Raw genomic sequence first — 115,343 nt, forward strand, 5'->3', positions numbered from 1 at the left:
TGTTATCAGCCCTGGTTGTTTCATCGTTGTTACCTCTGGCTAACACGGCATTTGCCGCGTCAAACTCACATGAAATCAAATCGTTCTACGATGATTCCAAATTGTATTCCATCGGCGATCAGGTGCCTGCGCTGTACCGCACCAAACCCTATGAAATCGTCGGCTGGCAGGAACGTCACCTGCCTGCACCCGATGCGGGCAGCCACTGGACTTACATCGGCGGCAGCTACGCGCTGATCACCGACACCGACGGGAAGATCCTCAAAGCCGAAAACGGCGATATTTACTTCCAGTAATCTGTCATCAGGATTGCAAAGATAAGGCCTGAAGAGATTCGGGCCTTTTTTATTGAGGTTCCCGCACCGTAAATCGCACTTTCGAAAGTAATAAATAGCGGAAGTATCAAGCAAATAAACATATCATTATGCGTGAACAGGGATGGTTCACGCAGAGTTCTACGCCATACCACCGGATGAACAACGCGAACCATCAAAATTATCAATGAGCATTTGGCTCTATTCTCTCCGGGGCTCCCATGAGCGACTCGCAGCAACGCCATTCCGTGCGCAAGCACCCCATGAAACTCAGCACGTCAGTCAGCCTGATGATAAGCGCCGTGATTGCGTCTGTTTTGCTGGTTGTCCATATGCTCTATTTTGTTCAGGTAAGCGACACCACCCGCGATGGTGTGAAAGAAAAGGCCCTGGCCGTCGCCAGAACCATGGCAGATTTGCCCGAAACAAAACGCGCTCTGCTGCTGCCCCCTGACAGTAATATTATTCAGCCCATCGCCAGCGCAGTGCAAAAACGTAATGACCTGCTCTTTATTGTGGTCACCAATATGGATGGCATCCGTTATTCGCATCCGAATGCGGATGTGATCAGTCATCATTTTATCGGCGATGACATTAATCCGGCGCTGCTCGGCAACGAAAATGTCTCCATCAACAAAGGTACGCTCGACAAAGCGCTGCGCGTATTCACGCCGGTCTATGATGATCACCATAAGCAAATCGGTGTGGTTGCCATCGGGATTTCGCTGGTCAAAGTCACGGAGCAAATCAATAAAAGTCGCTGGAGTATTCTGTGGACGGTGCTTTTCGGCCTGATGGTCGGCGCGCTGGGCACTTACTGTCTGGTGAAATTGCTCAAACGTATTTTGTTCGGGCTGGAACCTTATGAAATTTCGACGCTGTTTGAACAACGCCAGGCGATGTTGCAGTCGATCAAAGAAGGGGTGATAGCCGTCGACGATCAGGCGCATGTCACGCTGATCAACCAGACGGCGCGGCAGACTTTCCGTGAAACCGCCATCGACGTAACGCCGGACGCCGATTCCCTGCCACTTATCGCCAACCTTCGCGATGTGCTCAATACCGGCGTGTCGCGCCGTGACGAAGAAATCAACTTCAAGGGGCGTTTGCTGCTGAGCAACACCGTACCGGTACGCAACAACGGCGTCATCATTGGCGCGATATGTACATTCAGGGATAAAACCGAAGTCAGCCAGTTAATGCAGCGCCTGAGCGGCATGGTAAACTATGCAGATTCGTTGCGTGAACGTTCGCATGAATTCATGAACAAACTGCATGTGATCCTCGGATTACTGCACATGAAAAGTTATGCTCAGCTTGAGGATTACATTCTCAAAACGGCCAATAACTATCAGGCGGAAATCGGTTCACTGTTGCTGAAAATAAAGTCTCCGGTGATTGCCGGTTTCCTGCTCAGCAAGATGAACCGCGCATCGGACACCCGGCATCTGTTAACGCTCAGCGATGACAGTCTGCTGCCGGATAATAATAATGAAGATCAGGTGGCAGCACTGATTACCGTGCTGGGCAATCTGATTGAAAATGCGCTGGATGCGCTTGGCGATCAGCCTGATGGTGAAGTCAGCGTCTTGCTGCACTATCAGAATGGTTCGCTGGCCTGCATCGTCAGTGATGACGGGCCGGGCATTCAGCCGGAAAATATTGACGCAATATTCGAAAAGGGTGTGTCGTCGAAAGGCGATCAGCGGGGCATGGGACTTTTTCTTGCTAAACAGCAAGTGGAAAGCCTCGGCGGAACGATTACTGTAGAATCGGAACCTGATGTTTACACTCAATTTTTTGTACAACTTCCCTGGGATGCCGAGAGGACAAATTCTTGATCAATGTACTGATAGTTGATGATGATGCCATGGTGGCAGAGCTGAACCGATGTTATGTCGGCCAGATTGACGGCTTCGCGTGCTGCGGCACCGCGTCGACGCTGCAACAGGCGAAAGATCTGGTACTGAATTCAGAACTGTCTATCGATCTGATATTGCTCGACGTCTATATGCAGCAGGATAACGGGCTGGATTTGCTGCCTGAACTGCGTAACGCCCGACGGCCTGTCGACGTCATTGTCATTTCTTCGGCTGCAGATGCAGAAACCATCAAAAAATCGCTTAATTATGGCGTGGTGGATTATCTGATCAAACCGTTCCAGTTTTCCCGTTTTGAGGAAGCACTGACCGGCTGGCAGCAGAAGAAAACACTGATGGATAATCAGCAGTATTACGAACAGTCAGACGTTGACCGGCTGATCCACGGCAACAATACTGCGGCGGCGGACACCAAAAAGTTACCGAAAGGCTTAACGCTGCAGACATTACGCACCTTGTGTCAGTGGATTGATGCCCATCCGACAATGGAATTTTCCACGGATGAACTGGCAACGTCCGTGAATATTTCGCGGGTGTCTTGTCGTAAATACCTGATCTGGCTGGCACAGATGAACATTTTGTTCACCAGCATTCATTACGGCGTCACGGGCCGGCCGGTATATCGTTACCGTCTGCAGGCCGATCACTACTCGTTGCTGAAGCAGTACTGTCAGTAAGTCACCAGACGATAACGGTCATCCAGTGGCATGAAGGTAAACTGCCGCTGAGATGACAAGATAATCCGCCCGTCGCGGGTGACGAAAATCGCCTCGATGTGCGGAATCTGCGACATATATGCCAGACTCTTCTCCACGCCCATCCCGTACAGCAACGTTGTCCAGATATCCCCGTCTATTGAATCCTCAGAAATAATGGTCACGCTGAGCAGTTCGTTATCCAGCGGATAACCGGTTTTCGGGTCAAGGATATGATGATAACAGTGCCCGTCCAGTTCGAAATAACGCTCGTAAATACCGGACGTCACCACCGATTTGCCGATGACGTTGATCACACCGATCAGCGCGTCCGGGTCCGAAAACGGTTTTTTCAGCCCAATCGCCCATGCCCCTTCCGCACCGGAACCCAGCGTTTGTACGTTACCGCCCAGATTGATTAATGCGTTCTCAACCTGTTGTTCCCGCAGGTAATCCCGCACAACATCGGCGATATAACCTTTGGCAATCGCCCCGAGGTCGATTTCCATGCCGGCTTTTTGCAGAAACACCGAACGGGTTTGTTCATCAAGGATCACGTCTTCAGGATCGGTCAGCGCCAGCAATGTCTTGATATCCTGTGCAGCCGGGATGGTGTGACCGTTGAAGCCGATTTTCCAGCGCTTGACCAGCGGGCCGATGGTGAAATTAAAATGGCTGTCCGGCAGGCAACTGATGGCTTTCGCACGGCGGATTAATGCATAGACCGGTTCGCTGACGGTGACAGGGTCACGTCCTGCGGCATGGTTAATCGCCATAATATCGGAGTGCGCGCGGTTCACCGTGAAGGTGTTTTCCTGCAATTTGATCAGCCTGAAAACGCCAGACGCCAGACTTTCGTTATGTTCAAACAGCTTGAGAAGAATGGGCGAACCCATCAAAACAGCGGAATAAGCATAAACACGATCGTCTGGCGTCATTGTAATACCCTGCGTGATAAACGGTTACCGCATCGCGAATTTCGCGGCGTTTTGCCCTGCAAGGATACCGAAGATAATGATATCTGCAACGGCATTACCGCCGATACGGTTGCCGCCGTGGATACCGCCAACCACTTCACCCGCCGCAAATGCGCCGCCGAGCACCTGTTGCTGCGCGTCCAGCACGCAGGTTTCGGTGTTGATGGTTACGCCACCCATGGTGTGATGCACGCCGGGTGCGATACGGATAGCATAGAACGGCCCCTGATTGATCGGGTGGCGCAGCGCAGTTTTACGGCCAAACTCCGTGTCGTGCTGTTTATCCACGGCGACGTTGTAACTTTCCAGCGTTGCCAGGAAGGCATCGGAGTTCATTTCCAGTTTCGCCGCCAGATCACGTGGTGAACTGCCGCTGATAACAAACCCTTTCGCAATGTATTCATCAGCCGCTTTATTGTTCAGGCGCACCTGCTCGTCAAACACCACGTAAGCAAATTTCTCCGGCAACGCGATGATGTTCGCCGATACTTTGTCGCGGGTTTCCATTTCGTTGAAGAAGCGTTTTCCCGCCTGACTGACCAGAATCGCCCCACCGCCACGAATGGCCTCCGAAATCAGATAAGACGTGGTTTGTTCAACCGTAGGGTGGATCTGAATTTCGCCCATATCCACCGTGCCTGCGCCAATATTCTGCAGAATGGCGATGCCGCTACCGGTGGCGCCTTTGTGGTTGGTGGTCACGAAACCGTCCAGTTCAGGGCGATATTTCACCACCATTTCGCGGTTGGCGCTGAAACCACCGGTGGCGACGATCACGCTTTTGGCATTAATCATCAGCACTTCATTGTCGTCATTGAGCAACTGCACGCCCTGTACCGCACCATCGGCATAACGGATTTCAGTGACCGACGTATCGAGCATCACGTCGATATTACGTTTGTTAAGATTCTTCACCAGACCGCTGATCAGGAAGCCGCCCACTGCACTGCGGTCCGCCGGACGGTGTGTGCGGTCGATGCTCATCCCGCCGGTAATGGTGATATCGCTCAGTTCAATATGGTGATCGGCCAGCCATTCCACCGCCTGCGGCGCACGTTCGATGAACTCTTTCAGCAGCACAGTATTGTTTTTGAACTGACCGCCTTTCAGGGTTTCCTGATAGAACAGCTCTTTGCTGTCTTCGATACCTTTCAGGCGCTGATAACGGGTTTCCGCGGCGTTCATACCGACCGACGCTTTAATGGTGTTACCGCCGATGGTCGACATTTTCTCGACGATCAGGACTTTCGCCCCTTCGTCACAGGCCTGAATCGCTGCCGCCAGACCGGCACCGCCGCTGCCGACGACCACAACGTCGTAGTTTTGTGGTTCATTCAGGCTGCCGCCCTCTTCCAGCAACTGCGCTTTGCAGGATTTGGCGATGGCTTTGGAGACGGCTTTTTTCACCGCTTCACTTTGCTCGGTTGCGCCGGTCACCGCATCGACGTGCGGGCTGTTAGCGTCGAGAATACGGCTGCGGATAATTTCAAAGCTGGTGGTGAATTCCACATCCGTGTCCGCGCCCGCTTCCAGCGCGATATCCGTAATGCGGTCGGTTTCCAGACTGACGTTAACGGCCAGTTCATGCGCAGGATCCTGCACTTTTTCCCGGAACACACCGGCTTTGAATTTCTTCGAGGTCATGCTCATGTCGCGGATCATCGCGTCCACCAGCGAGAAACGCCACAGCGGTTCAGGAATGGTCAGGGCTTCGCGTTGTGTGCTGTCAATAAACAGGTCGAGTTTCTGATCGGCTGCGATACGGTCAGTCCAGTCCGGATAAGCGATGCAGGCTTTACCGATGGCGATCATGTCATAGCCGTGTTCAAGCGCCATTTCCGCATCGGATTTATTCACGATACCGCCCACGCCCATCACCGGAATTTTGGCCAGTGTGTCGGAACGCATCGCGACATATTTGTCGATCAGTGGCGTCGGATCAGTGGTATCAACAATGGAAGGACGCAGCGAGTAACCGAGGGAGAAATGCAGGTAATCCAGCCCGCGGGCAGCAAGCTGTTCCAGCAGATACATTGTGTCGGCAAAACGGATCCCCGGTTCTTCCAGCTCTTCTGGTGAGAAACGATAACCGATGATGAAAGAAGAATCGGCGTATTTCTTCGCCATCTCATGGGTGATATCGAGAACAGCCAGCGGGAAGCGGGCGCGGTTTTCGCGGCTGCCGCCCCATTTGTCGTCACGCTGGTTGGAATTCGGCGAGAAGAATTGCTGGATCAGATAGGTGTTCGCGCCGTGGATTTCCACGCCGTCAAAACCGGCTTCAATCGCACGACGCACGCCTTCACCGAATTTGGTGATCATGCCGTCAACTTCATCTGCCGTCAGTGCCACCGGTGTGGCCGCACCGTCACGTGGTGCCGCCAGTGCGCTTGGCGCGACCGGCTGCTGGCCACCAATCAGTTTTGGCTCGCTCATGCGGCCACCGTGATAAATCTGCAAAAGGGCTTTTGAGCCCTGAGATTTCACGGCTGCGGCGATTTTTGCCAGACCGTCGATTTTGCTGTCGTTATCGATACCGATAGCGCCGGGGAATGCCAGACCTTTATCATCGACAAAACAGCATTCAACAATCACGGTGCCGATGCTGCCGGCACGGGCGCGGTAATATTCAACCAGCTCGCTGGTGACGGTGCCGTCGTAAAAGCCGGTGCAGGTGGTCATTGGCGCCATCAGAATGCGGTTTTTCAACTCAGTACCATTGGGCAGAGTGAACGGACTTAATAACAGGTGGTTGGTGCTCATAATAATTACTCCAAACTTTAAGGTTTTAAATTCTGAATTCGTTATCGGCGCGCTATTTGAGCTATTTGAGATAAGCGCAGTGGAGTATTGATTTATTATTCGTTGTTTTTATTTCAATGCCGATGTCATGCTATTAATATAAGTTTATTTTTACTTCCAAAACTTATTACATTAGTTAATTAACTATTTATCTATTAACTTAACACCTGTTATATTAAAATTATGTTAACTATTAAATTAAATAATCACATTAATGCAAACTACAATCTTATTTGTATTTAACTGATGAGATGATTATTACATCCTCCGGGCTTTTCCCTTCGGCAGATCACGGAACCCGCCCGCTGGCAAGAGGTGGCAGATCGCCTGATGAGGGAGTGTGGCTGTGAATGACTCTCATTTTGCCCTACTCCATTTTTTGCTTTCCGTTACCCCGAAAGATACCCCCGTCACAAATTGCCCTTTAATTAATCAGGCAGGCTCTGCATAACGGTTTCATACGATTTAAAAAAGAATTCAGCACCGTATTTTGTTGATCAAGATCAACAGTTAAAAATAGGGAAAACGCATTATATAAACATTTCCTCCCTCTTACGGGGAATAGTAAGCACTTAACAAAAATAACAATAACGAGGCAATTAACATGCCACTATTGAATAATTAAAAAAAAGATTAAGTAACTAAAAAAAACCAAACGACATCTTACCTATGCATCATCACAATATTCCTAACTACCTAAGATAAATATTATGAGCGAAATATCAAAAACTGCGGTGAAAGAACCAGCGAAAAAAGCCGAATCCGGCAAAAAAAATCGCTGGATCTTTATGGTACTTCCCGTGCTGGTGTCCGTGCTGTTGCTGCTCGTTCCTGTACCTGCCGGTCTGGAACCTCATGCCTGGCACTTCTTCGCCATCTTTGTGGGCGTCATTATCGGTCTGATCTTCGAGCCATTGCCGGGGGCCGTTATCGGCTTAACCGGTGTGGTGGTCATCGCCCTTTTCAGCCAGTGGTTGCTTTTCAGCCCGGCTGAACTGGCGGATCCTAAATTCAAAACCGCAGCACAGTCCTTCAAATGGGCGGTCAGTGGTTTTGGCAACTCCACGGTATGGTTAATCTTCGGCGCGTTCATGTTTGCCGCCGGCTACGATAAAACCCAGTTCGGCCGCCGTCTGGCGCTGATTCTGGTGAAATATCTTGGCCGCCGCAGCCTGACGCTCGGTTATGCCATCACCTTTGCTGATCTGTTACTGGCACCCTTCACACCGTCCAACACCGCGCGCAGCGGCGGCACGATCTACCCGATCATTGCTAACCTGCCGCCGTTGTATGGCTCAAAACCGAACGACCCGAGCGCACGTAAAATCGGTTCTTACCTGATGTGGGTGGCGATCACCGCAGCCTGTATCACCAGTTCGATGTTTCTCTCTGCACTGGCGCCTAACCTGCTGGCGCTGGGTATCGTGAACAGCGTAACCGGTATCAACATTTCGTGGGGCACCTGGTTCATCGCCTTCCTGCCTGTCGGTCTGCTGCTTCTGTTGACTATGCCGCTGCTGGCGTACTGGTTCTACCCGCCGGAAGTGAAAATCAATGACGAAGTGCCGCGCTGGGCAACCGCTGAGCTGGCAAAACTGGGCAGAATGTCCCGTCACGAAATCCTGCTGCTGGTGTTCGTCTGCTGCGCGCTGGCGATGTGGATTTTCGCTGCGAGCTTTATCGAACCGGCCATGGCTGCTTTGCTGGTCGTGGTACTGATGCTGTGGACCGGCGTTCTGAACTGGAACGACATCACCAGCAACAAACCGGCCTGGAATACCTTCGCCTGGTTCGCCACGCTGGTAGCACTGGCTGACGGCTTATCCCGCACCGGTTTCATCGCCTGGCTGGGTAAAGAAGGCGCAGCACTGATGGGCGGTATCTCCCCGGGCGCGGCGACAATTGCCCTGCTGCTGGCGTTCTACCTGCTGCATTACCTTTTCGCCAGCACCACGGCGCACACCACCGCCCTGTTACCGGCTATGCTGACCATCGGCGCGGCAATCCCTGGCATTAACATGCAGGTATTCTGTTTGCTGATGGTGACGTCTCTGGGTGTTATGGGGATCATCACACCTTACGGTACCGGCCCAAGCCCGATTTATTACGGCAGCGGTTATCTGCCAACCAAAGATTACTGGCGTCTCGGCACTATCTTCGGAGCCATCTTCCTGATTGCCTTACTGGTCATCGGTTATCCGTGGATGATGATGATGTTCTGATTGTGGCGATAAAATCACCCACAAAGCATTAACAGAGCATTTACTGAAAGAAAACATATAAACCCCGTTGCCAGCCTGTGTATTTGGCTGGCAACATACAGAACGAATATAAACGTCGCCCCGAACACCCCTGCTATACCGCGTCAACAGTCCCACCCGTGGCGGCAAAAACGGAAAAAGTGAGAAAACAATGTCGAACAAACCGTTCTATTATCAAAATCCCTTCCCCGTTTCCAAAGATGACACCGAATATTATCTGCTGACCAAAGAACATGTCTCCGTCAGCACCTTCGACGGCGAAGAAGTGTTAAAAGTGGAACCGCAGGCGTTAACGCTTCTCGCGCAACAGGCGTTCCACGATGCCTCTTTCATGCTGCGCCCGGCGCATCAGCAACAAGTGGCTTCCATTCTTCATGACCCGGAATCCAGCGAAAACGACAAATACGTTGCGCTGCAATTCCTGCGTAATTCTGAAATTGCGGCCAAAGGCATTCTGCCGACCTGTCAGGACACCGGCACCGCAATCATCATGGGTAAAAAAGGGCAGCGAGTCTGGACCGGCGGCGGCGACGAAGCCAGCCTGTCTCAGGGTGTGTATAACACCTTCATCGAGGATAACCTGCGCTATTCCCAGAATGCCGCACTGGATATGTACAAAGAGGTAAACACCGGCACCAATCTGCCTGCACAAATCGACCTCTACAGTGTCGATGGTGACGAGTACAAATTCCTGTGCATCGCCAAAGGCGGCGGTTCGGCCAACAAAACCTACCTGTATCAGGAAACCAAAGCGCTGATTACCCCGGCGAAGCTGAAAGATTACCTGGTTGAGAAAATGCGCACGCTGGGCACGGCAGCCTGTCCGCCGTACCATATCGCGTTCGTGATTGGCGGTACGTCTGCTGAAGCAACGCTGAAAACCGTAAAACTGGCGTCCACCCATTACTATGACGGTCTGCCAACGGAAGGTAACGAACACGGTCAGGCATTCCGCGACGTCAATCTGGAACAGGAACTGCTGGTGGAAGCCAACAATCTTGGTCTCGGCGCGCAGTTCGGCGGCAAATACTTCGCCCACGATATCCGCGTAGTACGTCTGCCGCGTCACGGTGCATCCTGTCCGGTCGGGATGGGCGTTTCCTGCTCCGCAGACCGTAATATCAAAGCCAAAATCAATCGTGACGGTATCTGGATCGAAAAACTGGAAGACAATCCGGGCCAGTACATCCCTGAGGCCCTGCGTGAGCAAGGCGAAGCGGGGGTGGTGAAAGTTGACCTGAATCGTCCGATGCCTGAAATCCTGGCGCAACTTTCTGAATATCCGGTATCTACCCGTCTTTCCCTGAGCGGTACGATTATCGTTGGCCGTGACATCGCACACGCCAAACTGAAAGAGCGTCTGGATAACGGCGAAGGCTTGCCGCAATACATCAAAGATCACCCGATTTACTACGCAGGCCCGGCGAAAACCCCTGAAGGTTACGCATCCGGTTCCCTCGGCCCGACCACCGCTGGCCGCATGGATTCTTACGTGGATCTTCTGCAATCCAACGGCGGCAGCATGATCATGCTGGCCAAAGGTAACCGCAGCCAGCAGGTGACCGACGCCTGCCATAAACACGGCGGTTTCTATCTCGGCAGCATCGGTGGCCCGGCAGCGGTGCTGGCGCAGCAAAGCATCAAGAGCCTGGAATGCGTGGAATATCCTGAATTAGGAATGGAAGCCATCTGGAAAATCGAAGTCGAAAACTTCCCGGCATTCATTCTGGTGGATGACAAAGGCAACGATTTCTTCCAGCAAATTCATGCAAATACCTGCGCGAAGTGTGTGAAATAAACGCCTGCTGAAAGACAAAAGGCCTGCCAGAAATGGCGGGCCTTTTTTATGGGTAACATGTCGCAAATCAGCGCATTTACGACATCATGTAAATCACGAGACCTTCTGTCACTATGCCCAGTGCAGTGCCGATGAGTATTGAGGAAGACGCAGATTCCACATAGGTGTCGCTGCGCACGGCGAACATACCTGCAGCAATGGCGGAAGGCGTTGCGCCGATGATCACCACCTGCTGCATCAGCGTATGGCTCAGCCCAAATGCCAGACCGGCAGCGGCCATAATCGCGGGCTGGATCAGGTTTTTCATGCCGATGTTAGTGACCGTATGAATATTCAGCGTCGGGCGCTCGCCGAAGAACAACAGACCCAGCGCGAACAGAGAAATCCCGCCTGCGGTTTTACCCATCATTTCCACCGACGAGGACAACAGTTCCGGAATTTTAATGCCAGCCAGACTCATCGCCACACCCAGCACCGGGATCCAGACAATCGGATTGCGTACCGCTTTGAACAGATTATTCAGGATCATCTTGCCGAGGCTGCCCTGTTGAGCCAAATCGCTGTTTTTGTCACCCATGCGGATCAACACAATCGTCAGCGGGATCATCAGCACGCTGGTGATAAGATTACCGACCAGCACCCCCAGAAAACCTTCCGGCCCGATAAGCACCGCCAGTACAGGCGCGCCAAAGTAAGCCATATCCGGGAACGCGCAAACCAGCGACTGAATGGCGCTGGTTTTGATGTCATGGCGGAAAAACCAGCGCGAGATGCACAACGTCAACAAATAAGAGCCCATCAGGCCAATCACCAACACTGCCATAAACGATAAATTCTGAATCTTGGCCGGATCAGTATGTAATGCACCGATAAAAAGATGTAATGGCAGCGCGAAACGGATCACTACCGTGGCTAATACCGTAGCATCGTCACGTTTCATATAACCCAGTTTTCCGCTCAGCCAGCCTAATACCATAATAAACACTAAAGGAAATAATGAGGATAAGAGTAATGTCGGCATAATATGACCTTTCTTTATTATTGTTGATGAGATAATTGAAGGAACAAAATGGCGGTTAGTTATATTATTTAAAAACCCACATCATTGTGACCCGCGTCACATCTGCCTTTATGGCAATAATAACAATAATTACTTAATAACAAATTACAGCAAATACAATGAGTTAAAATCAATACATTAATTTCACTTAAATATCAGATAATATATTTACTCAACTTGAACCATCCGGAAACATTCAAAAACATTATGCAGAATTCATCACTAAAAAAGTATTAAAACGCTTTTGTAATTTAAGTAACCGGAATCAGTGCCTGTGTCGTGTTATAAAAAACAAATAATAAACAATCATCTTATTCAGGCTGCTATGGCCATTGGTTTTATTTTGGTAGTTCATGCACTAATTCGACCGGTTATAGGATTTTACTGTGAGGGATCCGGCAACGGGAAATAACGTACCGGAAATTAACTGAGTTCAAATGTTCTAAGGCTTAATGATGTTAAAAAAACGCCCGCTCTACACCCACTACACAGGTTCATTATTACTCGAAAACCCGCTGCTCAATAAAGGCTCGGCCTTCAGCCGCGATGAACGTCTGGCGCTCAATCTTAACGGACTGCTGCCCAATCAGGTTGAAACTATCAACGAACAGACTGACCGCGCTTATTCTCAATTCTCTGATTTCAAACGTGATATCTCCAAGCATGTCTACCTGCGCAATATTCAGGACACCAACGAAACCCTTTTCTACAACCTGGTGAATTCACATCTGGAAGAAATGCTGCCGATTATCTACACCCCGACGGTCGGCGAGGCCTGTGAACACTTCTCCGATATATACCGCCGTGCCCGTGGCCTGTTCATCTCTTATCCTGATCGCGAGCATATCGATGAAATGCTGCAAAACTTCTCCAAAAATGACATCCGGGTGATCGTTGTCACCGACGGCGAGCGCATTCTGGGACTCGGTGATCAGGGGATTGGCGGCATGGGCATTCCTATCGGCAAGCTTTCGCTTTATACCTCCTGCGGTGGGATCAACCCGGCCAACACGCTGCCGATCATGCTTGATGTCGGAACGAATAACGCCCAGCGCCTCGACGATCCGCTGTACATGGGCTGGCGCCACCCGCGCATTACCGACGGCGAATACAATGAATTCATGGATATGTTCATTCAGGCGGTAAAAACCCGCTGGCCGGATGTCCTGCTTCAGTTCGAAGACTTCGCGCAAACTAATGCTATGCCACTTCTGGAGCGCTACCGCGAGGAGTTGTGCTGTTTCAATGATGATATTCAGGGCACCGCGGCGGTCACGCTGGGCTGTCTGATTGCCGCCAGTCATGCCGCAGGCACCCGGCTACGCGACCAGCGGGTCACCTTCCTCGGCGCAGGTTCTGCCGGTTGCGGTATCGCGGAGAAAATCATCGCGCAAATGGTGGCAGAAGGTGCTTCCGAAGACGAAGCGCGCAGTCAGGTCTTTATGGTGGATCGGTTTGGCCTGCTGACAGATGACATGCCGAATTTGCTCGATTTCCAGCGTAAACTGGTGACAAGTAAAAACAAAATCAGCCACTGGAATGTGGACAGCCAGAATATCTCGTTGCAGGACGTGGTGCATCATTCCAAACCAACCATTCTGATTGGCGTTTCCGGGCAACCGGGGCTGTTTACCGAAGAGATCATCCGTGAGATGCATCACAACTGCCATCATCCGATCATCATGCCACTCTCGAACCCGACTTCCCGTGCAGAAGCCCGTCCTCAGGACGTGATCGCCTGGACCGAAGGTGCCGCGCTGATGGCGACAGGCAGCCCGTTCGCACCGGTACATTATCAGGATCACACGTACCCGATCCCGCAATGTAACAACGCGTATATTTTCCCCGGGCTGGGGTTAGGCATTCTGGCGTCGGGAGCGCGCCGCGTGACCGATAGCATGTTGCTGGCTGCCAGTCAGGCGCTGGCCAGCCTTTCTCCGCTGGCGACCACCGGAAAAGGGTCATTATTACCGGCTATTGCCGATATTCAGCATGTGTCTAAAATCATTGCCGCCGAAGTGGCGCGCGTCGCGCAACGGGAAGGCGTGGCACCGGAAGTTTCAGAAGATGAGTTACAGAGTCGTCTCACCAGCGAATTCTGGAAACCGGAATACCGGTCTTATAAACATTCGTCGTTCTGATGTGTATGGCCGGTACCTCGTACCGGCCTGTTGCGCACTGACATCGTTAAAGCTCCGCTTTCCCCGGATTATCAAAGCCTACCCGCCCGACAAACGGCAAACGCAACGCCGGATTCTTCACATCAATGCCCAGGTTCAGCCCCAGCACATTGACTTCAATGCCCTCTTCCACGCCCAGCGTCACACCCAGCAGTCCCAGCAAAGAAACCTGCACGCCGCGCCCGGATGGCGGTAAACCGATCGGATTGGTAATGCCGCGGTAATCTTTGCCGATCGCATTGGAAGGAAGATCAAGCTGCAGATCCGGCACTTCACGGCCGATGTGGGCGATAAACGTATTGCTGTTTGGCCCCGGCCACGCGTGATAGGTATGCGGATACGGGTAACTTTTGATCGCTGCTTCTATTTTGGGGATCATAATCTGCGCCTGCGCGCCGCGGTGATCAACCAGTATACGGGGCTGCGAGCCAAACCAATACCCATCTGGAATAGCATAATCGCGGCGTACCACGTTGGTGCTGCCCCAGCTGATCACGTCATAACGGGTGAACTCTGTTTCCCCTTCACGTTTGTAAATTATCCACGGATGCACCGCCACCAGCCCGCGCCAGCCATAAGTCGGTGCAGCATAAATCTGGATAATAGCGATACTTTTCAGTCTGGCAGGATCCGGCGCAATACCGGCTGAAGTCCGTCGTGCCGTTGACCAGCTCTGGCCTGCAGGTTCTGTCCGTGTTTGTGTCGCTTTCGCGTAGCTGTATCCGAAAGACAGCAGTAAAACCAGAACAAACCCGAGACTTACCCATTTTATGGCGATCATGCTTTATTCACCTTTGCCGGTCCGTTCAAAAGAACAACGGTACTCATTCACCGAGAGGCTGGCAACGTGAAAGTCTGTTGTAAATCACAAAATTTGCTGCAAATAGCCGATTGGGATTGGGGGAATGCCAGGGGATAGAAACGTGAATCATGCGATGTTGCAAAATATATGGAAAAATGCGGATGACTGATGTCAGCCTGATCTGTAAAGTGCAATGCCACTCCTGGCACCCAAACTATCATTATCTTTTTTCCCGGGTACAGGATGGTACGGCACTCTTCCTTATGGGCGATTTCAATCAGCCTCGAGGTTGAGTTTATTAAGGTATGAAGCGCGCCCATGTCGGGAAATTTGACTAATTAGAGTAACGATAAGATGAAAATGAAATTCATACCGCCAATCATTGTACTGGCAGGTGCTGTTGGTTTTATGGTGTGGTTCTTTGTTAGCGGAGCTGCAATGCCTGGCGGCTGAAAGAACATCAATAAATGTGAGGCGTTTTTTACAGACAGGTCTCTATTACTTCAGATGCACCTGCAATTCAGTTAAGAAGGGCTGTATCTCGTTTGAGAATTTGAAAAAGCACCGTCACCAGGCGGTTATTTTATGTTTAACGTTACCAGCCCTGAAGCCGTCGTATCGCGAGCTGTAAAGCAATGTTGGGTCTGCCATTTGTGTCTATAGCCTCGTCCTGCGCGCGCTTAAGGCATAAGACTATGCGTCCCGCGCTAAAGTCTTCACCCGCCTGAGCAAACATTAAGCAGCATTCGCCTACCATCCTGCACCCTTCTCCAAAAGCCGAATTTTTACCTTGCATAGTTACTCCAGTAAACAGTAAACCTGAACATCAGATTTAACATAATAACTGAAATAATTGGATAAAGTTTGCGCAGGACATGAATTTCATCCCATTCTCATCTGAATTGCTCAAAACGGCAGTGAATTTTCTTTAATTACTAAACCCATTTCATTAAGCCAAATTCCCGGAAGAGACTAGTATGTTTTCGGGAGCATCGCTCTCGTTCCAAAACTAAATATTTAGTGATGATTCACTGGCCTTCGTTCGCGAGGGCTTTTTTGCGTCCCAATACTGACCTCATGCAGCGAACACAGCTATTTATGGGCTGTTATCCTTTTGATTGGATAATTATTACTCCGCTATGCTTATTTGGTTCTACCCGATCAAATTTCAAAACTGATGTTTATTGCCCGCCTGTCGCGGGCATCTTTTTATGATGCACAGTGTGTCATCAAACACCTGGTTGCCAGCATCGTTAACAATGAACGTTACCACGCCTTCAACCACAATCGCGCCATAGTCACTGGGCTCACAGGTGATTGAAGCCGCCTTTCAGCAGTCCATAAAGTCCCCGTCCATCATCAGGCGCTCCGACGGCGCGTCCCGGTTATCTATCAGTCCGGCGGCCAAAATCAGACTCCAGCCCATTGTTGCAGCCGCCTTGCTGACTCATACTGCCCGTAACACTGAAGAGATTTCGCGCATTAAATGAAAACAACAAATTGACGTTAACGCTTTGATTATAAAAGGATGAATATGACTGACTCTAAGAAAGCATTGATCATCGGCGCATCACGCGGTATCGGTTTGGGTGTGGTGGATGTACTCGCAAAACGCGGCTGGCAGGTCACCGCCACAACACGTGATGCCGTTCCGGCCAAAACACCGGCGGCTGTTGAATGGGTAAAACTGGACATCAATAAATCCGAAGCGCGGGAAGCGGTGAAAGACGCGCTGTCCGAAAGCCATTTTGATCTGATTTTTGTGAATGCAGGCGTATTTGGTCCGGATCATCAGGATATTGATCAGGCCAGCGACGAAGAAATTATTCAGCTATTTTTGACTAACGCCATTTCCCCTGTGCGTTGCGCCAGTGAATTACTGCCTTTCCTGAACCACCGTACCGGTGTGCTGGCGCTGATGACCTCTGAGCTGTCGAGTCTCAATGAGAATGACGTGGCAACTTATCCGCTTTATTCCGCCAGTAAAGCTGCGCTGAATATGCTGACCCGCGGGTTGCAGGCACAGATTGAAAAACAAGAACTGACGCTGCTTTCCGTGCATCCGGGCTGGGTACAGACCGATATGGGCGGTGAAAATGCCACGCTGACCGTGGCCGAAAGCGCCACCGGCATTGTTGATCAGTTCGAAGCCTGGCGCGGCAAAGGTGGCCATCACTTTGTTGAATATTCAGGCCGTGAACTGCGCTGGTAAATATGAAGTGAGCTGACAAAGGGCTTGATCAGTTTTTGTGTTAATGCCACCATTAGGAAATAAACGTTTCCTAATGGTGGCATTTTTTATGGCATTCCCTTCACCGAAGGATCGCGGTCGTCCGCGTGAATTCGATACTGAACTTGCACTGGATAACGCCATGACGGTATTTCGCGAAAAAGGCTTTCATGCGGCGTCCATCAGCGATCTGAGTCAGGCCATGAACCTTACTGCAGGCAGTATTTACAAAGCCTTCAGCGATAAAAGGACCCTGTTTCTCAACGTATTTGAACGTTACACCTCACGGCGAAATACCCAGTTACGCCAGCAAATTGAACGCATCTCCACCGGCCGCGAACGCATTGCCGAAGTGCTGCGCTTTTATCTGCGTTCTTCTCATGAAATTGAAGGCCGCCGCGGGTGTCTGGTCGTCGGCAGCACCGTCGAATTACTCACGCTGGATGAGGAACTCGCCGCACTGGTGCGTCAGGCTATTATGCGCAATAAATTGTTCCTGACCTCCCTCATTGAACAGGGCCAGCAAGACGGTTCTGTCACCCCGGATATCGATGCGCAGGCCGCGTCATCCCTGATGTTATGGATTGTTTTGGGCATGCGTGTCGCCGGTAAAGTCGAAAACAATCACGCCAGCGAAACCACGCTGGAACTGGCGCTTAAAATTCTCGATTAAAAATTTTTTCTCATTTAGGAAATGATTATTTCCTAAATATGACTATAACGGAGATTGGCTATGAACGAGATGACCCCTTCTGTTGTTGTTACTGCCGAACCCTTTGCAGTGGCTGACCCCACCCTTTGCGGTTTTACCCATCGCTACGCCACGGTCGAAGGCGTGAGGATGCATTACGTCAGCGGCGGTAATCCGCAAGGCAAAGTCTTGCTGTTGCTGGCGGGTTTTCCGCAAACCTGGTACGCATGGCGTAATGTGATGAACGCGCTGGCACAGGATTTCTGGCTGGTGGCACCAGACCTGCCCGGTCAGGGTGATTCGGACCGCCCGCAGACCGGTTACGACACACAAAGTCTGGCGCAGAAAATCCACGGGTTAATGCAGCTTCTCGGGCATAAGCGTTACTCGCTGGCAGCGCATGACGTCGGCGCGTGGGTCGCTTATCCCTGCGCGGCGATGTATGGCGAGGAAGTACAACACCTGGCGCTGCTGGATGCGGGGATCCCCGGAATCACCTTGCCGGACGTGCTGCCGGTCACACCGGACAAATCGTGGAAAACCTGGCATTTTGCCTTCCACACATTGCCTGATTTGCCTGAAGCGCTGATCGCCGGTAACGAACGTGTCTATCTCGACTGGTTTTTGCGCCGGAAAACCGCTGCGCCGGATGCCTTCACAGATGACGATATCAGCGAGTATCTGCGGGTGTTCCTCAAAAGCGGCGGCCTGCGCGCCGGGCTGGCGTATTATCGTTCGGTTACTGAATCTGCGGAACAGAACCGCACACTTAATCGTGCCGGAAAATTAAAAATGCCGGTACTGGCGGTCAGCGCCGATCAGGGTTCGATCCCGGACATGGCCGTTCCCCTGCGCGCTTTCGCTGAAAATGTCACCGGCATCATCATCCCTCACAGCGGCCATTTCATTCCGGAGGAACAACCGGAAGTCTTAGCCCGTCACCTGCATAGTTTCTTCACAATGTGAGATGAAGATTTGCTGAACTTTTTATGATAAACATAGAACTCGGATTGTTTGTTAATAATTTGTATTCACAATAATTGCCGGGCTAACGAGTTTTCAAAAACCACAGACACGGCATCTTTCATTTTTCAGGGATTTGTCATGTCTGCTGCTTCCGGTAATTCAGACTCACTGTTACGGCACCGCTCGTTTGTCGCTTTCTGGATCGCCCGTGCAGCGTCCAGCTTTGGTTTCCAGATGCTTTCCATCGTGGTGAGCTGGCAGATTTATTCGATCACCGGCCGGGCGTTTGATCTCGGGCTGATCGGGTTGGTGCAGTTTTTACCTTCCGTCGCGCTTGCGCTGGTGGCAGGCCACGTTGCCGATCAGTTTGACCGCCGCCGCGTGGTGCTGCTCGGGCAAATCGCCGAATGGGTGGCGATTGGCTCGCTGGCTTATCTGACGCTGACACATCACGTCAATGAAGTGGTCGTGCTCGGACTGATTTTCGTGATTTCGACTGCCAAAGCGATGGAAGCCCCTTCATTACAGTCGATGTTGCCCGCGCTGGTGCCACCGAATTTGCTGGCCCGCGCAATGGCCGCCACCAGCGTTTCCGGACAGGCCGCGTCGATGGTTGGCCCGGCGCTGGGTGGCTTTCTGTATGTCGCGGGCGCGGGTGTGGCATACGCCGTGTGCGCCTGTCTGTATCTGTTATCTATCGTAATGGTCAGCCGTTTACGCTATGAACAGGCACAGCCGCATCGTGTACCGGCAACCTTCAAAACGCTGTTCGCAGGCATTGGTTTTATCCGCGCCCGCCCGGACGTGCTGGGCGTGATTTCGCTCGACTTGTTCGCGGTTTTACTCGGTGGCGCAACCGCCCTGTTACCCATTTTCGCTCACGACATTCTGCATACCGGTCCGTGGGGATTAGGCTTGCTACGTGGCGCACCGGCGGTCGGCGGTCTGATCGTCGGATTCTGGCTGAGCCACCGCGCACTCAACCGTAATGTCGGAAAAATCATGTTCGCCGCCGTCGCCGGTTTCGGTGCCGCCACACTGGTTTTCGCGTTTTCCACTTCGCTCTGGTTATCGATGCTGGCGCTGTTTGCTCTCGGCGGTTTCGATATGATCAGCATGGTGATCCGCGGTGCGCTGGTACAGCTTGATACACCGGATGACATGCGCGGTCGTGTCAGCGCCGTGAACTCCATCTTCATCAACACCTCGAATCAGCTCGGTGAATTTGAATCCGGTCTGCTGGCCGCCTGGGTTGGCGCAGTTCCCGCCGCAGCCATCGGCGGTGTCGGCACGCTGATCGTGGTCGGATTGTGGATGACCTGGTTCCCCGGCCTGCGAAAAAGGCAGAAGCTGGAAAATGAAGTCGTTGAAGCTTAATCGCATCACGACACGCAAATCAGCGCCGTCCCTCTCATGAGTGGACGGCTGGGATGGCGTTATGCGTTTTAACGAGTTGCTCTGACTGGAATAATTCAATAATCCCCAATATAATCAGCTCATTCATTCACCAACGTTATATAAGGAGGATTGCCATGCTGACCCGTGAAGTTTTTTTAATTTCACTCGTCCTTAGCGATCGTCACTGCTCAGGCATTTCCGGCACCGTGCCGCGATAACCTGCTTGAGCGAAGCTAACTGACAACCTGAGAACTTCCCTCCGGCTTACCGGTTATCGTCGGCTTTTCTGACGACAGGCATCTTTGTGCCTGAAAACCTGAGTAAGCATTCATGACGACTTTATTATCCGCACAATCTTTATCTTTCGATAACGCCTTCGGCCCGTTGTTGGCTGAGATTTCCTTCGGCCTGAAAAAAGGCGACCGCATTGGTCTCATCGGCCATAACGGCTGCGGCAAAAGCACCTTGCTGAAAATCCTCAGCGGTGAACTGGCGGCCTCCTCCGGCACCGTGACACTGGCGAATCAATGCCTGATGGCGCGCGTCGAACAGCATCTTCCCGCAGAACTCAATGATTGTACCCTGCTGGAATCGGTGCTCGGTCATCTGCCCGGCAGCCTTCATCAGCCCGAACCCTGGCAGGCGCAGGTGCTGCTTTCGGACCTGGGTTTTGATGAAAATGCCTGGGAACTGACGGCGGGTACGCTCAGTGGCGGCCAGCATACCCGTCTGCTGCTGGCGCGGGCGCTGATCCACCAGCCGGATTTACTGCTGCTCGATGAGCCAAGCAATCATCTGGATCTGCCGACATTACTGTGGCTGGAGCAGTTTCTGAAAAACTGGGCGGGCAGCTTTGTACTGGTTTCCCATGACCGCAGTCTGCTGGACAGCGTAACCAACTCAACCTGGATCCTGCGCGATAAAACGCTGCAATTTATCCGCCTGCCTTGTACCCAGGCACGTCAGGCGCTGGAAGAAAAAGACATTGCCGACGCACTGCGTCGTAAAGCGGAGCAAAAGGAAATTGACCGCGTGACACTGAGCGCCAAACGGCTGGCCGTCTGGGGCAGCGTTTACGACAATGAGGGACTGGCGCGCAAGGCCAAGCAAATGGAAAAACACGTGGTGCGCATGAAGGAAGATCAAACTGACGTCACCGCAGGCAATCAGTGGAAACTTCGCCTGAACGGCGAAGCGCTGGCGGCGGATCGCGTGCTGGCGCTGGCTGATTTACAGGTGCGACCGGCGCCTGATGCCCCGGTGCTGTTCACCCTTGATGAAATGCGGGTGAAGAGCGGCGATCGTATCGCGCTGGTCGGGCGTAACGGTTGCGGTAAATCATCCCTTCTGCACAGTTTGTGGCAGGCGTTTATCTGCCCGGAAACGACGGTCAAAGGCGTGATTTTCCACCCGCGCGTGCGAATGGGTTATTACGATCAGAACCAACATCAATTGCAGGATAACGATTCGCTTTCTGATGCCCTGGCGCATTTCGCGCCGCTGACCGAAGAACAGCGAAAAATGGCGCTGATTGGCGCGGGATTTCCGTATATCCGTCATCAGCAAAAAGTGAGCACGCTCAGCGGTGGCGAACGTTCACGGCTGCTGTTTATCGGCCTGACGCTGGCGAACTATTCCCTTTTGTTACTTGATGAGCCGACCAACCATCTGGATCTGGAAGGTAAAGAGGAGCTGGCGGAAACGCTGAAAACCTTCAGCGGCGCAGTGCTGATGGTTTCCCATGACAGGACGCTGATCGAGCAAAGCTGCAACCGTTTCTGGCTGATAGACCAGCAGCGTCTGGAAGAATGGCATTCCCCCGCGCCGGTGTATGCGATTCTGGCAGGCGCGGTTCCTCCTGCCGACGCGCCGGTGTCGGACGTGAGGCTGGAAAGCGTGGTGATTCAGGAAACTGAAGAGGAACGCTTGCTGGCGACACTGATGGCGCTGGAAAACAAGCTGGAAGACGACCTGGCGCGCAAACCAAAGCATCAGAAACCGGAACTGCAACGCCAGTGGCAACAAAAGATTGATGAACTGAATGCGTTGCTGGATCTGCTTTAAAGACATATGTTAAGAAACTGTATATTGATTTTTACTTACACAACGCATTGCTGTTCCTGCCGGAGAAATTATGTTTAACGTTTTACGTGCTGAGCCTAAAACCACCTTCGAATACGGCCCGTTCCGTATCCGCCGCATGCGCCCCGGGAAAATTCTGCCCGAAAATAGCGATGATGCATTCGGACCGCTCAGTGTTATCGATCATGCCAACCTGGAACTGGGTACGCTGGTGAAAATGCATGAGCATAACAACGATGAAATCTTCAGCTATATGTGGCGCGGTTCGATGGTGCACGCAGATTCTGCCGGTCATCGGATATCGCTCTCACCGAAAAAGCTGATGATGATGAATGCCGGAGAAAGCTTCTGGCATGAAGAATCCACGCCGCTGGTGCCCGCCGAAATGTTGCAGATTTTCATTCGTCCGCGCAAAGCAAACCTCGAGAGTCGTGTGCAGTTCATGGAACGTCCGGACGGCGTAAAGCAAAACGAATGGACGCTGCTGGCCGCGCCGGAAGGGATTGAATCTCCATTGGAAATTCGTCAGGCAGTATATGTTTATGACATTCGCATGGATGAAAATACCACCACGGAAATTCCGGCACATCCGGGATTTGCACAGTGGTTGTATGTCATGGATGGCGAAATCAGCATTGCGGACGTCAGCCTGTCAAAAGGTGATGCGATCAGTGATGAGGAAAGTGCATTGCCTGCCGCCTCGGCAAAAAAAGAAACCACCCTGGTGTGTTTCCTCGTTTGTCTGGGTGCGGAAGCCATTCTGGAAGGGGCGATTAGCGGAAAGTAATTAAAATCTGGCAGTTAAAATATAAAAGCCCCAGTTGTTAAACCGGGGCTTTTAAGGTACTACCAAATTAATATTTAACATTCATCAACTTAATTACATATTACAACTTCTAAAGATGCACATATTTTCACAGGATATATTTTGAAGCCAGGTAACGCTATCCTCCTATAATTTTGTGGAATAACATCGGTATCCTGTTAATTTCACTTATACCGGTTTTCAGTCGGGATAAATGAGTACATCACCCTCGCGATATATACTCTTTGATGCGTGACCTTACTCTCGTCGCGATATTCTCGATTTCAGACTTAACGTACCCAAATCGCGAACATTACTCTGACTAACAAGGCGTTACATCATCGCGTTTTCTTCCACATCATGCGATTTTACAGCTTTACTGCATGGCCTTAAAGCATCATCTCACGGATTTTAAATGAAAATCCGGTGTTGAATCACCCAAACTAAAATACTTCGTGGCCTTTATCGCATCTCATTACTTGCAAGTTTATCAACCTGCTAAATGCACCGCGAAATAAAATTTTCATCCCATTTCTCTCTGGTGCTGAGTTCTAATCTACTCGTTATAAATCGTGTGTCAACCCTGTATTTACGAACAGGTTTTTTAATCTATGCCATATTAGAAAACATAATGAAATCTGTGACCTATACCAAAGATATTGATAAGGCAAGTAACCAAAAAGTCGAATAAAAATAATCCTGCGTGCACATCTCCTGCCTCCCCGCCCCGCTGAACGTGATAACAACTACTTTTGTACCAGCAAGCTAGTTCAACAGTGTACATCAGTGCTTAAATCCACTATATTGCTGCGCTCATGGCCCTGACCGCAGCATAAACGCGCGATTTCCGGACAATTTTCATATCAAATCTTTTACAGCAATTCACTTAACGAATCGTGATAAAAGCCACGCGAGGATCCGCACTATGGCGACGCTTTCCGTGACCGCTCCGCAGCATTCTGTATTGGGTGGCGCAATGATTATCGGTGGAACTATCATCGGTGCAGGGATGTTTTCTTTGCCGGTGGTGATGTCCGGAGCCTGGTTTTTCTGGTCAGTTGCCGCATTGATTTTTACCTGGTTCTGTATGCTGCACTCAGGCCTGATGATCCTCGAAGCGAATCTTAACTATCCTGTAGGGTCGAGTTTTAATACCGTCACCGGCGATTTGCTGGGGAAAAACTGGAACCGGCTGAATGGCATGACCATCGCGTTCGTGCTGTATATCCTGACTTACGCTTATATTTCTGCCAGCGGTTCGGTTATTCAACATACGCTGCGCGAAATGGCAGTGAGCTTTTCTCCCCGCCTCGGCGGCCTGCTGACCGCACTGGCAGTTGCGTTTATTGTCTGGCTCAGCACCCGCGCCGTGAGTCGCATGACCGCAATTGTGCTGGGTGCCAAAATCATCGCCTTCTTCCTGACATTTGGCAGCTTACTGTGGCACATCAAACCGGTAAACTTGCTTAACAGCGTGGAGTTGAACCCGAGTTACACACCGTATGTGCTGGCGACGCTGCCGTTTTGTCTCGCCTCGTTTGGCTATCACGGTAACGTACCGAGCCTGATGAAATATTACGGCAAGAACCCGCAGATCATCAAAAGATGCCTGTTGCTGGGTACCCTTATGGCGCTCGGGCTGTATGTCATCTGGATGCTGGGCACGATGGGTAACATTCCACGCACGGCGTTTATTGGCATCGCCGAACGTGGTGGCAATATTGATGTGCTGGTGCAATCGCTGAGTCAGATCCTCAACAGTGCGGGGCTGGATTTGTTGCTGACCATTTTCTCCAACTTCGCCGTGGCCTGTTCATTCCTGGGCGTGACGCTCGGGTTATTCGACTATCTGGCTGACCTTTTCAAATTCGACGACAGCCGTACCGGTCGATTTAAAACCGCACTGATCACTTTTGTGCCGCCAATCATTGGTGGTGTGATCTACCCGGATGGTTTTATTTACGCGATTGGTTTTGCAGGTCTCGCCGCCACGGTCTGGGCGGTGATTGTTCCGGCACTGATGGCACGGGCATCACGCCAGCGCTTCGGCAGCCCGCTCTATCGTGTATGGGGCGGCAATAAAATGATTGTGCTGGTGCTGTTGTTTGGCGTACTGAATGCGGCAGTGCACATTCTGTCGAGCGTAAATTTACTGCCGGTATATCGTTAAATGATTTCCACCCGTTTTGTCCGTCGGACAGGGCTGGTGCATCAAAAGACATAGGGTATAGCAAAGACAGAGGTGAGGCAGGAAGGATTTCTGAAGGCAATCACATCACGCAGCCTGCTCTTTGCTTAATACAAACAGGCCGCGATCATAGAGAAGGTCGTTAACGTTACGCTTTATTCACTGAAACAATTTCTTTGATGAAGGTGAAGTTCGAATCGCCGTGATCAGTTTTGATCGTCGGGTAAATTCTTTCGCCTTTCTTCACAAAGCCAGTGACTTCATGGGTTGAGCCGTTCTTGACAGTAAAGCTATCGCCAACACTGATGGAACTTGCAACTTCGCTCATAACAATCCTTAACTCTTACTTCATTGAACTTCAATAAACCCGTGTGTTGCTGATCGATGGTAGGCTTTTATGCGGCAGGTAGCCAGCGGCGTCATCAGAATCGCTCAAAAAGGGAATACGGCGTCCTGACGCGCCGGTACTAAGTATTCGGTGCGGCCTGACGCGGCTTAATCGATTTGCGCAGTAAATTCGCCGTCAGCGCCAGCAGGAAAATGGCCGCCTGCACCAGAACGATTGTCGGCCCGGTCGCAGCATCAATATAGAAGCTGATAAAAGTGCCTGAGATGGCCGCAAAAAGTGACGTTGTCACGGAAACCACCAGCATCTTCGTCAACGTCTTACACAGCAGAAACGCCGTAATGCCCGGCGTAATCAGCATCGCCACCACCAGCACCACACCGACAGCCTGTAACGCTGCGACAATGGTCAGTGCCAGCATACACAACAACGCATAGTGATAAAAACGTACCGGCAGCCCGATGACTTTCGCCTGTACAGGATCAAAACAAAACAGCATCAGGTCTTTAAATTTGAGGATAATCGCCAGCGTCACGACAGCGGCGATAATCAGGGTTTGCAACATTTCACTGTCGGTCACACCCAGCACGTTGCCAAACAAAATGTGGCTGAGATGCTGCTCGGTATTCACCCGCGAGAACAGCACCAGACCACCGGCAAACATACCGGAGAAGACGATCCCCATTACCGAATCTTCTTTCACCCGGCAATGTTCTTTGATGAAACCCGTCGCGACCGCGCAAAACAGGCCGGAACCGAACGCGCCAATCACCAGCGGAATTCCTGCCAGATAGGCCAGCACTACGCCCGGAAGGACCGCATGAGAAATGGCGTCCCCCATCAGCGACCAGCCTTTGAGTACCAGAAAACAGGAAAACATTGCGCAGACGATACTGGTGGCCGCAGCGGTCAGCAGAGCACGTTGCATAAAATCGAAGCTCAGCGGCTCCATCAGCACATCAAACCAGGACATCATGCGCGGCTCCGGTTTTTAATGCGGAAATGATTCACCAGCCAGCCATGTTTCGGCGCGAACAAGAACGCCAGCAGGAAGACGGTGGTTTGCAGACAAACAATCACCCCGCCGGTTGCACCATCGAGGAAATAACTCAGCCATGCCCCCGCTGCACTGGTCACTGCACCGATGATCACAGAAATAATGAGCAGGTGTGAAAAACGGTCTGACAGCAGATAGGCCGTTGCGCCGGGTGTGATGACCATTGCGATCACTAAAATTGCGCCGACAGTTTGTAACGCCGCTACGCTGCACGCGCTGAAAATAGTGAAGAAAATCACTTTCAGCCACAGCGGCGAAAGGCCGACCGAAACCGCATGCGCTTCGTCGAAAAATACCGCCAGCAGGTCACGCCAGATAAGACACAGCACCAGCAGCGAAACGCCGACAATAATTTGTACCTGTAAAATATCGGCGTCATCAATCCCTAAAATATTGCCGAACAGAATCGACTGCACGTTAACGGATGTCGGGTTAAGCGACACCAGTAACAGGCCAAGGGCAAAGAACGTGGAGAACACAAAACCGATAATCGCGTCTTCCCGCAGTTTGGTGAAGTGACGCAACAGTGTCATGCAAAGTGCGGCCAGAATACCGGTCCCGAATGCGCCGATCGCGTAGGGAAAGCCCAGCGCGTAAGCGCCCGCGACACCGGGCACTACCGAATGCGACAACGCATCGCCCATCAGTGACCAGCCTTTGAGCATCAGATACGCCGATAAAAAGGCACACACTGCACCGACCCCCGCACTCACCCAGATGGCTTTCACCATATAGTTGTACTGAAACGGCTCCAGCAACAGTTCGGTCATACCGCCCGCCTCACCGGTTCTTGTGGCACCAGATAGCCGATATTACGCAGCGCACCGCCAAAGGTATTTTCAAGATTCTGATGGGTAAAGGTGGTTTCCAGCGGACCGGAAGCCATCACCGTGCGGTTAATCAGCACCACGCGATCACAAAAATCGGGCACGCTGGCGATGTTGTGCGTCGACACCAGAATCAGATGTCCTTCCTCGCGCAGTTGTCGCAGCAATTCGATAATGGCGTTTTCAGTTTTGATATCCACGCCGGTAAACGGCTCATCAAGCAACATCACCCGCCCTTGTTGTGCCAGCGCACGCGCCAGGAAAACGCGTTTTTTCTGACCGCCGGAAAGCTCTCCAATCTGGCGGTGGGCCAGCTCCGTCAGCCCAACACGCGCCAGCGCGGAAGCAACTTGTTTTTTATCTTCCTGTGAGGGAATGCGCAGAAACGACATTTTGCCATAGCGCCCCATCATCACCACATCCCGCACCAGCACCGGGAAATTCCAGTCCACCTCTTCCGACTGCGGCACATACGCGATCAGATTTTGTTTCATTGCTTTGGCGACATTGAGGCCATCAAGTGTCACCCGCCCGTGCGTCGGACGGATAATCCCCATAATGGTTTTAAACAGCGTGGATTTACCGCTGCCGTTCACGCCCAGCAGTGCGCAAATCGAGCCGCCGTGCAGCGTGAACGAGGCATTCTCAATCGCGGTATGCCCGTTGTTGTAGGTCACCGAAATATCATCAACCTTGAGATGCAGCCTGGTGTCACTCATTGTCCGAACCCTTCTGCGATGGTACTCACCGTGACTTTCAGCAAATCAATGTAAGTCGGCACCGGCCCGTCAGCGGTAGACAGTGAATCGACATACAACACGCCGCCATATTTCGCGCCCGTCTCTTTACTGACCTGCTTCGCCGGTTTGTCCGAGATTGTGCTTTCGCTGAATACCACCGGGATATTTTGCTGACGCACCAGATCGATGATTTTTTTCACCTGCTGCGGCGTACCCTGTTCTTCAGCATTGATCGGCCACAGGTAGGCTTCTTTCAATCCATAATCTTTCGCCAGATAACTGAACGCGCCTTCGCTGGTCACCAGCCAGCGCTGTCCTTCCGGGATTTTCGCCAGACGCTCACGCAGCGGCGCATCGAGCAGGCTGATTTTTTCGGCATAATTTTTAGCATTGCGGTCATAAACGGCGGCGTTTTCAGGGTCATATTTCACCAGCGCGGCGCGGATATTTTCGATGTAAACCAGCGCATTTTTCGCGGACATCCAGGCATGAGGGTTTGGATTGCCGACATACGGTCCTTCCTGAATAGGCAGAGGCGCGATGCCGTCCGTCACTGTCGCAGAAGGCACATTCCTGATGTTGGCAAAAAAACGACCAAACCAGCGTTCAAGGTTAAAACCGTTCCACAAAATGAGATCCGCCGACTGGGTTTTCACGATGTCACGCGGCGTCGGCTGGTAATCATGAATTTCTGCGCCGGGTTTGGTGATGGATTCTACCGTCGCCGCATCACCGGCAACGTTCTGCGCGATATCCTGGATCACTGTGAAAGTGGTGACGACTTTAAACTTCTTTTTGTCTTTTTCGGCCGCCTGCGCGTTTCCGGTGATCAGCGCCACGATCATCCCGACCAGCATCAGTCGCAAACGAAACGGCGAATAGCTGAATAATTTTAAAATGCTTTGTCCTTTTTCCATCAAATCTCTCCTGTCACTCTGCGCATTAACCGGCGGTTTATTATTCAGGTATAGCACAGGCTATACTCCATAGCCAAGGCAAAGTTTTCAGAAATTGGTAGATGTGTGTACTTGGTTTACAATGCGTGAGTTGCCGTGGTGTACGCGGCAACGGTAAAAACCGTTGAGCAAGAAAGAGGCAGGCGTAGTGAAAGAAAAAAAAATAAATCCATTACTGGATGTGGAAGAACACGCTCAGGGTTTTTTACAGGTGCGCGAGGCACATCGCCGGGAATTAATGGACGATTACGTTGAGCTGATTTCAGACTTAATCCACGAATTTGGCGAAGCGCGTCAGGTCGATTTGGCCGCGCGGCTGGGGGTTTCTCAGCCTACCGTCGCAAAAACGCTCAAACGACTGGCCAATGCCGGGCTGGTTCATCAGTTACCCTATCGCGGAACCTTCCTTACGCCTGAAGGTGAGCGGCTGGCAGCGGAAAACCGCGAGCGTCATAACGTCGTAGAAGCGTTCTTTATTGCCCTTGGGATCAGCCCCGAAACCGCGCGCCTCGATGCAGAAGGTGTTGAGCATCACGTCAGCGATGAAACGCTTGAAGCGTTCAGACGCTTTACGGCAGAGAAAAAATCCTGATTTAACGCCGCATCTCATCCGCCGCCGGGTTGGTTTTTTAACAGAACCGGGCGGTTTTCCCCGATATTCCCACGCCCTCTCCGATGTTCGTAAAGTAATCTTTTCCCGTGAATTTTTTGCTCACAATTGCTGGCGTTACCTTGTCAGATTCACCCTGATCTCCCGCCAACCTTTTCCCACACTTGGGCGTATCGTTACGCTCAGGAATGGTGGCATTTAAGCCATTCCCTGTATCCGATCATTGCGCGTCGAGGTTGTTATGAAAAGGTTGTTGTTGATGCTGACCGCTGGCGTGCTGATGTCTGCCAGCTTTGCATCGTTTGCCTATGGCTATTACGGGCATGGTTATTATGGTCACGGCTACTATCACGGTGGATACGGTGGACCGCGCATTATCGTCGGCATCCCCTGGGGACCACCACCGCCTCCGGTGTATTACGGGCCGCCGCCGGTGGTCTACGTTACACCAGCACAACCGCAGACATATGTTGAGAAAACTCCTGACTATGCCTATTACTGCCAGAATCCTGCGGGCTACTATCCGCATGTGCAGCGCTGTCCGCGCGGCTGGATGAAGGTGGTTGTAGGTGATTCCGCACCGCGTTAACAGGCGATAATTTCATGAACAGGTTCACTCCGCTGGCGGTTATCGCCCTGACTGCAGCGCTTTCCGGCTGCGTTTCTCCTCCCACCCGGCCCGATGTGATGGTGTTACCCGGCACCGGTAAGGATTATCAGCAATTCCGTATGGATGAAATGGCCTGCCGGAATGACGCCTACAACAGTGTTAACGGCGGCGCACAAACAGCCAACAATAACGCAGTCAATACCGCCGCGGCAGGCACCGTTGTAGGTGCAGCGGCGGGTGCGCTGCTAGGCGCGGCGTCTCATCAGGCCGGAGCGGGCGCGCTGGTTGGCGCAGGCAGTGGTTTGTTGATTGGCAGCGCGATGGGCAGTAACGGCGCAGGTGCCAGCAGCGGTAATTTGCAGGATCAATACGATACCGTCTACACCCAGTGCATGTATGCCAAAGGCAATAAAGTGCCGGTCGATGCCAGCTATGGTTACAGTGCGCAACCTCAGGCACAGTCAGAGGTGCCACCGGACTACTATCCGGCCCCGCCGGGAAACAACGATGTTCCTCCGGATTACGTACCTTAAGTTTTTGCACAATTAAAAAGGCTGCCCGTTCTCTGGCAGCCTTTTGTTTCAGTTCACTTTTCTTCAGTCTTTCGTCGTTCAGGCAAACGGCGCACGGTCATTAAGCACATCATCGATAATGTTCAGCACACCCTCATCGCTGTTTGATGGTGCCGTGTATTTTGCGGCAGCTTTGGCCGCTGCCGAGGCGTTTTCCATCGCAAAACCAAATCCGCAATAGCTGAGCATTTCGAGATCATTTCCGCTATCACCGAAGGCCAGCACTTCCTCATCCCGGATACCGTAGATTTTCTGGATTTTTTGCAGGCCGCAGGCTTTGTGATTTCCGCTGATGATCAGATCCACCGAACCGTGCCCGCTGGTAACCGGCGCAACAATATTGCCCAGATGGCGGGTAATTTCGCCCATAAGCGGATAGACGTCATCCTCCCTATAGCTAAGCGCGAATTTGAAAATCGTGTCGTTGATTTCGGCATAATCGCTCACTTTGCTCAGGCGGTGATAGTAACGACGCATCCGGCTGATAAAGGCTTCATCGGTGCCGTTCAGTACATACGCGCCCTTTCTGCCGCAAACGATGGTGTTAATGCCCGGTGTCCGGCTGATCCAGTGCAGTACGTCAGCGACCTGTTCAGGTTCGAGTTTGCCGCAATAAACTTCTTCTTTTTTGTCGACGACATAACCCCCACCTTCCGCCACATAGGCAATCTGTTCATCGATGTCATCGAAGAAAGATTTAAGCTGGTAATACTGATTACCGCTGGCCACCACAAATTTGATATCGCGCGCCAGCAGTTGCTGATATTGCTCGCGAAAACGGATTTTATTGTATTCATGTTGCGGGTTCAGAAAGGTTCCATCCATGTCTACGGCAATAAGTTTTACGGCCATCACAGCTCCTTGCAGGGTCGGATTTTTATCATTAACGGTGAAAGAAGGCTGGCGGGGTTGAGGCGCCAGCGGGCAAATTTGCTACTCAGTTATAAAACCTTGATCTTTGAAAACAATCAATACTTCAGTTTGTATGCGCCAAACGTGATGATAAGAAACGCGGCAGCTACCGCCGAAAATGCCACATATAAACTGGATAAATGGGCGATAAAGCCAATGACTGCCGGGCCACCGAGCACACCGAGATACCCAAGTGTGGCAACCATCGCCACAGACATATTCACCGGCATCACTTTCTCCTGGCCTGCGAGGGTAATCAGTACTGGTACGATATTGGCCGCACCGATACCGACCAGCGCAAACCCGCATAACGGCAGGATCCAGCCCGGTAACAGCACCACCATCAGGTAACCGGCGATCCCCAGCACACCGCCCACCACCAGAATTCTTTTGCGTCCCAGCGCGCTGACAATGGCATCGCCGGTCAGGCGCATCAGCGACATTGCGACAGCAAACACCGCAAAGCCCCAGCCTGCATGTTCCAGCGCCAGCCCGCGCTCACGAGTCAGAAATACGCCACCCCAGTCGAGCACCGCTCCTTCAGCCATAAAACAGATCATCGCCATCACGGCCATCAGCGCAAGGCGAAAATTCGGCCTCGCTTTAGGTTTGCCCTCAGCCCCGTCTTCCTCATGCGCGCCAAACGGTAACATGCCGCGGAAAGACCAGGCAGTCACGATGACAACCAGCGCCACGGCAAAAAACGTGCTGCCGAGCGGCGAAATACCGGCACTGAGCAGTAACGCGCCGCCACCGGCCCCGGCAATACCGCCGACGCTCCACAGGCAATGAAAGCCAGACATCAGCGGTTTATCCGCTGCCTGTTCAACCAGCGTTCCCTGCACATTGACCGCAACATCAGCCAGACCAATTCCCATGCCGAAAATAAACAGACTCAGCGCCAGCAACCCGATATCACTGAACACCGCCAGCAACGGCAACATCAGGCAATACAACACCACGGCGGCCACAATCACCGCCCGGCAACCGAACCGGCCAATAATCCGACCGGAACCCAGCATCGACAACAGTGACCCCGCGCCCAGGCACAGCAACAGTAATCCGAGATCACCCGCTTCGGAATGCGTACGCAACTGCGCGTAAGGCACCAGCGCCGCCCACAACCCCATCGCCATGCCGGTAACAAAAAATATAGCCCGCGTGGCGACACGTCGGGCAGGACTTCCGGCATGCGCGTTTACACTTACCATTTCAGATGACAGTGACATCAGGTTCCCCCGGCAGAAAATCAATTATTAAAAGACTTTTAATAAGTGGCGAGTATAGAGGTGAGGACAAAAAAAAGTCAATACGGATTACTCGCCGAAAGCGACGTGCAGATTGTAATTATGCAGGGTCAGTTCGGTGATGCCTTGCAGATAATCCTTACGCATGGAGGGGCGGTAAGTCAGTTCAGGCATATGTTGCGCGGGAATATACTGCTGGCAGAGTGCCGTCAGTTGCGGGATCAGCGCTTCGCTGATTTTAGGGCCGGAGAGTGCAATGGTGACCGGGTTGATAATCGCCGTCAGCGAGACAATCACTTTTGCCATCTCCTCCGCCACCGGCAGCGTGTTCAGATGCTCAAACGGCAGGTTGGAAACTTCACCGGCAAACTGGCTTGCGCCCTGTAATACCTGTCCGTTAATCACCATCCCGCATCCGAGACAAGGGACATCCGGCTTAAATACATAGGCAACCGGCGCAGTGACGCCGGCACAACTGCTGCGGTAAAAACCCCAGGCGGTATAGTTCATGTCGTTATCGACTTGCACGTACAGGCCAAAACGGTCACGCAGTTGTTGTTCGATGGCAACACCGGCAAACACCGTGATATCGCAGGTCGCGACGGTGCCTTTCACCACCACACCCGGCAATCCAACGCCCAGCGCTTTAATATTCGGGTAATCTGCCAGCAGCGATTCAATCTGCTGATAAAACGTTGCCAGCATCAGCGGCAAAAAACGAACTTCGCCCTGAGCCAGGCTTTCACCCGTGGCTGAATTCACCGACCAGATAATCTGCGCCGCCGCGTCACTGCCCTGTGCATACAAACTCAGTACGGAGAAGAAGTCCGGGTTATATGCATAGCGCTGCGCCGGACGCCCGCCACGAGAAACTTCCAGTTCCAGCGCCAGTACCTCATGGCGCAGACTCAGTTCATTAAGCACCGCACCACATGTCGCAATGCTCAGGCCGGTAGCAACCGCTAAATCTGCTTTTGTTGCCGACCCCAGTGATTTCAATGCATTAGTGACCAGCACAACATTGTTGATCTTCATTTCACGGGTGGTACGGTTGAGCGGAGTGAACATGTTGCCTCGGGGAATACGGGTAAGAATGAGGGGTAATTTAGCACAAAGAGGGATAATGCTCCGGTTGTCTGACGACAAAAGTCTGCACGCAATGCCATAACCGGCTATAAAAAGTGTTCAGTTTCAATGGAGGCACCCATGATTTCACACATCTGTATCGGCGTTAACGACTTTGAGCGCGCTTACAAATTTTATGCCACGGTGATGGCTGAACTGGGGCATATCCTGAAGTTTTGTGACGATGAAAAACCCTGGGCGGCGTGGATGGCACCTGATGCACCGCGCCCGTTATTTTTGATTGGCAAACCTCTTGATGGCGATACTGCCAGCGCCGGTAACGGCCAGATGGTGGCATTGCTGGCAAAAACACGTCAAACGGTTGATCGGATCTATGAATACGCTATCGCCAATGGCGCAAGGGACGAAGGCCAGCCGGGATTACGTCCGCATTATCATGCGGATTATTACGGCGCGTATTTCCGCGACGCCGATGGCAATAAACTGTGTATTTGTTGTCATGAACCGCAGGTCTGAACCCCTTTCCGCATTATTCGACGTTTTGCACAAGTCTGCCGAGTTCAGTCTCGGCTTCCCCTTCGTGATATCCGTCAGTAAAGCAGGCTCCGGTCACGGGTTCGCTGAGATCCGGGAAGTGATAGACCGCATTCACGCACGACGGACCGCCGCCTGAGTGACCTGCCGAGCGTCCGGCTTTTCCCATTGCGCCGCTCATCAGCCCGAGCGCGTAACCGCATTCGGTCCACGGTCGCCCTTCAAGGGCACCGCCGAGCGGGTATGTCACCCGCATGTCAGCCAGCGACGCCGGGCTGAGGAGTTTGCCGGTGAATAAACCGTGCAACAGTCTGGCGGCGTCCCGCACATTGCCTGCCAGACAACCGTGATACACCCAGCCCGGATCGTACTTTCCGGCGGCTTCACAGTGAAGTTGCGCGAACTCTTCGCGCGTGGTGGCAAGAGAAATGCTGGTGAGCCCGAGCGGTGTGGTGATGATGTCTGCCACCAGTTGCGCAAAACTCTGTCCAGACGCGGCTTCAATCTGCTCGCGTGCCAGCATGTAGCCGACATTGGAATAGGACCAGCCTTCACCGGGTGCAAACAACATGCCTTTGGCTAAGGCGGCATTGAGTAATTTTTGGCGCTCCCAGGGTTGCTCACCGGCAGCGACAGCGTCGTGATAGATTTTCAGCGAGCCGTAATCCGGCAATCCGGCGGTGTGGTTGAGCAGCTGCCGCAGTGTATAAGCCGCGCTGTCAATGCGGCTGTCGGGCTGCAAAACGCCACGTTCACTGAGCTTCAGCGCGCAAATCGCTATCGTGGTTTTGGTGAAACTCCAGTAAGGAAAACGAGCCTCGAAATCCCCTTGCCCCCTTTCTTCCCCTGAGGCTGAAATACAATAAGAATGGAATTGATGCATGACTAACCTCATCGCATGAAAGAAAACGGGCAAGGCCGAAGAATAGCTGATAACAGACTGCTCTGAGTTCCCGGAATGCGCATTCATCTCTCACCGGAGATCGGGTATATTGGTACGCAGATCACAAAAATCCCTTAAAGGAAGACGTCGCACTATGAGTTATCGTTTCACCCTGGCTGCCGTAGCAGCCGTTTTAGCCCTGACAGGATGTGCAAAATCGAAAACCGCCGACCAGGCACCGGCTTTCGATTTTGGCTCCACGCGGGTGACCGTAACGCACGTCCCGACCAAAACCGACGACGGCACCAGGCTGTATGTGACCATTGATGGCAAAGATGCCGGTGCGCTGGGGATTGGCGAGAGTATGGAATTACAACTTCCGGAGGGCAAACATAAAGTCGGCGGCTATGCCCGTTCACTTGTTGGCCGCGTGACCATATCCCCTGTCGAAGTGGCCACTTCGCGCGATGTGATCAGTCATGTAACCTATTCGGTTGCGAACCTCAAACCGACATTCCTTGTTCGCGCATCAACGCCGGTTCCGAAACCGAAGTCAGAATCAATTCCGGCAGAACCCGTTCCGAGCATTCCGAGCATGCCAGCACAAATTGAAGATCCTGCCGCAGCTGAACAGACGCAAACTGTAGCGCCTGCCGCGCCGGTAGCAACTCAGCAAACGCAGACTGCCACACCTGCCGCGCCGGTAACGACCCAGCAAACGCAGACTGTAACACCTGCTGCGCCGGTAACGACTCCGCAAACGCAAACTGCAACACCGGTAACCACGCAGGGGACGCAGGCGCCGAACATCACCGAACTGACGCCCGTCACTCAGTCGCCAGCATCACAAGCAACGCAGGATTCAGCAGCGTCTGTTATCACAGATTTAACCTCCTCCGCTCCGCAAACTTAATCCGCCTTTACCGCTGGTGCCTGATGCACCGGCGGTGACCTGTGGCCTTCCTCAGAATTTCACCACCGCACCCAGCTCAATCACCCGGTTTGGTGGAATATGATAATGTTCCGGCGCACGCAGAGAATTTCGCTGCAATACCTGAAATAGTTTTCCGCGTGCCTTCAGGTACCACGGGCGCGGCTCGCCGAGAATAAAGGTGTCGCGCGACATAAAAAATGAGGTTTCATTCATGTTGCTTTGCAGCCCTTCCAGCCCGCAACGATAAAGGATATCCGTCACATTCGGCTTTTCCCGCCAGCCATAACGGGCGATAACCCGCCAGAATGCCGGTGAAAGCTGTTCGATAATCACCCGCTGTACGTTATGCACATACGGCACATCCTCGGTGACGATAGTCAGTAACACCACGCGCTCATGCAAGATCTTGTTGTGCTTAAGGTTATGCAACAACACCAGCGGCACTTCATATTGCCCGCGCGACATCACCACGGCCGTTCCCGGCACCCGTTGTGGCGGCGCTTTTTCAAGCGAGGTAATCAGAGCCTCCAGCGCTTCCGGATCCTGACGCAAGCGGCGCAGCAACCGCGAACGTTCCGTTTTCCAGGTCAGCATGATCACCAGAATGGTCAGCCCGATTGCCACTGGCAACCAGCCGCCCGAGAAAATTTTGCTCAGGTTGGCCGCAAACAACGGCACATCAATCAGCAACATGGCCGTGATTACCAGGCCACCAGCCCAGCTTTTCCATCCCCAGTTTTTAATCATCACAATGCCGATCAGTACAGAGGTGATCACCATCGTACCGGTGACCACAATACCGTACGCCGAGGCCAGATTACTGGAATGTTTGAAGCTGACGATCGCAATCAGCACGGCAAAATACAGCAGCCAGTTGACGACCGGAATGTAGATTTGCCCCGACTCCACATCGGAGGTGTAAATAATGCGCATCGGCGGCAAATAGCCCATACGCACGGCCTGACGTGTCAGAGAGAACACGCCGGAAATTACCGCCTGCGAAGCAATGACCGTCGCCAGCGTGGCCAGCACCAGCAGCGGAACCAGCGCCCAGTCAGGTGCCAGCAGGAAAAACGGATTCTTAATGGCCGCAGGCTGGCTGAGTAACAACGCGCCCTGCCCGAAATAATTCATCACCAGCGAAGGCCCGACCAGCACAAACCAGGCGATGCGGATGGGTTTCTTACCAAAATGCCCCATATCTGCATATAGCGCTTCGCCACCGGTGACTGAAAGCACCACCATACCGAGTGCGAAAAACGACACGGTTTTGAATTCCACAAAGAAATGCACCGCCCAGTAAGGGTTGAGCGCCTGTAATACGTCAGGATTACGTACGATGCCGCCGATGCCCAGCGCGCCGATCGTGATAAACCATACCACCATCACCGGGGCGAAAATTTTCCCCACGCTACCGGTACCGTTCTTCTGAATAAAAAACAGCAGCGTCAGAACAGCAATAGAAAACGGAATGATAAAGCGGTCGAGCGATGGCCCGATAATTTCCAGCCCTTCAATCGCCGAAAGCACCGAGATGGCAGGCGTGATAACGCCGTCACCATAGAAGAAGCTGCCGCCGACCAGGCCGATAAACATAATGAACGGGATCCAGCGCGGATTCAGATTGCGGATAGCCAGCGCCATCAGAGTGAGAATGCCGCCCTCCCCGTCGTTATCAGCCCGCATGACGAAACTGATGTATTTAACGGAAACGACCAGCATGAGAAGCCAGAAAATCAATGACAGAAAGCCGAACAGCGCGCTTTGCGTCACGGCGATGCCCGCCTGTCCGGTCAGGCATTCACGCAGGGTATACAACGGGCTGGTACCGATGTCGCCATAGACAACACCGATACAGGCCACGGTCACAGTAAGCAGCGATGATTTATTTTTAGTTTGCTTCATGAGTGGCTTCACAATTTCCGGGGCGACGTTGGTCGTCCCACAGAAAGAGTATAGATACACTCATACGCCATCGGGTATAGATGAACGCTTTATTATTCAAGGCTAACTTTTGACATTAAGGGCATGATAGTCATGCGTAAAGCGAACCGGTTTAAGGGGGCTTACACATGACGCTCATCTCTGTGAAGGGGATTTTTAACGAGAAATGTCAATAACCGGAACGCCAGGATTACATTTTTTCATCCGTTCAACTAACTTGTACAACCTTTCGTTAATCCCTAGGGTCGCTTCCCGAGTCGGACGTATAGTCTTAGGTGCTACAAAAATCCCCGCTATTTTAATCTCACGCGTCGGAGGTAATCCCTGATAAGTATTAATATCCGGACGACCAATAAGCAGGATCTCATTATGCCATTGGTAATTAGTGTTCTTGAGTATCTTTTGGGGTGGCTGAATTTGATTGTAACCACCGGGAGCAATGATTTCTTTCTTTTTAGATCTGCCCGCGAAAATATTGTCAGCAAGGGCAAAACGGTTATAGACCATACCATTACTGACACCCGCATGATTAGGAAACCATACATCACCGCTGAATGTTCCCATTATATTTTGCACCGGCACATCGAGAATAAATCCTGCTTCGAAAAATAATCCTGATTGCGACCTGACCGTGAGTCCGGCCCCCAGCCGGAAACCGGCCAGCACGTTATCCAGATCAATGAATGAACTTGAAATAATATCCCAGGTTTTAAAAACATCTCTGCCCGGTTTCATGAGCAGTGGTGTATTCACATAGTTAGCAGAAACCGTGTGAATCAGCAGTTGTCTTTTTTTATCACGAGCGTCCCATTTCTTCAACGCTTTGACTTTATCTGCATCGGGAGACTTTAACTGTTTTTTACCGAACATAATGTAACTCCATTACATAATTACTATTAATAAATTCTTCAGATAGGCTTTTCAAATAAATACATAAAATAGATTGAATTTAACGCTTCGATTCTTTGTGAGACCTGCTTTAATAATGCCGAATTAGACTGATCGGTATTTTCATTTTGCTGACTGAGTTGCCAGAGTAGGGTTTCAGCGGGCACACCATTGCGCTGCAGGTCCTGCCGTATCTGATATACCGCTGTTTTCAATTCTGACACGGTCATATATTGGCTGTGTTTCTTTTCAGCGTTCAGCAACCGGGCTTCAAGCTCATCAAGATGTTTATTAGCAAGCACTAAACCGTCCAGCGCCGGAATATCTCCCGCCTTTTCATCTACTGTGCGCTGCCATTGAGCACTGTACTGATTTCCCGGATAGGCTTTTTCCAGATGATCAGACAATATTTCACCCTGACGCAGCAATACATCAGAGGGTTGTTCGCTCAGCCATGTCAGCACCGGCGCCGCCTGCGCTAACACTGCCTCTTTTTGCGCATTCAGATCGGCTTCAGGCGCTTTGTTCCAGGCGTCATTTATTTGACGCTCACTGTGTTGCAATGTCAGTAACGGGACGCTCAACTTTTCACTAAAACTCAACGTCTGCGATGAGAACCAGAACGCCGCAGCGACGGCGCAAACCGCTATGCCAGCAGCCATTCCACCGAGCCCCCACAATAACGGGCGCGGGTGATGTGTCTCAGCAAGCTGGATTTCAACCGGTTCTACATCAGGTACGATGTCAGTCAGCAGTGCAGCGACATTTTTCTCACTCAATACCTGAGGAGTCTTATCTACGGGCTCACGTATCGCTTTCGTCACTTTGGCGTGGACCGGATACGGCACGGAACGACAGCGAACCTGCAGGAAATAATGCAGATTGTTCAGCGAGTCATGGCTGCGTGATTGCAGGTTTTTGGACTGTGTGCACAGCACGCCGATACTTCTTTCTACCTGTCGCATTTCCGCGCTGTTTTCCGGCCCGTACTCCAGCGTATAAATATGCGTCGCCACATTGGCATTGAACCAGTCGATCAACTGCTGTCGCTGCTGAACGGCGGCCACCGGCGGCCAGCAGCGCTGGCTGTTGTGGGTAAATGCCGTCGAAAGCAGATCGAGTGCCAGCGCCAGCCCTTTCCAGCTCTTAAGCCGCAGATTGATGAGACAAAACCACATGCCACTCTGCAGGTCGTAGCCATATTCATGGAACAGCTGAAAACACCGTTCTTCCAGCGCATTCCAGTCCAGTCTGGCGGGAATGGTGCCATTCAGCGGGCTTAGCTCACTGCTCAGCAACAGAAAGGATTTGCTGAGCCTCGGATCGTGCCCGTTAATTTTCAGTGCGCGCAAATTCACCCGGTTTTTCATGGTTATCCTTTTCCTGTCACTCAGACGGGTTGTTTCGCGGCAGAGCGTTTGGTCGCTGACTGTTTCGTCAGAGTGAGCTGATCTTTACTGACACCAACCTGCAAGCGGATATCGGCTTTGCTTTCGACCGCCAGCAGACGGTCGGTCAGCAACGGCAGCAGTTCCCGATTCAGGACGGCATCAATTTCGCGCGCCCCGCTTTGTTCGACCTGACAGCGGCTGGCCATGAACTCCACCACTTTTTCGCTGTAGCTCAGGGAGGAATTACCTTCACCGGCACCGCTAAAGCGTTTGCATACTTTATCGATTTTGAGACGGATGATTTTTGCCAGTGTTTCGCCCACGACCGGCAGATAAGGGATCAGCTGTAAACGTCCCATCAGCGCCGGACGGAAGTACTGATCGAATTCAGGCCGCAGGAGTGCTGTCAACGCTTTCTGATCCGTATTTCCGGCGGCACAGGCGGTCATCACGCGATCGCTGGCCAGATTGCTGGTCAGAATAATCAGGGTATTGCGGAAATTGATCAGTTGGCCTTCAGCGTCTTCCATCACGCCTTTATCAAATACCTGATAGAAAATCTCCATCACATCCGGATGGGCTTTCTCAACTTCATCGAGCAGCACTACGCTGTATGGACGACGACGCACCGCCTCGGTCAGCACACCGCCCTGCCCATAACCCACATACCCGGGCGGGGAACCTTTCAGGCCTGATACAGAATGTGCTTCCTGATATTCGGACATATTGATGGTAATTAAACTTTGCTCGCCACCGAAAAGCAGCTCAGACAAGGCCAGCGCCGTTTCTGTTTTCCCAACTCCGGAGGGCCCGGCCAGCATAAAGACGCCGGTCGGCTTAACCGGATCCGCCAGATTGGCGCGCCCGATGCGGATTTGCTGCGCAATGTCCGCTAATGCGTGGGATTGCCCGATCACCCGGCTTTCCAGACGTGCAACCAGATCGCCAAGCTGTTGCTGCTCTTTTTCCATCATCCGGCCCAGCGGAATACCGGTCCAGCCAGCAATCACATCTGCGACACAGGTCGCATCCACGCAGTCATACACCAGAGCTTGATCTTTATGCATCTCAGCCAGTTGCACACGCAATGCGGCAATCTGCGCCACATCCTCAATACTATTAATTTGCGCCACGATCTGCTGTTGCTGACGCCAGACCGGCAGCAGTGCCTCCAGACTTTGCTTCAGTTCGCTTTCACGCTGGTCCAGCCATTTCACCCGGGAGGGATTCTCGCCCTCTTTCAGCAGACTTTCCCGCTCAGTGTGAATGTTGCTGATCATCGCATTAAGATCTTCGATCTCTTTGGGCTCATGGCACTGTGAAATCGCCACCCGAGCGCAGGCGGTGTCCAGCAAGCTGATGGATTTGTCCGGCAACTGGCGGCCAGAAATATAGCGGCTGGAGAGGCGAACAGCGGCCACGAGCGCGCTTTCGAGGATTTGCACGCCATGATGTTTACTGAGAGCCGGTTTCAGGGATCGCAGCATGGCGATGGCGGTCTCTTCATCAGGCTCCGCCACTTTGATCACCTGAAAACGTCGTGCCAGGGCAGCATCTTTCTCAAAATATTTTTTGTATTCAGCCCAGGTGGTGGCTGCCACCACGCGCATTTCCCCACGAGCCAGCGCTGGTTTAAGCAGGTTAGCAGCGTCGTTCTGACCGGCCTGTCCCCCCGCGCCAATCAGTGTATGCGCCTCATCAATGAACAGAATGACCGGAGACGGGTATTCTTTCACTTCACGCAACAGGGTTTGCAGGCGGTTTTCAAATTCGCCTTTCACGCTGGCACCGGCCTGAAGCAACCCCATATCCAGCGACAGAATCTCCATTGACTTCAGCGCTTCCGGTACAGTGCCATCCGCAATGCGCTGTGCCAGCCCTTCAACCAGCGCGGTTTTCCCCACTCCCGGTTCACCGGTCAGCACCGGGTTGTTCTGACGGCGGCGTAATAGCACGTCGATCAGTTGACGAATTTCAGGCTCGCGACCCAGCGCGGGATCCAGTGCCGCATCACGCGCCTGTTCAGTCAGGTTACGGGTAAATTTCATCACCGCAGAATCCGTATTGTGGCGGGTTGCAGCAGGATGATTCGTGGCCTGTGCCGGTGCGCAGGCATCGTGCAGCAACCGGTCAGCGCAATCAGCCTGACACAGCAGCGCCTGCTGTAAGGCTGACGACAGGTGAATCTGATTGTCTTTTTCACTGGCAATCAGGCTACCCAGAAAAGCCTGTACCGGCAGTTGTGTTTGCTGCCAGCAGGCACTGGCGTGCAACCAGGATTTCTCCAGGTGTTCGACCAGCAGCTCCGATAATACCGGGCTACGCGTATTGCCGCTGCGCAGGTGGTTGAGACTGACTTTCAGCGCATCGACTAACGCATCACCCCGCAATCCGGCATTCAGACAGAGTTGCTCAATCAGCGCAGGCTGACGGGTCACCAGTGCGAGCAGTAAATGCTCGATGTCCACTTCGTGATGCGTGCGGCTGACGGCCAGACTGATCGCGGCATCAAGGCACTCACGTGCCTCGACATTCATTTTCTCAACAATTTTCTTCAGGTAGTTACCCATAAATTATCCTTTCTAAATTTTTCAAAAGGCGTCCTGACCAGACGCTCAGTGACATCCGGTAATGCGGACAGGCAGTTGCGAGAACGCACTTTTCAGCGCTGTCGGTCGTTGTTTTTCCGCTTTTTTAAGGCCGGTTTCCTGCTGCGCCTCAGCGTTGTCATTCAGTGCCTGATTGAGTTCCTGCCACTGATGCCAGCGATCCTGCACCGCGTTCTGTGAGCCGCTCTGATAACGCACCATGACTTCTTTGATGCCCAGTGCCGTCAGCTGAGCGGCATCATCCGGGAAATCTTCCGCTTTGAAACGATGCTGCCCGTCGGAAATGTCCTGCAGGAAATCAGGCCATGCGGCGTCGCCGAAGTATTCGTACGTCAGATCGAAACCAGGGAACTTGATCACCAGCGTGGCACGACTGCAATGCCCCGGACGCCAGCGGAATGCCGCCTGTTCGCTGAAGTTCATGCTATTGAGCTTCCACTGTTGCTCATCGCAGAACAGCGTCAACTGAGTGCCCACCGGCATTAGCCGCGCACCGCCGGGAATGGTGGCAGGCAGGCTTTTAAGCGTCAGTTCCAGCGGTTTTGCTTCCAGTGCCGCCATTTGAGCCTCCAGATCGGCCTGCTCATCTTTCAGGGCGGCCAGCGCATCGTCATTGCGGGTATTTTCACGTTCCGGCATCGCCAGCACGTCATCCGGACGCAACACGTGATTGACCATTCGCAGAAATTCCGGTGTCAGACCCGGTGTCTGCCCGTTGAATTCGCCCGCTTTTGGCCCGTTATCTTCAACCACCAGCACACTTTTTGCCGGTCCACGGATAAAGTCAGACAGGTATTGCCACGCCAGATCCTGTTGGTCGTCGTACTCCAGACGGCTGGCATTATTTTCCATTGGCCACAGCACCCGGCTCTGCCATTGCTGTTCAAGCCAGCAGGCAGAACGCTGCATGGCATGCGCCACCAGCCAGTGCGCATCATTCTGATACAACGCCCACACCGCGTTGGAGGCAAAATCATCGCGTTCCGCCGACAGGTTCTTACGCAGCACGTTAAAACGGCTGTCGAGTAATTGCAGTGGATTGCTGTCGCCCGCCGCGCCGGTCTGGAACAGTCCGCGCGTCAGACGATCGCTGCTTTTCGGCGTAGCAAACACGTCCGAAACCGCCGCATGCAGACTGTTTTTCCAGGCATTCCAGTTTTTCACATTGAGATCGGAAAGCACGGGTGTCAGGGTTTTGCTGTCGATTTTCAGCAGTGCTGAAATTTTCTTCTGAAAAGACTGCTGGACCTTGCTGATACGCGGTATCAGCGCACCGGGTACCGACATAGCCTGTAACTGATTCAACCGGCGCAGCTCGCGCAACCAGGGCTCGGCATCCTGAGCACGGATGTCTTCTAGTTGTTCATTGACGTAACGGGAAAATTTCATTGATGGGCTGTTACCCTGATCGAGCGTAATCAGCGCGGTTTGCCACTCTTCGCTGGTCAGCTCCGGGGCGGGTTGCTGGTTCATCGCCAGCATCATCGTCATCCATTGCGTCTGGCGCAGCGCAGGCCAGTGCTGTTCAAAAGCCACTAGCGCAGGCATCGGGACCTGTTCACCTCCTGCGCGACGGATTTCCTTCAACCAGCCCTGAATTTGTGCGGTGCCCTGTAGCGTCCACAGACCACTGACCTGCGTTTTATCCTCATACGAGGGCAGGAAATCCGTCAGATTCACTGGCGTCAGATCGCCTGAAGGAGCCACCAGCCATGCCATCTGCGGATCACTGTTGACCAAACGTCCGAGCAATTCGCGCAGTACCACAAGTTGCTTGCCGCCTTCCGGCAACTGTAACAGCGCGCGTTGCAACACTACATCCTGTTGATAGGGTAAGGACACGGTGGCCCCGGTCATGCTCAGCGCCGCCGGAACCGGCGCCTGTTTTATCAGCTCACTGACCGGCTGTTTTTCCCACATGGCCTGTTTAGTGATAAGCGTGCTTGCCAGGTTCAGAATCAACTCGCGTTTTTGCTGTGGATCGGCGTCGGTGAACAGCTGCTGGTAGTTATCTGCTATCTCCCGCAGGTTCACCTTATCGCGTGGGGATGCAGCAAGAATGCTGGCCTCAAGCTGCGTATGGCGATGGTTGAGCACGGGAACAAAAGGTAAATATTTCAGCGGATGTGCATTCCAGTGTTCAATGTTCTCAAGCTGCTGAACCTGCGCCGTGACATCCATTTGCGCGGGCGAGCCCCCGGTGAGGCGGTTGGTGAAATAACCGGAAAACAGCACATAGGTTATTGCCAGCACACTGAAGGTCATCGCCCCCCATTTATGCAGATAGCGACGGCCAAACCCGACAGGCTCAATTTCACGCTGGCGGCTTAGTTCAGGCAGTAATCGGGCCATCAGGTCATGGATAAAGAAAGCCTGACGCGAAGCACTGTTTTTGCTGACAGGTTCAGTGGCGGTAAACCAGATACCACCCAGTGCTGCGGGCTGAAAGTAAGCGTCCGGCTCACACAGGGCGGCCAGATAACGTTGCAGTGCAGGTTGCAATTTCGGTAGCTGTTCAGGGAAATCCATCAACGCCAGCGTGTCGCCATCCGGTTCGCCGCCCGAAAGCATGCTGACACGCACTTTATCCAGCCCGTCTTTCACGCACGTAAACAGCGGATCCAGCAAGGCCGGATCTTTCCCGTCGACGACAGGCGAACGGCGCCAGTAGTAACCCAGCGGTTGCTGGCGCTGTTCGGCGGAGAGATTATTGGCCCAGTGGCTGAAACCGGGCACCCGGTCACAACAAGTGATAAACAGATACACCGGCAGACGGCGTTTGACTTTACTGACCAGCGGTTCGATCTGCGTGCGGATATGCCGCGCATGCAGATGCAGTTCCGCGTCATCTTTTTCGAGCAACTCACTGACCGACACGCACACCACGATGCCACCCGGCGCAGGCAGACGGGCACACCAGTTCACCAGACGCAACCAGCCGCGCTCGAAGGCCGGGGTTTTATTCAGAAAATGGCTGGAGAGGTCGAGAAAACCTGCGGAACGAAAAAACCACCAGCGTAAGGTTCGGGTCGGCACAACCAGAGAACTTTCCGGTTCATTAGAAAACAGCGGTAATCCTGCACCGGCCATCAGCGTCGTTTTACCACTTCGCCCGCCAGTGAGTATAAACCAGGGTATTGGCTGTTTGCGTCTTCTGATGCGCTTAATTACCGCAGCCCCGGTTTTCCAGTGTTCGAATAAAACATATTCCAGCCGGGTGAGTTTAAATCTTGCCTTCAGGGAGGAGATATATTTCGCCTGCGCCATACCGGAAACAGATCCCCAGACAAACCGGGAAAATAAAACGGCGAGGATCAATATCAGCCACAAAATTAATGCATGCAGGAGTGTTTGTTCGAAAACAACAGACATGACAATACAAACAATAAGTAACAGGCACAGAAATAGTGTCCATGCGACAAAGGAAAGTAATTTTTTAAACATGATAGGTTACCTGAAAAATATCCCTAAGCCGGTGGACAAAATCACTAAATAGACGACAACAGGCAGTGCCAGTAACAGCCCTTTACGCTGGCGTAGTTTTTTCACCACCGTTTTATTTTTTTCGCCGCCGCCTGCGTCCTGTTCAACCAGCAAGGCATTGTTCGGCCACTGACGCCAGGCTTGTGGCAAGCACTGCCGCTCATCCTCGATGCGCTGTTGCAAAAGCTGCGCATCCTGTGAGGTATATTTTCCGTGGAAGCCCATCAGCAGACAGAACAGATACACCATTCTCAGTTGTGTATTGGTTTTATCGGTTTGATCCAGCCGGTCGAAAAATGCCTCGCCGCCGACAGAAATATCAAAATAATATTTCTGCAACAGATTGCTTCGCCATTCTTTCACCCACTCCGCGCGGGATCTTAATACCCGCTCATCTACCCACAGCACCACCGCGAAATAAGCATCATCGCACTCTGCTTTTTCATGATGACGTTCTGACTCAAGCAGCGCCTGCTGTAATAAAGTAATAATTTTTTCGCGAAACTCTCTGTAATCAGAATATTCCTGCGGATTAATAAAAAACGCCGTCACATAGCGAAACAGCGGTAAATAACAATTGAGCAAACTCATCATGAAGGCACCACAAATATAATTTGCACCTGAAGATCTTCCGGCATGTCTGGCCAGTAGAAGGAAATGCTGCTGTGCTGCCGGGCTTTGTTCCACAATTCGCTATCCTGCTCGACAAGGAAATAATGCGAATCTCTGCGGTTTGGTACACCCCGCGGTGGCTGTGGACAACGAACTACCGGAATGCCCGGCAGAGCATGCTGGATCAGCGGTTCAATCATTCTTGGTGAAGCCAGTTTGATGCCGCCCGGATTTTTTATCTGACGATTTTCCATCGGCATGCTGGCGGAACGTAACAGCAGCAGTACCGTTTCGGGATTTTTACTCTGCGCGCTGTCAAAGCTTCCGGTGAACACGCCCTGAAGATCGTTTTCCAGCGTGATATACGTATTGTCCTCAAGCACAAGACTGTTCAACAAGGTAATCAGCGTCTTACGGGCGCTTTCGAAACAACTCAGCAATTCATTGTGGTTGTAGGTTTGCAGTGAATTTTCACCGTCGTGCCACTCACCAAGGAAGGTGCAGCTGTCATTGAATGAGGAAAGATCGCCCACCAGCTGGCACAACACGTTGTAGACTTGCCATGGATGAACCTGGCGCGCCTGACAGAAATTTTTCAGTTGTGGCAACACACGGTTGAGAGAACGCATCGCTAACAACTGTGTCACCTGGTCGCCACGGTCGGCATCACTGACCAGTCGCTCTGAGCGTTTGTATTCTTCAAGCTTCCTGGCCCGCGCACTCAGTTCAAAATAAATAGTGTCAATCAGCTTGCCGAGGCTGAATGATCCAAAAAGTGTCACGGAAGGTGGCGAGAATGTCGGATCGAGGATCACCCGTTCGTTTTCATAACGCAGTCGGGTGAGTGGAATGCATTCGCAGTCAACCGCATCGTCTTTTTCAACGTCCGTCAGCAACCTGACGTTGTAGCACAGGCGTGCCACTGCAGCATCCGGCGCATGATCATAGACATCTTTCATCACCCGCTCTTCGCTGGTGTTGATCCAGCGCGTGACGGCGCGATCATGCTCTTTTTCCAGCGTGGTGACATTACTGTGCAGCGGATCAAAGCGACGTAAAGCCAGCCAGATGGTCAGCGGCTGATCGCGCTGTTTCCAGAGGTCACGGAAGTTGCGTTGTTCAACACGGCTGTTGCCGGGCAGTGAGAGCAAGGTACCGCCGGGCAAAATACAACGGATCTGCTCAACGCTGATCACGTAGTCGCTCAGTGCTGCTTCATTAATACTCACCTCAATCAGCCCGTGATTATAGGGCTGCGCCAGCCGCAAATGCTGCGCGAGGTTCCATTCATAATGCAGGTCAAGTGACTGAAAGTGCTGCGGCTGCAGATAAAGCCCGGAATGCCAGTAAATTTGCTGTTGTTCTGGATACATTATTTTTTCTCTCCGGCAACAGGGACATCTGCACTGACAATACTTTCACTGCCTAAGGTGACAGAAAGAGTGACCGGCGCTAAATGCGCCTGCCAGACAGGCTCCCACCAGCCAGTGCTCTCAGACTCTACCGGCACCAGTGCGCTGACCATGTGTTTCTTTACCGGGAACGGATAGTAGCCTGCGACCAGCGCCACATTGCGGGTATCTCGGGCGCGATCAATATGCACCGTGTTGGTTTGTCCCGGCATCATGACGTAACGATCCACCTGCAAAACGTCTCCTTCGCTGCCGGCACCGGCAAACAAGCTTTTCAGCGTCGCGGGATTACCCAGTATTTTATCCAGCGTCGGTTTATCCTTGGCTTGTAGCAGTAATACTGTACAGCTGTTGGGCATGTCGTTCAGGCTGTTCAGCCCCGGCTCAGCCCGCAGTTGCAGAGTGATAGCCCCATTCGCGAAAGGCGCAGCCACTTCGCTGATCGCCTTCTGACGGCTTTGCCCATCATCTGACGCGCAACCTGCCAGCAGCATGACACTCAGTATCAGCCCGGTCAGTCCCCTTTTCCCCCTCATTCTCTGCCGTGTCCTTTCAATACTTTGTTGATATCGCGCATACTGCTGTCATCCTGCAACATCTCTTCCAGCCATTCGGTCAACGTCATAGCCGCCCAGCGCGCCGCACGCTCCATCAGAAAAGGGACGGGGCTTGACGGTTCGGTCTGACGGAAAAAATGGGCAATGGTCAGCATCTGGCTGATGGCCAGATCCCGTGACATCGTTTGTTTTTTGGTGTTATTCATCAGTGAACTGACGTCATTGGCTTGCTCATCTTCGTCAGGCATTAATACGTTAAGGGTCATCACGTCGTCATATGCCGGTGCCGCACGGTCAAACAGGCGTTTCACAAATTCCTGCATTTCGGCGACGGCACTACGCATCTGCCCCATTGCCAGAGAATCAGCCTGCGGATTCAGCTGACCATAGAGGGTTTCAAGCGTATCCAGCATAGTCATCAGTTGAGTTAACGCCTCGTTCTGTGCGGCAACTTTCTGCGGATCCAGTGTGGCAGCCCAACGGTTGAAGGTATCCATCGAGAAATCATCGTCACTGCCCCGTTCCGCAGCGCTGTCAGGTTTCATCGTCACCCGGTGCTCATAAGCGAGCACCTTGCGCCAGTGATCCAGCGTGCTTTCCGGCTGTCCAAACAGAGGATGACAATGCAGCATTTGCGCCAACTGGCGGTCCAGACGATTAATCATGCCATGGCGGATTATGACGCCGTCCTCATCCAGCTCCGGCCAGCCGGTTTGCCAGTAAGTTTGTATAAACGGTATCAGAAAACCGGTACCGTCCAGCAGGCCGCGTATCCCGTGCTGCTGGCTCAACCCTTCGATCAGCCAGCAAGCCACCTGCAAATCTTTGCTTTCTGCCTGCAAAACCTTCGCGCTTAAGCGAACGACTTTGCTCCAGTCGGCTTTACGCAATTCAGTGGCCCATTCGCCCTGCGGCAAATAGTCAGGATCGCTTTCCCGCGCCTCACGGATTTCGTTATAGACCGGCTCATATTCCATGTTGCGCCCGACAGGATGATCGCCACTGAACGGGGCAAGCAAGGGCTCAAAATTCATTATCATTTCAATACACTCTATGAAATCAGTACGGTCGGGCAACCCGCAACAATGGTTCCGCCATGCGCTGTGCTGTCGCCCATCCGCGCTGCGGGTTTACCGCCAATCAGCACTTTCGTGCTGCCCATGATGACCGAATCCGGTGGTCCGACGCACACTGCCATCGAGCCCATAGTCGCGGCAGGCATACCTCCGATAAGTACGGTCGGCGTACCGGGAGTGGTCACCGGTCCGCCAACGTGTGGGATCGGGGGTAAGCCGGGTGTCACCATCGGGCAAACATGCATATCGCCAACGCGAGCAGCGGGCTGTCCCATCAGTAACCTCCCCCGGCAGCGTGCCACTCAGAAAGCAATGTCTGTGCTCCCTTAAGTGGCGCGTCTTCCGCCGCGATCGCCACGCTGAGCAATTTCAACGCACAATGGAGCATCAGACGGGACAAATGGGGTTCTGGGTACACCGCATCGAACTCTGCGGGTGTCATGCTGCCTTGCATCCAGAACAGTGACAGGCCGAGCGCGCCAACGGGGGTATCAAACCCGAGCTGTTCTGCCTGCTGGAAAATACGGAAACGCCGGTCATCATCAGGATTTGCCAGCCACTGATGGATTTCACTGGCACATTGCTGCATCGCGGGTTCCTGTGATTCAGGGCGGGCCAGCGCCTTTTGCAGCGTCCATGCCAACAGTTTCTCCTGCACAGAATCAGCCGCCACGCTTGCCAGCGCATCTTCCCAGCGTTCTGCGATCATCAGTTGCGCTGCGTTTTCAGCGCCGTTTTGCAGCGGGTTGTAAGCAGCAAGCGCTTCCGGCGTGAGCAGTTTTTCTTTCATGTTATTCATTTCCTCAGCCAATCATCGTCACGCCGCCCTTGATCTGGGTCATACCACTACCCTGAACAGTGACCATCGCACCTTTAAGTTCTGCCGTGCCCTTCCCTTCAATTTTGATCGTGGTGCCGCTCAGCGTAATGCCCGAAGGAGAAAGAGTAATTTTGCTGCTACCGACTTTTAATTCGATAGACTGGGTCGATTCAATAACGCAGGCTTTGTCCGCTTTGACCGTGCTACCGCCACCACTGATGTTTAGCTGATGGTTACCGCTGGTCAGGCTTTCCTGCAAATTGCCTTTAATATCCAGGGCATAATCGCCCTGTTTAAGCGTCAGGCTTTCATTACCTTTGGTTAACTCGGTCGTGCGGTTCTCACCAATGGTTTCAGTGACGTTTTTGGTAATACGGGTGGTGACGTCGTTTTTCACTGTCAGCAGCAGATCTTTTTGCGAGGTGATGACCAGACGCTCTTCGCCTTTTTTATCGTCGAAGCGCAACTCATGGCCTTCTTCAACATTGCCGTTGAGGGAGCTGCGTGAAACGAATCCGGCGTGATTTTTCTCCTCAGGCAGGCTCAGCGGCGGTTTGTTTTGCCCGTTGTATACCGAGCCGGTCACCAGAGGATAATCAGGGTTGCCATGCACAAAGCTGACCGTAACTTCGCTGTTGACGCGAGGCAGGAACATGGCGCCGAAACGGCCACCCGCCCACGGCTGCGAAACCCGCACCCAGCAGGAACTGCCATCGTCATGTTTGTTTTCGCGATCCCACGGGAACTGAATTTTGATGCGGCCATATTCGTCCGTGTGGACTTCTTCTGATTTTGGCCCGACAACGATGGCGGTCAGAATACCGGCGATTTCAGGTTGTCTGGTGAGGCACGGCGGACGCCAGGAAAGGCTGTCTTTCAACACAGTGAGCGCGTAGCCAAAATCAGGCTGCCCGTCATCAATGTTGCTTGATGCATGCATATGAACCGACTTGATTCGGTAGTTTCCCCGACAGGAAGGATGCCCGCTCAGAAGGAATTTATCGCCACAGCCTAGCCACCACACGCTGGCTTCGGCGTAAAACTGCTGGTTATCGGCCTCAAGCTGTTCCATCTTCAGCCGGGCTTCTGATTGCAGTAATTCGCGTTTTTCATGGCCGTGCGCGTCCACGTAGCTGACGCCCGGCACGGAATATTCCGCTTCCACGGCTTTCGATTCGCCCTCCACACTGGCTGCCTGCACAATGTTAAAACCTTTGAGCATCACGGAAGAGGCCGCCAGTGAAGAACTGGCCACCCAGTTCAGGATACCGACGCCATCGCCTCGCCCCTGCAGTGGCATAAAGGGTAACTCCGCCGTTTTGCCAGACTGATGGCTGGACGGATGATCGGCCAGTACCAGCGTGTGTTGCCCGGCATCATGCTGGAAGAAGTAATAGATCCCTTCCTGCTCAAGAAGGCGGCTAATGAAGTCAAAATCGGATTCGCGATACTGAATGCAGTATTCACGCGGCTGATAAGTCGCACGCAGACGCAAATCAATGTGGCTGATGTTCTGCTGGCGCAGCAGCTTGCACACTAAATCCGGTACGGTAATATTCTGGAAAACCGCCAGGTTACGCCCGAGACGCAACAATGCCATGCGCGGTTCCAGCGTACCGGTGAAGGTACTGATGCCATCGACATTATTGTCTTCTTTAATCTGTGTCAGCACACCATGCACGTAGCGCTTTTGGTTGCCACGGCCAATCTCACAGGCCATTTCATGCCCCAGAAAACGCCCCATCTGCGGAGTCATTAACGACGTGCGAAACTGGACCTGATAGCTGAAGGTGTCAGAGAATTGTTCATCGCCCTCGATATACATCAGCGTCAGTGAATCAGCGGCATCGCCAACGAAACGGATAAACCGGTTGTCTTGTCCTACTACTTTCGACATTTTTTATTTTCCTTCCCGGCAGACGGGTAAACGAATTTTATGCTGGCCTGCTCCCTCGGAGGCCCCGAGACAAATATCCAGCCCGAGTTGCCCGCACCCCAACGAGGTAACGACGTTCGTGGTATTTTCGATCAGCAGATCAATATCAAAATCCAGACCCGGACCAACGTATTCACGCAGATGCGACCACAGATTTTGGTAGTGCTTGCCCTTTGGCAAAAAAAGACCGGCGTTTTTCATCGGCACCGGTCCCAGTGTCACCGTAAAATGTGATTGTCGATCCCAGTACACGCTGCCCAGCATGGGAGCAGCGGCCAGCGTATGTGACGGTTCTCCCAGCCGGCAACACTGGGCCGGGTCCATGACCTGCCATCCGCCGGTAAAAGGCGTGACTTTCGCCGCCACGGAAAAGCGGTGTTTTAACCAGGTTTCAACGTTGAGCATTGAGCGCACTGAATGCGCAAATAAATCAGCAAACTGCTCCTGCTGCAGAGATGGCGCACTGTTTGCCACGCCGGATAACGCACGGATGGCCTGACTCAGCGGCCGTGTTGCACTGAATTCTGCCATGGCGTAATAGTGATATTTCTGCCAGGCGAGATAGCGCAGGCTATGTAGCCGGTGGTTAAAAATGTCCAGAAAAGCTTTGGCAGTTTTGTCCCCATGGCGGTAATAGCGGTCGATCATCCACTCGGTGTATACCGTGGGTAACGCGCCCAGTGCCCCCGTCAGTCCCTGGGCGGCCACTTCAACTTGCCAGCGCTGCTGATCCAGCGGAGTTACCGACGTAATGTCACCTTTCGGCGCATCCAGCGAGAGCGGTGAAATGAAATCAAGTTGCGCTTCGAGCACCTGTTTGCTGTCTTTTCCCTGTGCTCTGGTCAGACTGCGTAACATCAGCCGCACCTGTTGGAAAAAGTTATGCGGACTGAGGATTTTGCTTAGATCCATGACAGCCTTCCTGCTCGCACAGGCCATGTACGTGGAGTTTCACCCGGTGAGTCAATGCAGGTGATTACACGGGTGAAACTGTTGACCGGTGCGTACAACGCCAGGAAACAATCAATAAAGCGACACAGCAGGAAGTACTCAACTTCTTCGGCCGCTTCGCTGGCAAAGGTTATGCGGATCTCCATCCCCCGCGCCATGGAACGGGGATCCAAAGGCGCCAGCCGGGTAACGACCGGGCCAGACTCGACATGCAGGATCAGGTTGATCAAGCGGGTAATGCCCGGATTATCGACAAAGTTGTAAAGCGCCAGTGATTCCCTGAGTACACGGGCGCCTTCCGGCCCACTGATCAACATATGGTTGAGCGAAAGCTGAGAAATCAAACGCCAGCGCGTAGCCTGCTTAGCCGGTGGCCTGACCGGCAGCGTCGGGCGTGTCAGCGCAATAATTTTCATGCCCGCAATCGGCAGCTCTGATTCGAAATCGCCTTCAGGAGCGCCGTTGCGCATGGCTGCGGGAATCTCACGATTGGTGCAGGTCAGGTTCATGCTGACAATGTCGCAACCGGGCGCTAACGGGCTTTCTCCCCGGTCAGAAAAAGCGATAAATAACGATGTGGCGACACCGTCATTTTGCATGGTTTCGCGGCGCATACATTGCCAGAACAAACCGGTTTCACCGTCACTGGCGGAATGGTCCAAACCAAACAATGGATAAACAGGCCGGGACTGTGTTTCATTGCCCAGTTTGCGCATCGCCGAAACGCCGTCTACAGACCAGACTTCCATCGCATCCTGGTGACGAATGTCAGGGATAACCGGATATTCCGCCGTTTCGTGATCAGGTGAAATCGGTTCGGCCCGATGGGCGAAAAGATTAACAGCAGGCGTGCAGTTGAGCAGAAACAGGTTTTCGTTCACCGCACCAGCTATTTTCTCCAACTGACGCGCTATCATGCAGCGGTTGAATTTCACCACCAGTGAAAGCTCGCTTTGACTGCCCGCCACCATGCCAGCAGGCAACGGCATATCAATAAAATGAAACTTTTGCGGGAAGTAAAAATAGTCCTGCAACAGGCTGTGAGTGGGCGAAACCCGTGAATCACCCGCAAGCAAGCCTTCATTTTCACCGAAGCCTGCGGCACGTATAGTTTGCGGCGACAGCGTATGACTCTGCCCTTGCTGGAAAACTGTCAGTGACTCAACTTCGCTGCACAGCAAGGTATAAAGGATGTTGACGATGCGACTGGCGCCGCTGAGATGCAACCTCAGGGAATCCGCCGCCAGTGTGGCACCGGGCCAGACCGATAATTGTATTTTCAGACTCCAGCTCATGTCATCGGCATCCAGATGCAGGCTGACGTTATGCAGACTGACAGGTTGAAGCGTAACCGGATAAGTGGTGCGAAAACGGCAGACCTGTCCGTTCACCGGACGGGAATATAATGCTGTTCCGGCGTCAATGCGGTTACTGGCTGTCAGCGCACTGACTTTGATATCTGGCTGCATTTGTACGACGCAAACCGAAGGAAAAGGACGCAAAAATTGCGGAGCCAACACCGTCAGCAATGCATCAGTCACTTCCGGCATATCCTCATCGAGACGTTGCTGAATCTGCGCCGTGACCAGCGCAAAGGATTCAATAATTCGCTCAATATGCGGATCTTCTGACGTACCTTCTGACATTCCTAAGCGTCTGGCGACTTTTGGAAAATGGCGGGCAAACGCCTTTCCCTGCGTTTTGAGGTAAGCGAGTTCATTCTGATAATAAGAAATTAATTTTTTCGCCAACATTATAAATACTCGTTAATCACGCAGAGAAAATTGACTGATGACATCGTCCCACATTAGACGGTAGCGAACTTCACCATTGAATGTTTCAGCATTAATAATGAATGAACAAAGACTTCCCAGTTCTTCACCGGGGGTCACGCAGACGTTTTTCAATCTTGGTTCAAAGCGTTGTAATGCCATTTCAATACGTGATTGCATAATGGCATTGCGCTCAAGACGAGGCGTATCACTGGAAAAAACGTCACTGACTCCATAATTAAGTATCGACTCATTAATCAGTGGAATATTATCAATGCGGTAACTTCGGGGGCGCGAAGACAAAAGCAGCAATATTTCATCAATGAGTGTGCTGCTTTTGTCTTCTTCCTCAATAAGGTCATTTTGATCTTTTGGGTTATTGTCAGATAATTGCTGTAATAAGCTCTTCATCAATAAGCCTTAATACAGTGCACGCTTACAGCGTGCACTGTTGTTTTAAAAATTACAGCTTAGTGTTCTCAACCAGATTCCAGCCCACAGGACCTTGTTTGCTGGTTTTACCGTCTGGCTCAACCATATTAGTTTCGAATGTCATCTGACCAAATACAAAGCTCAGATTTTCACTCGGAACATCCCCTTCTGAATAAGCGTTGAAGTTGTAGCTGTTCAGTACACAGTTTTTATAGGTCAGCTTGAGTGCTTCAACCAGTTTCTCACCCTGGAACAATGCTTTAACAATAACAATTTGCTTAACATTGCTGCCTTGCGCAACCATATTGGATAACTGAGTAGAGGTAGTATCCATTACTTTTGAAAATGAAATTGCATCAAAGTTGACGCCATCGCTGTTTACCTGACCGCTAGCATTATCAATTTTAGCTGAGCAGTAAACACCGAAATTCATATTCTCAACGGCAATCCAACCTTCATAACCTTTATTACTTACAGTGCCTTTAATACCATCAATTTGCATGAAAAGCGATTCAGTGGCCATTTTATATCCTTATTTTTACGATTAAGTATTTATGCACCCGTCGATGCAGGAAGTTCCGCTACCAGACGCAGCGACATGCTGAGTCCTTCAAGCTGGAAATGCGGTTTTAAATACGCAACGGCGCGATAACTGCCCGGAGAACCTGGTACATCAACAACTTCGACCACAGCCTCACGTAACGGATGGCTTGCTTTAATCGTTGGTCCTACATTATCTGAACCCACAACATATTGGTTGATCCAGTTCTGCAGGAAATTCTGGCATTCAGATTTGGACATGAAGCTGCCCACTTTATCGCGCACGATGGATTTTAGATAATGAGCAAAGCGCGACGTTGTCATAATATATTGCAACTGACTTGACAATTTGGCGTTAGCATTCGCCAGCTCAGAATCGTATTTACGCGGTTTATTGGTCGACTGCACAGCGAAGAACGCCGCGTAATCTGTACCTTTGCAATAAATGAGCGGAATAAAACCAAGCTCAGCTAACTCTTTTTCGCGACGGTCAGAAATTGCCACTTCTGTCGGGCATTGCATGACCTTTTCGCCGGTCTGCGAAATGTAATTGTAGGTCGGCAGTGACTTCACCAAACCGCCGCCTTCAACACCACGGATCGCCGCACACCAGCCGTGTTCCTCAAACGCCTCGACCATACGGCCCGCTAAATCATAAGCCGCGTTGACCCATAAATAGCTGGCTCCTTCATTATTTTCATCAATTTTTTCTTCGAAATTAAACGCGTCTACGGATACAGTTTTTGCACCGTAAGGCAGACGGCCGATAACACGTGGCAGCGTTAAGCCGACATAACGTGAGTCGTCACTCTGACGGAAGGATTTCCAGCGGGCGTAGTCAGAGGTTTCAAACAGTTTGCCCAGATCACGCGGACGCGGCATTTCGGAGAACGATCCCATCGCAAACATGCCAGGGTTCGCAGCACTCAGGAATGGCGCGTGGGCGGCGGCGGCAACATGTGAAATCTGTTCCAGCAGTTGCACATCTTCCGGCATACAGTCGAATTCAAAATCACCCACAAAAGCAGAGTAAGGGTCACCGCCAAAGGTACCGTATTCGCTTTCATAAATGCTTTTGAATAATGAAGACTGATCAAAGTCAGAGGCGGATTTAAAATCACGCAGCAGCTCTTTCTTCGTGCAGTTAAAGACACGCACTTTGGTGTTTTCCGTGACGCTGCTTTGCACCAGTTTGTGCAAACCACGCCAGGAAGATTCCATACGCTGGAATTCAGGTGCCTGAATAATTTTGCTGACCTGAGAAGACAGCAGTTCATCGATGGCGGCAATGCGTGCTTCGATGCTACCCACCAGATCATTGGAAACAATGACCGCACCTGATGCCACTTCCGACAGGAAGTTATCCAACTGGCTTTTTACTTTATTACGATCGGATTCCCGGCGGATGGCCTGAGTATTATCGATAATTTGATCGAGATAATCACCGGACTGCTCAGCTTGAGCTGAAGCATTCATGACCTGGATATCGCTCATTCTACTTCCCCTTTGGCAGGTTCTGCGTCTTTCGCCATACCCTCTAATAATTCAACCAGTTGCTCTTTCAGACGGTCATTGCTCGCAGTTCTGTTGCGCAAATCACTCAGTTGCTCGCGTAATTCAAGAAGTTTGCGCAACGGTTCCACCTGCATCGCCACGTTTTCAGGAGAGAAGTCATCCATAGAGTTGAATTCCAGTGCAATAGCCATCTGGCCTTCTTTTTCTGGCAACGTACTTTCCACCAGCATGTCCACAGCCGGCTTCATTCCTTCCATGACATTATTAAAGTTGTCTTTATCAATGTGCGTAAAACGACGGTCGCGCAGTGGCAAATCATCTTTAGCAAAATTCCCGATAACCCCCATCACCAGAGGTAATTCTTTTTTGGATTCAGCACCGCCAACTTCAACGTCGTACGTAATTTGAACGCGAGGGGGACGCGCTTTGCTCAATTTATATTGTGTATTACTCACGGATAAATCACCATAATGTTTAAAAGAGAGAATTAATATGGCCGTGATAATAAACAGTAATTATAGATTTTCACATATCCGATTGCTTACTAATACATTTACCTTTGCTAAAGTATTTTATTTTTTTCATAAAAAATAACAATATACAGGGTTATTTTAATTATTTGTAAATGAAAAAATAGAATCTATCGAGATTAGATTTTAATATTTATAATAAGGAATGCTTGAATTTTTTATAAAAACAAGAAATACCACGAAATATTAAATGATAATTATTTTTACATTTCATTTTTGACATTCCCCATTCAACTCTTTTTTAAAGAAATAGTATGTGATAGGACCTGCAATGATAATTGTTTTCACGCCATACAAGGGTACGCATAACTTCACAACCTGTACCTGTACCTTCATCATCACATTCAGAATGCGGCGTCACTGGAGATCTTCGGCCTGGTGACGTTCTGTACTGTCCTGAAACAGTAAGATTTTCTGAATAAATCATACTCACTCTACATCGTTATGATGATTGATGTTTTTGATGCTTCTCATCGTAATTTTCATCACTTTGCGGGCATTTTGAACAAATATAGCCCGTGCTAACATTCTTAACCAACACTATAACATACTGAAAATAAAGGTTTTTCTATTTTGTTTTTTGTGGCAGACTGCGCATCTCAATTAATAAATAGCCTTTGGGATTACCGAAGGCCTGACTGGTCCGTTTTATGCAACTTTATACCATCCTCATTCTGGCGTTCGGTATGTCCATGGATGCCTTCGCAGCCGCTATTGGCAAAGGTGCCTCTCTGCACCGGCCACCGCTAAAAGAGGCGTTACGCACAGGGCTTATTTTTGGCGTAATTGAAGCGATTACACCGGTGATCGGATGGGGAATTGGTCTGGCGGCCAGCCAGTTTATTATGAGCTGGGATCACTGGGTGGCATTCACCCTGCTGCTGATCCTTGGTATCCGCATGATTGCGGAAGCCTTCAGGAAAGATAAATTGGAAGAAGATACGCAGGCACCACGTCGTCACGGTTTCTGGGTACTGGTCACTGCAGCTGTCGCGACCAGTCTGGATGCAATGGCTGTGGGCGTCGGTCTGGCCTTTCTTCAGGTGAATATTCTGGTGATGGCGCTGACTATTGGTGCCGCCACCACTATCATGGCGACATCCGGTATGTTGCTTGGCCGGTTTCTCGGTGCCGCGATGGGCAAATGGGCTGAAATTCTGGGTGGTGTGGTGCTGATTGGTATCGGTACATCAATTCTCATCGAGCATCTTGGTCTGCTCGGTTGAGTCTTCATCCAGCGAAGCTATTTTTTATAGTGCCGACTAACAGGCTACTTTTCGATTCCTCAGATAATTTATGTTTGAGATTATCTTCGCGCACAAAATCGATAAACGCCTGTAATGGCGCGGGGATCAGACGCCGGTCATTGTAGTAAAGATATGGCCCGGAAAACGACAGCCACCATGGTTGCAAGATAGCCTCCAGTTTGCCGCTGGCAATGGCAGGCCGCAGCCATTCTTCGAACAGATAGATAATACCCGCACCCGCCACCGCCGTTTCTACCGCCAGATCCACCGCGCCCCCTACACTCACCACCAGCGGGCCGCTGACCTGAACGCTGAGGCTTTCGCCCTCATGTTCGAACTCCCAGTCCGGCATAATCCCGCTGGCATAGCGACCACGCAGGCATCGGTGTTGTATCAGATCCCGCGGATGCGATGGCCGTCCATGCACATTCAGGTAATCAGGGGAGGCCGCCGCCGCATAACGCTGACGGCGCGGTCCGATGGGGATCGCCACCATGTCCTGCTCGAGACGTTCGTCGTAACGAATACCGGCATCGCAGCCATCACGAAATACATCCTGCACGTTACTTTCAGCAATGATTTCCAGCTGGATATCGGGGTAACGCCGGAGAAATTCGGGCACAAGTGCAGGCAAAACCAGCCGGGTTGCGCTGACCGGCACATTCAGCCGCAGTGTACCGCCGGGCGTATTGCGATAACGGTTGAGGGCATCGAGTGCCGCATCCACTTCATTCATGGCCGGGAGCAACCGCTCGAGCAGCGCCCTGCCCGCTTCGGTCAACACCACCGCCCGCGTTGTGCGGTGAAATAAGCGAATGCCCAGTTGTTGTTCGGCCCGGCGCACAGCATCGCTCAGCCGGGATGCATTACTGCCTGTGACGCGTGCCGCTTCACGAAATCCTCCGGCTTTGGCCACTTCTACCACTGCGTGCAACAGCGCGATATCCATCGGCATTGTGCGTCACCCTGTACAGTTACTTCTGATTTAACCGGATAGTTGCACACTCACAACATCGCGACAATCATTTGATTGATCCCGGGTAACACACAGAGAATCGCGGTATTAATTAAACCGAAAGCCCCTCACGAAATACTAACGATCTTTAACACAATCTTTCCTTTACGCTGACGTTATGCGTGGAACTAACTTTTTAGGATTAAGTCTACCTTAGCAGTAAATTTCATTATGTCTTTATGACGGCCCTTTAATAGAACACCCGCATGATGATAATGAAGTTTATATATAATGATAAGAGTCAGGCATAAAGTTACATTCTTGATGACAGTGTATTTAATGAGGAAAGAAATGAAAATATTAATAATCAGACGGGAAAACATTGGTGATCTTATCCTTACAACCCCGCTGATTTCTATGCTGGCGAAAAATCATCACGTCGATGTGCTGGTTAATTCTTACAACAAACAGGTTCTTGAAGGTAATCCCGGCGTCAGTAAAGTTCATCATTATACTAAACTGCATCATGAAGGATCTTACACTCAAAAGATAAAAGCCATTTTACGCCGTGTGGTCACCACTTTGGCTATTCGGAAAGAAGGTTACGATGTGGCTATTGTGGCAGGGAACTGGAATAAAAGACCTTTGCGATGGGCAACATTATCACGGGCCAAACGAATCATAGCGATAGGAAGTGATTCGCCAGACTCTGTCACCGATAAAATACCTTATATGCGGGATGGCATGCATATGGTTGAACAGATGGCTGAACTCGCCAGGCCTTTAAATTGTCACGCCAAACCGGGGAAACTGGCTTTATGGGTGACAAAATATGAAAAAGAACTGGCAGCTCACAAAATAAAAAACACTTACAATATGCCCTTATATGGTTTGCAGATCAGCGCCCGAAAAGAAAAACAACGCTGGCCCGTTGAGAATTATATCGAAATCGCGCACAGGCTGGCGCGTGACGAACCTTGCAAAATTATTCTTTTCTGGTCGCCAGGTTCAGAAGATAACTTGTGTCATCCCGGGGATGACCAGAAAGCGCAGTACATCATCAACGCCTGCAAAGATATTATTATGGTTCCTTTCGATACCGTAAATATTCGTGAACTTATGGCCGGAATGTCTCTGTGCCACCAGATAATCACCAGCGATGGCGGTGCATTGCACATTGCAGCGGGTGTGGGAAAACCAGTGGTGGCGCTTTTTGGTAACAGTGATCCGCAGGTCTGGGGGCCATGGAAAGTGCCGTGCAGAATCATTGCTGCTGCAGACGAAGAGGTTTCTCATATTTCAACCGATGAAGTTTATAACAATTTCGTTGCACTGAGAGATGAAGTGCTTACTGAAAATACAAAAAAATGAGTAACAGCCTAAAACTCTATTTGTAATTTAATGGAAAAATAGTCCCTATCATCGCGTTGCGGGTAACCTGAACAGAAATGAAAGCCATCAAGATAAAAGTAATAAAGACGATATTGCATATCTATTGTTTTTTAACGAGAAGAAAAAAATATTCGCTGGAAGAGCGTGAAACATCACCGGGTAATATTGTCATTTACTCCACTACCGCGCTGGGGGACTACCTCATGAACACACCAGCAATCATGCATTTAAAGAATAGATTTCCAGCCAGCAAAATAATACTGGTTACCAGTAAGAAAAATCACAGTCTGGTTGTGCAATATGATTGGTTTGACCATATTTATATATGGGATAATAAAGTTGTCAGAATATTACCTTTGTTATGTAAACTCAGAAAACACAAACCTGATATTTCCGTTATTTTACACGCACACTTTCCTTATGACATATTTTGTGCTGTTTTATCCGGCAGTAAAATGATTTTACGCGACCACTATGGCAGTGAGTCTCCCGAACTTAATCGTTATTTAGATCACTATTCCGGTTACTATGACGGACATACTATCCGGCGTAAATTGAAGTTACTCGAAACACTGGGAGAAAATACTGGCGACACGACAATGCATCTTCCCGTGATCAATACTCTTTTACCGCGTCAGTATTTACGCCAGCGCATTGGATTTCAGTTAGGGGCATCCAATGAGACCCGTCGCTGGCCGGTATGTTTTTTCAGTACACTCGCCTGTATGTTATTAGACAACGATCGGGATCTGGAAATCATTATCACAGGCACAACATCCGAAAAGAATCTGGCGAATGATTTCTTAAAACAATTACCCGCTCACTATCAGAACAATATATGCGTAATGTCTGGTCATACGCAGTTGACAGAATTAGTCACGCTGTTGAAAAGTCTGGATGTTCTTGTTACGGGTGACACCGGGCCGTTACATATCGCAGTGGCCGCTGGCGTAAATACAGTCAGTCTTTTTGCCACAGCCAACCCAGCCTATACCGGTCCGTGTCAGGATCCGGATAAACATATTATTTTGCACCGTCCTGATGGTGAAAAAACAGAACATCCCATGATGGCGATTCTGCCTGTTGAGGTTTACCACGCTGTCAGGGAATTGCTGGGGAGGACATATGACAGTGAATGATGTGCTGGAAGGGAAAATCATTGATTTTCTTGAACAACATAACCACCCCACCGTGTTTGGTTTTTACAATAAGGTCTGCGGGAGTGATTTTTCATTGTTAAAGCTTTCGCTGAGTGAAATACAGACGGATATCCTGATGAACGATTTTTTCATCCAGTTCAAGGTAAAACCTAAAAACTATCGCACATCCAACCATTTCCCCGAAAAAACGGGTGTTCTCGGTTCATTGATTTTTACCCTAAACCGGATGCAGGGAAAAGTGACACCCATAACCGTCAGAGCGCTGCACAATGCGGCTCTTATGGGCGTCTGGCCTGATTATCTTCAGGGCAAAAATCAATAAGCAGTGTCCTGTGCAGAATTCAGCGCGATAACCTTCGTCATTGTGCGCCAGTCCGTACAGTTTGTCCTGATTTCACCGGATAGTTGCACAACCTGCCCGCGGCTACAATCAGTGAACAATCACACAGGAGAATTCCATGTCACACACCTCAATGACTTACCCCCTCGGCGACAGAGAAGTGGCGCGCTTAGGTTATGGCGCAATGCAATTGGCTGGCCCCGGCGTTTTTGGCCCGATCAGCGATGAAGCACGGGGCATTCAGGTGCTGCGTGATGCCCTGGCATCTGGTGTTAATCACATCGACACCAGCGATTTTTATGGTCCGCATGAAACCAATAAGCTGATCAAAAAAGCCCTGCATCCGTATCCCGATAATCTGTGCATCGTGACAAAAGTCGGCGCACGACGTGATGAAAAAGGCGGCTGGTTACCGGCTTTCAGCCCGCAGGAACTGACGCAGGCGGTGGAAGATAACCTGCGCAATCTCGGGCTGGAGACGCTGGAAGTGGTAAATTTGCGCAGCATGCTCGATGAACGTCAGCCAAAAGAAGGATCACTGGCACCGCAGCTGGAGGCGCTGATTACGCTGAAAGAGCGCGGCCTGATCCGTCATATAGGTCTGAGCAATGTGACTGCAAAACAGGTCGCCGATGCACAGAAACTGACGACGATCGCCTGCGTTCAGAACATGTATAACCTGGCGAACCGTCACGACGACGCGCTGGTGGATAGCCTGGCTGAACAGGAAATCGCGTATGTGCCGTTCTTTCCGCTGGGCGGTTTTTCGCCGTTGCAGTCAACGCAGCTTGATGAAGTGGCGGCACAATTGCAGGCAACGCCGATGCAGGTCGCGCTGGCCTGGCTGCTCAAACGCTCGCCGAATATCTTGTTGATCCCCGGCACGTCATCGCCGCAGCATCTACAGGAAAATCTGGCCAGTGCGAAGGTGATTTTGTCCGATGAAGTGATGGAAGAACTGAACGGAATAGCGGGTTAGCTCTCACACATCCCCCGGCACATCATGCGGGGGAATGGTTTCCCCGGTGGCTGAATCTTCGCCCCGTGGTATTAACGGAGCCTGGTCACTCACAGCAATTCATGAGCCTGCGCGCAGATCAGTTGTCTCAGCCATTTCTGCGCATTGCTGTCATCAGAACGCCGGTGCCACAACAGATAAAACGGGATCTCCGGCAATGCCACCGGCGGCAGGGTCATCAAGATATTGGGGTGTTTCTCGCTCACTACCACGCTGCGTTTGAGCACCGTCGCGACATACCCCGTCTGCTGCACCACACCGGCAACGCCAGCCATGGTCGGCAACGTCAGACGAAGTTCACGAGCCAGCCCCATCTCCCTGAGTTGTTCATCGACCAGACCATAATGATTTCCTTCCGGCGAGACCAGAATATGGCTCATCCCGAGATAGGTTTCTAACGTCATGCCGTTGCGTGCCGCATCACTGTCGCGGCGGATAAGCGTGACAAATTCATCACTGAACAAGGGCTGCGATAAGATGCGGTTTTCCGGCCGGGTCGGGTGAATACCGATCACCACATCAACCTCACCGGCATCCAGCATCGACACGGACGCATCGCGGTCGGTGAATGTCCTCACATGCAGTGTCACTCCGGGCGCCTGTTCGCTGATCGCCCGCATAATGCCGGGCAGTAACACCATCAGCGGATATTCGGACGTGCCAAGCGTAAAAGACATTTTTCTGTTTTCCGGCGCAAAATTGTCGTCCGGAGCCAGCAGATGACTCAGTTCGTTAAGTGCTTTTGACACATGCAAACCGATCTCTTTTGCCCTGGCGGTAGGCAGCAAACCGGAAGCACTGCGGATAAACAGCGGATCCGCAAAATGCGTTCGCAGGCGCGACAATGCCGCGCTCATCGCGGGCTGACTGACCACCGCTTTGCTGGCGGCACGGGTCACATTCCGCTCTTCCATCAGCGCATCAAATGCGACCAGCAGATTCAAATCGAGACCCTTAAAATCCATAAAACGTATATTCCTCTATATGCTTTTCTTATTTCAATTATTACTGATATGAATGTGATACTCGCTGCGTGCACCACATTAACCCTATAAAAATGCAATCAGCCAGAGGAATTTAACGATGTCAGACAACAATAGCGAGATGGCAAATCGTCTTATCGCGGAGCGTAAAGCCGTTGAAAAAATCTATCAGGCTTTTAGCCTGCATGATCCGGACTTAATGGATGAGGCAGTCACGCAGGACTGGAAAGATATTCCCCTCGCGCCAGGTCAGGCATCCGGCCCCGAAGGGTTGAAACCGATCATCCGGGGGTTCATTGAGGCTTTTCCGGATGTGAAGATCACCATCCACGACCTTCTTCAGACCCCGGGGAAGATTGCCGTGCGCGCAGAAATTACCGGTACCCATCACGGCAACTTTATGGGCATCGAACCGACCGGCAAATTTGTCAGCATCCGGCTGCATGAATTTCATGAGCTGAATGGCGAACGCGTCACCACCACCTGGCATCTGGAAGACTGGTTTGGCGCGTTCATGCAACTCGGTCAGTTCCCGCCGCAGGGTTAACAACCGGACAACAATTAAAGGCAAGCGCTGACCCGTCTGATAGATTTCATTTCGGATTGTCTGGCGGTGAGGCGGGTGCGGCGAACCAGTTATCCTGAGTTACCATGACCGCCGTTTCCGGCTGATTCACAAAATTCGGCGACATGATCTGCACATTAAATTCGTTGAATACGTCCTGAATGTGACTGTGCAATTCGCTTCTCACTGTGGCAAGAGATTCGCCCGGCTGGAGATGCACCTGCAGTTCATAAGCGATGTACCAGTCCATCAGGCTGAGCTGGCGCACCAGCGGCTTCTGCTGAAGATCAATACCTCGCGTGCGACTGGCGGCCACGACAGCCCGCAGGCAGCCGGATTGTATCTTTATGAAATTGGCACAGAAGATACCGGGCTGACCGAATACCCCCTACCTTACGCTGAACTCCAATACCGTCCAGAAGACGTTGCGCAAACTGGCTTTCATGAGCCTGTCCGGGACTCAGCACGATGTTTAGCGGGAGACCGCTTGCGCCTGTCACCCGATGGATTTTGATGCCAAAACCACCGTGAGAGCGACCCAGCCCATTATCTCCGGTTATATAGGGATGTTTTTTTGCGCGCCGGCAGCACATTTCAGCGCCCGGATATTACTGCCATCCATCGCTGTGGCAGACCAGTCAACAAGGCCATAAAGCAACCTGTTGAAAATAAGGTTAATCACTGCCGATTTTGACCATTGGTTAAAGCGGATAAACGGTTTTCCACGGCCCCTATCGTTTAGATAAATCGCGCCATAGGGCACCTGAACACAACACCCAGAACATGCCGTTGATGATCATGCGGTGCTGTGCCCATGGCCGTCCGCCCCGTGGCGTAGCAGGCTCAAGAGGCAACAAGGACTGGATGATGGTCCATGCTTCGCCGGGAAGGTCGTAGCGAGGCATAGTTTACTATGTCTTGAAAACAGATAGTTACTATAGCCCGGATGATTAAGGGACACAGCTTAGCTGCAGGTCACCTGCAGCCAGGCCTTAATTCATTTACGGTGAAGGTTTTTCAGGCCCATCGTCGCGCAGTTATCTAACGTTACTCTTCGCCTTCATAAGCCTGACGATAGAGTTCAATGACCTGCTCTTTAGTCGCTTTGCGCGGGTTCGTTAACTGGCAGACATCTTTTTTCGCATTCTCGGCCATGATGGCAAAATCTTCAGGTTTGACGCCCAGGCTTTTCAGATCGCGAGGAATGCCAACCTGCCTGCTCAGGCGGCGGATGGCGTTAATGGCTTTAACCGCAGCTTCATCGGTAGAGAGCCCGGCCACGTTTTCCCCCATGGCCTCTGCAATATCGCGGAAGCGATTAAGGTTGCCAATCAAGTTAAAGTACTCAACATAAGGCAGCAGAATGGCATTACATACCCCATGGGGAAGGTTGTAGAACCCGCCCAACTGATGCGCCATCGCATGGACATAGCCCAGAGAAGCGTTGTTAAAGGCAATCCCGGCGAGGTACTGCGCGTAGGCCATATTATCCCTTGCCTTCATATATTCGCCGTTTGCCACAGCTTTGGGAAGGTACTGGGTGATCATCCTGATCGCTTGCAGCGCGGCGGCATCAGTCAGCGGGTTCGCCATGGTAGACACGTACGCTTCGATGGCGTGAGTTAACGCATCCATGCCGGTCGCGGCGGTCAGTGAAGGTGGCATCCCGACCATGAGCTCCGGGTCGTTAATCGAGATTTGAGGCGTCACGCGCCAGTCAACAATCGCCATTTTAACTTTACGTGCTGTATCAGTGATGATGCAGAAACGGGTAATTTCTGAAGCGGTACCTGCGGTGGTGTTGATTGCCATTAATGGGATCATATCGTTGCTGGATTTATCAATACCCTCAAAGTCGTGAATGTTTCCTCCATTGGCTGCGACTAATCCAATACCTTTCGCACAGTCATGGGAGGAACCGCCACCGAGTGAAACAATACCATTGCAGCCATGTTCCCGGTAAAAACTAATCCCCGCCTCTACGTTTTTATCTGTGGGGTTAGGTTCCGCGCCACCAAATATACGCGCTTCAATACCGGCTTCTTCATAAATTTTAGCGACTTTGTCCGCCATGCCACTTTTTGCCAGGAAAGCGTCCGTGACAATCATGATTTTTTTTACATCTAACGTTTTTGCCAGCGTACCGGCTTCCTGAACACTGCCTTCGCCAAATACATTTCGTGTTGGCAGAAAATAATATGTCGACATTGAGCTTCCCCTGTTCATAAATGTGATTGTTAATGTGTCCATGACTGCTTTTGAGCGGTAGACAAAATGCATCAAGCGCGGAGCGGGTGATGCGAACAAAAGCGCGGACCGAACATATCCACGACAATGGTAAGGGATTACTGGTAAAGAACAGAGAACAACCTCACAAAAGGAATGGTCTTTATAACAAAAAGAATTATCTTTTTTCACATTGCATGTCTGGTTGGTCGTTGACCTGGTCGATTCAGGTTACCGCTGGAGATTTCACGCCGGCCAATACACAAATGTTGTTGCAAATCTTGCGACGTCTGCGGCAGAGGGAAGCGGCGAAAATAATCGGGTGAGCCATACACGGCGGCGATGAAGGGGCCTGTCTCCGATCTTCGTACGAATACATAAACAATTTCCTGACAGTCCAATAAATCGTCCGCACCACCTCGCAGGATACAAACACATCGCTGGACAGCCTATTTGTTTCGGCCTATTTTTAATCAATCGATTGATTAACTCTTTTATGAGGCAATATGCCGACCTCTCAACCTCCCATAACTTCTCGTGGCGAACAGGCTAAAAATAGCCTTATTAAAGCTGCCATCGCTCAGTTTGGTGAATATGGCTTGCAGGCGACCACCCGTGATATCGCGGCTCTTGCCGGGCAAAATATTGCGGCTATCACCTATTATTTCGGCTCAAAAGAAGAGCTGTATATTGCTTCTGCTGGGTGGATTGCTGATTTTATCAACGACAATTTTCTTGAGCACATGCAGTGCGCCGAAGAGGTTATGAGTCAGTCGCCATCAGACAAAGCGCAAATCCGCCAGCTAATTCATACGGCATGTGAGCAAATGATAAGGCTGCTCACCTCCGATGAAACTCTGAATCTCAGCAAATTTATCTCTCGCGAACAGCTTTCGCCAACACCCGCTTATCAGCTCATCCACGATCGTGTGATAGCACCGATGCACAGCCACCTGACTTCCCTTGTGGGCCGTTACACTGGACGTGATCCCCTGGATACCGAAACCATTTTGCATACTCACGCTTTGCTCGGACAGATTCTGGCCTTCCGACTGGGGCGGGAAACTATTTTACTACGCACCGGTTGGACAAACTTTGATAAGGCCAACCGGCAGCAAATCAGTAGCGTTGTGTTAACCCACGTCGATTTCATCCTGCTGGGATTGTCTGTTAATTAAGGAAGATCGTGCCATGAAAAATAAAAAGCCCATGGTTGTGCTCGTTGTTATTGCGTTGCTGGTCAGCTGTTTTGGCGGCTGGATGTGGTATCAAAGCGAGCAGGAAAAGCCATTAACGCTCTACGGGAATGTGGATATTCGCACAGTGAACATGAGCTTTCGCGTCGGTGGTCGCCTCGCTACGTTGCAGGTCGATGAAGGCGATTCAATCAAGGCTGGGGAAACGCTCGGGGAACTGGACAAAGGCCCGTATCAAAACGCCTTGCAACAGGCGGAAGCAAACGTTGCAGCGACACAAGCGAAATTTGATTTGATTATTGCCGGCTACCGTGACGAAGAAATTGCCCAGGTGGCCGCGCAGGTGAATCAGGCGCAGGCTGCCTATGACTATGCCCAGAATTTTTACCAGCGCCAACAAGGGCTGTGGGCCAGACGCATGATTGCTGCAAATGAGCTGGAAAATTCCCGTTCATCAAGCGATCAGGCAAAAGCTACACTGAAAGCCGCGCGCGATAAGCTCAGTCAGTACCACAACGGTAACCGCCCGCAAGAGATTGCCCAGGCACAGGCCAGTCTGCAACAGGCTAAAGCACAGCTCTCCCAGGCGCAGCTGGATTTACAGGACACCACGCTTACCGCCCCATCCGCCGGCACATTGCTTACTCGCGCTGTTGAACCAGGGAGCATGCTCAGCGCGGGTAGCACGGTATTAACGCTTTCCCTTACACGCCCGGTGTGGGTACGTGCTTATGTGAATGAAGTGAGTCTTTACAATGTACAGCCGGGTACGGAAGTGCAGATTTATACCGACGGGCGTCCCGAAAAGCCCTATCACGGCAAAATTGGCTTTGTTTCTCCTACCGCGGAGTTCACCCCTAAAACGGTTGAGACGCCCGATCTGCGCACCGATTTGGTCTATCGCCTGCGCATTATCGTGACCGATGCCGACGATTCGCTGCGTCAGGGTATGCCGGTCACCGTAAGTTTTAACAATGGTGCCCAGCATGACCCGCTATGACAGCGGCATCATCCGCTTGCAGGGGCTGATGAAAAACTTCCCTGAACTGGGTAAACCCGCGGTAGCAAGCCTTGAATGTGAAATCCACCCGGGGGAAGTCACCGGGTTGGTGGGGCCTGACGGCGCAGGGAAAACCACGCTAATGCGTATGCTGGCAGGCTTGATGAAACCTAGCGGGGGAAGTGCACAGGTCATAGGCCTCGACCCAATCAAAGATGGCAGTGCCCTACACGCCGTAGTAGGGTACATGCCGCAAAAATTCGGGCTGTATGAAGACCTGACGGTAATGGAAAATCTCACTCTGTACGCAGACCTGCGTGGAGTGACGGACGAGGAACGTAAAAAAACATTTGCGCGGCTGCTAGAATTTACTTCCCTCGGTCCCTTTACCTCGCGCCTCGCCGGCAAACTTTCCGGCGGTATGAAGCAGAAGCTAGGCCTCGCCTGTACACTGGTCGGCCAACCCAAGGTTCTGCTGCTCGATGAGCCCGGCGTCGGCGTAGACCCCATTTCGCGACGCGAGCTGTGGCAGATGGTGCACGAACTGGCAGGTGAAGGGATGCTGATCCTATGGAGTACTTCGTACCTCGACGAAGCCGAACAGTGCCGCGAGGTGCTGCTGCTGAACGAAGGCGAGCTGCTGTATCACGGAGCACCAAAAGAGCTGACGCAGAAAATGGCCGGGCGTTCGCTGCTGGTGAGTCATGGGGGAGAAAACAACCGCAAGCTGCTTCAGCGGGCGCTGAAATTGCCGCAGGTGAGCGACGGTGTGATCCAGGGGCGTTCCGTACGTCTGATACTGGCAAAAGACGCCACTATAGAAGAGCTGGCACAAGCATTGGATCTGTCTCTGGAGCAAATAACGCGTACCGTCCCGCGTTTTGAAGATGCGTTTATCGAACTGCTGGGGGGCACCGGCACGAAGGAATCACCGCTAGGAAAAATACTGCATACGGTGGAAGGCAGTTCCAAAGAAACGGTGATTGAAGCCAAACAGCTCACAAAGAAATTTGGTGATTTCACAGCGACTGACCAGGTCAATTTTACCGTACAGCGCGGCGAGATCTTCGGGCTGCTTGGGCCGAACGGCGCGGGTAAATCCACGACGTTTAAAATGATGTGCGGGCTGCTAGTGCCTACCTCTGGCAAGGCGCTGGTGTTGGATATGGATCTGAAAACCAGCTCCGGTAAGGCCCGTCAGCATCTGGGATATATGGCACAGAAGTTTTCGTTGTACGGCAACCTGACGGTTGCACAAAATCTGCGTTTCTTCTCAGGTGTGTACGGGCTGCACGGCAAGGCGCAGGACGACAAAATTTCCCGTATGAGTGAAGCGTTTAACCTCCAGCCGATATTTAACAGCCCGACAGATTCCCTGCCACTCGGCTTCAAGCAGCGCCTGGCGTTGGCCTGCTCACTGATGCATGAGCCGGATATTCTGTTCCTTGATGAACCCACGTCTGGTGTTGACCCGATTACACGGCGCGAATTTTGGATGCACATCAACGACATGGTTGAAAAAGGCGTAACCGTGATGGTCACCACACACTTTATGGACGAGGCGGAATATTGCGACCGTATCGGGCTGGTATATCGTGGCAAGCTTATCGCCAGCGGCACGCCGGACGATCTCAAACAGCAGGCGGCAGACGACGAGCAGGTCGACCCAACCATGGAACAGGCATTTATCACGCTGATAAACAAGTGGGATAAGGAGCACACGCATGAGTGAGCATAAAATAGTCTCATGGAGGCGAGTACGCGCCCTCTGCGTGAAGGAAACGCGCCAGATTGCGCGTGACCCGAGCAGTTGGTTGATTGCTGTGGTGATCCCCCTGCTGCTGCTTTTTATTTTCGGCTTTGGCATCAACCTGGATTCAAGCCGCCTGCACGTGGGGATTCTGCTGGAACAGCAAAGCGAAGAAGCGCTGAGTTTCGCTCATACCATCAGCGCTTCGCCCTACATTCAGCCGACCATCAGCGATAACCGCCAAGAACTGATTCAGCTCATGCAGGCGGGAAAAATCCGCGGCATAGTGGTTATCCCTACAGACTTTGCGCAGAACATGGCGCGCGCCGGGGCTACAGCGCCGGTTCAGGTGATTACCGACGGCAGCGAACCGAACACCGCAAACTTTGTGCAGGGCTATGTCGAAGGGATCTGGCAGGTATGGCAACAGCAGCGCTCGAAGAGCCGGGGTGAAAGCGTCGAGCCACTGATTGACGTGCAACTGCGTTACTGGTTTAACCCTGCTGCTATCAGTCAGCATTTCATTATTCCGGGGGCGATAACCATCATTATGACGGTTATCGGTGCCATTCTGACATCGCTGGTCGTGGCGCGTGAGTGGGAACGAGGCACTATGGAAGCCCTGCTTTCAACGCAGATAACGCGTACCGAGTTGTTGCTGTGCAAGTTGCTCCCCTACTATGTGCTCGGCATGCTGGCAATGCTACTGTGTATGGTGGTTTCGGTATTTATTCTCGGCGTACCCTATCGCGGTTCGCTGCTACTGTTATTTTTGATTACCAGTCTGTTTTTGCTCAGTACGCTTGGTATGGGTCTGCTGATTTCGACTATCACTCGCAACCAGTTTAACGCCGCTCAAGTGGCGCTGAACGCTGCATTTTTACCTTCCATCATGCTCTCGGGCTTTATCTTCCAGATCGACAGCATGCCCGTGATTATCCGCGCAGTGACTTATATCATACCGGCGCGCTACTTCGTGAATACCCTGCAAACCCTGTTTCTCGCGGGAAATATCTCCACGGTGCTGATAGTTAACGTACTGTGTCTCATTGTCTCGGCGGTGATGTTTATCGGCCTGACGGCGTTGAAGACCAAACGTCGTCTGGATTAAGGGAAAGTTATGTATCATCGACTCTGGACATTAATTCGCAAAGAACTGCAATCCCTGCTGCGCGAGCCGCAAACCCGTACCATTTTGATTTTGCCGGTGGTGTTGCAGGTGATTCTGTTCCCGTTTGCCGCCACGCTTGAGGTCACTAACGCCACCATCGCGATTTACAGCCAAGACAATGGCAGCCATTCCGTGGAACTGACGCAACGTTTTGCACACGCCAAAGCTTTTAGCCATCTGCTGCTGTTAAAAAGCCCGCAGGAAATCCAGCCAACCCTCGATAAACAAAAAGCGCTGCTGCTGATCCACTTCCCTGCGGATTTCTCGCGAAATTTGGCAAGCAATCAGCCAGCTAAACTGCAAATTATTCTTGACGGTCGTAACTCGAACAGTGCGCAGATTGCCGCCAATTACCTGCAGCAAATCGTGAAAAACTACCAACTAGAACTCATGACTGGTCAACCGAAGTCGAATAACAGTGAGCTGGTAATACGCAATTGGTATAACCCAAACCTGAACTACAAATGGTTTGTGGTGCCGTCGCTTATCGCCATGATAACGACCATCGGCGTAATGATTGTGACTTCACTGTCCGTTGCTCGTGAACGTGAACAAGGCACGCTCGACCAGCTCCTGGTGTCGCCGCTTGCCACCTGGCAGATATTTGTTGGTAAAGCCGTACCCGCGCAGATTGTCGCCATTGCGCAGGCCACTATTGTGCTCGGTGTGGGAATATGGGGTTATCAAATCCCCTTCTCTGGTTCGGTCTTACTGTTCTACTTCACCATGTTGATTTACGGGCTTTCGCTGGTGGGATTCGGGCTGCTGATTTCTGCACTTAGTTCGACGCAGCAGCAGGCATTTATTGGCGTATTTGTCTTTATGATGCCGGCGATTCTGCTTTCCGGCTATGTCTCACCGGTAGAGAACATGCCCGTGTGGTTGCAAAATCTGACGTGGATAAATCCTATCCGGCACTTCACGGACATCACAAAACAAATTTACCTGAAAGATGCGAGTCTGGACATTGTATGGGGAAGCCTGTGGCCGCTACTGGTGATTGCAGCGATAACAGGCTCAGCGGCGTACTGGATGTTTCGCCGCAAAGTGGCCTGATCTGTCAATCAAATTCTTCGCCAGGGGTTGTCACGCACATTAATGGCTTTACGCAGATGAGCTACATCCTTCAGCATGGCAGCCACACGTTGAAATTGCTGTCATAGACCACCCTTGTTAAAAAATAGTGTTATTTTTGACCAGAAAGCTCCGTTGTACGACGCACCGCAGCCAGAACGCTGCTTTGCAGACCAGCGGCGAAATTAATTTTATTCAACTCATATAAACCATTAATGCCAACCCCTGCCGGAGAGTTATTAATATCCATCAACTGGCGCGGATGGCGCCCGGATAACTTAAGCATTTCAACCGCGCCCACCAGGTTTTCCCACACCACTTGCGTTGACTGAGTCCGGGTTAATCCGGCAAGGACACCGGCGTCCGCCAGCGCTTCGACAAAATAATAGACATAGTTGACACCAGCGACAGCAAAACCGGTGAAGACGTCAATCAACCGTTCTTCCAGCACCATCACCTTGCCGAAACTTTCCAGAAACGGCATTACGGACGCGCTGTTAACATAAGCATTAAACGCCACGCCGCTGTAGCCCAGCCCGGTATCCGTCAGCGTATTCGGGATGATACGCGTAATCGGGCGTGACTCGCCCAGCATCAAAGACAACTGGGTCAGCGTTACGCCAGCAATAATAGAAATGACCGACGTCTGTGGCGCGGCATACTGCTTAATCAGTTGTGCGACATCAGCAATATTATCCTGCGGACGTACCCCAATCACGATGTGATCCGCTGCGGCCAGCGCGTTTGGCAAATCTTGTGTATTGCTCAACTCATAGCGCGCTTTCAGCGTTTCAATTCGCTCTGGATCAATATCCGATAAGCTGACCTCGTCCGGGTTTAATGCGCCGCGTTTTAAGGCGGCGCGCAGAATCGCTTCGGTCATTTGACCAGCACCAATAAAGTGGATATGGCTCATAGTTAATCCTCAGAAGTAACAGAAACAGGACCCAATGACCTCTCCACCAGCGATACCCAAAGACCGATGCCAGGTGCGATAAGTTGGTCATTAAAATCATAATGCGGGTTATGTAATGCCGCGCCCGGCGTTGGGCCATCGGCCCCCAGCCACAAATAAGCGCCCGGACAGGCTTCCAGAAAATAGGCGAAATCTTCTGCCGCCATTGAGGGTGATAACTGTGTGTGGACCTGCGTGATCCCCTCGACGTGGCGTGCGGCATCCGCCAGAATTTTTGCCTGTTGCGCATGGTTGACGGTTACCGGGTAACCGTATTCCCAGCGAATGCTGCCACTGACGCCAAATGGCCGGACGAGCTGTTCGACATACTCCGCCAGCAGAATCTGGCAGCGCGCTCTGGCCGTCTGGCTCAGGCAACGCAGCGTGCCGGACAATTGCATTGTCTGCGGGACGACATTTATTGCTTCCCCGGCCTGGAGTTGCGTCACGCTGATCACGGCGCTGTCCAGCGGAGAGAGTCGGCGCGTCATGATCGTTTGCAACGCGGTAATCAGGTGTGCACCGGCCAGCACCGGATCGGCCCCTTTTTCCGGCATCGCCGCATGGCATCCCACGCCAGTCAGCGTGATAAAAAAATTGTCCTGCGAAGCCATCATTGGGCCTGTGCTAACGGCCACTTGCCCCACCGGCAGCCCCGGCCAGTTGTGCAGCGCATAAACCGCAGAAACGGGAAAGCGCGTAAAGATCCCTTCTTCCACCATTAAACGCCCGCCGCCGGCATTCTCTTCCGCAGGCTGAAAAATAAAGTACACCGTCCCGTTGAACGCTCTGGTCTGGCTGAGATAGCGCGCCGCCCCCAGTAAAATGGCGGTATGCCCGTCATGTCCACAGGCGTGCATCATGCCTGGCGAGGAAGAGCACCATGCAACAGCGTTGTTTTCCTGAATGGGTAATGCATCAATATCAGCGCGAAGGGCTATAGACGGCCCCTCGCCATTGCGAAGAACACCCATCACGCCAGTGCCCGCAATGCCGGTATGCACTTCAAGATCATATTGGCGCAGCAGGCTGCTGATTTTCGCGGAAGTATGAAATTCTTGTAAGCCAATCTCCGGGTGCGTGTGGATCTCACGTCGCCAGATAATCGCCTGTTGAATAATCTCTTCGGGAATGGAGCGCATATATCCTCTACATTTTCCCGGCACAATGCCGCAGCATGACGCTGTGAATGAATTACCGGAACGCGTAATGCCCTCTGGTAGCTGATTAAATTATCGGTTTGGACCTAATGAAAAGAGTGGCTCAGGGCTTCCCAAAATAAATCCTGGCAAGCCCTTCTTTTGTGACTTCAACCGCGTGCTCGGCACTCAATGAAATATGTTGCTCAATCAGCACCACGCCTTTTTCGATATTCCGCTGGCGTAATGCTGCGATAATTTCGACATGCTCGTCATAGGCATTGTTCCTGCGCACGGGCGTTTCGAGATCGATACGCCGGAAAAAGCGGCTCAGCGAATTCAGACTATCGAGCATTTCATAGAGCCGACTATTATGGGAAATACGGGCTATTTCCATGTGGAAACGCTCATCAATTTCCGCAATCTTCGCCCAATCCTGTTCGGTTTGCGCCGGGCGATGCTGGCTCACTTCTTCCCAGATAGCCGTGGTCGTAGCGATCTCTTCATCTGTTGCCCGCAGGCAGGCGAAACGAAAGGTCGATTGCTCTATAACCATTCGCACCTCATAAAGTTCGCGGACACCTTCCGGCGTCAGGTCACGGGAGTAAAAACCCCGGTTGGGTACAAAATTCATAAAGCCGTCTTTTGCCAGACGGTTCAGCGCTTCCCGCACCGGCGTACGCGAGACCCCCAGTTGTGCCGCAAGCTCAACTTCATTCACCCGTTCGCCGGGACGAAAGTAGTAATCAATCGCCATGCCTTTCACTTTCTCGTAGACCTTTTCCACACTGTCAGCGCTACGGGATTTCTTTTTTATGATAACCACATTATCCCCTTAATTTACCGCATGCTCAGCACGAAAATAAAAATGCGGCAAAGATTATTTCACGTAATGTTTTTATAGATAGCACAGCAAAAAAAACAACTCAACACAAAAGTGAATACACTTTTCTTTAATTAAAAAATTACTCATTTATAAGCATTTTTCATCTTATTTATTCTTATGGATTTTCCCCGCACCATTTTACGGCAGCATTGCACTAAAATGATTCAAAGTGTATTCACTTATGCACACAGATATTTTTATTGGCCCTGATAAAAATGAAAACGAAAGTTTTTTAGATATTTTCGATTCCTTTGTATTTATTCATGAATTTGCATTCGTTTAACCTGAAATAAGCACTTGATACCGGGAACGTCCTGTTATCTGGCATCGTCTTTGCTTAATACACAAGTGTATGCACTTATATATTCACTTTAGTGCGCTCTTTTTCGGCATTACCAGGCAGGCTTGTGCACATTTGCGCAGGCGACAAAACACCGGCCTCAGAAGCCGGCAACAGCAAACCGGAGAACCAACATGAAAAATCGTTTCGGGCAAGGCATGATGCTGTCAACACTGGCAGGTATGACGTTGTTTGGTCTGGCGCGCACGGCGCAGGCCGATGTGAACATGGGTGCAATTTTGCCCTTAACCGGCACCAGCGCCAGCATTGGTGAAGATCAGCGTCGTGGTATTGAACTGGCGGTTGAACAGGTTAATGCCCAGGGCGGCGTTAATGGTCAGCCATTACATGTGATCGTGGAAGATTCCGCCGAAAGCCCGGTTACAGGCCTGAATGCCGTACGTAAGTTAACTCAGGTTAACCATGTCCCTTTAGTGATGGGCAGTTTTTCCTCTGGTGTCACCATTCCGGTTGGGCAATATCTGGTGAAGAACAATCTGCTGCACATCAATATTTCCGGTACCAGCACCGATATCCGCAAAATCGGCGCTACCTCCTGGAGCGTTATTGGCCTGGATTCTCTTTCCGCAAGCTTCTCGGCAGAAGATGTGCGCCAGCTCGGTTACAGCAAAGTGGCCTTTATCGCCCCGGATGGTGCTTACGGTCAGGGTATGGCGAAGCAGTTCACCAACGCGTTTGAAAAAGCCGGGGGCAAAGTGGTCGCCAAAGTGCTCTATGCCAGCGGTCAGCCTTCTTATCGCCGCGAGCTGGAGCAAATTTCTCGCGCTCATCCGCAAGCCTACGTTTACACCAGCTACGGCCAGGATGCCATTGTGCTGAACCGCGAGGCCTGGGAGCTGGGTCTGAATAAAACGCCCTGGTATGGCATGTATTTAACCATGGCCGTTGAAGGTTCCCCGGCGCAGTACACCAACGGGCAGGTTGGTATGGAAGTCGCAGGTATTGACCAGAAAACGTCGGGTGGTCACGGCGTAAATTATGCTGAGCTGTACCAGAAAAAATTCCATGAGAAACCTCGCTCTGTGTACGGTAGCTATGCCTGGGATAGCGTAATGCTGGCGGCGGCAGCTATCGACAAAGCGCACAGTGCCGATCCGGCAGCCATGATCGCGGCAATGAAAACCGTTGCGCCTGGCTTTACCGGCATTACCGGTACATTAAATCTGGATGCCGATAACCAGCGTATGTCTCAGCCCTACCTGAAAGTGAAAGCGTTTAATGGCGTACCGGTTCCCCGGTAACGAGCCGCTTTATCTTGCCAGTTCACGCTACATCATCGGGGAAAAACCATGCTGCAGTTTTTGATTGATACATTGATTCGCACTGCGGATTTGTCGCTGGTCGCGCTGGGATTAAGCCTGGTTTACGGGCTGGTACGGTTCGCCAACATCGCTCATATGCAATATGCCATGGTCGGTTCATTTATCACCGCCGCCGGGCTTCGTCTTGGCATGCCGTTGGCTCTGGCAATCGTGTTTTCTGCATTGGTCTGCGGCATGCTGTCCATGATTTTGCATCACTGGGTTTATCAGCCACTGCTGAAAAGCGGTACCGCTAACGCCATGATCGGATCGCTTGCGGTATCGATGGTGCTGATCGCACTGGTTCTCGGGGTTGAGGGATCGGCCCCGGTGAATTATTCCCTGCCTGTGGGTGCGCTCTTGCAGGTTGGGGACACCCGAATCTCCTCTGACGAACTCTGGGGTCTTGGCGTCACGATTTCGCTGGTGGTGGTGTTCAGCCTGTTGCTGTTTCGTACGCCGCAAGGTCGCGCTATCCGTGCGCTGGCAAGTAACCGGGATCTGGCAGCAGCCTCCGGGTTAAATGCCAGCGCAATTATCCACACCGTCAACCTGTTGGCTGGAATGCTGGCCGCTGTGGGAGGCAGTATGCTGGCGATGAATGCCAGCGCATGGGTCAACCAGGGCAATGATCTGATGTTGCCGGTGCTCGCTGCCGCCATTCTCGGCGGGCTGGGAAATCCAATGGGCGCCATTTTTGGTGCACTTCTTATCGCTGCAACCGAAACCCTCGTGACCAACATCGACTGGAGCTGGCTGTTCGGCGGCGACTTATTGTTTATCCCGGTGACCTGGGTGAACGCCTCATCGTTTGTCATTCTGCTGCTGGCGCTGTTACTGCGTCCTTATGGCCTGTTTAACCGGGAGGTCCGCCGTGTCTGAGTTTTTACTGCATATCCTTTGCCTTGCCGGGATCTATGCCATTATCGCGCTTGCCCTGAATTTACAGGCAGGTTACGCCGGTTTGCTGAATTTCGGTCACATTGTGTTTGTCGGAACCGGCGCTTATGCCGTCGGTCTGGGAAACAATTTTGGGTTGCCGCTGTGGGTGGTGATCCCGGCCGGGTTACTGTGTGCCATTGTTATCAGCGCGCTGATGGCGTTGCTGGGGCGTCAGCTAACGGCGGACTACTGGGGCATTGCCACGTTGGCGCTGGCTGAAATCATCCGCATTGCCGTCGTCAATGAAGACGCACTGACGGGCGGCGCGCAGGGGATTGGCGGCCTGTCTTCGCCCTGGTCGACCGGTGATACCGTCACCGATACGCGTATCTTCGCGATCATTATTCTGCTCAGCGTCATCGTCGCCACGCTCGCCAGCCTGCGTATCGGCGCCAGCCGGTTTGGGCGGGCGCTGCGCCTGATGCGCGAGCAACCTCAGTTAGCGATCTGCATGGGCTATGCGCTGCCGTGGCTGAAATGCCGGGCGTTGATGAGCAGTGCTGTGATGTGCTGTCTGGCCGGTATGTTACTGGCCTGGTACACCGATTATGTCAGCCCGGATTACCTGCTTTCGTCGGAAACCTTTCTTATCTGGAGCATGGTGATGATCGGTGGTATTGGCAATGTGCGCGGCGTGTTGCTGGGCGTGTTGCTGGTGGAAGGGCTGTATAACTTTATCCCCTTTGCAAAAGACTATTTCCACATCAGTTCAGACCTGACTGGCGCGCTACGCCTGGGGTTGGTGGGTCTGGCTTTATTACTGTGTCTGCTCACACGACCAGGTGGTCTGTTACCGGAAAAATTAAGGACTTTCTCATGAGCCGTTTGCTTGAAGTGGCTGACATCAGCAAATCCTTTGGCGGCAACCAGGTACTGACATCCGTATCATTTACGCTGGAAAAGGGGGAGATTCTTGGCCTGCTCGGGCCGAATGGTTCCGGTAAAAGTACGCTGCTCAACACCATTTCCGGGTTTAACCGGCCGGATGGCGGCAGCATCACATTCGATGGACAGTCCATTACTCGTCAGCCCAGCCACCGGATCATCCAGGCTGGCATTGCACGCACCTTCCAGCTCCCCGTCATGCCGGAAAAGATGAGCGTTATGGAAGTCGTGATGACTGCTGGTACTCGTCAGCACGGGTTATTCAACGGTCTGCTGGGGCTGGCTTCCGGGCGTAAAGCCGAACAGGAAGACAGGACCCGCGCCAGCGAATTACTGGATACCTTGCTGTTAACCAAAGTTAAAGATCTGCCTGCTGCGGCGCTTTCCGGCGGACAGAAAAAACTACTGGGTATTGCCTGCGCGCTGATGGGTAAACCGACGCTGCTGATGCTGGATGAGCCTATGGCCGGTGTGCACCCGAAATTACGCCAGGAGCTGGTGGAAACGTTGGTCAACCTGAGCCGTCAGGGTATTTCACTTTTGGTTATTGAACACGATATGCATTTTATAAACACCCTGTGCCAGCGCTGCATCGTGCTGGATCGCGGACAGATTGTCGCCAGTTGCCGCCCGGATGAACTGGCGCAGAACCAGCAAGTACTGGATGCCTATTTAGGGCAAAGCACCGCAACATTGCAGGAGGCCGTATGATTACCCTCGAAAACGTGGTCGCCGGTTATACCCCGGGGATTGATATTCTGCACGGTATTTCATTGCATGTTGAACAGGCGGAAATCGTGACGCTGCTGGGGCCAAATGGCTGCGGCAAATCCACCTTGCTGAAATCGATTGCCGGATTTGTCTCCCCGCGCGAAGGACGGGTTGAAATCGATGGATGCGAAACGGCAAAAATTCCGGTGCACCGGAAAATCCGTGAATGCTCACTCGGGTTTGTCCCACAACTGGACAACGTCTTCAACAATCTGACCGTGGCAGAAAATCTGCAAACCGGGGGACAATTTTTACCGCCAGGCCAACGTAAGCAGCGAATGGCGCAACTGGCGGAAAATTACCCGGTGTTACATAAAAAATGGCAATCACCCGCGTCAGCGCTTTCCGGCGGCGAGCGACAAATCCTCGCGCTGGCAAGGGCTCTGATGCCTGAACCCGCAGTACTGCTGCTCGATGAACCTTCGGCCGGGCTGTCACCGAAAATGCTTACGGAAGTTTTTAGCGCCATACAAACCATTCGCCGCCAGGAAAAAGTGACCATTTTAATGGTCGAGCAGAATGCTATGGAGGCACTGCACATTTCCGACCGGGTCTATGTTCTGGCGCTGGGGAAAGTGGCGATGGAGGGCAGCGCGCAGGACCTGCTACACGACCCCCGTATGCGCGAACTCTATTTTGGCGGTCGTGCCGCCTGACAGGATCAGTAAAAAGAACAGAAGGAAGACACCATGCCGATTACCCCGGTTATCGATCACGCGGTGATTAATGTCGATGAAGAACTGGATCAGGCGCAAGGCCTGTTCCAGCGGATGGGATTTCAGCTCAGTACACGGGGGCACCATTCGATGGGCTCCAGTAACCATCTGGCCGTCTTTGCAGATAACTATCTGGAACTTTTAGGTTATGAGCCTGCCAGTCAGACAGACTCGCGAGGATTGTGGAACGTTGCGCCAGGCCTTGCCGGACTGGTCTGGAAAACCCGGGATGCGCATGCGGTATGGCAGCACCTCCGGCAATGTCAACTCGATGGCGAACCGCCGACCCGCTTCTCACGCCCGGTGATATTGCCGGACGGCAGCCAGACTGAGGCCCGGTTCTGCATCTCGCGGATCCGCGCCAGCGCCCTGGCATACGGCTTCAGTTTTTTCTGCGAACATCAAACGCCGCAGGCCGTTTGGCAGCCCGCCTGGCGGGTACATCCTAATGGCGTGCAAGCGCTGTCTGCCTTCGTTATTGCCTCGCCTCAACCTGAACAGACGCTGGCGCTGTATCACCAGTTGTTCAGTGTGGAGGCCCGCGCGGAGGCCAACGGTGGTTATGTGCTTGATTCAGGGACCTGCTGCCTGCGTATTATCACTCATCAACAAGCACGTCTGGAATTCGCGCTTCCGCCTGTCGCTGCGCAGGCACCGGCGAAAATGGTGGCGCTCTGTTTCCAGGTAGCATCACTGGAGCAGCTCAGGCGCTGTCTTAGCCAGGGGGATATTCAGTGGCGCGAGCAAGATGATCAACTGTTGGTGACGCAGCAGCATGCTCAGTGGCTGGCGATGCGCTTTAAGGATAAATAGCGGTGAAGCTCCGCCAGTTACTGTTGGTAAATCTCACTTAATTTCCATTTGTTCATCCCTGAAGTGGAAGTTAACGCCCACAGCAGCACCAAGATTATTACTGTCAGGAGCTTCGAATTTTAAGTCATTGACATCCTGTTCTATAAAGTATTAAAAAAGTCGGCTGATATTTAATTTTATAAATTATAAAGAGCTATACATGATTAAATATATTGTGTCATTTTCAATTATGATTGTCGTTCTCATTATTTTTTTGCTTAGCCGATTATATGATTTCGATCTTTCAGGGTACGGGCAACAACGTTCTATATCTTTTAAGCATAATAACGATGTTCTGATGGGGACGTTGATTATGCCTCCAGGTAAGGTTTCTCCTCCGTTTGTGCTTTTAGTTCATGGAGACGGACCTCAGGACCGCTGGTCAGAAGGTGGATATATTCCATTGGTTAAATTCCTTGTCTCACAGGGAATTGCCGTTTTTTCATGGGATAAACCTGGTGTGGATAAAAGTACAGGTAACTGGCTGGCACAGACAATGTCAGATCGCGCAGAGGAGGCGGTTTTGGCGTTAAAAAAACTGAGAGAACAGCCGGAACTGAAAAAAAGTCGCGGAGGTTATCTTGGGTTCTCGCAGGCAGGTTGGGTTGTACCGCAGGCGAGCCAACTGACAACAACTGAGTTTGTTGTGCTGATAGGTGCGGCGATAAACTGGCGTAATCAGGGCATATACTATACAGGACAAAGGCTTAAAGTCGAAGGTCGCTCCCTGAATGATATTCAGGATGCTAAAAAACATGAAGCCGTGGTTTTTGACCGCCAGTTTACAGAAGAAGCAGCTGTTCTCCCCTGCCACTCCCAATGTACGCGCCAGGACTTCGAACGCAGGAATTCTCTGGCTGATGCGACGAAAGATATTTCCGGTACACATACTCCGGTATTAATTCTGATGGGCCAGGATGACCGGAATGTAGACGCTGATGAAACAGCCGCGGTCTGGGCCAAAGCACTACCAGCGGGCACTCCCCGCTGTATCAGGCAGTTGCCGGGGGCAACTCACGGACTTTTACGAAGCGAATGGTTTGATTATCAGCTTGCTTCTCAGTGGCCTTTGTGGAAACAGGGACTTTTTCTGCTGTCAGGGAGATACTCATATTCGCCCGGGGCGCTCAGGACTGTCTCATCATGGATCCTGAATCAGAACTGTGTGGACTGAACTGCATTCTTATTACGTGCCGAAAGCCAGTTCTTCATCGAAGAGCAGGGACCGAGGTGACTTACCGTCAGAGTGCTACGGTTTCGCTGAACTGGGTTTAAGTCAGGCAACAAAACTATATTGGATACCACACAAACTAAATTAACAGACACTTCAAGCACTTTCAGGAATCGCTTCACAAGTTTCTTGATCCTTAGCTGCATTCAGCAATACTGTATATAAACACAGTATATCGGAATCAACATCATGCAGCTCATTCGACCAACTGAGGCTTCTCAACCAGTCATGCTTCCTCTCTTCTCTGAGAAAGTGCCCTGTGGCTTTCCGAGCCCAGCGCAGGACTATGTCGAGGACAGACTGGATCTCAACAAATTGCTGATAAGACATCCGAGTGCCACTTACTTCATAAAAGTTAGCGGGGAGTCTATGCATGGCGCCGGCATCAGTGATGGGGATCTTTTAGTGGTTGATCGCTCGCTTTCAGCCGTACATGGCGATATTGTTATTGCTGCTGTTTCAGGTGAATTCACCGTGAAAGAACTTCGTACTCATCCTTATCTACAGCTAGTACCTCACAACGATGATTATTCTTCGATTTCATTTCAAAATGCAGAAGAATTAGAAATATTCGGAGTGGTCATTTTTAGTATTAAGGCGCATAAATAATTATGTTCGCTCTCATCGACGTAAATAGTTTTTATACTTCTTGCGAAACTGTTTTTCGGCCAGACTTGCAGGGGAAGCCTGTTGTCGTCGTTTCCAATAATGATGGCTGTATTATTTCTCGCTCAGCCGAGGCAAAATCCCTTGGTATTAAAATGGGTGAGCCATTTTTTAAAATAAAAAACAATACATATAGCTCCAGGGTTTATGTATTCAGTTCTAATTATGCACTTTATGCCGATCTAAGTGAGCGAGTTATGCAGACGCTAACTGAAATGTCTCCTTCGATCGAAGTTTACTCAATAGACGAAGCCTTCGTTAATTTATCTGGGGTAATAAATTGCATGCCCCTAAATTGCTTCGGTCATGAAATGAAAAATAGAGTATTTAAAAATACAGGATTAACTGTGGGGGTTGGTATTGCACAAACAAAGACATTAGCAAAGTTAGCTAACCATGCAGCCAAGAAATGGCGTGGCACTGGTGGCATTGTCGACTTATCGAATATTGAACGTCAGCGCAGGCTACTGGCAATTATCTCTGTTGAGGATGTCTGGGGTATTGGCCGGAGAATTAGTAAGAAACTTAATTCAATGGGTATTAATACAGCACTTGACCTGGCTGAAAGCTCATTATGGGTAATAAGAAAACACTTCAACGTTGTTCTCGAAAGGACTGTTCGTGAACTTCGAGGTGAACAATGTCTTGAACCGGAAGAGTTTGCACCAGAAAAACAACAGATCATCTGCAGTAGATCTTTTGGCAACCGCATAACTCAGTATTCGGATATGCATCAAGCCATTTGTGACTATGCTGAGCGAGCATCAGAAAAACTACGTAGTGAGCGCCAGTTCTGCCGTTTCGTTAGTGTTTTCCTTCATACCAGCCCACACGCACATAATGAAACATACTATGGAAATCAAGCATCCATGAAGCTACTGACCCCTTCTAATGATACTCGTGACATTATAAATTCGGCCACAAACTCCCTGAAGAGAATATGGGTTGATGGCCATCAATATATGAAGGCTGGCGTTATGTTGGCTGATTTTTTCAGTAATGGAGTAGCGCAGCTAAATTTATTTGACGATAACGCTCCACGAAAAAACAGTGCAGCGTTAATGGAGGCTATCGATAAATTAAATAACTCTGGGAAAGGAAAGATCTGGTTTGCAGGGCAGGGTATTGAAAAAAACTGGGCGATGAAACGGGAGATGCTTTCTCCCGCTTACACAACCCGATATTCAGACTTACCAGTGGCAAGGTGAAATTATTCATGCAAGCCACGAGGAAAGGAAACAGCCTCTGATGAATGCCACTCACGTTCGCCACGCTCACGAAAATCAGCGCCAGCGTCTTCGATGACTTGCTGACTTAAGGTCGGTGAAAACAGTCCGGCTATCACCCGGACTGTTTTCAAACCTGGCGGGGGAATATCAGCTGATATCTGCGCCGTTCGTCTCGATCACTTTCTGATACCAGTGGAACGATTTCTTCCTGTAACGGTTACCGGTGCCGGAAATCTTATCGTCGAGGTCGACATAAATCAGACCGTAGCGTTTACTCATCTCACCGGTAGACATACTCACCAGATCAATACATCCCCACGGGGTATAACCCATCAGTTCCACGCCGTCGTCAATGGCTTCAGCCATCGCCTGAATATGCTGGCGCAGATAGTTGATACGGTAATCATCGGCAATAAAGTGGTTTTCATCCGGCTTATCGACGGCGCCCAGCCCGTTCTCGACAATAAACAACGGCTTTTCATAGCGATCGTACAGCTGATTGAGGGCAATACGCAGGCCGACCGGATCGATTTCCCAGCCCCATTCACTGGCTTCGAGGAACGGATTGCGCGCGCCGCCAAGCAAGTTGCCCTGCGCCGAAACCGCATCAGGATTGGTTTTGTTGATGGTTGAAGACATGTAGTAGCTGAAACCAATGTAATCGACGGTATGTTCTTTAATCAGCGCTAAATCACCCGGCTGAATATCCAGTTCAACACCCTGAGACTTCCACAAACTTTTGGCGTAATACGGATATTTACCACCGGCCTGCACGTCGGCGCAGTAGAAATTAAACGCCTGCGTCTCTTTCAGGGTTTCCAGTTGATTAACCGGATTACAGTCATAAGCGTAGTTGGTGGCAAACAGGATCATGCAACCAATCTGAATCTGTGCGTTGGTTTCATGGGCGATTTTGACCGCCAGACTGCTGGCGACAAACTGGTTATGCCACGCCTGGAATTTCGCCTGCGCCTCAAGCGCGCCGGTTTTTACCGTCAGCCCCTGACTCATGATCGGGAAATGCGCCGCGCTGTTGATCTCGTTGAAAGTCATCCAGTACTTCACTTTATGCCCAAAGCGGGTCAGCACCGTGCGGGCAAAACGCTCAAAGTGACCAATCAGTTCACGGTTTTTCCAGCCGCCAAACGCGGTAGCCAGATGGAGCGGCATCTCATAATGGGAAATGGTGATCACCGGTTCGATGCCGTGCGCAATACAGGCATCAATCACCTGATCATAATGCTTCAGCCCCGCTTCGTTAGGTTCCTGCTCAATACCGTTCGGGTAGATGCGGGTCCAGGCGATAGAAAAGCGGTAACATTTGAATCCCATTTCCGCGAACAGCGCGATATCTTCCTGAAAGCGATGATAGTGATCGATGCCTTTATGATTGGGATACGTGTAATTTGCAGGATCAAGGGTGAAATCAAACTCCGGTGAGGAAACGATGTTCAGACGCGCTTTGCCACCCGGAATCGCATCGACAATCGACAGCCCTTTGCCATCCTGATCGTAAGCACCTTCAACCTGATTGGCCGCCGTTGCCCCGCCCCACATAAAGCCTTGCGGAAACTTACCTTTCATAAAAACTCCCTGAATGTGTTGATTGATCCCTCGGATCATTTAGCAAATGAATAATTTACCTGTCAAAACACGGCTCTGCCACAAAAGTTACGCCGATGCCCGGGCTTTCAGGCATAACCGGTGCAGTGATCTAAATCACAGATTTTGCTGCATTAATCGCTCCCTGAACCGCTTATTCCGCGTAATAACCGCTTATCTCCCTCTGTGACCGCTTACCAAGTTTCCCCCCTGCGCGCCTGCGAATTTGGCACCCTATGCGGGCAGTAAAGTGTGTAACAAAACAGGTCCCTGCCTCTCTGAAAGCGGTCCTTAATAAAGAAAACAGAGACGGGTATTTCGTGAGTCTTTTAAAATAACCGGGTTATTTATGAATAAAAAAGCATTATTCAAGCACATACCGTGGATGATTGTGGCTCTCCTCGGTGCCTGCTGTCTGGGTGTGGTTGCCCTGCGGCGGGGTGAACATATCAGCGCCTTATGGATAGTCGTGGCCTCTGTCTCGGTTTATCTGGTGGCCTATCGCTATTACAGCCTGTATATCGCGCAAAAGGTCATGAAACTCGACCCTTCGCGCTCGACGCCTGCGGTAATCAACAATGACGGCCTGAACTATGTGCCGACCAACCGCAACGTACTGTTCGGCCACCATTTTGCCGCTATCGCCGGGGCGGGTCCGTTAGTCGGACCTGTGCTCGCCGCGCAAATGGGGTATCTGCCGGGCGTTCTGTGGTTGCTGGCCGGTGTGGTTCTGGCCGGTGCGGTGCAGGACTTTATGGTGCTGTTCATCTCTTCACGCCGGAACGGTGCGTCCCTGGGCGAGATGATCAAAGAAGAGATGGGGCCGGTGCCGGGCACTATCGCCCTGTTCGGCTGTTTCCTGATCATGATTATTATTCTGGCGGTGCTGGCCTTAATCGTGGTGAAAGCACTGGCTGAAAGCCCGTGGGGCGTGTTTACCGTGTGTTCTACGGTGCCGATTGCCCTGTTTATGGGCATCTACATGCGCTTTATCCGCCCGGGTCGCGTGGGTGAGATCTCGGTGATTGGCGTGATCCTGCTCGTCGCGGCTATCTGGTTCGGGGGCGTTATCGCCAGCGATCCTTACTGGGGTCCGGCGCTGACCTTCAAAGACACCACCATTACCTTCACCCTGATTGGTTATGCGTTTGTCTCCGCTCTGTTGCCGGTGTGGCTGATTCTGGCGCCGCGTGATTATCTGGCAACGTTCCTGAAAATCGGCGTTATCGTCGGGCTGGCGATCGGTATCGTGATCCTCAATCCGGAACTGAAAATGCCGGCCCTGACCCAGTACATCGACGGCACAGGTCCGTTGTGGAAAGGCGCCCTGTTCCCGTTCCTGTTTATTACCATCGCCTGCGGTGCGGTGTCTGGTTTCCACGCACTGATCGCCTCCGGCACCACGCCTAAACTGCTGGCCTGCGAAACCGATGCCCGGTTTATCGGTTACGGCGCAATGCTGATGGAATCCTTCGTGGCGGTGATGGCGCTGGTCGCGGCATCAATCATCGAGCCGGGTTTGTACTTCGCCATGAATACCCCGCCAGCCGGTCTGGGCATCACCATGCCAAACCTGCACGAACTGGGCGGTGATCATGCGCCGATGATTCTGGCGCAACTGAAAGACGTCACGGCGCACGCTGCAGCAACCGTCAGTTCATGGGGATTTGTGATCTCGCCTGAGCAGATTATGCAAACGGCGAAAGACATCGGCGAACCCTCAGTGCTGAACCGCGCAGGTGGTGCACCCACGCTGGCCGTCGGGATTGCGCACGTGTTCCACAAAATTATGCCGCTGGCCGATATGGGCTTCTGGTATCACTTCGGCATTCTGTTTGAAGCGCTGTTCATCCTGACCGCACTGGATGCGGGCACCCGTTCCGGCCGCTTTATGTTGCAGGATCTGCTGGGTAACTTTATCCCGTTCCTGAAAAAAACCGATTCACTGATCGCCGGGATTATCGGCACCGCAGGCTGTGTCGGGCTGTGGGGTTATCTGCTGTATCAGGGCGTGGTCGATCCGCTGGGTGGCGTGAAAAGTCTGTGGCCGCTGTTCGGTATCTCAAACCAGATGCTGGCCGCCGTCGCGCTGATCCTCGCCACCGTCGTTCTGGTGAAAATGAAACGTACGAAGTACATCTGGGTCACCATGCTGCCAGCCATCTGGCTGCTTATCTGCACCACCTGGGCGCTGGGTCTGAAACTGTTCAGCACCAATGCACAGATGGAAGGCTTCTTCTACATGGCCGGTCAGTATAAAGAACGCATTGCCACTGGCGGCGCGAACCTGACACCAGAACAAGTCAGCAATATGCACCATATTGTCATCAACAACTACACCAACGCCGGGCTGAGTGTTCTGTTCCTGATTGTGGTGTACAGCATCATTTTCTACGGTATCCGCGCCTGCCTGCAGGCACGTAAAACCGACAAACGTACCGATAAGGAAACGCCTTATGTGCCGGTTCCTGCGGAAGGGATAAAAATCTCCTCCGGGCACTGACCGTTTACCTCAAAGCCCCGCACCCGCGGGGCTTTTCAGCATAAATTCAAAGGAGTACGTATGTTTGACAACTTAGGTGCGGCGAAGAAATACCTCGGTCAGGCCGCACGTATGCTGGTGGGCATACCGGATTACGACACCTACGTCCTGCATATGCAGACCAACCACCCGGATACGCCGCCAATGACCTACGAGGAGTTTTTCCGCGAGCGTCAGCAGGCGCGTTACGGCGGGGATGGTAAAGGCGGAATGCGCTGTTGTTAAGGGGAATAAAATTATGATGCCAATTGCAGTCACAGTATTAACAGGCTTCCTGGGTGCCGGGAAAACCACGCTTTTACGCCAGATCTTGCATACCCGGCACGAGATGAAAATTGCGGTGATCGAGAATGAATTTGGCGAGATGCCCATCGATAACCAGCTGATTGGCGACCGTGCCACACGTATCACCACTTTATCCAACGGCTGCATCTGCTGTACCCGTTCGGGCGAGCTGGAATCGGCGCTGCTGGATTTGCTCGACAGCGTGGATAAAGGCGAGGTGCAGTTTGACCGGCTGATAATCGAATGCACCGGCATGGCCGACCCCGGCCCAATCCTTCAGGCGTTTTTCGCGCATGAAGTCATCTGTGAAAGATATGTGTTAGATGGCGTTATCACGCTGGTGGATGCCGTGCATGCCATGTCTCAGTTGGATCAGTTCCCGCTGGCGCAGTCGCAGATTGGTTACGCTGACCGTATCCTGCTGACTAAAACTGATGTGTCCGGTGAATGTCCTGAGCTGACGGAGCGGCTGCAACGCATTAATGCCCGTGCACCGGTTTATAAAACAGTTCAGGGGGATATCGATCCGGCGCTGCTGTTTGATACCCGCGGATTTATGCTGGAGGAAGACGTGGTCGCCGCCAGACCTCTGTTCCACCGCCTCGCGCCACAGCAAAACACCGTCTCCTCGATTGTGGTGGAACTGGATTATCCGGTGGCGCTGACCGCGATATCGAAGGTGATGGAAGAACTGCTGGCCAGTTTTGCCGATAACCTGATGCGTTATAAAGGGATGTTATGGATAGCCGATCACCCGTGCCGCCTGCTGTTTCAGGGCGTACAGCGCCTCTACAGCGCCGACTGGGATCGCGAGTGGCTGCCGGACGAAACGCCGCGCAGTGCGTTAGTTTTCATTGGCATGCAGTTGCCCGAAACTGAAATCCGCGCGGCCTTTGCCCGGCTGCGTCCGGCCAGCTCTGTCTGAGCCATGTGTCCAAAAGAAAAGCGGCGGGGTTTACAGCCCCACCGTCTCTTTCAGTGATTTCAGATAGCGGCGGCTGACCGGCACAATCTGACCATCACGCAGCAGCAGTTCCGCCTGGTTCTTATCCTCCAGACGGATCTCCTTCAGATAATCCATATTCACCAGATATTGCCGGTGACAACGTAACAACGGCGTACGAACTTCCAGCGTGCGCAGGGTCAGTTCAGTGAATGTCTCTTTGCCGTCCTGTCCGGTGACATACACCCCGCCGACCCGGCTGCTGACAAAAGCCACATCTTCAAGCTGCAACAACCAGATACGGTTACTGCTGATACAGGGGATAAACTTCAGCGGCTGCTGATATTGCGGTAACTGTGAGACATCCTGCTCCTGATAGCCCAGTCGTAATCTCGCCAGCGTTTTCTGAAGCCGCGCCGCCTGAATGGGTTTGAGTAAGTAGTCAAACGCGCACTGTTCAAACGCCTGTACCGCATATTCCTCGAACGCGGTGAGGAAAACGATGTGCGGGCGATGTTGCTGATCGAGCATACCGACCATTTCCAGCCCGCTGATGCGCGGCATCTGAATATCGAGAAAGACAATGTCAGGACGGATTTTGTGGATCACGCCGATCGCTTCAATGGCGTTGGTACATTCACCGACAATTTCAATATCGCTTTCATCCTGAAGCTGTAAGCGTAAATTTTCCAGCGCCAGCGGCTCATCATCGACAATCAGCACTCTTAACATGGCGCACCCTCCGCAGGCAGCCGTAACGTGACGCGGGTGAAATCATCCGGTTTACAACTGACCGTAATGCCATAATCATCGCCAAAGCGCGCCCGCAGACGTTTATCGACCAGGCTCATACCTAACCCGTCGCTGCTTTCTTCCGGCTGATATAACCCGGCGTTATCTTCCACTTCGATGATCACCATTTCGCCCTCACTGTAAGCGCGGATCACAATATTGCCATTGCTCAGCAACTGAGAAGTGCCATGTTTGATGGCATTTTCCACTAACGGTTGCAGGGTGAAAGCAGGCAGGCTCTGATCAGAAAAGGCCTCCGGCACCTGTAAATCCACCTTCAGTTGCGACGGAAATCTTGCCAGCTCGATTTGCAGATAGGCATTCACATGCTCCAGTTCATCCGCCAGCGTCACGACTTCAGAAGAGCGTTTGAGATTCTTGCGAAAGAAGGTCGACAGGTACTGCACCAGTTGACCGGCTTTATCACTGTCGTGGCGGATCACCGCCATTAACGTATTGAGGGCGTTGAATAAGAAATGCGGATTAACCTGAGCATGCAACAGCTTGATTTCAGACTGTGCCAGCAACGCTTTTTGTTGCTCAAATTTACCGGCGAGGATCTGCGCCGACAACAGTTGGGCAATTCCCTCGCCCAGTGTGCGGTTGATGGAGCTGAACAGACGGTTGCGAACCTCATACAATTTGATCGTGCCAATCACCCGCTGATTTTCACCCCGCAGCGGGATCACCAGGGTTGAACCCAGCTTGCAGCTGGGATGCAGTGAACAGCGGTAAGGCATCTCGTTGCCGTCGGCATACACCACTTCATCGTTCTCGATAGCACGCCAGGTATATTGTGATGCGATGGGTTTGCCCACCAGATGGTGATCGTCGCCGATACCGGTAAAGGCCAGCAATTTCTCACGATCAGTAATCGCCACAGCCCCGATATCCAGCTCTTTCAGCAGCACCTGTGCCACTTTCATGCTGTTCTCTTCGTTGAACCCGCGTCGCAAAATGCCTTCCGTCGAGGCGGCCACTTTCAGCGCGGTGGCCGAAAACGCCGAGGTATATTTTTCGAACATTGCCCGCTTATCCAGCAGGATACGCATAAACATCGCGGCCCCGAGGGTATTCGTCACCATCATCGGTGCGGCAATGCTGCCGACCAGATTAAGCGCATCGTGAAACGGGCGGGCAATAAGCAGGATGATTAGCATTTGCAGTATTTCTGCAACAAAGGTGACACCAGCCGCTACCAGAGGATTAAATAACTTATCGATACGTCCACGTTTGATCAAAACGCTGTGTACCAGACCCCCTAATAATCCCTCGGCGATGGTTGAAATCATGCAGCTCAGCGCCGTCATACCGCCCATTGAATAACGGTGGATCCCGCCGGTCAGCCCCACTAACCCCCCGACCACCGGGCCGCCGAGCAACCCGCCCATCACGGCGCCAATCGCGCGGGTATTGGCAATAGAGTCCTCGATATGCAGGCCAAAGTAGGTTCCCATAATGCAAAAAATGGAAAACGTGATGTAACACAATAACTTATGCGGCAGCCGAACCGACACCTGAACCAGCGGAATAAATAACCGCGTTTTACTCATCAGCCAGGCAATCACCAAAAACACGCACATTTGTTGTAACAGCAGCAATATCAAATTGAATTCGTACATTCCCGGGCATCCAAAATACGACAAGCTGAAAATATATCGTGCTCAGATAAAATTTACCTTGAACCCGCCAGAAGAATGGGAATATTTTTATTGACGAATTAAATTTAATATTCTTCTAAATGAAATATCAGAAAACTATTTAAAGATGCCGTTCAGCAAACGGTAATATGTATTATGCAGCCACCGCGACCCGCTATTAATGAATCAGAAAGTCGCATGCCTCTTCGATGAAATCATGACTGACTGCTATTGATATCCCCCGCCTTAGCAGATCTCTGCATCAGCCGGCTCAGTATCAGACAGAAAGCCTCACTTGCAGGGTTATAGCGGTGTTCGTTCACACGTAGCAGACAATCCACCGACGGCAACGGCATCCTCTGTTCAAGTTCGCAAAGATCGCTAACCGGTTTTACGATGCTGAATTCATTCATTATTCCCACCCCAAGGCCTGCATTTATCGCCGCAAGCATACCTGCCACTGAAGGGCACTCCAGCATCACCATAAAGGTAATATCAGCCTGATTCAGTTTCTCCTCAGCCATACGGCGATAAAAACAATCTGTCCCCCAGGTGATCAGTTTAAGGCGATTACCGGATGCATACCGCCACGAAGGAGGTGCACACCAGTATAATTTTTCTGTCCAGAGTACCTTGTCTTCGCCGCTGGCCATGCCCGTGAAATCCTGGTGTAAAATGATGTCCAGTCCCCCCTCAGAAAAATGCTGACGCAGGAGATGGCTTTGCTCAACAACCAGCTGGACATCCACCTCAGGATGATGGTGAGTGAACAGAGCAATAACTGAACACACTTCTGTCAGAGAAATGTGTTCAGTTACCCCAACACGGAGCTTTCCGCGCAATGCCGAAGGTGAAAAATAGGCCACAGCGTTATCGTGTTCGCTGAGTATTTTCACCGCATGCTGGAGTAACACGCTGCCCTTTTCAGTCGGGCAGGCTTTCCCTGCGTGACGTGTCAGGAGCTGACACTGAAGCTGATCTTCAAGTCGCCTGAGTTTCCAGCTCACAGCAGACTGACTCAGGCTGAGGAGTGAAGCCGTTTTGCTCATACTGCCGGTTTGAACGACGGTTCTGAACACCCTGAGCGAATCAACGGAGAGGCGTTTATTCATTTTATTATGACAAAAGTGGGTTACCAGAGGGAAAGAATGTCACTGGCGTCATATTCAGTCAACGGATAGCCTGCTCAGACTGAATAAAAGCGGAGCAAACTATGCCAGGTTGTAATCCATTACTGACTCAACACGTTGTGATAAAGGGTTGTCGCATTGCGACGGGGGTCCACGGCTCAGGCACGCCACTGATTCTGGTTCATGGCACGCCTGCGCATTCTGTCATCTGGCAGACACTCGTCCCGATATTTGTCGACGCAGGCTTTCGTGTTCATCTGTATGACCTTCCAGGGTTCGGCGCATCCGAACGCCCGGTGAAAACGGATACATCGGTAGCCTCACAGGTGACTTTTCTGCTACGACTGCTTGAATACTGGCAACTGGATAAAGCACACTTTTTGGGTCACGACATCGGTGGGGCAATTTCACTTCGGCTGGCATTCGATTACCCGGACCGCCTCCAGACACTCACCCTCGCCGATATTCCAAGCTACGACTCCTGGCCATCGTCTACATGGAAAGACATGCGGGATAATTATGCGGAATATGCATTGATACCGGCCAGCCAACATTGTATTGCGATGTCACGCCAGCTAAAGATGGCCGTTTTTAAAAAGGAAGTGATGACAGGGGAACGGCTGGAGAGTTATCTCGCGCCACTTTGTGGCGTGGTGGAGCAGGCCTCATTTTATCAGCATCAGGTCGCTCACTATAATTCCTGTTACACGGCAGACTTTGCGGAGAAGCTCCCTCTTCTGAATCTGCCCGTACAGATCTTATGGGGGAAAGAAGATGAATGGCAGCCCGTTGAATATAGCCAGCGTCTGCAACGCGATATTTCGTCTTCCACGCTGCATATCTATGAGCAGGCCGGACACTTTTTGATGGAAGATGCTCCACTGCCTGTAGCCAGACAGGTAGTCGAATTTATTAACAAAAATGAGGTGAGGTAACACTATGGTTCTGATCGGAATGCTGGATTCGCCCTATGTCAGACGCGTGGCTATCTGTATGAAAGTGTTGGGTATTGATTTCGAACATCGTCCGCTCTCGGTGTTTGCCGATTTTGAGACACTGGTGAAAATTAACCCGGCGGTCAAAGTCCCCACGCTTATCACGCAAGACAATCAGGTACTGATGGACTCAACCTTAATCATCAGCTATCTGGAGAAACTGTCCACCCGCTCTCTTGGCAATCCCCCCGAGTCCGGGCCGGAAGGCCTGCGGGAATTATGCCTCACGGGACTTGCTCTGACAGCCTGTGAAAAAGCGGTGCAACTCGTTTACGAACGACGCCTCAGGCCGGAGGAAAAGCAACATCAGCCCTGGGTTGATCGGGTGACCCGACAGCTCCGGGGGACATGGCAAATGCTTGATGACAGCCTGCAGGAAAGCGCCCCTGATATACTGACTGTAGCCGGTATCAGCATCGCCGTTGCCTGGAGTTTTACGGTATCGATGCTGCCAGATATCATGAACGCCGACCAGTATGCGCAAGCGAACAGCTTCACACAGCGGGCCGAACAGCGACCGCAATTTCTGGCAACACCCAGGGTGTAAGTACACCGATCCCTTTCAAAGAGAGCAAATGAATTGAAAGGGATCGATTAACAGGAAAATCCACGATCAGTGTGGTTTCTCACTGGCCGATAACGCAAAGGTTCCCACCGGCATGACAGGCAGGTATTTTTTATAATAATCGTGATAGTTTTTCACCGGATCAATATCCCTGAATAAATCAGGATAAAGGGACTTGGCGATAAACTGCACCATGGTGAAATCCACCAGCGTCCGTGATGCGCCCTGATAAACCCCGAAGAGTTTGTCGTTTTTAATTGCCGGTAATGAACTCCAGCCGTCACGGTGAGCAAATCCGTTGAGTTTTGCTCTTGCTGTAGCTTCATTGACCCCGATGCCCATTTCTAACGCCTTATCGACTTTATTGTTCTCCCTGCCGGAAATAAAAATGACATCCGGTTTGGCAACCAGCAACTGCTCAGGGTTAATTTCGCCCCACTGTTTAACGAAAGGTGCCGCAATATTTTCACCACCTGCAAGACGCAGCATCACCCCCCACATATTTTCACCATAGGTAAATGAATACTCCGCCGGACCTTTATTGCCAAACTCAATATAGACTTTTGGCTTCGGCAGATTCGCCTGTCTGATCCTGTCTTCAATCAGCGTGATGTTATTTTTATAAAGCCGGGCAAGCTCATTCGCGCGACCAGTCTGGCCGGTTAATATCCCGATAATTTCCGTGGATTTCACATGATTTTCCACTGTCTGATCATTGTAATCGAGCACGACAACCGGGATATTCAGGCTCTGAAGCTGCGTGACTTCATACTTCAGGGCGGCGTACTGCCAGCTGGCTAAAATGACCACATCCGGTTTCAGGCTAATCACTTTTTCCAGCGACACGTTGTGCAGGTCGATTTCGCCGATATCCGGAATGTTGGCGATGGACGGACGGTATTTAATATACATATCCCAGTTCGCAGGGACTTTGCCATGCCAGGCTTCGCGGGAGATACCGACAATATGATCAAATGCCTGTTCACCACCGACCGCCATATAATCTTCAAAATAGAAACCTAATACCGCTCTTTTCACCGGGGTTTCTAAGGTTATTTTATTTCCCAGAACATCAGTCAGTGTCGTTGTTGCGGCACCGGACGGTCCGGTTATGACGACTGACAGCATAAAAAGCAAACCATGAAGTAACTTCATTTAATTCCCTTAGGTATTGTGTGATTATTATCTGAGGCTGAAAATTATTTTTATAGCAACCGGTTTATTGCACGGTTTATTTAACTTAAGTCGCCGTAACCCGGTAATACCGCCATGCCCTCATCGCGGCGGGATATTATACGTTTGGTCGGCTGCATCAGTACAGTCACAACTGCATGTTGCCGCAGGTCGGGCAAAAGGGAGCACCTGAGGTGAGTTCGGGTGATAACTGTTAATATGAAGCGGAAAACGCTTCTCAGATGCTGAGCTATAATTAAAATTTACCGATGAGAAGGATACTTATATGGCTCCAGTCGCGAGTATATCAGGTGGCGTAATATTTATTATCATTGGCATCGTGATGCTGTGGTTATTAATCAAGGCTTATAAAGCCAATCAGAACAAGAAGTTCTTCACGCCGAGCAAATGCATGCTGCTCATCGGGACCCTGGTCTCTTTCATTATCTCCCTGGTTTTTTTCACCTCCTCTTCCTGATGCCAGCATAATTTTTCCGTGAATGCCCCGGCCTTTGTGCCGGGGTTTAATATCCCACAGGATCGCCCTCTTTTTCATCCTCGACTATGATTATTATTCGTTGGCTAACGGCCGGTTAACGCGACTATTTTGCGAGGTAAAGTGATGCAACGCGATGCATTGACGACAAGCTGGGGGGCCAGTTTCATTTCCGCCGGGACAGTTCGCTTTCGGGTCCGGGCGCCGGGTCAGGCCAACATGACGCTGAGACTTTCCGGCGAAGACAGAGAAATGCAGCCGACGGAAAACGGCTGGTTCGAGTTTGTGGCAACCGGTGTTTCTGCCGGTCAGGAGTACCAGTTTATTCTGGCCGATGGCATGCCGGTTCCTGATCCTGCCTCGCGCGCCCAGCTGGCAGGCGTCAACGGTCCTTCCCTGGTCACCTCATCATCGGGCTATGCATGGCGAAATCACCACTGGAAAGGCCGCCCGTGGGAAGAAACCGTCGTCTATGAAATGCATATCGGCACCTTCACACCCGAAGGCACTTTCAGCGCCGCGCAGGCAAAACTCGCTTATCTGGCAGAAACCGGCATCACCATGATTGAAGTGCTGCCGCTCTCACAATTTGGGGGGCAACGCGGCTGGGGTTATGACGGTGTCTTGCTGTACGCGCCTCACTCCGCTTATGGTTCGCCGGATGATTTCAAGGCGTTTGTCGATGCGGCGCACGGTGTCGGCATCTCCGTAGTGCTGGACATCGTGCTCAACCACTTTGGTCCGGAAGGTAATTATCTGCCACTGCTCGCGCCGGATTTCTTCGATGCTCAACGCATGACGGCCTGGGGTGCGGGCATCGATTATCAAAACGAAGCGGCCCGCTGCTATATCGTGGAAGCACCGCTGTACTGGCTAAAAGAATACCGGCTTGACGGCCTGCGCTTTGATGCCATCGATCAGATGAAAGACACCTCTTCCCCGCATATTCTGATTGAAATCGCCGAACGAATTCGCGAAGCGATCACCGATCGCCCGGTGCATCTGACCACCGAAGACAGCCGCAACGTCATCTTTTTACACCCGCGTAATGCCGACGGCACCGTCCCACTGTTTACCGCCGAATGGAATGACGATTTCCATAACGCCATTCACGTTCTCAGCACCGGTGAAACGCACGCCTACTATCAGGATTTCGCGCAGAACCCTGAGAAACTGGCGGCACGCGCGTTAGCGGAAGGTTTCGCGTATCAGGGCGAAAAATCGCCGCAAACCGCTAAACCGCGCGGTACGGTCAGCCGCAGACAGCCGCCGGTCGCCTTTGTCGATTTCATTCAAAATCACGACCAGATTGGTAACCGTGCGCACGGCGACCGGCTGATCACGCTGGCTGGCGCTGAACGTACGCGCGTTCTGTTCGCCGCCTTATTGTTATCGCCGCATATTCCGCTGATGTTTATGGGCGAAGAATACGGCGAAACCAATCCGTTTCTGTTCTTCACCGATTTTGAAGGTGAGCTGGCGCAGGCGGTTCGCGAGGGGCGCGCCCGTGAATTTGAAGGACACAACGGTTACGGCAACGACGCGGTCCCCGATCCTAACGCTCTCAGTACGTTCGAAAATTCGAAACTTGACTGGCAGAAACTGACACATCCCGAAGGCGAAAACACCCTGGCGCTGACCCGCAAGCTGCTGGCGCTGCGCCGGAAATACATCGTGCCCTTACTGACGCCTGCGAAAGGAGAAGTCGGCCAGATTGTCGAAACCTCAACCGGTTTTCTCTCCGTTAAATGGACATTCCCCCGTGGCACGCTTTCGCTGGTACTCAACGTTGGCCAGGACACGCATCCGCTTCCTGAACTGCCAGGAGAAACGATCTTTGCCTGGCCGCAGGATGCCGCGACGTCGGTGCCCGCTTCCCTTATTGTCCGTTTTGCGCCAGGAGTCTTACTGTGAAAATCCCCACCGCGACTTACCGCATTCAGTTCCGTAATGGACTGAACTTTGACACCGCGACAGGGCTTATCCCCTATTTAAAACAACTTGGGATCAGCCATCTTTATGCTTCCCCGGTGTTTACAGCGACGTCTGGTTCCACGCACGGCTACGATGTTACCAACGCCAACGAAATTGACCCGACGATTGGCGGGCGTGAAGGTTTCGACCGTATGGTACAGGCGCTGAAAGCGGCGGGGATCGGGCTGATCCTCGACATTGTGCCCAATCATATGGCGGCCTCACTTGAGAATATCTGGTGGCGTGACGTCATTGAACATGGCAAAAAGAGCCGTTATGCACGCCATTTTGATATCGACTGGTCGCGTCGCCTGACGCTGCCTTTCCTCGGGGACGCTTTTGAGGATGCGCTGGAAAAAGGCGACATTGTGCTGAAGCCGGATCCCAAAACCGGTCAGCCCGCTTTCGCCTATTTCGATACGTATTATCCCGTTGCGCCCGGCACTCTCACGGCGTCTAAAACAGATGACCTGAGCAAAACAGAACTGGCTGAATTACATGAGCGCCAGCCCTACCGCCTGATGTGCTGGCGTGACGCGCCCCGTGAACTCTCGTACCGGCGCTTTTTCGAAATCACCGGCCTCGCGGGTGTGCGCGTGGAAGACGAGGTAGTTTTCGATGATACGCACCGGCTGATCCTCGAGCTGGTCTGCTCCGGTGTGGCCGATGGCCTGCGGGTCGATCATGTGGATGGTCTTGCCGATCCCAAAGCCTATCTTGAACGCCTGCGGGAGAAGGCCGGGCCGGACTGCTATATCACGGTGGAGAAAATTCTGGGCAAAGGCGAGCGCCTGCCGCCGGACTGGCCGGTCTCCGGCACCACCGGCTATGAGTTCATTGCCTCGCTTTCGGATGTGCTGGTCAACGATGAAAATATCGCAGTGCTTAGCGATCTTTACGACAGTGTGGTCGGCAAACCGGTGGACATGCGCAACGAGCTGCGTGCGGCCAAGCTTATGATGGTGGAAAAGAATTTCGAAGGCGAGTACACCACGCTGTGGGAACTGGCGAACAGCATCGCCGGGACCGGGGGCACGATGTATGACGAAAATGATATCCGTACCGCGCTGCGCGAATTACTGATCGCCTTTCCGGTGTACCGCACTTACGGCACCGAACAGGGTATGCCCGCAGAAGACACCGCGCTTTTGCACAAGATCCTGCGCAAGGTCAGCGCCCCGGCCCTTGCCGTTCAGCCTGAAATCCTTGCGTTTCTGGCGCGTATTCTTTGTGGAGAAACCTCTGCTGCGGCGGCATCGCAGGCCGGTTTATTCCGTACCCGCTTTCAGCAACTGACCGGACCGCTGATGGCAAAATCGGTGGAAGACACACTTTTCTTCCGCCAGAACATGGAACTGGCGCTGAACGAAGTCGGCGCTGAACCGTTAATTCGCACCTTCTCCCTCAGCCGCTTCCATACGGAGATGATAAAACGCCGCGAAGAGCAACCGGCGGCGCTTTCCGCGACATCCACGCATGACACCAAACGGGGGGAAGATGCCCGCGCCAGACTGTTTACGCTGACCGAAGCGCCACAAGACTGGGCCGCCTGTGTAAAACGCTGGCACCGGATGAACGAGTCAAAGGTGATTATGCTTCCCGATGGCCCGGCACCGCGCCCTGCGCTGACATGGATGCTGTATCAGGCGCTGGCGGGCGCGTGGCCGGTCACGCTGACGCCTGAAGATGAACAGGGTTTGCAGGAACTCGACGAAAGATTTCAGAGTTTCGTCGAAAAAGCGCTGCGGGAAGCCAAGCTGCGCACCAACTGGGATAACAACAACGAAGACTATGAAAAGGCCGTGCTGGATTACGCGCATCATCTGCTTTCAGCGGAAAACCGGCTATTCCTGCAAGATTTCCATGCGTCGATTCAGCCATTTATCCATGCCGGACTGGTGAACAGCCTGACCCAGACGGTAATCAAACTGATGGCGCCGGGCGTACCGGACATCTATCAGGGCAGCGAGGCGCTGAATTTCAGTCTTGTTGATCCGGATAACCGCCGTCTGCCGGATTTCGCCGGGCTGGCGCGGTTGTTACGACAGGATGATAAAACGGGCCGGGGCCAGGCAGAAAGAAAGCTGAACGGCCAGCTGAAACAATACCTCGTGGCGACGCTCGCCGGGCTTCGCCAGCAAAAACCTGCGCTGTTTCAGCAGGGGGACTATGTTCCGCTCAGTGCAACCGGCAAGCACGCCGAAAACATCATCGCGTTTGCGCGGGTGCACAATGACGATGCGGTGATTGTTGCGGCACCGCGTCTGGTGCTGGGTTTGCCAGCCCGGGGGTTCCCGCAGGCGGAAATTGTACTGCCGCCCCACCTTGCTTACCGGCACTACCGGGATCTGTTCAGCGATAAAGAAATTACGCTGAGCGACCAGCTAGACATGGCTGTCTGGCCTGGCTTCTCCCCGGTCATCCTGATAGCGTCCTCGCCATCTTAACGGTCGCGTTCTGCCTGGGTTTTAACAATCATATTCGGCAATGCCATTTCGATCCCCTGCTCGATCAGCTTTTCAATAATACGAATATTAATTTCCTGCTGAATATCCATGTATTTATTGTAATCGGCAGTATTGACGATGTGGACCACTTCGATATTCAGGCGATCGGTACCAAAACCCAGCAAATGTGCGCGGTCGAATTTCGTTTCGCCGACATCAATAATAATTTCCTTTACCATGTCACCGATATTGCGCAGCTTTTCCGGCGGCGTATTAATCGCGACACCAAAATTGAAAACAATGCGGCGGGTTTGCATGCGTTTGTAGTTATGCAGCGTTTGCTGGAGCAGGATGGCATTACCGCAAACAATTTGTTCCCCGCTCAGGCTGCGTATCCGGGTCGTCTTCAGGCCAATATGTTCGACAGTACCGGCAACATCATTGAAAACGACGAAATCGCCAATTTCGAAAGGCTTATCAAAGCCGATAGATAATGACGCGAACACATCGCTGAGAATGGTCTGGATCGCCAGCGCGATAGCGATACCGCCCACGCCCAGACTGGCGACCAGCGCGGTAATGTTCACGCCCACATTCGCCAGTATCGACAGCAGCATCACCGACCACACTACCGCCCGGAAAATCAGCCCGGTGATCACCAGCGTTACCGGATTTTTGTTCATACCGGGCTGACGCATAATATGACGTAACCACGAGACCACCGCCTGATCCAGCCACAATGCCATCTGGAACGCCAGCACCAGAAACCACGCGTGACTGATGGTGTTGTAGAGATTATCGGGCAGATTAACGAACCGCAGGCTGAACAAAAAAGCCGCAATGAAAATGAGCAAATTACTCGTCCGGTTGAGGATCTCGCCCAGAATAAAACGAATCCGGTGGCTGGCCTCATTAACCTCCCCCCAGCGTTTTACGCCCTTGCGCAAAAACGAGACCAGCCAGCTCAGCAGCCAGTATGTGACAAGCGTGACGACACACATCGTCGCGACACCTATCCAGAACACCGGCGCCATCACCAGCGCGATAAAATCAAAGCGTGATAGAAAATTCATCTTCCCTCCCGGAATTAATCACAAACCTCCAGTATAGGAAACAGGTCAGCGCAGGGGTCAGGAATAGGAAAGGTCGGTAGACAACCGGCGTTGCCGCAGAGGTAAAACTTTGCAGACGTCTTAACGTCATCGGTATTTATATTACGTTCTGTCCGGTTTACTATGATTTCTGGCGTGAGCCCGATGTTCTGAAAAAACGTTCAACTGAGGTGCTTGATATGAAAAGAGCTTTAGTGATTGGTTATATGTCGTTCGTTTCAATTGCATTGGTCGCCGCGCTGATAATCGGTGCCCGAAACGGATAACAAAGGCCCGGTAAGGTGAGTGATAACGTCTGGGTGAGTGCGGGGCATGATGCGAAAAGCGTTCTGCCACCCAAAAATATGCGCTCTTTGTGGCACTTTTTTGTCAATGACTTGAACAGGACAGGGGTCTGGGATTACTCTTAGATCAGCTGACGCAAGAGCAGCGGATCGTAAGCACCATACCCTTAAATAGCCCACCCATGAGGTGGGTTCTTTTTTGCCTGTCGCTCAGCATTAAGAATTATCCTGGTCAGAAAGTCATTCAGACGTAAAAAAGCCGGTGATACTTTTGTATCACCGGCTTTTTGCTGCGGGTTAACGCAGAACGAAACTTATGCTTCAGTAATGACTTATGCGTTCAGCAATTGCTGTGCGGTTTTCTCAACCAGCGCCAGCAGGACTTTCACGTCTTCCAGCGTTACTGTCGGGTTCAGCAAGGTCAGCTTCAGACAGGTGACGCCATTATGCTCGGTCACACCGACGTTAGCACGGCCAGATTCCAGCAGCGCATCGCCGATTTTCTGGTTCAGCAGTGCAATAGCCGCATCGCTGCTGCCCGCCAGTTGCTCAGGACGATAACGGAACAGAACACTCGCCAGTTGCGGCTTCATCACCAGTTCCAGCGCGGCTTCAGAAGTCACATATTGCGCGACTTCCTGCGCCAGCGTCACACCGTGATCGATAATCGCGGCGTATTGTTTCTGCCCTAATGCTTCAAGCCCCATCCACAGTTTCAGTGCATCGAAACGACGGGTGGTTTGCAGGGATTTGGACACCAGATTCGGTACGCCAGCCGCTTCGTCGAACTCAGAGTTCAGGTAAGCCGCCTGATAACGCATCAGCTCGTAATGACGCTCTTCTTTGAGCAGGAATGCGCCGCAGCTGATGGTCTGGAAGAACTGTTTGTGGAAGTCCAGCGTGATGGAATCCACTAACTCGATGCCGTCCAGATAATTGCGGTATTTTTCGGACAGCAATAATGCACCGCCCCATGCCGCATCCACATGCACCCAAATCTGCTGCTCTGCCGCCAGTTCAGCAATAGCACGCAGCGGGTCGATAGCCCCCGCATCGGTGGTACCGGCTGTCGCCACAATGGCCAGGATCTGATCGCCACTGGCTTGCGCCTGTGCCACTTTCTCGCGCAAATCGTTGAGATCCATACGGGCAAACTCATCGGTTTTCACCAGCGTGACACACTGATAGCCCAGACCGAGCAGCGCCATGTTCTTCTGCACAGAGAAATGTGCGTTTTCAGAACATAACACTTTAATCTTGCGCAGATTACCGACCAGCCCATCCTGCTGAATGGAATGCCCCTGACGCGCGAAGAAGGCATCGCGTGCCAGCATCAGCCCCATCAGATTGCTCTGGGTGCCGCCGCTGGTGAACACGCCTGCGTCGCCAGCCTGATAGCCCACCTGAGTACGCAGCCATTCGATCAGCTTCATTTCAATGATGGTTGCTGACGGGCTTTGATCCCAGGAGTCCATACTCTGGTTCGTGGCATTGATCAGCACTTCCGCCGCCTGGCTGACCACCAGACTCGGGCAATGCAAATGCGCCACACATTGCGGGTGATGCACAGACAGGCTGTCTTTTAAAAAGTACTCAATCGCACGTTCAATCGCGGCCTGGTTACCCAGACCGTTTGGATTGAAGTCCAGCCTGATACGTTCACGCAGCTCAGCAACGGTTTTGCCCTGATACATCTCAGGTTGTTTCAGCCACTGCACAACAGCTTCACTGCTCTGCGCAATGGCCTGCTGGTAGGCTTCAGTGCTTTGCGCTGAGCCTGCCAGAATCGGATTTAACTCGGACATCAGAATCTCTTACTCCGCTCAGACAGGTTTGATGCCAGCCGCTAACAGCGCCTGCTCAAACTTATCGAGGAAAATACCCAGCTCATCGTTGGTGATCAGCAGGGAAGGCAACAGGCGCAGCACACAACCATTACGGCCACCGCGTTCGAGGATCAGGCCAGCCTGGAAGCATTTTTTCTGCAGCAATGCAGACAATTCGCCGTCAGCCGGATAGCAACCCATGTGATCCTGCGCTTCGTCGGGTTTGACGATCTCAATACCGATCATCAGGCCCAGACCACGCACGTGACCGATAACCGGATAGCGTTTCTGCATGTCAGCCAGTTTGGCTTTCAGCCATTCACCCTGCGCTGCCACTTTCTCGGCGATTTTTTCTTCTTTCAGGATTTTCAGCGTGGTCAGGCCGGTGGCCATCGCCAGCTGGTTACCGCGGAAGGTACCGGTATGGTGACCCGGAGCCCAGGCATCGAACTCTTTCTTAATACCCAGAACCGCCAGTGGCAGACCGCCGCCGACCGCTTTGGACATCACGATAATATCCGGCTCAATGCCCGCGTGTTCGAACGCGAACTGTTTGCCGGTACGGCAGAAACCCGCCTGCACTTCGTCAAGGATCAACAGAATGCCGTGTTCCTGAGTCACTTTACGGATGCGCTGCAACCACTCAGCCGGAGCAGGGTTCACGCCGCCTTCGCCCTGAACCGCTTCCAGAATGACAGCCGCAGGTTTGCGAACGCCGCTCTCAACGTCGTTGATCAGGTTTTCGAAGTAATAGGTTAATGCTTTAACGCCAGCGTCACCGCCAATGCCCAGCGGGCAGCGGTACTGGTGCGGGTAAGGCATAAACTGCACTTCCGGCATCATGCCATTAACAGCTTCTTTCGGAGACAGGTTACCGGTCACCGCCAGTGTGGCGTGTGTCATACCGTGGTAGCCACCCGAGAAACTGATGATACCGCTACGGCCGGTGACTTTTTTAGCCAGTTTCATGGCAGCTTCAACAGCGTCAGCACCCGACGGACCGGTGAACTGCAGGCAATACTCTTTGCCCTGTTGTGGCAATAAAGAAAGCAGATATTCAGAGAACTGATCTTTCAACGGTGTTGTCAGATCCAGTGTATGTAACGGCAAGCCGCTGGTAATGACATTTTGGATGCTTTGCAGCACGTCAGGATGATTATGTCCAAGAGCAAGCGTACCCGCACCGGCCAGGCAATCAAGATATTGATTATTCTCAACATCCGTGATCCAAACGCCATTGGCCTTCGCAATTGCCAGAGGCAACTTACGTGGATAGCTCCGAACATTCGATTCAAATTCAGCTTGTCTTGCCAAATAGGTTTCATTGTTTCCGTTTAATGAATTCGCACCAAAACTGTCAATACGGACTTTATCCGTCATCATATCTCTCCTACAACCGTGTGTTATTAGAACGCCACAATTGAATAAATTTGATTAAGAAAATTACAAGCGTATGAAAAACGCGGCCAATATATGGCTTTTTTGCCCCCACCTCAATAATTTATTTTGTATAGATTTGTTTATTCTTTCCTATAGGAATCAATATGTTGATGATTTAATGAACGATCGTGCTGACTTAACTCCGTTACACGGTCATTAATAAAGCACTAAAAAGCACATCCGTCTTGCGGAACGACGGGTCAACACGCGACATATCAGGCTTAAAATCACACCGTTGTCAGGCATCAATACCCCTGCGGCTACGACGTCGCACCGGAGGTTGATGCCCGGTGAACAGTCTTTCAGGAAAGTTGTTTAATTATAGCCTGCGGCTGTTATATGGGCGATGATATTAAAGTACGGTGCAGTAACTGGCTGAATAGCCGTCAGATATAAATTTTGAAATATATTACACCGCGACATCGGTGCGGTTATTACAGAAATAATACAGAGAATAATGTCCGCCGCGTATATAAACAATCCCTTCGGATATTTCCCTAATTATTCAGCTCATTAACCCGACCTTTGCGGTAGAACTCATATAAGGTGACGTAATCCTGGAACACCTGCGACAAAATCGCATCGGTTTCCGGCGGAAGGATGCTGTTGGTCTGCATCTGATAGCGCGTTCGCACCGCATCAATCCACAGTTTATCAGCCGCCGGACCCGGTTCCTGAACCAGATGAGCCAGCCAGTACACCGTGTTTTTCTTCACCGTCACCACAGGCTCAGGGCAACGGCAGCACCACCAGACCGGTTGCAGTATTTTGGAAAATAAAACGCCGCTGACTGATTGCCAGACCGAAGAGGTCAACGGTAGCGGAACCCACGCGCGCTGCCAGTGCGTAGCCTGTCCCGTCAGCAATGACATCATGAGCGCCTGCGCAGATCCTGAAAACGGCCTGGACATTCTATTCCCTTCTCTTGTTTCTAAACATAACCCATATCTGCCCGTTACACGGCAATCAAAAAGGGCTCTTGCGGGCCCTTTTCTTTGTCCTTTTCAATGTAAATCAATAACCCTGCGTCACAATCTTCGCGGCAGAAGCCAGCACATCGCGGCGGGATTTAGCGTCTTTCTGCGGCTGGGTGAAATAGGTAATCAGGATCAGTGGTGCCTTATTATCCGGCCAGATCACCGCAATATCATTGGTTGTGCCGTAATCGCCGCTGCCGGTTTTATCGCCGACCACCCAGGTCGCAGGCAGCCCCGCACGGATACTCATCGCGCCGGTCGTGTTGCCTTTCATCCATTCCACCAGTTGCGCGCGTTGCGGTTCAGCCAGCGCGCTGCCCAGCGTGACGTGTTGCAGACTCAGTGCCATCGCACGCGGTGAAGTGGTGTCGCGGTCATCCCCCGGAATGGCGGTGTTCAGCGTTGGTTCAGTGCGGTCCAGCCGGAACGTTTTATCGCCGAGCGTACGGGCGTATTCCGTGACTTTCTGCGGGCCACCAAGCTGCTCAATCAGTTTATTCATGGCGGTATTATCGCTGTACTGCAAGGCGGCGGCAGCCAGTTCGCCTACCGTCATGCCGGTATCGAGATGCTTTTCGGTGATCGGGTTATAATTTACCAGATCAGATTTTTTGAGGCTGACGCGGCGGTTCAGCAACTCCGTTTGCGTTTCGCTCTGTTTAAGAATGGCTGACGCGGCCATGAACTTGCTGGTGCTGCACATGGCAAAACGTTCATCAGCGCGGTAAGCAATCTGGGAATTGTCTTCAGTATTAATCAGCATCACACCAAGACGACCGCCGCTGTCTTTTTCCAGCGCCGCAAGTTGCTGCTGCACAGACGTCATTTTTGTCGCCGTTTGCGCCCATGACACCGCACTGAATGCGAGCATTGGCACTACAGCCGCCGCCATCAGCACAATTTTACGCAGGGTATTTTTCATCATCAAAGCCTTCTCCTTTATATTGGCGAAGGGATTATGGCAAAAGCTGAGGCAGAAAGTAAAAAACCCGACAGAAATTGTCAGGTTTTAAACATGAAACGGAAAACTTTGAGAAACTAACAGGAGATTTAGAACGTTTCCCAGTTGCCCTGATCAGCGGCCGGAACCGGCTGACGGTTTGACAGCAAGGCGGGAGATTTTGTCTGCCCGGCTTTACGCACCGCCGCCGTTGCCGAACCGGCGCTGACTTTAAAGATACTGATCGCCTGAGATAAACGCTCAGCCTGCTCATTGAGCGAGTATGCCGCCGACGAAGCTTCCTGCACTAATGCGGCGTTCTGCTGGGTGACTTCATCCATCTGAGTGATGGCTTTGTTGATCTCTTCAATGCCGGTGCTTTGTTCGTTACTGGCAATCGCAATTTCGCCCACGATGTCAGTCACATTTTTTACGCTGGACACCACTTCCGCCATGGTAGCCCCGGCTTTGGCAACCAGTTGCGTGCCGTTATCCACTTTCGCCACCGAATCGTCGATCAGCACTTTGATCTCTTTCGCGGCACTGGCAGAACGTTGCGCCAGATTGCGCACTTCGGAAGCCACGACAGCAAATCCACGGCCCTGCTCACCGGCACGCGCCGCTTCAACGGCGGCGTTCAACGCCAGAATGTTGGTCTGGAAAGCAATGCCGTCAATCACTGCAATGATATCGACGATTTTACGCGAGGAAGTGTTGATACCTTCCATTGTATTCACCACTTCGCCCACCACTTCGCCACCCTGCACCGCCACGCGGGAAGCCTGCGCGGCCAGCAGATTAGCCTGACGCGCGTTATCAGCGTTCTGCTTCACGGTGGCGGTCATCTGCTCCATCGCCGACGCAGTTTCTTCCAGCGAACTGGCCTGCTGTTCAGTGCGGGAAGACAAATCGAGGTTTCCGGCAGCAATTTCGCTGGACGCGCTGGTGATGGCATTGGTGCCGGCACGCACTTCGGTCACAATTTTCAGCAGGTTTTCATTCATGTTTTTCAGCCCCTGCATGAGCTGCCCGGTTTCATCCTGCGACATCACCTGGATTTGTGTGGTCAGATCCCCTGCCGCCACGTTTTCTGCCACTTTTACTGCGGTATGCAATGGACGGGTGATCGAACGCGTCAGGAAATAGCCCAGCGCCGCCGCCATTAAAATCGCCAGCGCGGAGAAAATCAGCGTCAGCTGAATGGCGGTGGCGCCATCTGCTATCGCTGTTTTACCTTCAGCCTGCAACTGCTGATCCTGAGAGTTGGCAAATGCGGTTGCCAGATCCAGATACGCATTTTGCGAGGTGGTGAGTTTGCGCAGAACAAATTCGGTCGCGCCGTCCATGTCACCGGCACGGGCTAAGGCAATCAGTTGCTCTTTCGCCGTTTCGAAGGTTTCACCCGCTTCCTGCAACGTTTTAATTTTCTGCTTGCCCGTCACGGTGGATTGGATCGCGGCGATTTTATCCATCGCTAAATTGGTTTTTTTGACCGTGTCATCCAGTTGTAAATAACGCTTTTTATTCTGTTCAGGATTTTTAGTATCGATAACGATACCCCGCAGATATTTAATCTGGTCGTTTACGCCGTCGCGAACATCAAATGCCAGCCGGACTTTCACGTACCGGTCGCTGATTATTTGTTCAATACTGGTGTTAATGCTGCTTATTTTGGTGATTGCAATCCCGCTGACAATGACTAAAAGCAAAATGACAAGGCTGAATGCGGCCCCTAAACGGGCGCCGACACGCATATTGTTGATCAGTTTAAACATTTTATTTCCCTTATTTCCTGGCCAATAAAACAAATACCATGAAAAAAAATTCAAAATATTGGTTACATAGCGGAACGACTTTCTAATGATTTATTTAATTCAAAAGGGTTATCGGTATAAATAAGGGAATCTTTAGTGACGTTAATATTGCGAAAGTGTAAATAAGGATGACCATTTTGCTTCCTCCCCTGCGAAGGGGAGGAGCACAACAAAAGCGCCGGGCAGGAGGACAAGTATTAATTAGCAAACATTTCCTCCAGCCAGCCCACCCGCATTTCAGGCACCGAACGCAGTAACTCGCGGGTGTAATCGTCCAGAGGTTCGGCGAGTGCAGATGCCACCGGGCCGTGGCGCACAATCACGCCTTGTCTGAGCACCGCGACTTCGTCCGCCACTTCACGTACCACCTGTAAATCGTGGGTGATAAACAGGTAAGCAATGCCGGTTTCCTGCTGGATCTGGCGCAGTAACGCCAGGACATCGCGGGCGACTAACGGATCGAGTGCCGACGTTGGCTCGTCACAAACGATAATTTTTGGCTCAGCCGCCAGCGCCCGCGCAATACACACACGCTGTTTCTGCCCGCCGGAAAGTGCGGCAGGGAAACGCATCGCAAGTTCAGCGTGTAATCCGACCTGCGCCAGCAATTCACTGACCCGCGCCTCACGCTGGCTGCGGTTCAGCGACGTAAAGCAGGCCAGCACACGGGAAATCTGGCTGCCAATACGCTCTTTAGGATTCAGCGCCGTGTCGGGGATCTGATGAATGAGTTGCACATCGCGCAACTGAACGCGGCTGCGCTGGCGCAAACTGGCAGGTAATACTTGCTGATTCAGACTGACTTCACCGGTTTGCGGCGTGAGCAGTCCGCAAATCACTTTGCCGAGCGTAGATTTCCCCGAGCCGGATTCGCCGATCACCGCCAGCGTGCGCCCGCGCGGCAAGCTCAGTGAAATGTTTTGCAGCACCGGCTGCGCATGATAGCGCGCACTGATGTTGCGGATATCCAGCGCCACCGGCGCATCGCCGGTTTGCGGCGTTTTGCTCCCGCCCTGCGCATGCAGCAAACGGCGGGTGTAATCCTGTTGCGGCTGGCTCAGCAGTTGCGCCGTTTCCGCCTGTTCAACCGTTTTACCGTGCTGCAATACCATGATGTGATCGCTTATCTGCGCAACGACCGCCAGATCATGGCTGATGTAAATCGCCGCGACGCCGGAAAAGCGGATCACATCGCTGATGGCTTTCAGCACACCGAGTTGTGTGGTGACATCCAGCGCGGTGGTCGGCTCATCGAAAATCAACAACTCAGGACCGGCGCACAGTGCCATCGCAATCATCGCGCGCTGTAACTGACCGCCGGAAACCTGATGCGGATAACGCTGATAAAATGCCTGTGGATCCGGCAGGCCGAGTTGTTCAAACAGCGCAATGGCTTTGGCCTGCGCTTGCTGGCGGGGGTAAATTTTATGTTTCAGCGCCGCCTCAATAACCTGCTCACCGAGCGTGACCGCCGGGTTAAACGCTGCTCCGGCAGACTGCGCGACATAAGCAATCTGCCTGCCGCGCACCTGCCGCAACTGGCGGTCAGAAAGTTGTGTCAGTTCCTGTCCGCTGAATGTAATTCTGCCGGCCTGAATGCGCATCCCCTGACGACAGTGCCCGAGAATGGCCAGTCCGATGGTGGATTTACCTGCGCCTGATTCGCCGATCAGCCCCAGCACTTCGCCTTGCTTCACCGTGAAAGAGACGTCATCCACCAGCGTGCGCGGATTTTTACCCTGCGACACCACGTGCAGGTTTTCGACATGCAGTAAGTGCTCATTCATGCTTTTTTCCCCCACACACGACGCTCACCGCTCATCAGCCAGTCCGCCACGGCGTTGACCGCCAGCGCCAGTACCGCGATGGCGCCACCCGGCACCAGCGCCGCCCAGACGCCAAACAAAATACCGTCTTTGTTATCGCGCGCCAGTCCGCCCCAGTCGGCGGTGGGTGGCTGAATACCCAGCCCGAGGAATGACAGCGCAGAAAGAAACAGCAGAATAAAAATAAAACGCAGGCCGAATTCGGCAATCAGCGTCTGAAGCGCATTGGGTAAGATCACATGCCAGAGGATCCAGCCGAGGCTTTCGCCGCGCAGCCGCGCCACATCAACAAATTCCATCACGCCGATATCCACCGCGAGGGATCGTGCCACGCGCAGCACACGGGTCGATTCCAGCAAGCCGAGCACCAGCGTCAGCACCAGAATGGTTTTTGGCAAGACGGCCAGCACAATCAGCGCCAGGATCAGCGTCGGGATAGCCATGACGATATCGTTGCAGCGGGAAATCACCTGATCTAACCAGCCGCCGCGCAGTCCGGCAATAAACCCGAACGTACAACCGACGATAAACGCCACCAGCGCCGCCAGCGCGGTCACCCCAAGGGAAACGCGGGTTCCCCAGATCAGGCGGGAGAGCAAATCACGGCCGAGATTATCCGTGCCGAGAATGGAATCCGGTCCCGGTAAATCCCAGGACATCCCAAGCGTTTGATCCGGCGCGTGAGGCGCCAGCCACGGCGCAAAAATGGCGATCAGAATAAACAGACTCAGCACCAGCAGGCCAAGTATCGAAGCAGGTTTTAATGCAGGCATTACAGCAATTCCTAAGATTCAGCGGTTGTGGCGTAAACGCGGATTGGCGACCAGTGCCATCACATCCGCCAGCAAATTCAGCAGGATATAAATGCCAGCCAGCAGCAGCGCGCAATCCTGCATCACCGGAATATCACGTTTGCTGATGCTGTCGACCATGTACTGCCCGAGTCCCGGATAAACAAATACGTTCTCAACAATCACCACACCGACCATCAGATACGCCAGATTGATCGCCACGACGTTGATGATCGGCCCCACGGCATTGGGCAATACGTGACGCCACAAAATGCGCGACGGCGACAGCCCTTTGAGCAACGCGGTATCGACATACGCCGAACTTTGCGCGGCAATCAGCGCGGCGCGGGTCATGTTGCTCATATGGCCAAGGATCGCCAGCACCAGCGTGGCACACGGCAGGGAAATGGCGGAGAGTTTAGCTGCCAGCGGCATATCCGCCGTAATACTGCTGTTGCTCGGCGCCCATGCCAGCGTGATGGCAAAAATCAGGATCAGCAGATAGCCGGAGAAAAATTCCGGCAGCGCGACGGTTGCGCGGGTGATGGCGTTGAGCAGCGTATCAATTACGCTGCCCTGATAACGAACGGAAATAAATCCGATCAGCAGCGCCAGCGGAACCGCAATCGCGGCGGTACATCCGGCCAGAAACAACGTGTTGCCCAGGCGGGTAAACAGCGGGCCGCTGATGGCTTCACGGGTGGAGAAACTGGTGCCAAAATCGCCGTGCAACACACCGGTCAACCAGCTCAGATAACGGCTGACTGCCGGTTTATCCAGCCCCAGTTGCAAGTTCAGTTCGCGGATGGCATCCGGCGTGGCGCTCT

The 115,343-nt window shown here is 51.9% G+C and carries 99 protein-coding genes and 2 pseudogenes (2 of these 101 running past the window's edge); 48 read left to right on the forward strand and 53 right to left on the reverse strand.

Annotated elements, in window-relative coordinates; translation table 11 throughout:
- The 3 genes from HGO41_RS03930 to dcuR all read left to right on the forward strand — a co-directional run.
- A protein-coding gene (locus HGO41_RS03930) for an RcnB family protein (RefSeq protein WP_013578291.1) crosses the window boundary here: on the forward strand, positions 1-296 show its 3' portion. It extends 22 nt beyond the left edge of the window; the window shows 296 of its 318 coding nt (coding positions 23-318); the start codon falls outside the window, past its left edge; the stop codon is at positions 294-296.
- 239 nt (positions 297-535) lie between these two features.
- Complete coding sequence (locus tag HGO41_RS03935; protein WP_250980798.1) at positions 536-2,155, forward strand: sensor histidine kinase; 1,620 nt, start codon at positions 536-538, stop codon at positions 2,153-2,155.
- Positions 2,152-2,871 carry a two-component system response regulator DcuR gene (gene dcuR / locus HGO41_RS03940; protein WP_014416701.1) on the forward strand — a complete coding sequence of 240 codons (720 nt, stop codon included), beginning with the start codon at positions 2,152-2,154 and terminating at the stop codon, positions 2,869-2,871. Before HGO41_RS03935 ends, dcuR begins: the two co-directional genes overlap by 4 nt.
- On the opposite strand, the gene HGO41_RS03945 is transcribed toward dcuR, so the two are convergent.
- Both HGO41_RS03945 and HGO41_RS03950 read right to left on the reverse strand, forming a co-directional pair.
- Complete coding sequence (locus HGO41_RS03945) at positions 2,865-3,827, reverse strand: FAD:protein FMN transferase (RefSeq protein WP_112151385.1); 963 nt, start codon at positions 3,825-3,827, stop codon at positions 2,865-2,867. The two genes, dcuR and HGO41_RS03945, sit on opposite strands and share 7 nt — an antisense overlap.
- Positions 3,828-3,851: 24 nt before the next feature.
- Entirely contained in the window at positions 3,852-6,629 is a 2,778-nt protein-coding gene (locus HGO41_RS03950) for a flavocytochrome c (RefSeq protein WP_013578287.1), read from the reverse strand.
- A 749-nt stretch (positions 6,630-7,378) separates the two neighbouring features.
- On the opposite strand from HGO41_RS03950, the gene HGO41_RS03955 reads away from it, so the two are divergent.
- Complete coding sequence (locus tag HGO41_RS03955; protein ID WP_013578286.1) at positions 7,379-8,890, forward strand: anion permease; 1,512 nt, start codon at positions 7,379-7,381, stop codon at positions 8,888-8,890.
- Between the two features lie 190 nt (positions 8,891-9,080).
- Complete coding sequence (gene fumA / locus HGO41_RS03960) at positions 9,081-10,727, forward strand: class I fumarate hydratase FumA (RefSeq protein WP_013578285.1); 1,647 nt, start codon at positions 9,081-9,083, stop codon at positions 10,725-10,727.
- 76 nt (positions 10,728-10,803) lie between these two features.
- Here fumA and HGO41_RS03965 read toward each other — a convergent pair whose 3' ends face one another.
- Positions 10,804-11,748, reverse strand: coding sequence for an AEC family transporter (locus tag HGO41_RS03965; RefSeq protein WP_013578284.1), 945 nt, complete (start codon positions 11,746-11,748; stop codon positions 10,804-10,806).
- A gap of 494 nt (positions 11,749-12,242) precedes the next feature.
- On the opposite strand from HGO41_RS03965, the gene HGO41_RS03970 reads away from it, so the two are divergent.
- Positions 12,243-13,928, forward strand: a complete 1,686-nt coding sequence (locus HGO41_RS03970) for an NAD-dependent malic enzyme (protein ID WP_411829865.1) — start codon at positions 12,243-12,245, stop codon at positions 13,926-13,928.
- A gap of 46 nt (positions 13,929-13,974) precedes the next feature.
- Here HGO41_RS03970 and HGO41_RS03975 read toward each other — a convergent pair whose 3' ends face one another.
- Positions 13,975-14,748, reverse strand: coding sequence for a DUF3750 domain-containing protein (locus HGO41_RS03975; protein ID WP_013578282.1), 774 nt, complete (start codon positions 14,746-14,748; stop codon positions 13,975-13,977).
- Between the two features lie 381 nt (positions 14,749-15,129).
- Here HGO41_RS03975 and HGO41_RS25900 point away from each other — a divergent pair, with 381 nt between their 5' ends.
- The 8 genes from HGO41_RS25900 (at position 15,130) to mtr (ending at position 25,111) form a co-directional block, all read left to right on the forward strand.
- The gene (locus HGO41_RS25900) at positions 15,130-15,222 is read left to right on the forward strand and encodes a YoaK family small membrane protein (protein ID WP_489389458.1); all 93 of its coding nucleotides are present in this window, start codon (positions 15,130-15,132) and stop codon (positions 15,220-15,222) included.
- A 1,081-nt stretch (positions 15,223-16,303) separates the two neighbouring features.
- Complete coding sequence (locus tag HGO41_RS03980) at positions 16,304-16,981, forward strand: SDR family oxidoreductase (RefSeq protein WP_013578279.1); 678 nt, start codon at positions 16,304-16,306, stop codon at positions 16,979-16,981.
- Between the two features lie 88 nt (positions 16,982-17,069).
- Positions 17,070-17,672, forward strand: a complete 603-nt coding sequence (locus HGO41_RS03985; protein ID WP_223509562.1) for a TetR/AcrR family transcriptional regulator — start codon at positions 17,070-17,072, stop codon at positions 17,670-17,672.
- 60 nt (positions 17,673-17,732) lie between these two features.
- Entirely contained in the window at positions 17,733-18,656 is a 924-nt protein-coding gene (locus tag HGO41_RS03990) for an alpha/beta fold hydrolase (RefSeq protein ID WP_013578277.1), read from the forward strand.
- Between the two features lie 138 nt (positions 18,657-18,794).
- Positions 18,795-20,033, forward strand: coding sequence for an MFS transporter (locus HGO41_RS03995; RefSeq protein ID WP_013578276.1), 1,239 nt, complete (start codon positions 18,795-18,797; stop codon positions 20,031-20,033).
- 351 nt (positions 20,034-20,384) lie between these two features.
- A complete protein-coding gene (locus HGO41_RS04000; protein WP_112151387.1) occupies positions 20,385-22,118 on the forward strand; it encodes an ABC-F family ATP-binding cassette domain-containing protein in 1,734 nt (577 codons plus the stop codon).
- A 70-nt stretch (positions 22,119-22,188) separates the two neighbouring features.
- On the forward strand, positions 22,189-22,923 hold the full coding sequence (locus tag HGO41_RS04005; protein WP_250980799.1) for a pirin family protein: 735 nt from the start codon (positions 22,189-22,191) through the stop codon (positions 22,921-22,923).
- 943 nt (positions 22,924-23,866) lie between these two features.
- Positions 23,867-25,111 carry a tryptophan permease gene (gene mtr, locus HGO41_RS04010; RefSeq protein WP_250980800.1) on the forward strand — a complete coding sequence of 415 codons (1,245 nt, stop codon included), beginning with the start codon at positions 23,867-23,869 and terminating at the stop codon, positions 25,109-25,111.
- Positions 25,112-25,277: 166 nt separating this feature from the next.
- Here mtr and HGO41_RS04015 read toward each other — a convergent pair whose 3' ends face one another.
- The 5 genes from HGO41_RS04015 to HGO41_RS04035 all read right to left on the reverse strand — a co-directional run bounded on the left by HGO41_RS04015 (position 25,278) and on the right by HGO41_RS04035 (position 29,016).
- Positions 25,278-25,457 (reverse strand): hypothetical protein, encoded by a 180-nt coding sequence (locus HGO41_RS04015; RefSeq protein WP_013578204.1) that lies wholly within the window; start codon positions 25,455-25,457, stop codon positions 25,278-25,280.
- 139 nt (positions 25,458-25,596) lie between these two features.
- Complete coding sequence (locus tag HGO41_RS04020; protein ID WP_014416695.1) at positions 25,597-26,451, reverse strand: metal ABC transporter permease; 855 nt, start codon at positions 26,449-26,451, stop codon at positions 25,597-25,599.
- Positions 26,448-27,302 carry a metal ABC transporter permease gene (locus HGO41_RS04025; RefSeq protein WP_013578202.1) on the reverse strand — a complete coding sequence of 285 codons (855 nt, stop codon included), beginning with the start codon at positions 27,300-27,302 and terminating at the stop codon, positions 26,448-26,450. Before HGO41_RS04025 ends, HGO41_RS04020 begins: the two co-directional genes overlap by 4 nt.
- Positions 27,299-28,078, reverse strand: coding sequence for an ATP-binding cassette domain-containing protein (locus HGO41_RS04030; RefSeq protein ID WP_250980801.1), 780 nt, complete (start codon positions 28,076-28,078; stop codon positions 27,299-27,301). The genes HGO41_RS04025 and HGO41_RS04030 overlap by 4 nt, the downstream gene beginning before the upstream one ends.
- Entirely contained in the window at positions 28,075-29,016 is a 942-nt protein-coding gene (locus HGO41_RS04035) for a metal ABC transporter substrate-binding protein (protein WP_217244582.1), read from the reverse strand. Before HGO41_RS04035 ends, HGO41_RS04030 begins: the two co-directional genes overlap by 4 nt.
- A 187-nt stretch (positions 29,017-29,203) precedes the next feature.
- Between HGO41_RS04035 and mntR the strand changes: the two genes are divergently transcribed.
- From mntR to HGO41_RS04050, 3 genes are all read left to right on the forward strand, one after another.
- The gene (gene mntR / locus HGO41_RS04040; protein WP_013578199.1) at positions 29,204-29,647 is read left to right on the forward strand and encodes a manganese-binding transcriptional regulator MntR; all 444 of its coding nucleotides are present in this window, start codon (positions 29,204-29,206) and stop codon (positions 29,645-29,647) included.
- Between the two features lie 259 nt (positions 29,648-29,906).
- Positions 29,907-30,254 carry a hypothetical protein gene (locus tag HGO41_RS04045; RefSeq protein WP_013578198.1) on the forward strand — a complete coding sequence of 116 codons (348 nt, stop codon included), beginning with the start codon at positions 29,907-29,909 and terminating at the stop codon, positions 30,252-30,254.
- A 14-nt stretch (positions 30,255-30,268) separates the two neighbouring features.
- Positions 30,269-30,808 carry a glycine zipper family protein gene (locus HGO41_RS04050; protein ID WP_013578197.1) on the forward strand — a complete coding sequence of 180 codons (540 nt, stop codon included), beginning with the start codon at positions 30,269-30,271 and terminating at the stop codon, positions 30,806-30,808.
- A gap of 78 nt (positions 30,809-30,886) precedes the next feature.
- Here HGO41_RS04050 and HGO41_RS04055 read toward each other — a convergent pair whose 3' ends face one another.
- The 3 genes from HGO41_RS04055 to HGO41_RS04065 form a co-directional block, all read right to left on the reverse strand.
- The gene (locus HGO41_RS04055; protein ID WP_037032902.1) at positions 30,887-31,699 is read right to left on the reverse strand and encodes a Cof-type HAD-IIB family hydrolase; all 813 of its coding nucleotides are present in this window, start codon (positions 31,697-31,699) and stop codon (positions 30,887-30,889) included.
- A 116-nt stretch (positions 31,700-31,815) separates the two neighbouring features.
- Positions 31,816-32,988 carry an MFS transporter gene (locus HGO41_RS04060; protein ID WP_119262298.1) on the reverse strand — a complete coding sequence of 391 codons (1,173 nt, stop codon included), beginning with the start codon at positions 32,986-32,988 and terminating at the stop codon, positions 31,816-31,818.
- An 87-nt stretch (positions 32,989-33,075) separates the two neighbouring features.
- The gene (locus tag HGO41_RS04065; RefSeq protein ID WP_153375290.1) at positions 33,076-34,074 is read right to left on the reverse strand and encodes an ROK family protein; all 999 of its coding nucleotides are present in this window, start codon (positions 34,072-34,074) and stop codon (positions 33,076-33,078) included.
- A 138-nt stretch (positions 34,075-34,212) separates the two neighbouring features.
- Between HGO41_RS04065 and HGO41_RS04070 the strand changes: the two genes are divergently transcribed.
- Positions 34,213-34,608, forward strand: a complete 396-nt coding sequence (locus HGO41_RS04070) for a VOC family protein (protein WP_037032896.1) — start codon at positions 34,213-34,215, stop codon at positions 34,606-34,608.
- Positions 34,609-34,621: 13 nt separating this feature from the next.
- On the opposite strand, the gene HGO41_RS04075 is transcribed toward HGO41_RS04070, so the two are convergent.
- The gene (locus HGO41_RS04075) at positions 34,622-35,509 is read right to left on the reverse strand and encodes a serine hydrolase domain-containing protein (RefSeq protein ID WP_217244580.1); all 888 of its coding nucleotides are present in this window, start codon (positions 35,507-35,509) and stop codon (positions 34,622-34,624) included.
- A 154-nt stretch (positions 35,510-35,663) separates the two neighbouring features.
- On the opposite strand from HGO41_RS04075, the gene HGO41_RS04080 reads away from it, so the two are divergent.
- Positions 35,664-36,422: a hypothetical protein gene (locus HGO41_RS04080; protein WP_217244579.1), complete on the forward strand. Its 759-nt coding sequence runs from the start codon at positions 35,664-35,666 to the stop codon at positions 36,420-36,422.
- Between the two features lie 51 nt (positions 36,423-36,473).
- On the opposite strand, the gene kup is transcribed toward HGO41_RS04080, so the two are convergent.
- The 18 genes from kup to tssB form a co-directional block, all read right to left on the reverse strand.
- Entirely contained in the window at positions 36,474-38,348 is a 1,875-nt protein-coding gene (kup, locus tag HGO41_RS04085; RefSeq protein ID WP_121019907.1) for a low affinity potassium transporter Kup, read from the reverse strand.
- Between the two features lie 195 nt (positions 38,349-38,543).
- Positions 38,544-39,257 (reverse strand): hypothetical protein, encoded by a 714-nt coding sequence (locus HGO41_RS04090; RefSeq protein ID WP_112197331.1) that lies wholly within the window; start codon positions 39,255-39,257, stop codon positions 38,544-38,546.
- 38 nt (positions 39,258-39,295) lie between these two features.
- Positions 39,296-40,645, reverse strand: coding sequence for a VasL domain-containing protein (locus tag HGO41_RS04095; protein ID WP_013578188.1), 1,350 nt, complete (start codon positions 40,643-40,645; stop codon positions 39,296-39,298).
- 20 nt (positions 40,646-40,665) lie between these two features.
- Entirely contained in the window at positions 40,666-43,236 is a 2,571-nt protein-coding gene (gene tssH / locus HGO41_RS04100; protein ID WP_112197332.1) for a type VI secretion system ATPase TssH, read from the reverse strand.
- Between the two features lie 45 nt (positions 43,237-43,281).
- Positions 43,282-46,719: a type VI secretion protein IcmF/TssM N-terminal domain-containing protein gene (locus HGO41_RS04105; RefSeq protein WP_168444362.1), complete on the reverse strand. Its 3,438-nt coding sequence runs from the start codon at positions 46,717-46,719 to the stop codon at positions 43,282-43,284.
- A gap of 6 nt (positions 46,720-46,725) precedes the next feature.
- Positions 46,726-47,352 (reverse strand): DotU family type IV/VI secretion system protein, encoded by a 627-nt coding sequence (locus tag HGO41_RS04110; RefSeq protein WP_013578185.1) that lies wholly within the window; start codon positions 47,350-47,352, stop codon positions 46,726-46,728.
- The gene (tssK, locus tag HGO41_RS04115) at positions 47,349-48,743 is read right to left on the reverse strand and encodes a type VI secretion system baseplate subunit TssK (RefSeq protein WP_013578184.1); all 1,395 of its coding nucleotides are present in this window, start codon (positions 48,741-48,743) and stop codon (positions 47,349-47,351) included. The genes HGO41_RS04110 and tssK overlap by 4 nt, the downstream gene beginning before the upstream one ends.
- On the reverse strand, positions 48,743-49,318 hold the full coding sequence (locus HGO41_RS04120) for a type VI secretion lipoprotein TssJ (RefSeq protein WP_013578183.1): 576 nt from the start codon (positions 49,316-49,318) through the stop codon (positions 48,743-48,745). Before HGO41_RS04120 ends, tssK begins: the two co-directional genes overlap by 1 nt.
- Entirely contained in the window at positions 49,315-50,379 is a 1,065-nt protein-coding gene (gene tssA / locus HGO41_RS04125; RefSeq protein WP_013578182.1) for a type VI secretion system protein TssA, read from the reverse strand. Before tssA ends, HGO41_RS04120 begins: the two co-directional genes overlap by 4 nt.
- Positions 50,380-50,390: 11 nt before the next feature.
- Positions 50,391-50,690, reverse strand: coding sequence for a PAAR domain-containing protein (locus tag HGO41_RS04130; protein WP_013578181.1), 300 nt, complete (start codon positions 50,688-50,690; stop codon positions 50,391-50,393).
- Entirely contained in the window at positions 50,690-51,205 is a 516-nt protein-coding gene (locus tag HGO41_RS04135; RefSeq protein ID WP_013578180.1) for a DUF6931 family protein, read from the reverse strand. The genes HGO41_RS04130 and HGO41_RS04135 overlap by 1 nt, the downstream gene beginning before the upstream one ends.
- Positions 51,206-51,218: 13 nt before the next feature.
- Positions 51,219-53,132, reverse strand: coding sequence for a type VI secretion system Vgr family protein (locus HGO41_RS04140; protein WP_250980802.1), 1,914 nt, complete (start codon positions 53,130-53,132; stop codon positions 51,219-51,221).
- A gap of 3 nt (positions 53,133-53,135) precedes the next feature.
- Entirely contained in the window at positions 53,136-54,083 is a 948-nt protein-coding gene (gene tssG, locus HGO41_RS04145; RefSeq protein WP_013578178.1) for a type VI secretion system baseplate subunit TssG, read from the reverse strand.
- Positions 54,074-55,876 (reverse strand): type VI secretion system baseplate subunit TssF, encoded by a 1,803-nt coding sequence (tssF, locus tag HGO41_RS04150; protein ID WP_112151403.1) that lies wholly within the window; start codon positions 55,874-55,876, stop codon positions 54,074-54,076. The genes tssG and tssF overlap by 10 nt, the downstream gene beginning before the upstream one ends.
- Before the next feature lie 12 nt (positions 55,877-55,888).
- The gene (locus tag HGO41_RS04155) at positions 55,889-56,305 is read right to left on the reverse strand and encodes a GPW/gp25 family protein (RefSeq protein WP_013578176.1); all 417 of its coding nucleotides are present in this window, start codon (positions 56,303-56,305) and stop codon (positions 55,889-55,891) included.
- Positions 56,306-56,357: 52 nt separating this feature from the next.
- On the reverse strand, positions 56,358-56,849 hold the full coding sequence (locus HGO41_RS04160; RefSeq protein ID WP_013578175.1) for an Hcp family type VI secretion system effector: 492 nt from the start codon (positions 56,847-56,849) through the stop codon (positions 56,358-56,360).
- A gap of 29 nt (positions 56,850-56,878) precedes the next feature.
- On the reverse strand, positions 56,879-58,360 hold the full coding sequence (tssC, locus tag HGO41_RS04165; protein WP_013578174.1) for a type VI secretion system contractile sheath large subunit: 1,482 nt from the start codon (positions 58,358-58,360) through the stop codon (positions 56,879-56,881).
- Positions 58,357-58,836, reverse strand: coding sequence for a type VI secretion system contractile sheath small subunit (gene tssB, locus HGO41_RS04170; RefSeq protein WP_013578173.1), 480 nt, complete (start codon positions 58,834-58,836; stop codon positions 58,357-58,359). Before tssB ends, tssC begins: the two co-directional genes overlap by 4 nt.
- 725 nt (positions 58,837-59,561) lie before the next feature.
- Between tssB and mntP the strand changes: the two genes are divergently transcribed.
- The gene (gene mntP, locus HGO41_RS04175; protein WP_013578172.1) at positions 59,562-60,137 is read left to right on the forward strand and encodes a manganese efflux pump MntP; all 576 of its coding nucleotides are present in this window, start codon (positions 59,562-59,564) and stop codon (positions 60,135-60,137) included.
- A 4-nt stretch (positions 60,138-60,141) separates the two neighbouring features.
- On the opposite strand, the gene HGO41_RS04180 is transcribed toward mntP, so the two are convergent.
- Positions 60,142-61,113 carry a LysR family transcriptional regulator gene (locus tag HGO41_RS04180; protein ID WP_013578171.1) on the reverse strand — a complete coding sequence of 324 codons (972 nt, stop codon included), beginning with the start codon at positions 61,111-61,113 and terminating at the stop codon, positions 60,142-60,144.
- A 351-nt stretch (positions 61,114-61,464) separates the two neighbouring features.
- Here HGO41_RS04180 and HGO41_RS04185 point away from each other — a divergent pair, with 351 nt between their 5' ends.
- The 4 genes from HGO41_RS04185 (at position 61,465) to HGO41_RS04200 (ending at position 64,984) form a co-directional block, all read left to right on the forward strand.
- Entirely contained in the window at positions 61,465-62,484 is a 1,020-nt protein-coding gene (locus HGO41_RS04185; protein WP_250980803.1) for a glycosyltransferase family 9 protein, read from the forward strand.
- Between the two features lie 77 nt (positions 62,485-62,561).
- Positions 62,562-63,644 carry a glycosyltransferase family 9 protein gene (locus HGO41_RS04190; RefSeq protein WP_134705363.1) on the forward strand — a complete coding sequence of 361 codons (1,083 nt, stop codon included), beginning with the start codon at positions 62,562-62,564 and terminating at the stop codon, positions 63,642-63,644.
- Complete coding sequence (locus HGO41_RS04195) at positions 63,631-63,987, forward strand: DUF1493 family protein (RefSeq protein WP_119262305.1); 357 nt, start codon at positions 63,631-63,633, stop codon at positions 63,985-63,987. The genes HGO41_RS04190 and HGO41_RS04195 overlap by 14 nt, the downstream gene beginning before the upstream one ends.
- Positions 63,988-64,123: 136 nt before the next feature.
- Entirely contained in the window at positions 64,124-64,984 is an 861-nt protein-coding gene (locus HGO41_RS04200) for an aldo/keto reductase family oxidoreductase (RefSeq protein WP_250980804.1), read from the forward strand.
- 89 nt (positions 64,985-65,073) lie between these two features.
- Here the strand turns inward: HGO41_RS04200 and HGO41_RS04205 are convergent, their stop codons facing one another.
- Positions 65,074-65,988, reverse strand: coding sequence for a LysR family transcriptional regulator (locus HGO41_RS04205; protein ID WP_217244571.1), 915 nt, complete (start codon positions 65,986-65,988; stop codon positions 65,074-65,076).
- Positions 65,989-66,106: 118 nt separating this feature from the next.
- Here HGO41_RS04205 and HGO41_RS04210 point away from each other — a divergent pair, with 118 nt between their 5' ends.
- On the forward strand, positions 66,107-66,553 hold the full coding sequence (locus HGO41_RS04210; RefSeq protein WP_112151407.1) for an ester cyclase: 447 nt from the start codon (positions 66,107-66,109) through the stop codon (positions 66,551-66,553).
- 46 nt (positions 66,554-66,599) lie between these two features.
- Here the strand turns inward: HGO41_RS04210 and HGO41_RS04215 are convergent.
- From HGO41_RS04215 to HGO41_RS04225, 3 genes and pseudogenes are all read right to left on the reverse strand, one after another.
- A pseudogene (locus HGO41_RS04215) lies at positions 66,600-66,887 on the reverse strand (mechanosensitive ion channel protein MscS); the annotation flags it as partial.
- A 61-nt stretch (positions 66,888-66,948) separates the two neighbouring features.
- A pseudogene (locus tag HGO41_RS04220) lies at positions 66,949-67,476 on the reverse strand (IS5 family transposase); the annotation flags it as partial.
- A 142-nt stretch (positions 67,477-67,618) separates the two neighbouring features.
- Positions 67,619-68,779, reverse strand: a complete 1,161-nt coding sequence (locus HGO41_RS04225) for an iron-containing alcohol dehydrogenase (protein ID WP_013578164.1) — start codon at positions 68,777-68,779, stop codon at positions 67,619-67,621.
- An 89-nt stretch (positions 68,780-68,868) separates the two neighbouring features.
- Between HGO41_RS04225 and HGO41_RS25815 the strand changes: the two genes are divergently transcribed.
- The 6 genes from HGO41_RS25815 (at position 68,869) to HGO41_RS04255 (ending at position 74,970) form a co-directional block, all read left to right on the forward strand.
- On the forward strand, positions 68,869-69,123 hold the full coding sequence (locus tag HGO41_RS25815; RefSeq protein ID WP_353050893.1) for a hypothetical protein: 255 nt from the start codon (positions 68,869-68,871) through the stop codon (positions 69,121-69,123).
- Positions 69,124-69,303: 180 nt separating this feature from the next.
- Positions 69,304-69,975 carry a transcriptional regulator CecR gene (cecR, locus tag HGO41_RS04235; protein ID WP_013578163.1) on the forward strand — a complete coding sequence of 224 codons (672 nt, stop codon included), beginning with the start codon at positions 69,304-69,306 and terminating at the stop codon, positions 69,973-69,975.
- Positions 69,976-69,988: 13 nt separating this feature from the next.
- On the forward strand, positions 69,989-70,993 hold the full coding sequence (gene hlyD / locus HGO41_RS04240; protein WP_013578162.1) for a secretion protein HlyD: 1,005 nt from the start codon (positions 69,989-69,991) through the stop codon (positions 70,991-70,993).
- Positions 70,980-72,725: an ATP-binding cassette domain-containing protein gene (locus tag HGO41_RS04245; RefSeq protein WP_250980805.1), complete on the forward strand. Its 1,746-nt coding sequence runs from the start codon at positions 70,980-70,982 to the stop codon at positions 72,723-72,725. The genes hlyD and HGO41_RS04245 overlap by 14 nt, the downstream gene beginning before the upstream one ends.
- On the forward strand, positions 72,718-73,854 hold the full coding sequence (locus HGO41_RS04250; RefSeq protein WP_166861008.1) for an ABC transporter permease: 1,137 nt from the start codon (positions 72,718-72,720) through the stop codon (positions 73,852-73,854). Before HGO41_RS04245 ends, HGO41_RS04250 begins: the two co-directional genes overlap by 8 nt.
- Positions 73,855-73,863: 9 nt before the next feature.
- Positions 73,864-74,970 carry an ABC transporter permease gene (locus HGO41_RS04255; RefSeq protein ID WP_112197336.1) on the forward strand — a complete coding sequence of 369 codons (1,107 nt, stop codon included), beginning with the start codon at positions 73,864-73,866 and terminating at the stop codon, positions 74,968-74,970.
- A 130-nt stretch (positions 74,971-75,100) separates the two neighbouring features.
- Here the strand turns inward: HGO41_RS04255 and HGO41_RS04260 are convergent, their stop codons facing one another.
- The 3 genes from HGO41_RS04260 to HGO41_RS04270 form a co-directional block, all read right to left on the reverse strand.
- Positions 75,101-75,904 carry a pyrroline-5-carboxylate reductase family protein gene (locus tag HGO41_RS04260; protein WP_014416682.1) on the reverse strand — a complete coding sequence of 268 codons (804 nt, stop codon included), beginning with the start codon at positions 75,902-75,904 and terminating at the stop codon, positions 75,101-75,103.
- A 2-nt stretch (positions 75,905-75,906) separates the two neighbouring features.
- Positions 75,907-77,085: a M20 aminoacylase family protein gene (locus HGO41_RS04265; RefSeq protein WP_250980806.1), complete on the reverse strand. Its 1,179-nt coding sequence runs from the start codon at positions 77,083-77,085 to the stop codon at positions 75,907-75,909.
- 121 nt (positions 77,086-77,206) lie between these two features.
- Positions 77,207-77,908 (reverse strand): GntR family transcriptional regulator, encoded by a 702-nt coding sequence (locus HGO41_RS04270; RefSeq protein ID WP_013578156.1) that lies wholly within the window; start codon positions 77,906-77,908, stop codon positions 77,207-77,209.
- A 534-nt stretch (positions 77,909-78,442) separates the two neighbouring features.
- On the opposite strand from HGO41_RS04270, the gene HGO41_RS04275 reads away from it, so the two are divergent.
- The 9 genes from HGO41_RS04275 to umuC all read left to right on the forward strand — a co-directional run bounded on the left by HGO41_RS04275 (position 78,443) and on the right by umuC (position 86,901).
- Positions 78,443-79,570 carry an ABC transporter substrate-binding protein gene (locus tag HGO41_RS04275; RefSeq protein WP_013578155.1) on the forward strand — a complete coding sequence of 376 codons (1,128 nt, stop codon included), beginning with the start codon at positions 78,443-78,445 and terminating at the stop codon, positions 79,568-79,570.
- A gap of 48 nt (positions 79,571-79,618) precedes the next feature.
- Entirely contained in the window at positions 79,619-80,512 is an 894-nt protein-coding gene (locus HGO41_RS04280; RefSeq protein ID WP_013578154.1) for a branched-chain amino acid ABC transporter permease, read from the forward strand.
- Positions 80,505-81,392: a branched-chain amino acid ABC transporter permease gene (locus HGO41_RS04285; protein WP_013578153.1), complete on the forward strand. Its 888-nt coding sequence runs from the start codon at positions 80,505-80,507 to the stop codon at positions 81,390-81,392. Before HGO41_RS04280 ends, HGO41_RS04285 begins: the two co-directional genes overlap by 8 nt.
- Positions 81,389-82,168 carry an ABC transporter ATP-binding protein gene (locus HGO41_RS04290; protein WP_014416680.1) on the forward strand — a complete coding sequence of 260 codons (780 nt, stop codon included), beginning with the start codon at positions 81,389-81,391 and terminating at the stop codon, positions 82,166-82,168. Before HGO41_RS04285 ends, HGO41_RS04290 begins: the two co-directional genes overlap by 4 nt.
- Positions 82,165-82,884, forward strand: coding sequence for an ABC transporter ATP-binding protein (locus HGO41_RS04295; protein ID WP_013578151.1), 720 nt, complete (start codon positions 82,165-82,167; stop codon positions 82,882-82,884). The genes HGO41_RS04290 and HGO41_RS04295 overlap by 4 nt, the downstream gene beginning before the upstream one ends.
- Positions 82,885-82,917: 33 nt before the next feature.
- Positions 82,918-83,757 (forward strand): VOC family protein, encoded by an 840-nt coding sequence (locus tag HGO41_RS04300; protein WP_014416678.1) that lies wholly within the window; start codon positions 82,918-82,920, stop codon positions 83,755-83,757.
- 199 nt (positions 83,758-83,956) lie between these two features.
- Entirely contained in the window at positions 83,957-84,970 is a 1,014-nt protein-coding gene (locus HGO41_RS04305) for an alpha/beta hydrolase family protein (protein ID WP_119262313.1), read from the forward strand.
- Between the two features lie 246 nt (positions 84,971-85,216).
- The gene (gene umuD, locus HGO41_RS04310) at positions 85,217-85,636 is read left to right on the forward strand and encodes a translesion error-prone DNA polymerase V autoproteolytic subunit (RefSeq protein ID WP_013578148.1); all 420 of its coding nucleotides are present in this window, start codon (positions 85,217-85,219) and stop codon (positions 85,634-85,636) included.
- 2 nt (positions 85,637-85,638) lie between these two features.
- On the forward strand, positions 85,639-86,901 hold the full coding sequence (gene umuC, locus HGO41_RS04315) for a translesion error-prone DNA polymerase V subunit UmuC (protein WP_014416677.1): 1,263 nt from the start codon (positions 85,639-85,641) through the stop codon (positions 86,899-86,901).
- A gap of 168 nt (positions 86,902-87,069) precedes the next feature.
- On the opposite strand, the gene HGO41_RS04320 is transcribed toward umuC, so the two are convergent.
- Positions 87,070-88,506 (reverse strand): glycoside hydrolase family 1 protein, encoded by a 1,437-nt coding sequence (locus HGO41_RS04320; RefSeq protein ID WP_250980807.1) that lies wholly within the window; start codon positions 88,504-88,506, stop codon positions 87,070-87,072.
- A gap of 367 nt (positions 88,507-88,873) precedes the next feature.
- Here HGO41_RS04320 and HGO41_RS04325 point away from each other — a divergent pair, with 367 nt between their 5' ends.
- From HGO41_RS04325 to yjiA, 3 genes are read left to right on the forward strand one after another with little or no spacing between them, the layout of a single operon-like run.
- Positions 88,874-91,027 carry a carbon starvation CstA family protein gene (locus tag HGO41_RS04325; protein WP_013578145.1) on the forward strand — a complete coding sequence of 718 codons (2,154 nt, stop codon included), beginning with the start codon at positions 88,874-88,876 and terminating at the stop codon, positions 91,025-91,027.
- Between the two features lie 60 nt (positions 91,028-91,087).
- Positions 91,088-91,291, forward strand: a complete 204-nt coding sequence (locus HGO41_RS04330; RefSeq protein ID WP_013578144.1) for a YbdD/YjiX family protein — start codon at positions 91,088-91,090, stop codon at positions 91,289-91,291.
- Positions 91,292-91,304: 13 nt separating this feature from the next.
- Positions 91,305-92,276, forward strand: coding sequence for a GTPase (yjiA, locus tag HGO41_RS04335; RefSeq protein WP_014416674.1), 972 nt, complete (start codon positions 91,305-91,307; stop codon positions 92,274-92,276).
- A 30-nt stretch (positions 92,277-92,306) separates the two neighbouring features.
- Here the strand turns inward: yjiA and btsR are convergent, their stop codons facing one another.
- The 3 genes from btsR to HGO41_RS04350 all read right to left on the reverse strand — a co-directional run bounded on the left by btsR (position 92,307) and on the right by HGO41_RS04350 (position 95,838).
- Positions 92,307-93,026 (reverse strand): two-component system response regulator BtsR, encoded by a 720-nt coding sequence (gene btsR / locus HGO41_RS04340; RefSeq protein ID WP_013578142.1) that lies wholly within the window; start codon positions 93,024-93,026, stop codon positions 92,307-92,309.
- Positions 93,020-94,708: a sensor histidine kinase gene (locus tag HGO41_RS04345; protein ID WP_112151419.1), complete on the reverse strand. Its 1,689-nt coding sequence runs from the start codon at positions 94,706-94,708 to the stop codon at positions 93,020-93,022. The genes btsR and HGO41_RS04345 overlap by 7 nt, the downstream gene beginning before the upstream one ends.
- 233 nt (positions 94,709-94,941) lie before the next feature.
- Complete coding sequence (locus HGO41_RS04350; RefSeq protein WP_014416673.1) at positions 94,942-95,838, reverse strand: LysR family transcriptional regulator; 897 nt, start codon at positions 95,836-95,838, stop codon at positions 94,942-94,944.
- 101 nt (positions 95,839-95,939) lie between these two features.
- Between HGO41_RS04350 and HGO41_RS04355 the strand changes: the two genes are divergently transcribed.
- Positions 95,940-96,791 carry an alpha/beta fold hydrolase gene (locus HGO41_RS04355; protein ID WP_250980808.1) on the forward strand — a complete coding sequence of 284 codons (852 nt, stop codon included), beginning with the start codon at positions 95,940-95,942 and terminating at the stop codon, positions 96,789-96,791.
- A 4-nt stretch (positions 96,792-96,795) separates the two neighbouring features.
- Positions 96,796-97,398, forward strand: a complete 603-nt coding sequence (locus tag HGO41_RS04360) for a glutathione S-transferase (protein ID WP_013578138.1) — start codon at positions 96,796-96,798, stop codon at positions 97,396-97,398.
- A gap of 66 nt (positions 97,399-97,464) precedes the next feature.
- Here the strand turns inward: HGO41_RS04360 and HGO41_RS04365 are convergent, their stop codons facing one another.
- The gene (locus HGO41_RS04365) at positions 97,465-98,571 is read right to left on the reverse strand and encodes an ABC transporter substrate-binding protein (RefSeq protein ID WP_250980809.1); all 1,107 of its coding nucleotides are present in this window, start codon (positions 98,569-98,571) and stop codon (positions 97,465-97,467) included.
- Positions 98,572-98,875: 304 nt separating this feature from the next.
- On the opposite strand from HGO41_RS04365, the gene HGO41_RS04370 reads away from it, so the two are divergent.
- The 3 genes from HGO41_RS04370 to treY all read left to right on the forward strand — a co-directional run bounded on the left by HGO41_RS04370 (position 98,876) and on the right by treY (position 103,506).
- Positions 98,876-99,067 (forward strand): hypothetical protein, encoded by a 192-nt coding sequence (locus HGO41_RS04370; protein WP_013578136.1) that lies wholly within the window; start codon positions 98,876-98,878, stop codon positions 99,065-99,067.
- A gap of 144 nt (positions 99,068-99,211) precedes the next feature.
- Positions 99,212-100,999 carry a malto-oligosyltrehalose trehalohydrolase gene (gene treZ, locus HGO41_RS04375; RefSeq protein WP_250980810.1) on the forward strand — a complete coding sequence of 596 codons (1,788 nt, stop codon included), beginning with the start codon at positions 99,212-99,214 and terminating at the stop codon, positions 100,997-100,999.
- Positions 100,996-103,506: a malto-oligosyltrehalose synthase gene (treY, locus tag HGO41_RS04380; RefSeq protein WP_250980811.1), complete on the forward strand. Its 2,511-nt coding sequence runs from the start codon at positions 100,996-100,998 to the stop codon at positions 103,504-103,506. The genes treZ and treY overlap by 4 nt, the downstream gene beginning before the upstream one ends.
- Here the strand turns inward: treY and HGO41_RS04385 are convergent.
- The 9 genes from HGO41_RS04385 to HGO41_RS04425 all read right to left on the reverse strand — a co-directional run.
- The gene (locus HGO41_RS04385; protein ID WP_013578133.1) at positions 103,503-104,579 is read right to left on the reverse strand and encodes a mechanosensitive ion channel family protein; all 1,077 of its coding nucleotides are present in this window, start codon (positions 104,577-104,579) and stop codon (positions 103,503-103,505) included. The two genes, treY and HGO41_RS04385, sit on opposite strands and share 4 nt — an antisense overlap.
- Before the next feature lie 655 nt (positions 104,580-105,234).
- Positions 105,235-106,707 carry a pyridoxal phosphate-dependent decarboxylase family protein gene (locus tag HGO41_RS04390; protein ID WP_131637467.1) on the reverse strand — a complete coding sequence of 491 codons (1,473 nt, stop codon included), beginning with the start codon at positions 106,705-106,707 and terminating at the stop codon, positions 105,235-105,237.
- 18 nt (positions 106,708-106,725) lie between these two features.
- A complete protein-coding gene (locus HGO41_RS04395; protein ID WP_014416667.1) occupies positions 106,726-108,111 on the reverse strand; it encodes a diaminobutyrate--2-oxoglutarate transaminase in 1,386 nt (461 codons plus the stop codon).
- A gap of 554 nt (positions 108,112-108,665) precedes the next feature.
- Positions 108,666-109,079 carry a hypothetical protein gene (locus HGO41_RS04400; RefSeq protein ID WP_041673406.1) on the reverse strand — a complete coding sequence of 138 codons (414 nt, stop codon included), beginning with the start codon at positions 109,077-109,079 and terminating at the stop codon, positions 108,666-108,668.
- 103 nt (positions 109,080-109,182) lie between these two features.
- Positions 109,183-110,070 (reverse strand): RAHN family extended-spectrum class A beta-lactamase, encoded by an 888-nt coding sequence (gene blaRAHN, locus HGO41_RS04405; RefSeq protein WP_121019894.1) that lies wholly within the window; start codon positions 110,068-110,070, stop codon positions 109,183-109,185.
- A 125-nt stretch (positions 110,071-110,195) separates the two neighbouring features.
- The gene (locus HGO41_RS04410) at positions 110,196-111,860 is read right to left on the reverse strand and encodes a methyl-accepting chemotaxis protein (protein ID WP_013578128.1); all 1,665 of its coding nucleotides are present in this window, start codon (positions 111,858-111,860) and stop codon (positions 110,196-110,198) included.
- 236 nt (positions 111,861-112,096) lie between these two features.
- Complete coding sequence (locus HGO41_RS04415; protein ID WP_250980812.1) at positions 112,097-113,686, reverse strand: ABC transporter ATP-binding protein; 1,590 nt, start codon at positions 113,684-113,686, stop codon at positions 112,097-112,099.
- Positions 113,683-114,498 (reverse strand): ABC transporter permease, encoded by an 816-nt coding sequence (locus HGO41_RS04420; protein ID WP_013578126.1) that lies wholly within the window; start codon positions 114,496-114,498, stop codon positions 113,683-113,685. Before HGO41_RS04420 ends, HGO41_RS04415 begins: the two co-directional genes overlap by 4 nt.
- Positions 114,499-114,516: 18 nt before the next feature.
- A protein-coding gene (locus tag HGO41_RS04425; RefSeq protein ID WP_049804373.1) for an ABC transporter permease crosses the window boundary here: on the reverse strand, positions 114,517-115,343 show its 3' portion. 112 nt of this gene lie beyond the right edge of the window; the window shows 827 of its 939 coding nt (coding positions 113-939); its start codon lies off the right edge, out of view; its stop codon occupies positions 114,517-114,519.

Source organism: Rahnella sp. CG8, assembly GCF_023701875.1.
Taxonomy (GTDB): domain Bacteria; phylum Pseudomonadota; class Gammaproteobacteria; order Enterobacterales; family Enterobacteriaceae; genus Rahnella; species Rahnella aceris.

Bases quoted from the DNA above. Each gene is read 5' to 3' on its own strand.
- HGO41_RS03935 (WP_250980798.1), top strand. From the start codon at position 536: ATGAGCGACTCGCAGCAACGCCATTCCGTGCGCAAGCACCCCATGAAA.
- HGO41_RS03945 (WP_112151385.1), bottom strand. From the start codon at position 3,827: ATGACGCCAGACGATCGTGTTTATGCTTATTCCGCTGTTTTGATGGGT.
- HGO41_RS03950 (WP_013578287.1), bottom strand. From the start codon at position 6,629: ATGAGCACCAACCACCTGTTATTAAGTCCGTTCACTCTGCCCAATGGT.
- HGO41_RS03955 (WP_013578286.1), top strand. From the start codon at position 7,379: ATGAGCGAAATATCAAAAACTGCGGTGAAAGAACCAGCGAAAAAAGCC.
- fumA (WP_013578285.1), top strand. From the start codon at position 9,081: ATGTCGAACAAACCGTTCTATTATCAAAATCCCTTCCCCGTTTCCAAA.
- HGO41_RS03965 (WP_013578284.1), bottom strand. From the start codon at position 11,748: ATGCCGACATTACTCTTATCCTCATTATTTCCTTTAGTGTTTATTATG.
- HGO41_RS03970 (WP_411829865.1), top strand. From the start codon at position 12,243: ATGTTAAAAAAACGCCCGCTCTACACCCACTACACAGGTTCATTATTA.
- HGO41_RS03975 (WP_013578282.1), bottom strand. From the start codon at position 14,748: ATGATCGCCATAAAATGGGTAAGTCTCGGGTTTGTTCTGGTTTTACTG.
- HGO41_RS25900 (WP_489389458.1), top strand. From the start codon at position 15,130: ATGAAATTCATACCGCCAATCATTGTACTGGCAGGTGCTGTTGGTTTT.
- HGO41_RS03980 (WP_013578279.1), top strand. From the start codon at position 16,304: ATGACTGACTCTAAGAAAGCATTGATCATCGGCGCATCACGCGGTATC.
- HGO41_RS03985 (WP_223509562.1), top strand. From the start codon at position 17,070: ATGGCATTCCCTTCACCGAAGGATCGCGGTCGTCCGCGTGAATTCGAT.
- HGO41_RS03990 (WP_013578277.1), top strand. From the start codon at position 17,733: ATGAACGAGATGACCCCTTCTGTTGTTGTTACTGCCGAACCCTTTGCA.
- HGO41_RS03995 (WP_013578276.1), top strand. From the start codon at position 18,795: ATGTCTGCTGCTTCCGGTAATTCAGACTCACTGTTACGGCACCGCTCG.
- HGO41_RS04000 (WP_112151387.1), top strand. From the start codon at position 20,385: ATGACGACTTTATTATCCGCACAATCTTTATCTTTCGATAACGCCTTC.
- HGO41_RS04005 (WP_250980799.1), top strand. From the start codon at position 22,189: ATGTTTAACGTTTTACGTGCTGAGCCTAAAACCACCTTCGAATACGGC.
- mtr (WP_250980800.1), top strand. From the start codon at position 23,867: ATGGCGACGCTTTCCGTGACCGCTCCGCAGCATTCTGTATTGGGTGGC.
- HGO41_RS04015 (WP_013578204.1), bottom strand. From the start codon at position 25,457: ATGAGCGAAGTTGCAAGTTCCATCAGTGTTGGCGATAGCTTTACTGTC.
- HGO41_RS04020 (WP_014416695.1), bottom strand. From the start codon at position 26,451: ATGATGTCCTGGTTTGATGTGCTGATGGAGCCGCTGAGCTTCGATTTT.
- HGO41_RS04025 (WP_013578202.1), bottom strand. From the start codon at position 27,302: ATGACCGAACTGTTGCTGGAGCCGTTTCAGTACAACTATATGGTGAAA.
- HGO41_RS04030 (WP_250980801.1), bottom strand. From the start codon at position 28,078: ATGAGTGACACCAGGCTGCATCTCAAGGTTGATGATATTTCGGTGACC.
- HGO41_RS04035 (WP_217244582.1), bottom strand. From the start codon at position 29,016: ATGGAAAAAGGACAAAGCATTTTAAAATTATTCAGCTATTCGCCGTTT.
- HGO41_RS04045 (WP_013578198.1), top strand. From the start codon at position 29,907: ATGAAAAGGTTGTTGTTGATGCTGACCGCTGGCGTGCTGATGTCTGCC.
- HGO41_RS04050 (WP_013578197.1), top strand. From the start codon at position 30,269: ATGAACAGGTTCACTCCGCTGGCGGTTATCGCCCTGACTGCAGCGCTT.
- HGO41_RS04055 (WP_037032902.1), bottom strand. From the start codon at position 31,699: ATGGCCGTAAAACTTATTGCCGTAGACATGGATGGAACCTTTCTGAAC.
- HGO41_RS04060 (WP_119262298.1), bottom strand. From the start codon at position 32,988: ATGTCACTGTCATCTGAAATGGTAAGTGTAAACGCGCATGCCGGAAGT.
- HGO41_RS04065 (WP_153375290.1), bottom strand. From the start codon at position 34,074: ATGTTCACTCCGCTCAACCGTACCACCCGTGAAATGAAGATCAACAAT.
- HGO41_RS04070 (WP_037032896.1), top strand. From the start codon at position 34,213: ATGATTTCACACATCTGTATCGGCGTTAACGACTTTGAGCGCGCTTAC.
- HGO41_RS04075 (WP_217244580.1), bottom strand. From the start codon at position 35,509: ATGCATCAATTCCATTCTTATTGTATTTCAGCCTCAGGGGAAGAAAGG.
- HGO41_RS04080 (WP_217244579.1), top strand. From the start codon at position 35,664: ATGAGTTATCGTTTCACCCTGGCTGCCGTAGCAGCCGTTTTAGCCCTG.
- kup (WP_121019907.1), bottom strand. From the start codon at position 38,348: ATGAAGCAAACTAAAAATAAATCATCGCTGCTTACTGTGACCGTGGCC.
- HGO41_RS04090 (WP_112197331.1), bottom strand. From the start codon at position 39,257: ATGTTCGGTAAAAAACAGTTAAAGTCTCCCGATGCAGATAAAGTCAAA.
- HGO41_RS04095 (WP_013578188.1), bottom strand. From the start codon at position 40,645: ATGAAAAACCGGGTGAATTTGCGCGCACTGAAAATTAACGGGCACGAT.
- tssH (WP_112197332.1), bottom strand. From the start codon at position 43,236: ATGGGTAACTACCTGAAGAAAATTGTTGAGAAAATGAATGTCGAGGCA.
- HGO41_RS04105 (WP_168444362.1), bottom strand. From the start codon at position 46,719: ATGTTTAAAAAATTACTTTCCTTTGTCGCATGGACACTATTTCTGTGC.
- HGO41_RS04110 (WP_013578185.1), bottom strand. From the start codon at position 47,352: ATGATGAGTTTGCTCAATTGTTATTTACCGCTGTTTCGCTATGTGACG.
- tssK (WP_013578184.1), bottom strand. From the start codon at position 48,743: ATGTATCCAGAACAACAGCAAATTTACTGGCATTCCGGGCTTTATCTG.
- HGO41_RS04120 (WP_013578183.1), bottom strand. From the start codon at position 49,318: ATGAGGGGGAAAAGGGGACTGACCGGGCTGATACTGAGTGTCATGCTG.
- tssA (WP_013578182.1), bottom strand. From the start codon at position 50,379: ATGATAATGAATTTTGAGCCCTTGCTTGCCCCGTTCAGTGGCGATCAT.
- HGO41_RS04130 (WP_013578181.1), bottom strand. From the start codon at position 50,690: ATGGGACAGCCCGCTGCTCGCGTTGGCGATATGCATGTTTGCCCGATG.
- HGO41_RS04135 (WP_013578180.1), bottom strand. From the start codon at position 51,205: ATGAAAGAAAAACTGCTCACGCCGGAAGCGCTTGCTGCTTACAACCCG.
- HGO41_RS04140 (WP_250980802.1), bottom strand. From the start codon at position 53,132: ATGTCGAAAGTAGTAGGACAAGACAACCGGTTTATCCGTTTCGTTGGC.
- tssG (WP_013578178.1), bottom strand. From the start codon at position 54,083: ATGGATCTAAGCAAAATCCTCAGTCCGCATAACTTTTTCCAACAGGTG.
- tssF (WP_112151403.1), bottom strand. From the start codon at position 55,876: ATGTTGGCGAAAAAATTAATTTCTTATTATCAGAATGAACTCGCTTAC.
- HGO41_RS04155 (WP_013578176.1), bottom strand. From the start codon at position 56,305: ATGAAGAGCTTATTACAGCAATTATCTGACAATAACCCAAAAGATCAA.
- HGO41_RS04160 (WP_013578175.1), bottom strand. From the start codon at position 56,849: ATGGCCACTGAATCGCTTTTCATGCAAATTGATGGTATTAAAGGCACT.
- tssC (WP_013578174.1), bottom strand. From the start codon at position 58,360: ATGAGCGATATCCAGGTCATGAATGCTTCAGCTCAAGCTGAGCAGTCC.
- mntP (WP_013578172.1), top strand. From the start codon at position 59,562: ATGCAACTTTATACCATCCTCATTCTGGCGTTCGGTATGTCCATGGAT.
- HGO41_RS04180 (WP_013578171.1), bottom strand. From the start codon at position 61,113: ATGCCGATGGATATCGCGCTGTTGCACGCAGTGGTAGAAGTGGCCAAA.
- HGO41_RS04185 (WP_250980803.1), top strand. From the start codon at position 61,465: ATGAAAATATTAATAATCAGACGGGAAAACATTGGTGATCTTATCCTT.
- HGO41_RS04190 (WP_134705363.1), top strand. From the start codon at position 62,562: ATGAAAGCCATCAAGATAAAAGTAATAAAGACGATATTGCATATCTAT.
- HGO41_RS04195 (WP_119262305.1), top strand. From the start codon at position 63,631: ATGACAGTGAATGATGTGCTGGAAGGGAAAATCATTGATTTTCTTGAA.
- HGO41_RS04200 (WP_250980804.1), top strand. From the start codon at position 64,124: ATGTCACACACCTCAATGACTTACCCCCTCGGCGACAGAGAAGTGGCG.
- HGO41_RS04205 (WP_217244571.1), bottom strand. From the start codon at position 65,988: ATGGATTTTAAGGGTCTCGATTTGAATCTGCTGGTCGCATTTGATGCG.
- HGO41_RS04210 (WP_112151407.1), top strand. From the start codon at position 66,107: ATGTCAGACAACAATAGCGAGATGGCAAATCGTCTTATCGCGGAGCGT.
- HGO41_RS04225 (WP_013578164.1), bottom strand. From the start codon at position 68,779: ATGTCGACATATTATTTTCTGCCAACACGAAATGTATTTGGCGAAGGC.
- HGO41_RS25815 (WP_353050893.1), top strand. From the start codon at position 68,869: ATGCGAACAAAAGCGCGGACCGAACATATCCACGACAATGGTAAGGGA.
- cecR (WP_013578163.1), top strand. From the start codon at position 69,304: ATGCCGACCTCTCAACCTCCCATAACTTCTCGTGGCGAACAGGCTAAA.
- hlyD (WP_013578162.1), top strand. From the start codon at position 69,989: ATGAAAAATAAAAAGCCCATGGTTGTGCTCGTTGTTATTGCGTTGCTG.
- HGO41_RS04245 (WP_250980805.1), top strand. From the start codon at position 70,980: ATGACCCGCTATGACAGCGGCATCATCCGCTTGCAGGGGCTGATGAAA.
- HGO41_RS04250 (WP_166861008.1), top strand. From the start codon at position 72,718: ATGAGTGAGCATAAAATAGTCTCATGGAGGCGAGTACGCGCCCTCTGC.
- HGO41_RS04255 (WP_112197336.1), top strand. From the start codon at position 73,864: ATGTATCATCGACTCTGGACATTAATTCGCAAAGAACTGCAATCCCTG.
- HGO41_RS04260 (WP_014416682.1), bottom strand. From the start codon at position 75,904: ATGAGCCATATCCACTTTATTGGTGCTGGTCAAATGACCGAAGCGATT.
- HGO41_RS04265 (WP_250980806.1), bottom strand. From the start codon at position 77,085: ATGCGCTCCATTCCCGAAGAGATTATTCAACAGGCGATTATCTGGCGA.
- HGO41_RS04275 (WP_013578155.1), top strand. From the start codon at position 78,443: ATGAAAAATCGTTTCGGGCAAGGCATGATGCTGTCAACACTGGCAGGT.
- HGO41_RS04280 (WP_013578154.1), top strand. From the start codon at position 79,619: ATGCTGCAGTTTTTGATTGATACATTGATTCGCACTGCGGATTTGTCG.
- HGO41_RS04290 (WP_014416680.1), top strand. From the start codon at position 81,389: ATGAGCCGTTTGCTTGAAGTGGCTGACATCAGCAAATCCTTTGGCGGC.
- HGO41_RS04295 (WP_013578151.1), top strand. From the start codon at position 82,165: ATGATTACCCTCGAAAACGTGGTCGCCGGTTATACCCCGGGGATTGAT.
- HGO41_RS04300 (WP_014416678.1), top strand. From the start codon at position 82,918: ATGCCGATTACCCCGGTTATCGATCACGCGGTGATTAATGTCGATGAA.
- HGO41_RS04305 (WP_119262313.1), top strand. From the start codon at position 83,957: ATGATTAAATATATTGTGTCATTTTCAATTATGATTGTCGTTCTCATT.
- umuD (WP_013578148.1), top strand. From the start codon at position 85,217: ATGCAGCTCATTCGACCAACTGAGGCTTCTCAACCAGTCATGCTTCCT.
- umuC (WP_014416677.1), top strand. From the start codon at position 85,639: ATGTTCGCTCTCATCGACGTAAATAGTTTTTATACTTCTTGCGAAACT.
- HGO41_RS04320 (WP_250980807.1), bottom strand. From the start codon at position 88,506: ATGAAAGGTAAGTTTCCGCAAGGCTTTATGTGGGGCGGGGCAACGGCG.
- HGO41_RS04325 (WP_013578145.1), top strand. From the start codon at position 88,874: ATGAATAAAAAAGCATTATTCAAGCACATACCGTGGATGATTGTGGCT.
- HGO41_RS04330 (WP_013578144.1), top strand. From the start codon at position 91,088: ATGTTTGACAACTTAGGTGCGGCGAAGAAATACCTCGGTCAGGCCGCA.
- yjiA (WP_014416674.1), top strand. From the start codon at position 91,305: ATGATGCCAATTGCAGTCACAGTATTAACAGGCTTCCTGGGTGCCGGG.
- btsR (WP_013578142.1), bottom strand. From the start codon at position 93,026: ATGTTAAGAGTGCTGATTGTCGATGATGAGCCGCTGGCGCTGGAAAAT.
- HGO41_RS04345 (WP_112151419.1), bottom strand. From the start codon at position 94,708: ATGTACGAATTCAATTTGATATTGCTGCTGTTACAACAAATGTGCGTG.
- HGO41_RS04350 (WP_014416673.1), bottom strand. From the start codon at position 95,838: ATGAATAAACGCCTCTCCGTTGATTCGCTCAGGGTGTTCAGAACCGTC.
- HGO41_RS04355 (WP_250980808.1), top strand. From the start codon at position 95,940: ATGCCAGGTTGTAATCCATTACTGACTCAACACGTTGTGATAAAGGGT.
- HGO41_RS04360 (WP_013578138.1), top strand. From the start codon at position 96,796: ATGGTTCTGATCGGAATGCTGGATTCGCCCTATGTCAGACGCGTGGCT.
- HGO41_RS04365 (WP_250980809.1), bottom strand. From the start codon at position 98,571: ATGAAGTTACTTCATGGTTTGCTTTTTATGCTGTCAGTCGTCATAACC.
- HGO41_RS04370 (WP_013578136.1), top strand. From the start codon at position 98,876: ATGGCTCCAGTCGCGAGTATATCAGGTGGCGTAATATTTATTATCATT.
- treZ (WP_250980810.1), top strand. From the start codon at position 99,212: ATGCAACGCGATGCATTGACGACAAGCTGGGGGGCCAGTTTCATTTCC.
- HGO41_RS04385 (WP_013578133.1), bottom strand. From the start codon at position 104,579: ATGAATTTTCTATCACGCTTTGATTTTATCGCGCTGGTGATGGCGCCG.
- HGO41_RS04390 (WP_131637467.1), bottom strand. From the start codon at position 106,707: ATGTCCGAGTTAAATCCGATTCTGGCAGGCTCAGCGCAAAGCACTGAA.
- HGO41_RS04395 (WP_014416667.1), bottom strand. From the start codon at position 108,111: ATGATGACGGATAAAGTCCGTATTGACAGTTTTGGTGCGAATTCATTA.
- HGO41_RS04400 (WP_041673406.1), bottom strand. From the start codon at position 109,079: ATGTCCAGGCCGTTTTCAGGATCTGCGCAGGCGCTCATGATGTCATTG.
- blaRAHN (WP_121019894.1), bottom strand. From the start codon at position 110,070: ATGATGAAAAATACCCTGCGTAAAATTGTGCTGATGGCGGCGGCTGTA.
- HGO41_RS04410 (WP_013578128.1), bottom strand. From the start codon at position 111,860: ATGTTTAAACTGATCAACAATATGCGTGTCGGCGCCCGTTTAGGGGCC.
- HGO41_RS04415 (WP_250980812.1), bottom strand. From the start codon at position 113,686: ATGAATGAGCACTTACTGCATGTCGAAAACCTGCACGTGGTGTCGCAG.
- HGO41_RS04420 (WP_013578126.1), bottom strand. From the start codon at position 114,498: ATGCCTGCATTAAAACCTGCTTCGATACTTGGCCTGCTGGTGCTGAGT.